Consider the following 112,798-nt stretch of genomic DNA (forward strand, 5'->3'; position numbering starts at 1 on the left):
CTTCAAACTGCTCGACCGAGAGCCCGGCCGGAATGAGCGATGACAGCGAAATGGCGTTCGACATGGCGATCTCCTTCATGAATCGCCAGTCCGCTCCTCAACTGCATCAGATATGAGTCAGACCCAATTTTGGACGCCGATCGGGGGTCAATTTTGAAGGCCGTTTGACACCTCCTCGCCGAGTCCGGGACGCTGATCATCCATATCGACGAATTCCAGCACGTTGCGGAAGCGGAGCCTGAGGACGCCGAGGAGGTCGTCGACACGCTGAAGAACGTCTCCCAGCAGAACGATCATCCGATCTCGCTGGTCCTGTCCGGCCTTCCGGAAATCCGCGACTTCATCGCCGGCCACTTCGCAAATACCCAGATCACGCGACGCGACCGCTTCTTCGAGATCCCGCGCCTCGACATCGAACGTGACCGGGTGAAGCTGACGGAATTCGTGGGCGAGATAGCGGCGGCCGCCGGTCTCGAAGATCGGACCCGGAACCACCCGGACTTCCTCGACCGGCTCGCCCATGCATCGACGAACCAGTTGGGACGCTTCGGCATCGTCGCGACGCTCGCGGCAAACGAGGCGCTGCTTCTCAGGGACGAGGTACTCGAACCCGGCCACTTCGCCGAGGCGATCAGGCTTCTGACTCTCTGCCCCGACGAGAGCAACGTTTTCCTTGTTTCCGATTGGCCCGATATGTCGGTCTGGCCGGACGACGACGCGGCGCGCCGGTTCGTCGCCGAGGACGAAGACGCGTTCTACGCGAACGGCCGGAAGACGAGGAAGAAGAGCAGGACGGCGGCGGCGACCCCGAACAGGATCGCGGCGGAATGACGCCCGGGCTCCTTCCACGCCGACCGCGACCCCGCCACGACGAAACCCCGTGGAGCTACGCCTCACGCCTTGCTTGGGCGAACGGCGCGTCGTCGATCGAGCATATGCTCATCCGCTGGGGCACCCGCGTCTTCGACGTCGCGAACGGCCGGCCGGAAGCGCTGCGTCTTCTGGGTAGCCTGTCCGGAACGACCGGGCCGTCCGTCGCGAACGTCCTCGAACGCGACGGCGCGGTCTACCGGGTGTGCGGAGAGCGCCTCGGCAAGCACAACCTCGTCCGCCGGCGTTTCGTGATCTGCCCAGTCTGCGCAGCCGAGGACGTGGCGACAGGGCGTGGTTCCGAACCTCTTCGAACGCACGGGCGCTTCGGCTGGGCGATCGAGGCCTTGCGGACCTGTGCCGTCCACGAGACGCCACTGCGCGAATACGAGCCGGCGACGACGATCGGCGGGATCGAGTTCGCGTGGTGCGTAGAGAAGAACCTGGAAGCCATCCTCGCCGACGCCTGCCGGGCAAGGCATCGGGCGCGGAACGACGGAGAGCTATATCTGGCCGGCCGGCTCGGTCTCGGGCTGCGGGGCGATGTGCCGTTCCTCGATGCGCTTCCGTTCCAGGCGGCCGAACGCCTCCTCGATATCGTCGGATCCGTCGTCGTCGATGGTCCTGCCGCCGTCCGCCGGAGTCTGCCGCCGGAGAACGCATGCCTGGCGCTCGCCGAAGGCTTCGCCGTCATGCAGGACGGCGCCGACGGTCTGCGCCGGACGCTCGGACGGCTGCTCGACGACACGCTTGCCGACCCGGACGCGAACTGGGGGCTTCGCCCGATGCTCGGCCGACTGCACGACTCCTTCATTCCGCGAGAAGCGGGTCCGGAAGTCGATTCGGTACGCGAGATCATTGCCGAGTTCGTCGCGGAGCGCATGCCGCGGTTCCAGACGGGCTTCACGGTAGGCCGGCAGGTCGACAATCGGCTCCTCTCGATCCGGGCTGCGTCGAGAGAGTTCGGCTGGCATCCGGTAACTCTCCGCAAGGTCCTCATGCATTTCGGGCTGATCGGGTCGGAGACAGACGGGCTGATGGACGAGCGGGTCGTTTTCGAGCGCGGAGCGTTCGAGGCGGCGATCCCGCCCTACGCCGAGACGTTCAGCCGGAACGGCCTCGCCAAGCATCTCGGTCTGTCGCGTGTTCACGCTCTCAAGGTCATCCCCACTTACATCGAGCCGCTATACGGACCGGATGAAGCCTCGGGGCTGGGCGAGTTTCGGTACACGCGGGCGGCTGCCGACGATTTCATGGACCGGCTCTTTGTCGGCTCCGTCGACTTCGAGGTGGCCGGCGACGGCATGGTCGACCTGAACCAGGCGTGCAAGCGGACATGCTCGAGCGTCACGGACGTCCTCGACCTCGCTTTGTCCGGCAATCTCGCGTGGAAGGGGCGCGTCGCCGGCCGGCGGGACTACGGCGCCCTGTTGCTCGACCTCGCTGAGATCTGCGGGCATCTGCGCGGCGAAGATCACGGCGGTCTGGCGGCCTACAAGGCAGCGCGGATCATGGGCGTTTCGCCCGAGGTGGTCGCGAAGCTTATGGAGATCGGTGCTCTGCCGTCGTTCGAAGCGATCGATCCAGTGAACCGGTGTCCGGTGCGGGTCACGCGGCCGGAGGACATCGCGGCGTTTCAGGCGAAGTACATCACGCTGAAGGCGCTGGCGGCAGAGCGTGGAGAGCGGTTGCTGAGAACTAAGAGGACGCAAACGGAACTGAATATTGAAGCAGCCTTTGACCCCGGCTTCGTCGGGGTTAGCATATATCCTCGCTTGCGAAACGGCCGCTCTGGGACACTCTCCGAGAATCAGGCACACTGTGCATAAATTTGTTGGTCCGATCTGGTGTATTGGTGCAGCTATGGAAGAGCACGGCAGCGATCATTGGCGTCAAAATCGGCTCATCGCCGAAAAGCTAATCGAATTGGCGCCGCCTAGGCACGATAGATTTCCTAAAGAAAACTCAGACGACGGCGACAACGACGACGAGTTCAAAATATTTAATTGTGAAATTGACGATCATGCGGAAATCGAGGCAAACCGGATTATCGGACAACTGGAATTTTCGTTAAAAAGAAGCGAATGGAGATTTCATGATATATATGATTTAATTGATCTTCAAAACTGGAGTTTTTCAACCTACCTAAATGAAGAATATCCTAGAGATATACATCTTGGCTACTTAATACCTAGAAAAATCTCAGCCTTATATCGCAACGTTCCCCCAATTGTCGTTGCATTTTTGATCGAACTGCCTGGCGGAAAAGATTTCCTCGACAGAGAAAACCATAATTTTGGGTGGCACTATCATTATCTGGACAAAAAACATCGTCGTTCAGACGTGATACTATCGTGGGATACTAGGTGGAAGTTAGGCGCGAAACATTTATCCGGCAGTGCTATAAGGCCAATTTTCTCTGAAAGGCATGCAGAAGGGAAGGCGAAATTCGTCGCTAGGCCAGAGCTTTGGGGGGATACGAAGCGTGAATCAGTTCACGAATCTTGCTCACCCGATCTTAAAAGAGACATTAAAGAATTCCGTTGTGCGAGCAATAAGTCAGACGCTGTTTGGCCCATCGGCTCAGTCTTAACACCACAACAAACAACAGCTTCAGTATCTGGTGGGGCCGTAGGGTCGCAAGCGCCGAAAAGAAAAAATCGCAATAAACGCTGAGTGATGAACTTCTTGTTCCTCAGGCCAATTGAATAAGCGATTGCGGAAGATGCCCGTTACGGCCATCGCCCCGTGAACCCCGACCTCCTCGCCAGTGCCATCAACGGTGCCACGGCTTCCCGATGCGCCGAGAGGAAGTCGGGGTCTTCCAGCCCTTGAAGATCGACCCGCAGATCGGCCTCATACTCGCCCAGGACCTTGTCGATGTCCTTGCCGCCGATACGCTTCGCCTTCTCCACCAAAGCGAGGTGCGTCAACCCCATCCTCTCAACGAGACCGATGTTGGGCAGTCGGACGCCCTTACTGGCGTTGAGTGACGTCGCCATCGGCACGAGGTTCCAGATCCGGTCGTGAGCGACGAACGACCACGGTACGAAATGGTCGAGCGAGAACTCCCGTCCTTGGAGCGCCCGCCCCGTGTAGAAGCACTCTGGATCCGCGTTCTCGAGCGTCGAGATCCAGAACTTCCGCTTGTACCCGAGGCCACCACCGCGGTCGGGCGGGCCGATCTTCTCGGGGATGCCAGGCACAGTCGGATTGCGCGACTGCAGGAACCGGATGAGTTCACGCTCGCCGAGGGCGCGCATGACGCCGAGATTGTCGGCGATATGGTCGAACCAATGACGTTCGATCTCGATCCCCACCTTGTCGATTCGATAGGGCACGGCACCCGGCGTCGCGAAGAGTTCGAGCGCAGCCTCGCGCCCCGATCGGCCGGCCGCCTTCAGCCAGGGCTCAAGGAACTTGTCCGGAACGTAGCGAAGGATGCCTTTCCCGCGCTCGCGATCGAAGGTCGGCTTCACCGCATTCCCGTCGTCGTCGCGCAGGCCGGCGAGCTTCCGATGGATCTGATCCTGCGGTCCGAACGACAGGCGGTAGGTGACGGCCGGCCAGAACGCCATGTCGAGCATCCGCCCTGCCATCTCGTCGAACGGCACGAACAGATCGATCGAGGCCCGGCCTGCCCTGTCCCGCACGGCCTCGATGAGCGACAGGAACCAGAATGCCTTGTAGGACGCCGTCATGTCGCGGAAGGCGCCGGCAAGAGGTCCGGTGTCGACCGCCATACTCACAGGCTGCCCGCCATGTGCTTGTCACGGTGCTTCTGCAGATAAAACTTGTGCGGACTCAGGCTCTTGTCCTTCGGCAGATGGATCCGCTTCCGATAAGGCTCGACAAGCCGCTTGAACTCCGCCGGCACCTTGTTGTCGGAGATCTGCAGGGAATAGTCGTCGTTAACTCGGATCAGTCCGCGGTCGAACATCCAGTGCGCCGTCTTCGACAGGGCGATGCCGTTCTGGACGACGTCGGGTCCGCCGTCCTTTACCTCCCATATATGCGCGCCATCGACTTCCGGCCTGCCGCCGCCGTTGCGAATCGACAGGCCGGTGAACGCGCATTTGAAGTCATAGGCGCTGCGGACATCCCGCCTGAACGCGGCCTCGCGGATTGGACGCTTCATGAGGATTTCCTGCATGCGCCGGATCTGCTGATCGAACGGCAGATTCAGCAGATCGGCGCCATCGCGGATGAGTTCGGGATCATCGAGATCGAGAAGCGCCGTCTTCCTCGGATCAAACAGGTCGGCAAGGCCGGCACGGACGATCGCGCCGAAGTCCTCGTTCGAGAGCGGACGTATCGGGTTACCTTGGGTATGAGGGCCGACCGCGATGTTCGGCAGTTTACGAAGCGCCTCCTCACGATTTTCCGACCCGTCTCGGAACGGCACCTGCGGCTCGAAGGCGAGGAAGTTCCGAATGCGTGCGACGCGCATGCCAATCGGCACCGTCAGTTGCTCTACCGAGTAGACCTCGCCGACGCCGATGTAGGCCGAGGGTGCGCTACCGTCACCTCGGCGGGATCGATGGATGACCACCCACCCGAGTCCGACCTCCTTCATCTGACCATCATGACGCGAACGAAATCGATACTCGCTCTCGATCCGATCTTCGTAGTCGGTACCTGGCCTCCAGGTAAAAACGCCCGGCATGGCGTTACCTCGTCATACTTCGAGGGGCCGCCCGCTTCACAATCATCATGCCCCCATACACCCAACGACCGTGATATACCCACGAGGTCTCTGTCAGTTGTTTGGCATGATCGACAAGAACACGAAAGTCAGCGTCGGCCATACTCATCGTAGGGAGAACCTAGTCGAGCAGCAGAATTCGTCAGCCACGCTTGGTCGGCGGTCGCTGGAATATTGCCGTCGATATCAAGCTTGGCTACGAATGGTGCACTGCCCTCCCCGGTGAATAACCGTACTACAGAGGCGGAAACCATCCGCTTACGGCCCCACTCGACTATTAGCGAAATTGGAGCTATCTCGAGTACATGACCTACGAGACCAGAAAGCCCGTCGTGATGAAGGAAACGCCGCAGCGCTAACGCTGCTGGCGATCGTCATCACGTGTCCGAACATCGGGCAGCTTTCTTCTTTCTGGACGTTCGCTTCCAGTCCATCTCGAGGTACGGCGCCATGGATAATCCGCGCCTTCTGATCCTATCGGATCTTCATCAGAACGATGGCGGCCGCCCCTTTGACCCGGCGACCGAAATCAGCACACCGTTCGACATCGCGATCGTCGCCGGCGACTGTGCCGGCCGGCTGACATCGTCGGTCGCATGGCTCGGCGAGCGCTTCGCTGGGGTGCCGACGATCTACGTCCCTGGAAATCACGACTGGTACCGAGACGGCTCTGCGTTCGGCTTCACGATCGAAGACGAGCTTGCGGCCGGTCGCGATCTGGCAGCCCGGCTCGGGATCACCCTGCTGTCCGACGAAGTCGCGACGATAGGCGGTTTGACGATCCTCGGCGCGACGCTCTGGACCGATCTGCATTCGCGTCTGCATGCCAGCCGGCGCCATGCGTTCGCCGAGGCGAACCGGTGGATGAACGACTATCACTTCATCCATCGTGCCTCGTCTACACGGCGGTCGCGGCGGATCACCCCTGACGACACGCTCGCATGGCATCGCCGCACGCGGCGCTTCCTCGCGGACGCATTCGCCGACGGCGTCGATCCTCGGCGCACGATCGTCGTTACGCATCACGCGCCCAGTCCGCGATCGCTGGCGTTGCCCGGTGACCGCCTAAACCACTGCTATGCCTCGGACCTTGAGCCTAAGATCAGGGGTTGGCGTCCAGCCGCGTGGATCCACGGACACATCCATACCGTGCGCGACTATGCGCTCGGTGATACGCGGATCGTCGCGAACCCGCAGGTTCGCGCCGGTGAGGCATCCGGGTTCGATCCGAACCAAATCATTGAGGTCTGAGCGTCAGACCTCGATGAGCAAACCCGCCGAGGTGAATAACGAACGGGTGGTTGCGACTTCTCCTGCCAAGCGCTGGCACAAGAGCGATCTTGTCTATCTGCTCGCTCAGATCCGCGCCGGCCAATTCCTGAGCCTCAACTTCATCAGGTACAGCTTCAAAGGACGAGGCCCATAATCGATTGCAAGCTTTCCCCGGCTTCCATTCGAGAGCGGAACGATGCCTCTTTCTCTTCCCGCTTGTGGCACGCTTCGGTGACGGTTCGGACCATGTTGGCATCGACGACCACGAGTCCATCATTGTCTCCGACAATAATGTCTCCTGGCGCGATGGTCACCTCGCCAATACGCACGGTATCCGGCGCCGGCCCCTTCATCTTCTTCGTGGTCCCACGAATGCATTGACCTGTACAAAATACGGGGAAGCCGTATCGAGCGATATCGTCGCCGTCGCGGACCGATCCACTGATGACCAGGCCAGCAATTCCCTTCTGCATTGCAGAGAGCGTCATCAAGTCCCCCCAGGGACCGGCTTCGGACTCGAAGCCGGCATCTGCGACAATGATGCTGCCTTTTGGCGCGCCAAGAATGGCGGCATGCAGCATGAGATTGTCCCCGCCCGGGGATCTCACCGGGAATGCTGGGCCATAAACACGCATGCCGGCTACCAACGGCTTGATCGACGATGGGAGCGCGCCTTTCTGCCCACTCGCTTCATGAATCGTGGCCGTTCCGAAGTCTGCGAGACTGGTCATTGTGGCCTCCGGCCAACACATGCATCACGAAGAACGGACACGATCGCATCGCGCTCCATCGGACGTGGATTGGGATACGGGGCGGCAAGTACGAGATCCGCGGCTTCGTCGATATCTGCGGGATCGAAGCCGAACTGAGTCAAAGTCATCGGGGCGTCGCAGGCGTCCGCCAGATCCCACAGACCCGCTGCGGCCTTCTCGGTGCCGATCGCATTGGCGATCCGTCGCATTGCCTCGGGCGCGGCATCGGCGTTGTAGCCGATTGCATGCGGGAGCATGACTGTATGCGTTTCAGAATGAGGGAGCCCGAACGTCCCACCCAGGACGTGACAGAGCTTGTGGTGGACGGCCATGCCCGAGTGAGCCATGACGAGGCCGGCCAGATGTGCTCCGTAAAGAAGATCCGCCCCCCCGTCGCCTTCGTAGGCCCCCGTGGATCGTATTCCGCCCGCCAGGCGACGAAGCCCTTCCTCAGCGATCGTCGTTACCAGCGGCGACTGGTCTTCCGGATACAGAGCCTCGCAGCAATGAGCCATCGCGTTGATTGTACTGGTCACGGCGGTGGACCGCGGCATCCCGTCGGTCAGATCTGGATCGTAGACGACCGTACGCGGAACCACCTCGCGGCTCTTGCCGCCCTTCTTCGTGCCGTCCTTAGTCACGGACCAAGCCGGAGTCATTTCCGACCCCGAATAGGTCGTGGGAACTGCGAGAATTGGAACCGGTCGTTCGATCGCGACCGCCTTGGCGATGCCGATCGGTGAGCCACCGCCGACCGAAATCATGCCGTCAGCATCCATGTCTCGTGCCGCAGCAAGTGCATCGGCGACACATTCTGCCGGAGCGTGGACCACCGCTTTGGCGAACAGGTTCGAGCCTGGGAGTGATGCGGATAGCTTTTCTGCTAGCTCTGATCGTCCATTTGTCGAGATGACGAGCACGCGTTGGAGACCGAGCTTGCCGACCTCATCGGTGACGGTCCGGACCTTGCCGCGCCCAAAAACGATCCGGGTAGGATACGGCTCGAAGACGAAGCTGTTCATGCACGGTCCTGTCTTGTCTGAAGGGAGTGATATCCGGCATTCCGGCGCGCCTCGATGAGCGGTTTTCCGGCGCGGACCTCTTCGAGAATGTTTTCTTCGCGTTCGGCTATGCCGCTCGCGATTTCGATCACTTCGTCGATCCTGTTGCGCGGGATGAAGACAACACCGCCCAGATCAGCGACGACCATATCGCCCGGCTCCACTCGGACGCCGCATATTGAGACTGGAACCCCGACGCGATCGAGAACGACCCTGTCCTTCCCTGTCCGCATCGCCGCCGAACGGGCGAAAACCGGAAAGCCAATTCCGGTGGCTTCGTCGACATCGCGGCAGATGCCATCGATCACTGCACCGCCCACGCCTCGAAGCTTACCGGTTTCGCAGAGGATGTTGCCCCAGACGGTGCAATCGAGACGACCGTGATTATCGATCACGACGACGTCGCCGGCGTCGCAGTCGTCGATGAAATCGCCGACGTTGCCCTCGGACATCCCTTGCGGGAGATAGGCCAGAGTAAAGGCCGGTCCTACAAGACGCTCGCACGGATACATTGGCTTGATCCCGAGCGCCTGACCGGGGATTCCCAACTTATCGAGGGCATCGGAGATTTCCGAGGTCGAGAGGTCGCGGAGAGCGGCGACGGCGCTCCGGCTGTCGGTGTCCATCGGTGGTGGCCTTTCAGAACATTAGGTCGGGAAGGAAGGTGACGATCTGCGGGAACAGGATCAGCAGAATCACCACGATCACGTCGACGAGGATGAACAGGGAAGCACCCTTGAACGCGTCTTTGAGATCCGCATTGACGGCTCCCGCAGTCACGAAAACGTTGATCCCTACGGGCGGCGTGACCAATCCGATCTCGACCATCTTCGTCGCGATAATGCCGAACCAGATTGCGTCGTAGCCAAGGCTGATGATCAGAGGGAACGCCAAAGGAAGCGTCAGTACGAGGATCGACACTGGATCCAGGAAAGCACCCAAAACCAGATAGACGAGCAGGACGGCGACCAAGACGGCGGTGGTAGGCATGCCGGAGGCTTGCACCCAGCGGATGGTATCCTGGGCGATCTGTGTCGAAGTCAGATAATAGCCGAAGATCGATGCGGCGATGATGATCGCAAATATCATCGCGGTCGTCTTCGAAGCCCTTTCAAGCGCGCCGATGATCCCTTTCCGGCGCAGGCCACTGAACAGGATGCCGATGACGAAGGCCCCAGCCGCGCCTACAGCGCCCGCCTCGGTTGGCGTCACAAAACCGGAATAGATGCCGCCAAGCACGACCGCGATGAGAAGGATCGCAGGCCAGATAGGCTTCAAAGAGCCCATCTTCTCCTCGCGGGTAAACTTCTTCTCGGCGGTTGGTGCGACCGAAGGCTCGACGCGTGCCCAGATGTTGACCAGCAGGATGTAGCCCGTCGCTGTCATGATACCGGGTATCAGGCCGGCAACGAACAGCCGTCCGATCGAGCTTTCCGTCAGGATGCCGTAAAGGATCAAGATGACGCTCGGCGGAATGATGACGGCCAGAGTTCCGGCCGAGGCCACGATCCCGAGCGAAAGCCGATCGTCGTAGCCGTACTTGCGCATTTCTGGCACAGCAATTGAGGACATCGTGGCAGCCGCTGCAGGACTGGATCCAAGTAGCGCCGCCAGCAGCGCGCTCGCGAGCGTCGTTGCGACCGCCATGCCGCCCCGTAGGTGACCGAGCCAGTAGTGACCTGCTCGGAAAATGTCCTGCGCCATCCGGCCGCCCGCGAGAAACTCGGCCATCAGGATGAACATCGGAATTGTCGTCAGCAGGAAGGATGCGCTGGAACGATAGGGCGACGTCTGGAGAATGCCGAGCGTCGGATTCAATCCGAGTTGCAGAAGAAGCCCGGCCGTCCCCGTGATCAACAAGGCGAAGGCGATGGGCGCCCCGATGACGATCAGGACAAGAAGCATGATGGCGAGAAGAGCGAGCGTCATATCGACTTCACCTCGCGATTCCCCGAACGTCCGACAAGCTTAAGACCGTCAACGAAAAGCCGGATGGCCAGGACTGCGGAACCAACAGGAACGATGGCTCGTGAGAGTCCGGTAGGCCACGGCACGACACCTGCAGTGACACGCCAGGCCGCTATGTCCGACCAGGCAGTCTGACCACTCTTCCATGCGATCGCCGCGAAGCATGCTGAAGCTGCCAGATAAACCAGCAAGAGTGCGCTCCTGCGGGCTGTATCAGGCAGGAAACGATGGAAAAGAGAAACCGAGACATGCCCATCGAGACGCTGGGTATTTGCCAGAGCGAAGAATATCACCATCGGCATCAGATAGAGTTCGGTCAGATGGTAGACGTCTGGCAGCGTCTCGGCGAAAGCATATCGGAGGATGGCGTCGACCGTTATCAGAACCATCATCGCCATCAGCGCGAGATAAGTTCCGAAGACCAGGGCTCGTTCGACTACCGTCAAGGCACGGTCGAGCATTTTCGTTTCCGGGATAGTTTAAGGGGCGGAAGAAGGCGCGGATGAAGACCAGGCTTCATCCGCGCACCTGATCAGTTGGTTGCGTCGAGCGCAGCCTTCCACTTCTTCAGGATCTCTGTTCCTGGCTTGCCGCGCTCATCGAGGCGCTGAGCCCATGTATCCGCCACGCCGGACAGTTTTTTGTTCCAGTCCTCAAGGACCGGGGCGTCAATCGAATAAACGTCAATACCTTCGGAGGAGAATTCTTCGGCGATCTTCTGCTCGTTCTCGTCCATCCACTCGGCGACGTGTTTCGCGGTCTCATCGCCAGCTTCTGTCATTGCCTTCTGAACGTCGTCAGGAAGACTTTCGAACTTTTCCTTCCCGATGACGAGGGTGAATGCGAAGCTTCCGAAGCTGCCATTGTCCGAGACGGCCTTGAGGACCTCGTTCAGCCTGTAACCCTTGAGCGACGCGAACGCGTTGACCGTGGCATCGACGGTCCCGCGCTGGAGAGCGGCATACATGTCAGGACCGCCCATTGGAACGGCGGTCGCGCCAAGGCGCTCTGCGGCTATCTCGAGAATGCCACCGGGCGTGCGAAGGCGGACGCCATCGAAGCCAGCTTCCGAATTGATGGCGCCCTTGGTCGAAGCGACCTGATACGGCGGGAGCATGGCTCCGAAGAGCGGGACGACACCTTCAGGCTCGAATTCTTCTGCAGCGAGATCGGAATCGAGAAATTCCTGGAACGCTGCAGTGCCACGAACGGACTTCTCAAAGAAGCCCGGAAGCTCGGTGACACCCGACAGCGGCAGCCGATCCGCGAACGACGACATCGGAACGTAGGTTACGTCTGCGATGCCGTTCTTCGCCATGTCGAGCATGTCAGCGAGAGGTCCCATCTGGCCGCTGGTGAAATAGTCGAAGGTGACTTCTCCATTCGACAATTCCTCAACCCGTCCCATCCAGAACTTCACCGCCTCTTCGGAAAGGTAGTGACCGCTCGGAAACGCGTCGGCGACGCTGATGCGGGTTTCCGCGTCCGCGTGGCCGGCCGAAAGAGCAGTGGAACACGCGATCAACGTGCCCGCGAGAATGCGCGTAAACTTCATGTCTGTCGTCCTCCCGACAGCGGTGCCGGTTTACTCTCCCGACCTGCCCCGCTATAGTGTTTGCACAGCAATCACAGTGATCGCACTGCAAGCATTAGGATGGCACGTCGATGCCTGTCAACTCCGCCGCCGGAACCACCGACGAAGTTTTGGGCAGCGTTCATGATCGAAACGAGTACGTCGAAAGCTTCGCAAAGGGGCTGGACGTTCTCTCGGCGATGAGCGGAATGTCGGGCCCTGCGACAATCAGCGAGATCGCAGCGAAGTCAGGCCAAGGGCGTGCTTCAGCGAGACGTTACGTGCTGACGCTGGTTCGCCTCGGCCATGCCGAACAGAAGGATCATGGATACCGTCTTCTTCCGAACGCCGTTCGGTTCGGAAACCAAGACAATGAGGCGGAACTCCTCGCTCGCCACGCGCTGCCGAGGATGAGACGGCTAGTTGACCGTCATCGTGAAGCCTCGTCGTGCGGAACCCTCGAAGATGCTTCCATCCGGATCATGGCATACGCCCGGAGCGACCGGCTCATGTCGATATACCTCGAAGCTGGCGATCGGCTTTCGGTCGCCTATTCAGCGCAAGGTAGGGTTCTTCTAGCCGCCCTGAGCGACGACGCCGTGATGAAGATTCTGGCACGTGATGGCAGGATTTTGGCGTCGCACGATCCTCATGCCGCGAGGAATCTGGTTCTCGATCAGGTTCGGATCGCGCGCAAGAAAGGCTTCGCGATCGTGGATGAGGAACTCGAAAAGGGCGTGCGGTCCTTAGCCGTTCCGATCATTTCGCCCCGAACAGGCGATGCGGTGGCCGCGATAAGCGTGTGCGCCCATTCCAACCGTATGAGCGTCTCGCAACTCACTGACGGTTGTCTGCCCGATTTGCAGGCCGTGTCAGAAGAGACGACGATTTCTGTCGGCGCGCTCGCTTAACGTCTTTTTCGAGAGCAGCGCGTTTCGTATCACGCCAGGCATGTACACAGGTCGTCCTGCCGGAGGCGACCATATCCTTGTTCCGGCTTCCAATACGCAAATTGGCTGGCGATGCCTGGCGCGGTTTCTCATGTCCTGCGCTTCCTGACGTAGCCGGCCGATATGCACTGGGCGGCCTCGTCGAGATCGCGTGCTTGGTCGACCCGTTCGGTTCGATGCGCTTGCATAATCCCCTCCGTTAACCTTCGAACCCCCGACGAATCAGCGTTGACCGCCGGCCTATGTTCGCACTATGTTCTCATTCATGATCAAGCGCACCGAAAAGAAGATGTCCGTCGTCGTGGCTGTGCGCCCGACGACCTGCAGCGCCGGATAGGGTAATCAGCCCGTCGTCCGGCGAACGCCCACGCGTTTTCTTTCGGACCGACGACATGCCCTCCCGCAATCATTCCCTTTCTGACAATTCCAACGCCGGCAATTTTACGGACCTGCACACGCTTTCCCGTCGTCGGGCCTCCTCCGCCCGGCGCTTCGGGCCCGTGGGTACGGTCTTCTGCATCGGCCGCCCTGTCTTCCGCTCGCAGATTGCCCGCGATCTCGCGTTGCTTCTCGATCTCGATCCGGCTGTCACCGCATGGTCGTGCCTGCCGGCCGTCGTCGAGTTGGCGAGCGCCGATGGTGAGATCGTCAATCACGTGCCCGATTTCCGTGTCGTCGGCAGCGAAGGGCGCGAAAGCTTCCTGGATGCCGGCGAGACCGGCCTGACACCGATCGGCCCGACGATCACCTATCGCACGATTCCTGAAGACGAGATCCGCGTCGAACCGGCGCTCGCCAACGCCCGCGAGATGATGCGCTACGCCAAACGCGTGGTGCCGCTCGGCGACCGGGTGCGCCTGCTCGCCTACCTCGAGGAGATGTCGCCGATCACACTGATCGAGGCCGCCTCCGCCATGCGCGAGAGCCCCGAACCCATCGGTGCCGTCGTCGCGCTCGCCCTGAAGCGCGTGATCGCCCTGGAGTGGCGCGAAACGCCAATCGGCCCCGAGACACAGGTGAGATCCCGATGTCGACAGAACTGAGAACAGGATTCGAAGGGCTGCGCCTGCGGGCGCGCCGAGGAAGACATGCGATGAGAAACCGACCGGACCCGGAAGATTTGGCGTTGTTCAACGCAGCCACATACGAGATCGTCGAGGACCTGAGTCCGTCTGCTCGCATGTTGTTTGACGCTGTCGATGCGAACATCGCGGCCACGACCCGCTTGCGAGGTGACCGGCCGCTCCTCGTCACCGCGAGCGTGTTTTCGGATCACTGGCTGGACAGCGCCAGGCAAGCGATCAAGACCGCGATCCGAGCGGCATGGCCGGATCCACACCTGCCGATCACGACGATGACCGCGACGACGGCGCACCGGCTCGATCATGGCTATCCGTTCGAGCTTCATCGACTGCCTGAGATGCTGAACGAGACGACACCCTGCATCTGCCTGTTCCCGCCCCAACACGAGGCTCCGGAGATCCTGCGCGTTATCTCGGACGCCTTCATCGAGATCATTGATCCTTCGCGCGAGGACCTCGAGTTTCGGCTCGGCTTCCTGGACGAGCCTCCGCATCTGCCTGATGGGACGACCGGCTCGGTCTACCGGCCACTCGAACTCGACTTTGCGGGCGGGCGCGGCCGCACGCCCGCCGAGCGCCTTCGCCTGCTTGAAGAGATCCGCGGCATGCGGATTGCGAGCGAGCAGGCGACGCCCGGGAGAAACATCACGACGGGTCCCCGCATAGAAGATCTGCACGGCTATGGTGATGCGGGGCGATGGGCGCTGCAACTCGTTGCGGATCTATCCGCCTATCGGCGGGGCGAGATCGGCTGGGAAGACGTCGACGCCGGCGCACTCTTCGTCGGCCCGCCCGGGACGGGCAAGACCCTGCTCGCGCAAGCAATCGCGAATTCTGCCGGCGTCCACTTCACAGCGACGAGCTACGCCCAGTGGCAGTCCAACAAGTCTGGTCATCTGGGGGATGTCACCAAGGCCATTCGTGCCGTCTTCGAGGCGTCCGCGAAGAACCTGCCGGCGATCGTCTTCATCGACGAGATCGACACGGTCCAAGGGCGCGGTGGATCTAACAGGTCCGCCGACGCCTGGTTCACGGCGATCGTCACCTGCCTCCTGGAGTGTCTGGACGGGATTGGTCGGCGCGAGGGCGTCGTGGTCATCGCGGCGTGCAATGACGATGCGAACCTCGACGCGGCGCTTGTCCGGTCCGGACGTCTCGACCGGAGGTTCTGGATCGACCTGCCCAACGAGGAAGCGCTTGCAGGCATCTTTCGCCATCACCTCGGTGACGGGATCGAGAGCGCTGTCATTGAGGACGTCGCTGCGCTGTTCGCTGGCACGATTTCCGGCGCGGACGTCGTGCGCATCGCACGCGATGCCCGGCGTCGGGCGCGCATGGCAAAGCGTCCGCTTGGCGGCGATGATTTGATCGCGGTTGCAATCCCGCCCGATACGCGCTCGCCAGCAATGATCCGGCGAATTGCGATCCACGAAGCGGGCCACGCCGTGATCGGAATGGCCATGGGGGAATTCCCCATGGCTCTCTCGCTGATCGACGGCGCTGGCTCCGGCGGGCATGTCACCTACGCGATCGACGATGAAAGCTTTGAAGGGCTTGCAGTGGATCTGCATCGGCAGGTCGTCGCGTTGCTGGCCGGTCGAGCGGCGGAAGAGGTCATCCTGGGTGCGGCTTCGGCTGGCGCGGGTGGATCGGATAGCTCCGATCTTGCCCAGGCGACACGACTGGTCGCAAGGACCGAAGGCTCGCTCGGGCTCGGGTCGTCGCTTGTCCATGGCGCTCAGATAGACAGCAGGCTCGTCCATGGTCGTTTGGCGCGGCTCTATGCCGAAACGGTCGTGATCGTTCGGCAGCATAAGCCAGCGATAGAAGCACTAGCCGCGTTAGCGATCGCAAGGCGCGTGCTCGGACGCGCCGCTCTAGAGAGTTTCGCTAGGGAACACGACCTTCGACGTTGAGTGCAAACCCTTGCCGGCGATCTGACTGGCAAGGGTTTTCAATGCACGAGAACCCGACCCGATGTGATCGTTGCAAGATGTCGATGACACATTATCGGTAGACCTCGGATTTTACCTTAGATTCGAATCATGGCTATGCCTGTCTTCCCCGCAGCAGTTCGGCGTCCGGCCATAAATCCTCATTTTCCGGCAGCTTCAGTCTCGAGCCATGGAGCGACATCACCGCAGCCTCGTCGATTGGCTCATATCCACCGCACTCCATGTCGGGATCACTGAAGCGGACGATCCTATCAGGCCCAATTTGCAGCCACCCGGCGTCGAACAGGCGGTGATGATTCGCGCAAAGGCAGATGCCGTTCCTCGGGTCTGCTCTCAACTTGCGCTGACCAGATGCCCAAGGGACGATATGAGCGGCTTCCAAAATTTCGGTGAAGCCTATCGAGCAAACAGCACAGCGATATCCGTACGCTTCTAGGATCGCGCTCCGGAAGACCCGCTGCACATCTCCCCTAGAAAGAGTGGCTACCCATTTATCCGGCGCCGTATTCGGCTCTTGCAGTAGCTCGGATGCAATTTTGTTCAGATCTTCCTGTTTTCTTATAGAAAATGGGTTCTCGAGGTTATCCCAATCGAACTGGTAGATTTCTTCCAGATCAGTTTGATCGCCCGGCACCCCCAGGTAGCCGCCGCCCTGAACACCGCTCGCCTTGTTGTGTACGAGAGCAGTCAGGCGCGGGTAACCTTCGCTTTGGCAGTAGTCCTGGATCGGACCTAGCACATAAGCCATTGGCCTCCAATGTATACCAATTTCGTCCGCCGCTTGCTTATATGTAACCGAGGTTTCTGCTTTCGCAGTCCTCACTAAAATCAACCACAGTCGCCCAGCACGCTGAAGCTGATCTACTTTTTGATCTGACATGGTCACCCTCCCCCGCACCCCATTTCGATGATTATTCCTTGAACCATATAGCTACGGCCGCCTTCAAAGGTCCGGGGTATTCGAACAGCCGAATGGCCGCGACTCTGAAGAGATCAGCAATTCCGTTTTGGGTTCAGCGCCAAGGGAGTCCGCTTTTCGCCGTATCTGGTCCGGAACAACGCGGGGAAAACCATCTACTACCATCAGGCCGCGAATATGAGGGCACCTCCCTCGAAGCGACGATGGATTCAGCCCTCAAATGAGACTGCGGGAAACCCGTTGTCGCCTGCGGGAAACTATGTATCGCGTGACATCGTTGCCCGAACATTGGGGTCGTCGCCGACCCACGGTATCAGGAAGCGTTGCGGCACATGCCGCAAGATTCCGCTCGCCCGCTCTTCTTTCACGTCGGCAGCCAAGATTTTCACGCAGGCACGATTTGCCGGCGCGCCGGCACTAGACGCCGGCCTCGAACACCAGATCCATCTTGTCGAAATCAATAACCTGGACCACTGGCACCCCTGCTACCTCTCCGCTATTGCCAGTCGTTCGCTCGATGCCGGCTCGCGTGAAGCACTCCGCGGCAAGGCGGACACCTTTGAGCTTCTGCCCGTTTTCAGATGCCAGCTTTGCGGCTCCCTTGACGAGGTCGATGATCTCTTCACCCGAACAGTGCGCCGCATCGATGGTGACTGTCCCGCCTTCAGCCTTGGCCTTCATTTCCGCCTCAATAGCTCCGAGCGTGTTGTCAACGAAGTCTGTCATTTCACCCTCCAATGATCTGCCTTGCCGAAACAACTGGCAAAGGCGCGGCCCGTTCCTGCTCCCGGATCTGGGAGACGGATCTCACCGGCTGCTGGCGCTTCGCGCCGACCTTCTGCGACAAATCCTATTGTCACCTGAGGCGAACTATGTGGCGCGCCGATCGCGTAAGTCGTTGATTTCGAGCCGGCCGAGTGGGACGATTGCGGGAAACTATGTGTCGCGGGACAAAGAGCCCCGGAAGCCCTGCTTCCGGGGCTTTTTCGTTTTGGTGACGAGACTCCTGCTCCGGGTGGCTGGACTCCCCCGGTTTCACGCGACGGCGCGCGTACGGGGCCGGCCTGCCGCCGCAAACGGATTGGCAGCAACCCTGCACGGCGCGACGAGCCAGAACGGCCCTCTGCGGCGTCATGACCTGCGACGGACGTTCGCTCTCCCGTCCCGGAGGCACCCGCCCGCGCTTGCCTTGCGCCGACACTCCCGGCAGCTTGATCGGGTGACGCAACGGTAGGCATGCGATGAAGAGGGCTTTGGTGACGATCTTTACCCTCGCCCTGGCGTGGACGCCGGTCGAGGCACGGACCAAGGCGGCCGCCTGGGTGGTGAAGGAACAGATCGCCGAGGCCTGCGATGGCGGGCGGGGCACGATCGATCCGGTCGGCGTGATCGAGCGCGACCTCGACGGCGACGGCAAGTCGGACCTTATCCTGTCCCATGACGCGATCTTCTGCGGCGACGGTCGGTTCGGTCGCAGCATGTTCTGCGGCGCGCAGGTCTGCTCGGTGATCTTCTATGTGCGCCGTGGCGGGCTCCTGAAGAAGGTCGGCGAGGTGCTCGGCGGCGGCGTCACGATCGGCGAGGGCCGCCGCCCGCCCATCTCCATGTACGGGCATGGCGGCCAGTCGGTCTCGGTGAAGTGGAACGGCAAGGCGTTCGAGTGAGGCGTGGCGCTGCGCGGGGCGTGACGGGCGACGGCGCGTCGGTGACGGCCGTTCTGCAGCGCCTCTGATACCGCCACCGTCGAGGCATGGGTCCTCGGGTCAAGCCCGAGGATGACGCGCGGCGGATGTGGCGGCCAGCCGTCGTGCGCCTCTGCGGTCGCTTCTGCTTCTGCGTTTTGACCACGTTCTGTTCAGCGTCGGCTTCCGGCTTCCGGCTTCCGGCTTCGCTATCATCATCGTCACCCGCCACCGTCGTGGTCGCCATCGCTGCCGATCTGCATCGGCCAGCACGCGCCGTCCAGTGCGCTGACGCGCCATACTCCCGAACGAGGTCGTCTTACGCGCCAAGCTCCCGAACAAGGTCGTCATCCTCGGGCTCGACCCGAGGACCCATGCCAAATCCTGGCAGCCGCCTACCGCCTCGCGGGCATGGGCTCCGCCGCGCCGCGGCAACCGCTGCTCCCCCTGACAATCCACGCCGCATCCGTCACACCCCGCACCGGCCGAGCCCACGCGCTTGCGCCCGCAACACCCGCCGCCAGCGCATAACGCCGCCTCCCGCGACCCCGCTTGATCGACATCAAAGCGCCGGCCCGTCGCCGCTGCCACACCACCCCCATCCCGCGATTGCGACCGTCTGATCGAATCGGCGTCCGGCGGGCCTATGACCGAGGGGGTTCCTGACGTGAAATACCAAACCGAGGCGATGTTCATCGGCGGCGCGGCGCTGGTCGCGCTGCTCGGGGCCGGCTTTGCCAGGGATGCGCAGTTCGCCGCGCATGCCTATGTCCTGTTCTTCATCCTGGCGGGCGCGACGGTGGTGCTGCTGCGGCGCATCGAATTCGCCGACGCCGCGCAGATCCCGCTGAAGACCAACGGCACCGAATATGCCGACGAGGTGGTGCGCTACGGCGTCATCGCGACAGTCGCCTGGGGCATTGTCGGATTTCTCGTCGGCGTGCTCGCCGCCGCGCAGCTTGCCTGGCCCGATCTCAACATCGAACCCTGGTTCAATTTCGGCCGCGTGCGTCCGCTGCACACCTCCGCCGTGGTCTTCGCCTTCGGCGGCAATGCGCTGATCGCCACCTCCTTCTACGTCGTCCAGCGCACCTGCCGGGCAACCTTGTGGGGCGGCAATCTCGCCTGGTTCGTGTTCTGGGGCTACCAGCTCTTCATCGTCCTGGCGGCGACCGGCTACCTTCTCGGCATCACCCAGAGCCGCGAATATGCCGAGCCGGAATGGTATGTCGATCTGTGGCTGACGGTGGTCTGGCTCGCCTATCTGGCGGTGTTCCTCGGCACGCTGATCCGCCGCAAGGAACCCCACATCTACGTCGCCAACTGGTTCTATCTGGCCTTCATCGTGACCATCGCGATGCTGCACGTGGTCAACAATCTCTCGATGCCCGTCTCCTTCATGGGCGCCAAGAGCTATTCGGCCTTCTCCGGCGTGCAGGATGCGCTGACCCAGTGGTGGTACGGCCACAACGCCGTGGGCTTCTTCCTCACCGCCGGCTTCCTCGGCATGATGTACTACTTCATTCCGAAGCAGGCGAACCGGCCGGTCTATTCCTACCGCCTGTCGATCATCCACTTCTGGTCGCTGATCTTCCTCTACATCTGGGCCGGGCCGCACCACCTCCACTACACCGCCCTGCCCGACTGGGCGCAGACGCTCGGCATGGTCTTCTCGATCATGCTGTGGATGCCCTCCTGGGGCGGCATGATCAACGGCCTGATGACGCTGCAGGGTGCCTGGGACAAGCTGCGCACCGATCCGATCCTGCGCATGATGGTCATCTCCGTCGCCTTCTACGGCATGTCGACCTTCGAGGGTCCGGTGATGTCGATCAAGGCGGTGAACTCGCTGAGCCACTACACCGACTGGACCATCGGACACGTCCATTCCGGTGCGCTCGGCTGGGTCGGCATGATCTCCTTCGGCGCGGTCTATCATCTGGTGCCCAAGCTCTGGCACCGCGAGCGGCTCTACAGCCTCCGCCTGGTCAACTGGCACTTCTGGCTCGCGACGCTCGGCATCGTCGTCTACGCAGCGGTGATGTGGGTCTCGGGCATCATGCAGGGCCTGATGTGGCGCGAATACGGAGCCGACGGCTACCTCGTCTACTCCTTCGCCGAAACCGTCGCGGCCATGCATCCCTACTACGTGCTGCGCATGATCGGCGGCCTGATGTACCTCGCCGGCGCGCTGATCATGGCCTTCAACGTCTACAAGACCATCCGCGGCGAGATCCGGTCGGAAGTACCGATGGGCGGACAGACGCCCGCAATCCAGATGGCAGGGTAAGGGGCCAGACATGAGCAAGGAAACCGAACGTCCCACCCTCGACGGCGCCCTGCCGGAAGTGAAGGCCGACCCGGTCGCCCGGGGCATTCTCGCCAAGCATGGCCGGGTCGAGCGCAACGCCACGCTGCTTCTCGTCCTGTCCCTGCTGGTGGTCAGCGTCGGCGGCATCGTCGAGATCGCCCCGCTGTTCTACCTGGAGAACACCATCGAGAAGGTGGAGGGCATGCGGCCCTACTCGCCGCTCGAGCTCGCCGGGCGCAACATCTACATCCGCGAGGGCTGCTATACCTGCCACAGCCAGATGATCCGGCCGTTCCGGGACGAGGTCGAGCGCTACGGCCATTACAGCCTCGCGGCGGAATCCATGTTCGACCATCCGTTCCAGTGGGGGTCGAAGCGCACGGGCCCCGATCTTGCCCGTGTCGGTGGTCGCTACAGCGACGAATGGCATGTTCAGCACATGATCGAGCCGCGCTCGGTCGTGCCGGAATCGGTGATGCCATCCTACGGCTTCCTGGCGACCACCGATCTCGACATGCGCGATCCGGCCGGTCACCTGCGGGCCAATCGCGCCGTCGGCGTGCCCTACAGCGACGAGATGATCGAGAACGCCAGGGCCGACCTGATGGTCCAGGCGACCGCCAATGGCGACACGACCGGCCTTCTCGCCCGCTACCCCAAGGCGGTCGTCGGCACCTTCGACGGCAACAACCAGCGTCTCACCGAGATGGATGCGCTGGTCGCCTACCTGCAGATGCTCGGCACCCTGGTGGACTTCTCCGTCTACGAGCCGGAACGCAACGACCGCTAGGAGCCTCCGGATGGATTTCGACTACCACAGCATGCGTGCCTTCGCAGACAGCTGGGCGCTTCTCGCCCTGACGCTGTTCTTCCTCGGCGTTCTCGCCTGGGTCCTCCGGCCGGGCGCCAAGCGCGCCGCCGACGATGCCGCCAGCATCCCCTTCAAGGAGGACTGACCGATGAGCGATCACAAGGACATCGACGACGTCAGCGGCATCGAGACGACCGGCCATTCCTGGGACGGCATCAAGGAGCTCAACAACCCGCTGCCGCGCTGGTGGCTGTGGACCTTCTACGCCTCCATCGCCTTCGCGGCGGTCTATACGGCGCTCTATCCGGCCTGGCCGCTGGTCAATTCGGCGACGACGGGCCTGCTCGGCTGGTCGAGCCGTGCGGATCTGCGCACCGAGATGTCGGCGCTGGAGATGGCGAATGCCGACCGCATCGCCGCCATCCGCACCTCGAACGTGGCGACCATCGCCGCCGATCCGGAGCTTCGTCCGTTCGCGATCGCCGCCGGCGAAGCGTCCTACAAGGTCAATTGCGTCCAGTGCCATGGCTCCGGCGCCGCCGGCAGCCCGGGCTATCCGAACCTCAACGACGACGCCTGGATCTGGGGCGGTTCGCTGGAGGAGATCGCCGTCACCCTGCAGCACGGCATCCGCTATGCGCCGGACCCCGACACCCGGGTCGCCGACATGCCGGCCTTCGGTCGTGACGGCATTCTCGATCGCGACCAGATCGCCGACGTCTCGCAATATGTCCTGTCGCTGACCGGCCGCGACGACCGGCCCGACGCCGCAACGCGTGGTGCCGACATCTACGCGCAGAACTGCGTCTTCTGCCATGGCGAGGCGGGCGAAGGCATGAAGGAGGTCGGCGCGCCCGCGCTCAACGACGCGATCTGGCTCTACGGCCGCGACGCGACCGCCATCGCGACGCAGATAAGCCGTCCGCGCCATGGCGTCATGCCGGCCTGGGGCGAGCGCCTCGGCAACACCGCGATCAAGGAACTCGCGGTCTACGTCCACAGTCTCGGCGGCGGCGAATAGGATCCCGCCGCCCGGTCGCGAGGGAGGTCGCGACCAAAGCCCCCGGCCCGCCAGCCGGGGGCTTCGTCTTGTCGGCAAGGCCTCGTCCACGATGGTGCGCTCCCGCGACGCACCCACGCACCGCCGGGCGTTGATGCAGATCAAGGCCGGTCCGCCGACGCGGGGCTATCGACACGGATGCCGCCCTGCGGTGCCCGCCGAACGTCGAGAGAGACCATGCTGCATCAGCCCGACATCGAACGCCTCGACGTCGAAGCCGTCAACGCCGCCAGTCGCCAGGACCAGCCCCTCTACGCCAAGCGCGAGAAGATCTTCCCCAGGCGCACCGAGGGGCAGTTTCGCCAGCTGAAATGGCTGATCATGGCGATCACCCTCGGCATCTACTACGTGACCCCGTGGCTGCGCTGGGATCGTGGTCCCTACGCGCCCGATCAGGCCGTCCTGATCGACATGGCCAACCGCCGCTTCTATTTCTTCTTCATCGAGATCTGGCCACAGGAATTCTTCTTCGTCGCCGGGCTTCTGGTCATGGCCGGCGTCGGCCTGTTCCTGGTCACCTCCGTCGTCGGCCGGGGGTGGTGCGGTTACACCTGCCCGCAGACGGTCTGGACCGACCTCTTCCTCGTCATCGAGCGCTTCTTCGAGGGCGACCGCAATGCCCGCATCAAGCTCGACAAGGCGCCCTGGAGCCTCGACAAGCTGCGCAAGCGGGTCCTGAAGCACGCCACCTGGATCGTCGTCGCCGTGGCGACCGGCGGCGCCTGGATCTTCTACTTCGCCGACGCCCCGAGCCTGCTGACGAGCTTCGTCACCGGCGAGGCGCCGTTCATCGCCTATGCCACCGTCGCTCTCCTGACCGCCACCACCTACGTTTTCGGCGGGCTGATGCGCGAACAGGTCTGCATCTACATGTGTCCCTGGCCGCGCATCCAGGCGGCCATGCTCGACGAGGATTCGCTCACCGTCACCTACAATGACTGGCGCGGCGAACCGCGGACTCGCGGCGCCAAGAAGGCTGCCGCGGCGGGCGTGCCGGCCGGCGACTGCGTCGACTGCAACGCCTGTGTCGCGGTCTGCCCGATGGGCATCGACATCCGCGACGGCCAGCAGATGGCCTGCATCACCTGCGCCCTGTGCATCGACGCCTGCGATGGCGTGATGGACAAGCTCGGGCGCGAGCGCGGCCTGATCTCCTACGCCACGCTCAGCGACTACAACGCCAACATGGCCGCCGCCACGGACCCGGCGACCGGCGCCATCGACCCGTCCCGCGTGCGCGACCATGCGGGCCGCTTCATCGCGGGGCTGCGGCATTTCGACTGGCGCATCATCCTGCGCACCCGCACCCTGATCTACCTGGCCATGTGGTCGGCGATCGGCGTCGGGCTGACCATCGCGCTGCTGGCCCGCGACCGTCTGCAGATCAACGTCCAGCACGACCGCAACCCGGTCGCCGTCACCCTCGCCGACGGGTCCATCCGCAACGGCTACACCGTGAAGCTGCTCAACATGCTGCCGCAGCCGCGCACGATCGGGCTGGCGCTCGAAGGGCTGCCGGAAGCGACGATGACCATCGCCGACATCGATGCGCCGGCCGCGCGAAGCTTCGACATTCCCGTCGCGCCGGATCAGCTGCGTGCACTGCGGGTCTTCGTCGCCCAGCCGGCGAGCGCGCTGCAGGCGGGCGAGACCAGCTTCCGCTTCGTGGTCACCGATCCGGTCGCGGGTGAGACCGACAGCTATTCCGCAATCTTCGAGACGGGGAACTGACCCATGCTGCGTCGCGTGTTTCGTCCTGACAAATTCACCGGCCTGCACATGATCGGCGTCATGGCGCTGTTCTTCGGCACCATCATCTCGGTCAATCTCACCCTGGCCATCTTCGCCAGCACGAGCTGGAGCGGCCTCGTCGTCGAGAACAGCTATATCGCCAGCCAGCATTTCAACGAGCTGACGGCCGAGCGCACCGCCCAGGCCGGGCGCGGCTGGACGGCGACGACGGCTTATTCCGACGGCGTCTTCCGCGTCGATCTGCGCGATGCCGGGGCCCGGCCGCTGCGGGGCGCGCTGGTCGCCGCCACCATCGGGCGCCCCGCCACCGAGCGCGACGACCGGACCCTGCGCCTCGCGCCGTTGCGCGCCGGTGGCTACGGCGTGACCACCGATCTCGCGCCGGGGATCTGGGAGGCAGAAGTCCGGGTCGATGCGACTGGCGAAAAGCCCTGGCAAAGCGCGATCCGCTTCGTGGTCAAGTGAGCGCACGACCATGAGCTGCTGCGGCACCGCCTTCACGCTCCCCGCTGACCTCGGCGACGTCGCCGGCCCCGTCGACCCACGGACCGAGGAACTGCGCCATGCCGGGCGGCAGGCCCCGGACGGCACGGTGACCTATGTCCTGTCGGTGCCCGGCATTCGCTGCGGCGCCTGCCTGTCGGCCATCGAATCCGGCCTGAAGCCCCTGCCTGGCATCGCCTCGGTTCGGGTCAATCTCACCCTGCGCCGGGTGACCGTGGTCACACGCTCCGCCAAAATCTCGCCGGCGGTCATCACCAGCGCACTGGACGCGCTCGGTTATCCCGGCACGCCCGTCGATCTCGGCGATCTCGAAACCTTGGGCACCCGGCGCGAATCGACACGACTGCTGACAGCGCTGGCGATCGCCGGATTCGGGGCGGCCAACATCATGCTTCTGTCGGTCTCCGTCTGGTCCGGGGCCGATGCCGCGACGCGGGATCTCTTCCATCTCGTCTCGGCCCTGATCGCGGTGCCGACCGTGGCCTTCGCCGGCCAGCCCTTCTTCCGCTCGGCCGTCTCGGCTTTGCGGGTCGGGCGCCTGAACATGGATGTCCCGATCTCGCTGGCCGTCCTCCTGGCCCTCGCCATGAGTCTCTACGAGAGCCTGAACGGCGGCGCCGAAGCCTATTTCGACGCGGCCGTGACGCTGATCTTCTTCCTGCTGGTGGGCCGGTATCTCGACCAGCGCATGCGCGAGCGCGCCCGCAGCGCCGTCGTCGCCATCTCGCGACTGGCCGCACGCGGCGCGACGCTGCTCGCCGATGGCGAAACCCGCTACGTGCCCCTCGACGAGGTGCAGCCCGGCATGGTCCTGCGCGTCGCCGCCGGCGAGCGGATGCCGGTCGATGCGATGGTCCTCACGGGCCGGAGCGAACTCGACCGCTCGCTCGTCACCGGTGAAAGCGCGCCCCTCGCCGTGGCGCCGGGCGCCCGCGTCGAGGCCGGCACCCTCAACCTGTCGGGCGCCCTGGAGGTCGAGGCGCTGACGAGCGCGGACGATTCCTTCCTCGCCGAGATCGTCCGCATGATGGAAGCGGCCGAGACCGGTCGCGGACGCTATGTGCGCGTCGCCGACCGGATGGCGCGGATCTACGCGCCGGCGGTCCATCTCCTCGCCGCGGCGACGTTCCTTCTGTGGCTGATCGCGACCGGCGGCGACTGGTATCAGGCGCTCTATGCGGCGATTGCGGTTCTGATCGTCACCTGCCCCTGCGCGCTCGGCCTTGCCGTTCCGGTGGTCCATGTCATCGGCGCCACGCGCCTCTTCGAGGCCGGCATCCTGATGAAGGACGGCACCGGGCTTGAGCGGTTGGCCGAGATCGACACGGTGCTGTTCGACAAGACCGGAACCCTGACGACGGGCACGCCCCATGTCGCGGCGTCGAACATGCCCGCAACCGGTCGCGACGTGGCGCGCGCCCTCGCCGGCCGCTCGAACCACCCCGCCTCACTCGCGCTGCGGCACTATTTGGGAAGCGGTCCTGTGGCGGAGCTCGACGACATCCGCGAATGGCCGGGATGCGGCATTGCCGCCCTCAGGCAGGGTCGCCGCGTCCGGCTCGGACGCGCGGACTGGGTCGCCGAGATCGCGGGCCAGGCTGCGCCTGCCACCGAGGGTGTCTGCTTCGCCATCGAGGGGCAGACATTGGCGAATTTCACGCTTGGGGAATCGCTGCGGACCGGCGCGCATGAGGCTCTCGAAGCCCTGCGATCGGCTGGGCTCAACACCGAATTGCTGTCGGGCGACGGCGCGGTGGCTGTGCACCGGGTGGCGGGCGAACTGGAGATCGGGCATGCGGCAGCCGGCCAGTCGCCGGCGGCAAAGATCGACCGGATCCGCGCGCTTCAGGCAGGTGGTGCCCATGTCCTGATGGTCGGTGACGGCCTTAACGACGCGCCGAGCCTTGCCGCCGCCGATGTTTCCATGGCGCCGGCCTCGGCCTGCGATGCCGGGCGGCTCGCCGCCGACTTCGTCTTCACGCGCGACAGTCTGCGCAGCGTGCCCTTTGCCCATGACATCGCGCTGCGCGCAAAGCGGCTGGTGCGGCAGAATTTCGGACTGGCGATCGCCTATAATTGCATCGCCGTGCCGCTGGCCATGGCGGGTCTGGTCACGCCGCTCGTGGCGGCGATCGCCATGTCGGCGTCCTCGATCATCGTGGTGGCCAACAGCCTGCGACTGTCCGGAGGCGGTTTCGACGGCAAAGCCGGGACGTCGGCGCAGCCGGTCACGGAAGCCCGGTCATCGGGCTTCGAGCCGGCTGCCGAGGCAACGGCATGAATAACCTGCTGATCCTCGTGCCGATCGCGCTGCTGCTCGGGCTGGTCGGCCTCGCGGCCTTCCTGTGGACCGTGCGCACCCGCCAGTACGAGGATCTCGACGGCGCGGCATGGCGCATTCTCGCCGATGACGACACGCCACCGGGCGACAGGTGACGCCACGCACCGGGATCGCCGGTGCGTGGCGGTCGTGATCAGGCGTCGTCGGGCTCAAAATCCATGGCGACGCCGTTAATGCAGTAGCGCAGACCCGTCGGCGGCGGGCCATCCGGGAAGACATGCCCGAGATGGCTGCCGCACTGGCTGCAATGGCACTCGGTGCGGACCATGCCGTGGCTGCGATCCTCGGTGGTCTCGACGGCGCCTTCCACCGGCGTGTCGAAGGACGGCCAGCCGGTGCCGCTCTCGAATTTCTGGCCGGCGATGAACAGCGGCTGCCCGCAGCCGGCGCAGGTGAAGGTCCCCGGCCGCTTCTCGTGCAGCAGGGCACAGCTGCCCGGGCGCTCCGTCCCGTGGCCGCGCATCACCTGATACTGCTCCGGCGACAGCATCGCGCGCCACTCGGCATCGGTGCGTGTGACGGGGTAGGTCTTGGCGTCCATGTCGGTATCCTTCCGTGTCTGTTCCGGTCCGTCGGGAACGAAGCCCGCCGTAGCGGATTGCCCCCCGAACGGATCGGCTGGCTCCCATATAGGGGCGCTGCCGCCGCAACGCACGGGAGTGTCATATGAGCAATGTACCGGACAGGTTCGACAACCAGCAGAACAATCCCGACGCCCAGGATCGTGACCAGGACGTCAGCTACCGCCAGAACGCGCCGAAGGCGCGGCCCTCGCAGGACAACGCCTTCGATCGCCCGGGCAGCGTCGACCGGCTGGGCGGCGAGATCGAGCGGCGCCCGGCCGAGACGGTCAAGGGCGATGGCACGGCCGACGACACCTAGGCCGTCCTGACAGATCGGACATGAAAAAGGGCGGCGCTGCGGCGCCGCCCTTTTGCGTTCTGACGAGGCGCGCTGAGCCTTAGCGGCCGCGGCTCTTCTCGTAGCGCTCGCGGGTTTCCACATTCGGCGGATAGAGGCCCGGCAGTGCAACACCGCGATCGACCTCGGTCATGATCCAGGCTTCCAGCTCTTCCTGCTCGACGCAGGCATCGCGCACCTCGTCGACGAGAGCGGCGGGAATCACCACGGCACCATCGTCGTCCGCCACGATCAGATCGTCGGGGAACACCGCGACGCCGCCGCAGGCGATCGGCTCCTGCCAGCCGACGAAGGTCAGCCCGGCCACCGAAGGGGGTGCGGCAACGCCCGCGCACCACACCGGCAGACCGGTGCCGCGCACGCCGGCGAGATCGCGCACGACGCCGTCGGTGACGAGGGCAGCGACGCCCTTCTTGACCATGCGGGCACACAGGATGTCGCCGAAGATGCCGGCGTCATCGACGCTCATGGCATCGACGACGGCGATGCAGCCGTCCGGCATCGCCTCGATGGCACCACGGGTGGAATTGGGCGACGACCAGGATTCCGGTGTCGCCAGATCCTCGCGCGCCGGCACGAAGCGCAGCGTGAAGGCGCGGCCGACGATCCGCTCCATGCCGTCTTCCATCGGCATCGGGCCGCGCAGCCAGACATTGCGCAGACCCTTCTTCAGGAGGATCGTAGTGATCGTCGCGGTGGCGATCTTGCGAAAGACTTCGTTGGTCGAGGTTTGGCTCACGGAACACGCTTCCTGCTGATGACGGTGGCCATCGATACCGCAAGTCGCGGCGCGATCAAATGCCAAGTCAGGCTGATGAAGCGCGATCGGCATCCTCGCCCGCCGGCGAACCGGGGAGAATCTCGTCGGACTGGCAGCGCCCGACACCCGCGGCATTAAGGTCCCGCCAGGCCCGCGCCAGCGAGCCGTCGAGGTCGATCGACCGGCAGGCATCCTCCACGACGACCACCTCGAAGCCGGCCCGCCGCCCGTCCAGCGCCGTCCAGGCGACGCAGAAATCCGTTGCCAGGCCCGCCACGAAGACCCGGCCGACGCCGCGCTCGCGCAGATAACCGGCCAGCCCCGTTTGGGTGGCGTGGTCGGCTTCGACGAAGGCGGAATAGCTGTCGACGGACGGATGGAAGCCCTTGCGGACGATCATCTGAACGTTGGGGACATGCAGGGCCGGATGGAAGTCCGCGCCGCTCATGCCCATGACGCAGTGATCGGGCCACAGCACCTGCGGCCCATAGGGCAAGGTAATCATCTCGAACGCGTTGCGCCGATGGCTGGACGCAAAGGAGACGTGGTCCGGCGTGTGCCAGTCCTGGGTCTGGACGACGACCGGAAAATGCGGCGCCAGCGCGTTGATCGGCGCCACGACGCTGTCGCCGTCGAGCACCGCCAGGGCGCCGCCCCGGCAGAAGTCGTTCTGTACGTCGACGATGATCAGCGCATCGTCATGCTTGATATCGATATTCGCCATGACCCGAACCTGACAGTTCGTTCGCCGCGAGGAAAGTCCGCACGCGCAGCAACGGCACCCGGAGCCACATTCCGTGAGCCCGAACGGCAACGGCCATGCCGGGATCTCTCCGGCATGGCCGTTGCGTCTGAAACCTGGTCGTACGGTCTGGCGGTGTCAGCGAAGGCTGGCAGCGGCGCGCAGATCGGCCTTCGGCGAGACGTCGAGGACGTCGCCCGTGCGGGTGATCATCAGGTCCTCGGTGGTGCCGCCATTGCGGGACGGAACCTGAACGGTCAGTGTCTCACCGTCCGACAGCGTCGAGACGAAACGCAGCGGGCTGCCCGTCTCGCCGGCCTGCAGCGTGGTCACGACGCGGAAATCTTCGCCCTCGACCGTGTAATAGGCCGCGCCCTTGACGCCGCCGAGATCGATGGTCTTGCCGGCCAGCGGCTTCAGTTCTTCGGCCTGTGCGGCGCCGAATGCGAACAGGGCGATGGCGGCGGTTGCGATTGCAGTTTTCATGTCTTTGGTCCCTCTGAAGAAGAATTGGACCTCCCTGTCCCGACAGCTAGGCGTCTTTGCTGCAACGCACAACGGCATGGCAGCCATGAAATATTGTCGGACCGCCTAGGCAAATCGGGCGATTGCCGATGTCTATCGCGGCGCCTGCGGCGAACTCCCGTGCCGAGCGCGACGCCTCCGCCATGGCAAAGTCACGGTCGGACCCTATGCTTGCGGGAAATCAGGCATGCGGGCCGACCGCTTGCAGCAGTCTTGGAGCCAACGAAATGTATCACCGGATCGCGTCGACACCCCTGGCCCTGCTTCTGGCAGGCGCGATGGCGACCGCACTGCAATATCCCGCCGCCGCGCAGACCGAGGCGCCCGCGATCGATGGCGAACCCGGTTCGGAATTCGTCGAGGTGTCGCTCGGCGACTGGGATCTGAAGACGGCGCTGGCGACGGATCTCGGCATCAAGGTCTCCGAGCTGCCACTGACCATCTCGGTGACGCCGGAACTCGCCGGCAAGGTCTGCCCGATCTCGCGCGAGGACCTCGCGCAGCAGGAGGTCATCAGCCCCACGCGGACCTGCGCGGCGAAGGAAATGACCGAGGAACTGCGCGACGAGGTACGCCGCGGAATCGAGGCCGGGACCGCGCAGGAATAGGCGATCACGCCTGCCGCCATCACCGGGTCGCTGTACGCTATACTCCCGAGGGGCAGCTTTCATGCGTACTGCGTCCGGAAAGCCCCACCTGCGTCACACCTTCGCCGGAATTGAACCCTCTGACGTTCTCGCCCGCGGCGTGACCCGTTTCGTGCGCGTCTCGCGTCCGATCAGGTTGCGCCGGTCCGTCCGGTCCAGCGTGCGAACCGGGTTCGTGCAGTCTTGCGAGACGATCGTCAGACGTGGGCAACAGATCCTTAATTTCCTTGCGATCATATGGTGCCGCGCCAACGTCGCGGTGCCGATCCGACAGACAGCCGGGTTCTACGGAACCGTAGAAAGACGAAGATGGTCATGCGCATTCCCGCCCTCGCTCCTGTTGCGGCTCTCGCCGTACTCCTCGCCGGTTGCGTGGGAGACGACATGGACATGGCCGCGCTCGATCTCTCGGCCCCGCAGGACGACGCCCATTGCCGAAGCCTGCTGATCATTCCCGGGGAACTGGTCTATGCCCAGTGCCGGCTGGCGCTGCGCAAGACCTATTTGAACAATTACAACGCCCGCAAAATCGCGATCCAGCAGCAATACGGCATGCTCGACGAGCGGCTGGACCAGGCGCTGCGGGCCGACGCCTTCTGCAATTACGACGAGGCCGTGAAGGCGTCGATCGAGGTGCAGGACGAGATGTCCCTCGCCGAGATCGCCTATGCCAGCTGCGGCACCACGCGGGAGCGCCTGCAGGAGGAAATCGTCACGACGACGGGGGTCGATGGCTTCGCTTTCACGGCTGCCGAACGCCCGACCGTCATCGATCAGAACGTCGCCGCAATCCGCGAATCGCGGGCGGTGATTCAGGGTCCGCCGACGAATGTCGCGGCAAACTGAGGGGTCGCGTCCTGCGGCTTGGAGAGCAACGCGGTGCAGTGCGGTAAATGCAGCACTCTGTTGCAGGATTTAACGAATCTTGAGCCTTGGCGGCCCTTGCAAACAGGACCGTTTTCGGATTGAGAGAGCAGAGGGACGAACACGGAGTTTCAGGCGCTTATGAAGGGTTCTTCATAATCCGCAGTCACACGTCGGAGCCAAACGCTTCTATTCCGTCACGTTGCCTGCGATGTGTGGCATTTCCGCACTTGCCCGTACCACCCAAACGCAACAGGTTCTTGTCGCACCGGCCGCAAAAAGGCGTCGGAATATTCAAGCTGCGGCACCAACCGTCACATTGATAGGTAGTTCAAAATGAAGAAAATCGTCATCGCATCGGTCGCGGTCGTCGCCCTCGCATCCTTCGCTGGCTGCATGGGCAAGGGCATCGGCAAGGGCAAGGGCAAGGCACCGGTTGCTGAGCCGATGGTCGTCGAGCAGACCTACGTCACCAAGGGCTGACCTTGGTTTCTTGGAGGGAGTCGCTCCGGCGCTCCCTCCAAGCGCCGACCAATTACTGGTCCACGCTACGCGTTCCGCGATGCTCGACATCGGGGGGCGCTTCTATGTCTTGTCCCCGTCGAATGGCCCCTGGCCGTCTTCGACTTGAAAGGCCGACAATGTCTTCGAAATTCCTGCGAATCGCGTTCGCCGCGGCTCTCGGCGCCCTCGTGACGGGCTGTACCTCGAACTCGGCCAATACCATGTCGGCCGGTGCACCGGTGAACTCCAGCGCCGCGCTCGTCGCGCCAGCCGCCTTCGCTCCGCCTCCCGGACAGTCCGGCGCCGCGCAGCAGCTCTCCAAGCCCTATTTCATCGACTTCCGCGCCCGCAACGCAATGAGCTATGGCCACACCTTCGTGGTCTTCGGCAAGCTGGACCAGAACGGCCGTGTCCCGACCGATTCGAAGGGCGTGCTGATTCCCGGCGTGACCGAGGTCGCCGGCCTGCATCCGGCGTCGACCAGCAACGTGCCCTATACGATCGGTCACTTCCTGCCGGTGCCGTCCGAGACCGGCCCCAGCGACGGCGACACCGAGATCGCCTACATGACCGCGAACTACCGGATCGACCTGACCGAGGAAGAGTATCGCGACGTCGTCGGCTATATCCGCAGTCTGCAGGACTCTTCGCCGGTCTGGCACGCGGTGCTCTACAATTGCAGTTCCTTCGTCGGCGACATCGCCGAGCATATGGGCCTCAAGGCGCCCAACCACATGCTGTTCCCGGAGAACTACATCAACACGCTGAAGGAAATGAACTCGTAGGACCGTCCCCGCGACGCTTCTCGTTCATCGACGATCAGGCCCGGCCGCGACAGCGCGCCGGGCTTTTTCTTGCCTGCCACAAGGAGCCGGATCGGTCGGTTGTCGTCTGAGCCGCCGCGACGGCTATCGCGCGGCTGCGCCAACGCTGGCCACCAGATCGGCGAAGCGCTCGCCCTGGACGGCGATATGCGCCCGCAGTTCCCGCTCGGCCGTCTCGCCATCGCCGGCGGCGATCGCAGCGACGATACGCTCATGCTCCTGCAGCGACTGCTTCATGCGCTGCGACACGCGCAGCTGCAGGCGGCGATAGGCCTTCAGCCGCATGTGCAGCCGCTTCGCCTCGGCCGCGAGGAAGGCATTGCCGCAGGCGTCGTAGATCGCGTGGTGGAACCGCTCGTTCTCGTAATAATAGGCGTCGGTATCCTGCTGGGCTGCCGCTGCGCTGCAGGCGACAAGCGCGGCTTGCAGGGCCGCCAGGGCCTGCGGCGCCGCACGGCGCGCGGCCAGGCGTCCGGCCATGCCCTCGAGCTCGGCCATCACCTCGAACATCTCCACCAGTTCGCCGAGGCCGACCTGCCGCACGAAGGCGCCGCGATTGGGCAGCTGTTCGATCAGCCCGGCCGATGCCAGCTGGTTGATCGCCTCCCGGACCGGGGTGCGCGACACCGCAAAGCGGCGGGCGATCGCCTGCTCGTCGAGGCGCTCGCCCGCCGTGCGGGCATTGGTGACGATTTCCTGTTCGAGCGCGTCGCGGATCTCGCTGGCCTTGGGCCGCGCCGAGGCGAGCCCGCCCTTCGAGACGGCAGCGGACTTGCCATCCCCGGCGGGAGGCATGATCGTCGCTGCGGGAACATCCGATACGCTCATCCAGATCGTATACAATCCAATTGACAAGGCATGCAAGAGAGTATTGGCTTGCCCCAACGCGTCGGGAGGCGCGGCAGAACAATCAACGGGAGGAGAATTCCATGAAGACGATGTTGCTGACGGCCGTATGTGGCCTTGCCCTGACAGCTTCCGCCCTGGCGCAGGACGTGACTTTGCGCGCCTCGCACCAGTGGCCGGGCGGCAAGGGCGACGTGCGCGACGAGATGGTCCAGATGATCGGCAAGGAGGTCGAGGCCGCCAATGTCGGGCTGAAGGTCCAGGTCTTCCCGAACGGTTCGCTGTTCAAGCCGCGCGACCAGTGGGGCGCCGTGACCAAGGGCCAGGTGGACATCACAGCCTTCCCGCTGGATTACGCGTCCGGCCGTCATCCTGAGTATTCCGCGACGCTCATGCCCGGCCTGGTCGGCAACCACGACCGCGCCCAGCGGCTGAACGATTCGCCCTTCATGGACGAAATCAAGAAGTCGATCGACGAGGCCGGCGCCCTCGTCCTGTCGGATGCGTGGCTCGCCGGCGGCTTCGTGTCGTCCAAGACCTGCATCACCAGCCCGGAAAGCGCCAAGGGCCAGACCCTGCGCGCCGCTGGACCGGCCTTCGAGCAGATGCTGGTCGGAGCGGGCGCGTCGATCTCGTCGATGCCGTCCTCGGAAATCTACACCGGTATGCAGCAGAACGTCCTGCAGGGCGCCAACACCTCGTCCGGTTCGCTGGTGTCCTATCGCATCTACGAGGTTTCGACCTGCCTGACCGCACCGGGCGAGAACGCCCTGTGGTTCATGTACGAGCCGATCCTGATGTCGAAGCGCTCCTTCGAGAAGCTGAACAAGGAACAGCAGGATGCGCTGATGGCCGCCGGCGAGAAGGCCGAGGCCTATTTCGCAGAGGAAGCGTCCAAGCTCGATGCCGAACTGATAGAGGTCTACAAGAAGAACGGCGTCGAGGTCACCGAGATGACCAAGGAGAACTACGACGCCTGGCTCGCGATCGCCAAGGAGACCTCCTACAAGGAGTTCGCCGAGAAGGTCCCGAACGGTCAGGCGCTGATCGACGCGGCACTGGCCGTCGAATAGCCCGTAACGCCGCCAATGCGACAACGGGGGCCGGCCTGGCCGGCTCCCGTTTCCCAGGCCTCAAGCTCGGAATCTGACATGCGGTCCTTCATCCGCGCCGTCTCGGCGGTCTCGCGCCTTCTCGGCGTCATCGGTGCCCTGTTGCTGCTCGCGGCGATCTTCGCCGTCTCGCACATGGTCTTCGTGCGCTACGTTCTCGTGCAGTCCACCGTCTGGCAGACCGAGTTCACGATCTTCGCCATCGTCGCGGCCACCTTCCTCGGGGCACCCTGGGTGCTCATCGAGCGCGGCCACGTGAATGTCGACATCCTGCAGATCGCCTCTGGGCCGCGGGTCCGCGCCATCCTGCAGGCGCTGTCGGGGCTTGCCTCGCTCGTCTTCGTCGGGCTGATCGCCTACGCCTCCTGGTACCATTTCCACGAGAGCTGGACGAATGGCTGGATGACCGAATCGGTCTGGGCCATCCCGCTCTGGATCCCGGTCCTGCCCATGCTGGTCGGCACCGTCTGGCTCGCCGTCCAATACATCGCCGAACTGATGCGCCTGTGGCTCGATGGTGCCGATCCGCACCTCGCCAATCAGGACGCCCTGTTCTCCGATACCGTCAAGAAAGCCTGATCGATGAGCCCGACCGTCTCCGGTTTCGCCATGCTGGGCGTCCTGCTGGTGCTGCTTGCCATCGGCACGCCCATCGCCTTCGCCCTCGGCCTCGTCTCCATGGGCGCGCTGTTCGTCGTCTACGGGCCGTTCTTCCTCGAAACCCTCGGTGAGCAGTTCTTCGGCGGCATGGCGTCCTTCGGCCTCGTCGCCATCCCGATGTTCATCCTGATGGGCGCCGCCGTCGCCTCCTCGCCCGCCGGCAAGGACCTCTACGAGGCGCTCGATCGCTGGCTCAACCGGGTGCCCGGCGGCCTCGTCCTGTCCAATCTCGGCGCCTGCTCGATCTTCGCGGCCCTGTCCGGCTCCTCGCCCGCCACCTGCGCGGCGATCGGCAAGATGGGCATCCCCGAGATGCGCCAGCGCGGCTATCCGCCGGAGATCGCGGCCGGTTCCATCGCCGCCGGCGGCACCCTCGGCATCCTGATCCCGCCCTCGGTGACGATGATCGTCTACGGCATAGCCACAGAAACCTCGATCGGCCGCCTGTTCCTGGCCGGTGTCGGCCCCGGCATCATGCTGACCGTGTTCTTCATGATCTGGACCATCTATGCCTGCAAGCGGCAGGGTCTGGGTCTCACCGAACTGTCGCAGCGCTTCTCCATGCGCGAGCGCTTCGCCGCGCTGCCACGGGTGCTGCCCTTCCTGGCGATCATCGTCGCCGTGCTCTTCGTCCTGTATGGCGGCGTCGCCACGCCGTCCGAGGCGGCCGGTGTCGGAGCGCTGTTCTGCCTGATCCTCGTCGCGGTGATCTACGGCATGATCTCGCGCACCTGGCGCTTCTCGCAGATGACGGTGATCTTCCGCGACACGCTCAAGGAGAGCGTGATGATCATGCTGATCATCGGCGCGTCCGAGCTCTTCGCCTTTGCCCTGTCCTCGCTGTTCATCACCCAGTCGATCGCTGCCTTCATCGCCGACATGGACGTGAACCGCTGGGTGCTGATGGGCGTGGTCAACCTCTTCCTGCTGGTCGCCGGCTTCTTCCTGCCGCCGGTCGCTGTCATCCTGATGACGGCGCCGATCCTGCTGCCAATCATCACCGGTGCCGGCTTCGACCCCTACTGGTTCGCCGTCATCCTGACGATCAACATGGAGATCGGCCTGATCACCCCGCCGGTCGGCCTCAACCTCTATGTCATCAACGGCATCGCGCCCGACATCACGCTCGGCCAGATCCTGCGCGGGTCCCTGCCCTACGTCGTCTGCATGATCCTCGGCATCATCACGCTGTGCCTGTTTCCGCAGATCGCCCTCCTCCTGCCCGAACTCGTCATGGGGCCTGAGCTATGAGCCGCGTCTCCCTCCTGTCCGACCTTCTCGATTCGATCGGCGCCCGGTCCTGGTTCCTCGGCGACAACGCCAACCGGACGATCGGCGTCGGCCAGCTGGCGGCGCTCTGCCACGAGCTGGTCTCCTCGCGCGGCGAAGCATCAGGGGTACGCCTTGCGGCCGAGATCCTGCGCGGCTTCCGCGGCCTCAGCGACGCCGACGCCGAGCGCTTCTTCCAGATGCTGGCGGATGAGTTCACTCCGGACCAGGCGGCCCTGACCGATGCGGCCGCCGCGTTCCTCGACACGCCCGACGCCGAGACGCTGGCGCGGCTCCAGCACCATGCCGAGGCGCCGCGCCAGGAGCTGTTCCGCCGCCTGAACCTCGCACCGGGCGGCACTGCCGAACTGGTCACGCTGCGCGAGCGCCTGCTGCCGCTGCTCAAGGCCGACCGCAAGCGCTACGGCCCGGTCGATGCCGATCTCTGCCATCTGTTCCAGTCCTGGTTCAATCGCGGCTTCCTGCTGCTGCGGCCGATCGACTGGAACACCCCGGCCAGCATCCTGGAAAAGATCATCCGCTACGAGGCGGTCCACGCCATCGGCAACTGGGACGAGCTGCGCCAGCGGCTCGCCCCGCCGGACCGGCGCTGCTTCGCCTTCTTCCACCCCTCGATCCCGGACGATCCGTTGATCTTCGTCGAGGTGGCGCTGACGGCGGAAATCCCGGCGTCGATCGCCTCGGTGCTCGACCCGCAGCGCACGGCCCTGGCGCCGCAGGACGCGCAGACCGCGGTGTTCTATTCGATCTCCAATTGCCACAAGGGCCTGGCCGGCGTGTCCTTCGGCTCCTTCCTGATCAAGCAGGTGGCGCAGGACCTGAAGGACGCAGTTCCGAACCTGCGCACCTTCGTGACCCTGTCGCCGGTTCCCGGCTTTGCCGGCTGGCTCGCCGCACTGCCGCCCGCCACGATCGACCGGCTCGAAGCGGCAGAAAAACGCGCGATCGAGATCGTCGGCGAGCCCGGCTGGGCCGGCGATCCGGCGAAGACGGAAGCCGCCCGTCCCGGATTGCTGTCGCTCGGCGCCCGCTATTTCCTGCGCGCCCGGCGCCCGCGCGGCGGACCGGTCGATCCGGTCGCCCGCTTCCATCTTGGCAATGGCGCGATGCTCAACCGCATCATGCATCTGGGCGACGTCTCGCCGGGTGGCCTCGCCCAGGCCCACGGGCTGATGGTCAATTATCTGTACGACCTGCCGCGCGTCGAGCAGCGTCACGAGGCCTATGCAGCGGATGGCGACATCGCCGCCAGCCGGGCCGTGACGTCGCTGCTGCCCAAGCGCGGCGAAGTTGATTCCATGAAGGACGTAGCATGACAAACCCGCTCTTCGACGGCCTCCTCGCCACGGGACGCACGACGCCGGACAAGTGTTTCGCGATCCTGCCCGATGGCCGCGAATTCACCTATGCCGATGTCGAGGCGGTCTCGGCGCGTTTTGCCAATGCCCTCGTGGCGCTGGGCGTCGAGCCGGGCGACCGGGTTGCCGTGCAGGCCGACAAGTCGATCGAAGCGCTGATGCTCTATCTTGGCACGGTGCGCGCCGGCGGCGTCTTCCTGCCGCTCAATACCGCCTATACGCCGACCGAGATCGACTACTTCCTCAACGACGCCAAGCCGCGCGTCTTCGTCTGCGACCCGGCCAAGCGCGACGGGCTGGCCGCCACGGCCGAGGGCGCAGGCGCGCGCCTCGAAACGCTCGGCGCACGCGCCACAGACGCCGGCAGCCTCAACGCGCAGGCCGATGCGGCCTCGGGTGAATTCGTCACGGTCGCGCGCCAGCCGAGCGACCTTGCCGCGATCCTCTACACCTCGGGGACGACCGGTCGCTCCAAGGGTGCCATGCTCACCCAGGACAATCTCCTGTCCAACGCCGAAGTGCTGCGCGACTACTGGCGCTTCACCGCGGACGATGTGCTGCTGCACCTCCTGCCGATCTTCCACACCCACGGCCTGTTCGTCGCGTCCAACACCGCGATGATCGCCGGCGGCACGATGATCTTCCTGCCGAAATTCGACGTCGAGCAGGTGTTCAAGTACCTGCCCCAGGCGACCGCGATGATGGGCGTGCCGACCTTCTACACCCGTCTTCTCGCCGACGAGCGTCTCAACCGCGAGCGCACCGCCCATATGCGGCTGTTCACCTCGGGCTCCGCGCCGCTGCTGGCCGAGACCCATCGCGCCTTCGAGGAGCGGACCGGCCAGCGCATTCTCGAGCGCTACGGCATGACCGAGACCAACATGTCGACGTCCAACCCCTATGAGGGCGAGCGCCGCGCCGGAACCGTCGGTTTCCCGCTTCCCGGCGTCGAGCTCCGGATCGTCGATGCGGACACCGCCAAGCCATTGCCCGATGGCGAGATCGGCGTCATCGAGGTCAAGGGTCCGAACGTCTTCTGCGGCTACTGGCAGATGCCGGAGAAGACGGCCGCCGAATTCAGGGCCGACGGCTTCTTCATCACCGGCGACCTCGGCCTGATCGATCCGCAGGGCTATGTGACGATCGTCGGCCGCGGCAAGGACCTGATCATCTCCGGCGGCTTCAACATCTATCCCAAGGAAGTCGAGCTGGCGCTCGACGAACTGCCGGGCGTCGTCGAAAGCGCCGTGATCGGCGTGCCGCATCCCGATTTCGGCGAGGGCGTCGTCGGCGTCGTCGTGGCCGAGCGTCCGCTCGACGAGGCCGAACTGACGAGCGCGCTGGCCGAACGGCTCGCCCGCTTCAAGCAGCCCAAGCGCATCGTTTTCGTCGACGAACTGCCGCGCAACACCATGGGCAAGGTGCAGAAGAACATCCTGCGGGACCGCTTCGCCGATCTCCTCGGCGACAAGTGACCGCAAGGCCGATGACCGCATGATCTGCGTGGGGCCGGCGAAGTGTCGCTGACCCCGCCCCATGCCATTGCTCCCCGGCGGCGCCGGGCGATAGAACGGATCGCGAGTGCGGGCCGCATCCGGGATCGAGATTCGGCGCGCCGCCCTTTTCAGCGGCCGTCCGATGCCCGGCATGGCCGCCATCCGTTCGAGAGGAAATCCCGCCATGTCCAACGCTTCGGCCGCCGCGCCTTCGCCGTCTGCGTCTCCGTCCGCCGGTTTCGACTGGGCCGATCCGTTCCGGCTCGAGGACCAGCTCTCCGAGGACGAGCGGCTGATCTTCGAGACCGCCCGGTCCTATGCCGAGGAGAAGCTGCGGCCGCGCATCGTCGAGGCCTATCGCAACGAGACCACCGACCGGTCGATCTTCAACGAGATGGGCGAACTCGGCCTGCTCGGCTTGACCCTGCCCGAGGATTATGGCTGCGCCGGCGCGTCCTACGTCTCCTACGGCCTCGTGGCGCGCGCCGTCGAGGCGGTGGATTCGGGCTATCGCTCGATGATGAGCGTCCAGTCCTCCCTGGTGATGTATCCGATCTTCGCCTATGGCGACGAGGCTCAGCGCCGCAAGTACCTGCCCAAGCTCGCCACCGGCGAATATGTCGGCTGCTTCGGCCTGACCGAACCCGATGCCGGCTCCGATCCCGGCGGCATGACCACGCGGGCCGAGAAGATCGACGGCGGCTACCGCCTGTCGGGCGCCAAGATGTGGATCTCCAATTCGCCCATCGCCGACGTCTTCGTCGTCTGGGCGAAGTCCGCCGCCCATGACAACAAGATCCGCGGCTTCATTCTCGACAAGGGCATGAAGGGCCTGTCGGCACCCAAGATCGAGGGCAAGCTCTCCTTGCGCGCCTCGATCACCGGCGAGATCGTCATGGACGGCGTCGAGGTCGGCGAAGACGCGCTGCTGCCGAATGTGTCGGGGCTCGGCGGTCCCTTTGGCTGCCTCAACCGGGCCCGCTACGGCATCTCCTGGGGCGCCATGGGGGCTGCCGAGGATTGCTGGAAGCGGGCGCGCGACTACACGATGGAGCGCACCCAGTTCGGCCGCCCGCTGGCCCAGACCCAGCTCGTCCAGAAGAAGCTCGCCGACATGCAGACCGAGATCGCGCTGGGGCTGCAGGGCTCGCTTCGGGTCGGCCGCCTGTTCGACGAAGGCGCCATGGCGCCGGAGATGATCAGCCTGGTCAAGCGCAACAATTGCGGCAAGGCGCTGGACATCGCCCGCACCGCCCGCGACATGCATGGCGGCAACGGCATCATGGGCGAGTACCATGTCATGCGCCACGCCCAGAACCTGGAGACCGTCAACACCTACGAGGGCACGCACGACGTCCATGCGCTGATCCTCGGCAAGGCCCAGACCGGCCTCCAGGCCTTCTTCTGAGCCGCGACAGCAACCGCCGGAGACAAGCGATGCAGACCATCTTCGTCCAGTTCAAATGCCGGCCGGGCGCCGCCTATACGGTCGCCAACGATCTCCAGGAATCGGTCGAGGAAATGTCGGAGGTCTATTCGACCTCCGGCCATTACGACCTGATCGCCAAGTTCTATCTCGACGACGGTCGCGACCTCGGCCACTTCGTCACGGAAAAGCTGCAGGTGCTCGATGGTGTTGCCGACACCTTCACCACCGTCGCCTTCAAGGCGTTCGGCTCCGCCGGCTAGGCGTTTTCGCGCCCGCCAGCGCAGCTCTCCCCTGCAATCCAGGGATGCTACCATGGCGGTGCTTGCCAAGCCCGGTCCCATTTGCTTCCCTCTGCTCATTGCAACGGTGGGAGGCCGTTGCCGGGAGACACACGCTGCCTCGGCCAGCGTCGCGACGCGGCGGCCGGGTGACGCGATCCGGCCGAAATCCCACCCGACTTGCGACAATGGATGCGTGCCGCCCCGGCGGTCGCATCGCTCGTTACACTCGGGTCCGATCTGGACCACACCGGAGTTTCCACGATGAAGAATCTGCTTCTGGGCGCCGTCTCCTCCCTCGCTCTCGGCCTGACGGCCTCTGCCGCCATGGCGCAGTCGGCAGGCTGCGACGATGGCGAAATGGTCATCAAGTTCGCGCATGTCGTTGCCGCGACCGGTCATCCCAAGGGTGACGCCGCCACCATGCTGGCCAACCGCGTCAACGAGGAGATGAACGGCACCGCCTGCATGGAGGTCTTCCCGAACTCCACCCTGTTCGACGACGACAAGGTGCTGGAAGCGCTGCTGCTCGGCGACGTGCAGCTTGCCGCGCCGTCGCTGTCGAAATTCGAGGCCTACACCAAGAAGTACCGCCTCTACGATCTGCCGTTCCTGTTCTCCGACCTGTCGGCCGTCCAGACCTTCAACAACTCCGACACCGGCAAGGAACTGCTGACCGTCATGGAAGACGTCGGCTATACCGGCCTCGGCTACTGGCTGTCGGGCATGAAGCAGTTCTCGGCCAACAAGCCGCTGGAAGTGCCGAGCGACGCCGACGGCCTGAAGTTCCGCATCCAGACCTCCGACGTCGCCGAGGCGATGATCAGCGCCATGGGCGCCTCGGCCCAGAAGCTGGCCTTCTCGGAAGTTTATCAGGCGCTGCAGACCGGCGTCGTGGACGGGCAGGAGAACTCCTGGTCGAACATCTACACCCAGAAGTTCTTCGAGGTGCAGGACGGCATCACCGAGACCAACCACGCCGCCCTCGCCTATCTGCTCGTCACCTCCACCGAATGGCTGGACGGCCTGGAGCCGGAGGTTCGCGACCAGTTCCTGACCATCGTCAACGAGACGACCAAGGCCGCCAATGACGCCGTCGCCGACACCGAGGCGAAGAACCGTCAGAACATTCTCGACAGCGGCTCCACCATCCGCGAGCTCTCGGACGAGCAGCGCGAGCAGTGGGTCTCCACCATGAAGCCGGTCTGGGATCGCTTCCGCGACGACGTCGGCCAGGACGTGATCGACGCCGCGCAGGCCTCGAACCCGGCCAACTGATCGCCTGACCAGCGACCGGGCGCCCATCGGCGCCCGGTCGCCCCCCACAGGTCCGGCTGACGCCCCGGATTTTAAGGCGATCCACGCAATAATGCACGGTATCGACGGCGGGTCTCTTCCCCTTTGCGGTCCGATATAGTAGCCGCCACCGTCGACTGGACAGCATGGCCGCCACCGGCCGTTTCGGGAGGAGATTCATGAGCGCGTACTGGCCATTTCTCGCCATTCTGGCGCTCATCGTCCTCCTGTTCTTCGTCGAACGGCGCTGGCCCGACCGGGTCACCCGCATCGAGGAGAACATTCTCGCCACTATCCTCGCGGCGATCACCCTCGTTTCCTTCTCGCAGGTCGTCGCCCGCTACGGCTTCAACAGCGGCTGGACCGGCGCGCTGGAACTGACCCGCATCCTGTTTGCCTGGATGATCCTGTTCGGCATGAGCTACGGCCTGAAGCAGGGCATCCATCTCGGCGTCGACGCGCTGATCCGCACCTTCCCCAAGCCGCTGTTCCGCGCCGTGGCCCTGTTCGGCGCCTTCTGCACGGCGCTCTATGCGATCATGCTGCTGTCGGCCGACTGGCTGTCGGTCTTCGGCGCCAATTCCTCCGGCGGCGCGATCTTCTACTGGAAGCGCTTCTTCGACATCGGGCTGGGCCTCGACGATCTGCGCTATCCGGTCTTCATCCAGGAGGCCTTCGGCATGCAGGAGCGGGTGCAGCGCTGGATCGCCTATCTGATCCTGCCGATCGGCCTCGCCCTTCTGGCCTTCCGCGCCCTGCAGGGGCTGGTGATGATCTGGAACGGTGAGCGTGAACTGATCATCGCCGGACACGAGGCGGAAGACCTCGTGGCGGAAAACAAAGACCTCCTGAAGGACTGACGACGGATGGAAACCACCCTTCTCTTCATCCTCGTCCTGAGCCTGCTGTTCCTCGGCGTGCCGGTGGCGATCTCGCTCGGCCTGTCGTCGGTGATCCTGATCGCCTTCTTCTCGACCGACTCCATGTCTTCGGTCGCGTTGCAGCTGTTCACCGCGTCCCAGAACTACACCCTCCTGGCGATCCCCTTCTTCATCCTGGCCTCGGCTTTCATGTCGACCGGCGGCGTCGCCCGGCGCCTGATCAACTTCGCTATTGCCACCGTGGGTCATTTCCGCGGCGGCCTCGCCATGGCCTCGGTGCTGGCCTGCATGCTGTTTGCCGCGCTGTCGGGCTCGTCCCCGGCCACCGTGGTCGCGATCGGCACCATCGCCATCGCCGGCATGCAGAAGGTCGGCTACAGCAAGGACTTCGCCGCCGGCATCATCGCCAATGCCGGCACGCTCGGCATTCTGATTCCGCCCTCGATCGTCATGGTGGTCTATTCGGCCGCCACCGACGTCTCGGTCGGCCGCATGTTCCTCGCCGGTGTCATTCCCGGCGCCGTCGCCGGCCTGATGCTGATGATCGCCATCTACGTCATGGCGCGGATCAAGAACCTGCCGGCGGAGCCCTGGCACGGCTTCGGCAACATCATCCATCACGGCAAGGATGCCGGCTGGGGCCTGTTCCTGATCGTCATCATTCTCGGCGGCATCTATGGCGGCGTCTTCACGCCGACCGAGGCGGCCGCGGTCGCCGCCGTCTACGCCTTCTTCGTCGCCATCTTCGTCTATCGCGACATGGGGCCGATGAAGGGCATTCCCTGGGTGCTGCCCACCGACAGCCGCAAGGCCCGCGTCGGCTTCTCGGGACTGGTCTATGGCGTCGCCTTCTTCTTCGTCTGGATGATCCTATCCTTCTTCGCCACCGACGCGCCTGGCGGGGCCTCGATGAGCTTTGCCGAGCGCGCCACGGTCGGCGGCATCATCTCGCTGATCCTCGTCATCGCCTACACGCTGTGGCGGGGCGAGCGGACCGGCGTGACGGGCGTCCTCGGCCATCTGGGCGCCGGCCTGCCGGTCTGGGGCCGCAACCTCGCGCTCTCGTTCCGCAATATCGGACGCGCCTTCTTCAACGAGGACACGCGCAAGGTCATGGTGGAGGCGTCGCGCACCACGGTGATGCTGATGTTCATCATCGTCAACGCGCTGCTCTTTGCCCATGTCCTGACCGCCGAGCGCATTCCGCAGGCGATCACCGACATGATGCTGGGCGCCGGCTTCGACTGGTTCACATTCCTGATCGCCGTGAACATCCTGCTGTTGATCGGCGGGCAGTTCATGGAGCCTTCGGGCCTCCTGCTGATCGTCGCGCCGGTCGTGTTCCCGATCGCCATGGAGCTCGGCGTCGACCCGGTGCATCTCGGCATCATCATGGTGGTGAACATGGAGATCGGCATGATCACGCCGCCGATCGGGCTCAACCTGTTCGTGACCTCCGGCATCACCGGCATGAGCCTCGTCCAGGTGGTGAAGGCCGCACTGCCCTTCGTGGGCGTGCTGTTCCTCTTCCTGATCCTAGTGACCTACGTGCCGGCGCTCTCGACCTTCCTGCCCTACAGCCTGATGGGCCCGGAGATCGTCACGCGCTGACGACGGAGAAGCCGAGCCGCATAGTTGGCCCGGCGAGGACCGGAACGAAAAAGGGCGACCCCGGTGGTCGCCCTTTTTCGTTGGTACCTCGTCGCAACAACACAATCGGATGGCGGCCCGCGACCGCCGCGTGGCCTAAGGCCGGGGTGTCGCGATCTCGCCGAACTCGAGCACCGGACCGGCGTCGATGCGCTCGGCGTTCAGGAGCCCCGCGATCCGCTCGAGGCTGGCGACCACCATCGCCTGCTCCCAGTCCTTCATGCGGTCGAACTCGCTCTGGAAGCTGACCTGGAGATCGGGCGGCATGCTGGCGAGCATGGCGTGGCCTTCTTCGGTCAGGTCGATCCAGATATGCCGCCGGTCGCTCTCGCCGCGGCGGCGCTGCACCAGCTTGCGCTCGACCAGCCGGTCGATCAGCGTCGTCACCGTGGCCTGCGTCAGGCCGATCTGCGCGGCGATGGCGCTGGGCGTCATCTCGCCCTGGCTGAGGATCCGCAGCACCGTCAATTGCGAGCTGGTCAGGCCGGTTTCCTTGGCCAGCCGCCGCGCACTGAATTCCATGGCGCGAATGATCCGCCTGAGGGCGATCAACGCCTGCCGTCCCCGATCCTCCATGTTCCGCTTTACCCCGATGAGATCGTCCGCGAGGCCCTTTGCCTCTGCCGCATCCTGGCGGCGGCGCCATATAAGCGAGGGATCCTTCGACGATCAAACCGATTCTTTGGGGTTGGGGCAGAAATCATTTGACCAGCAAATGACCTCCGGCCGCCCATTCCGTCATCAATATTTTTTCCGAGCCCTGTCGGAAGGTGCTCAAACCACTGATATAACGCGATGAACCCTTGATGACGCGGGTGCCGAATCCCCGCGCAGATCGCCCGCGAGCGAGCCGCGGCGGTTGACTATCGCTTCGACCGTATAAATATTCCGCCTCAACGAAATAACGCACGAGGCGCGCCCATGCAGAAGTCCGATAAAGGTCACCGTCCCCAATTGGCCAGCGTTTCTAGCCCTTTGACGTTCCGCCATCCCGTCCGTGAGGATGGGCAGGCGGTGCACGACCTGATCGACTCCTGCGAGGCGCTGGACGACAATTCGCTGTACTGCAACTTCCTGCAGTGCACCCACTTCGCCAGCACCTGCATGCTGGCCGAGCTGGATGGCGAGATCGTCGGCTGGGTCTCCGCCTACCGTCCGCCGGAAGAGCCGGAGGCCCTGTTCGTCTGGCAGGTTGCCGTGGCCGAAGCGGCCCGTGGCCGTCGTCTGGCACGCCGCCTGATCGCCAACCTGCTCACCAGCGAGTCCTGCGAGGGTGTCGAGCGCCTGAAGACCACGATCACGCCGGACAACAAGTCCTCCTGGCGCATGTTCGAGGGCGTCGCCGACGAGTTCGATGCCAAGATCACCGACAAGGTCTGGCTGTGCGGCGACGAGCACTTCTCGGGCGATCACGACAGCGAGCACATGCTGACGATCGCGCCGATCGATGCGAGCGCCGCCGAGACCGACGACATGCCGGAACAGACGGCACAGGCTGCCTGACAGCCAGCCCCCGCAGCAGACTGCGGGCGCGACCGGAACCTGGACAGAACGTTGATGCCCGCTGTGCCGCGGGCTCCGTTCGTAACAACACGGATTGACACATGCTGAACCACACCGAAACGCCCGCCACGACGGGCGCCGCCACCTTTGCACGCCTCGAATCCGAGGTCCGCAGCTATTGCCGCAGCTTCCCGACGGTCTTCAGGAAGGCGCAGAACGCCACGCTGACCGACATCGAGGGCCGCGAATATATCGACTTCCTCGCCGGCTGCGCGTCGCTGAACTACGGCCATAACGACCCGGACATGAAGTCCGCGCTGGTCGACTACATCATGTCGGATGGCGTGACCCACGGCCTCGACATGTTCACCGAGGCCAAGGAAGCCTTCCTGATCTCGTTCAGCGAGCGCATCCTGAAGCCGCGCGGCATGGACCATCGCATGATGTTCCAGGGCCCGACCGGCGCCAACGCCGTCGAGGCGGCCCTGAAGCTCGCCCGCAAGGCCACCGGCCGCGAGAACGTCATCGCCTTCACCAATGGCTATCACGGCGTCACCACCGGTGCGCTTGCCGCCACCGGCAACGGCTCCCAGCGGGCCGGCTCGCGCAGCCAGCTCACCGGCGTCACCCGCATGGCCTATGACGGCTTCCATGGCGAAGGCGTCGACAGCGCCCAGATGCTCGACGACATGCTCGGCGATACGTCGAGCGGCATCGACGCCCCCGCGGCGATCCTCCTGGAGTGCATCCAGGGCGAAGGCGGCCTCAACGTTGCGTCGAAGGAGTTCCTGCAGCGCCTCAGCGCGATCGCCAAGAAGCACGGCGCGCTGCTGATCATCGACGACATCCAGGCCGGTTGCGGCCGTAGCGGTGACTTCTTCGCCTTCGAGTTCGCCGGCATCCAGCCGGACATCATCACCATGGCGAAGTCGCTGTCGGGCTTCGGCCTGCCGATGTCGATGGTTCTGGTGAAGCCGGAATACGACGTCTTCACCCCGGCCGAGCACAACGGCACGTTCCGCGGCAACAACCATGCCTTCGTGACAGCCCGCGCCGCCCTGGAGAAGTTCTGGGCCGACGATGCCTTCGCCAAGGATATTCGCCGCAAGGCCGACTATCTGAACCAGCGCCTCGGCGCCATCGCCGAGAGCTACGGCTTCCGGGTCAAGGGTCGCGGCATGATGCGCGGCATCGACACCGGGTCCGGCGACAAGGCCGCCGAGATCTGTGCCGCCGCCTTCGAGCGTGGTCTCGTGATCGAGACCGCCGGTTCGTCCGACGAGATCGTCAAGGTGCTGGCACCGCTGACGATTTCCGATGAGACCTTCGCCCGGGGCCTCGATATCGTCGCCGAGGCCTTCGAGACCGTTCTTCGTGCGCCGGCGCGTGTCGCAGCCGAATAGGCTGCAGACACCACCACCCCGCACATTTCATCGAATTGGAGTATCCACATGATCGTCAGAGATCTCGCAGAAGCCCGCAAGACCGAACGCCTCGTCAAGTCGGAAGGGTGGGATTCCACCCGCCTTCTCCTGAAGTCCGACAATGTCGGCTTCTCGTTCCACATCACCACGCTCTACGCCGGTGGTGAGAACCACTTCCATTACAAGAACCACTATGAGTCGGTTTACGTGGTGTCCGGCGAAGGCACGATCGAGGACAAGGCGACCGGCGAGGTTCACGACCTGCGTCCGGGCGTGATGTACGTCCTCGACAAGCACGACCGGCACATCGTCCGGCCGAAGACCGAGATGTCGGTGGCCTGCGTGTTCAATCCGCCGCTGAACGGCAAGGAAGTGCACGACGAGACCGGCGCCTACGCTCTCGAAGGCGAGGCGATCTAGGACCTGCGATCCGGGCGGCCTTGCGCCGCCCGATCCGTTCAGAGCCCTGCGCGCTGGCGGCCAGCCGGCGCGGGGCCACAAGCCGAACCGCGATGCGGCCAAAGGCCCGTCCCACCCGGCACACGCATCCCAGGCATTGCCCGGAGAGAGACCCATGACCAACCATACAGTCGAGAAAATCGGCGGAACATCCATGCTTCGGCATGAGGAATTGCTGGAGAACGTTCTGATCGGCAGCCGCAAGGGGGACGATCTCTACAACCGGATTTTCGTCGTCTCCGCCTATGGCGGCATCACCGACAAGCTGCTCGAGCATAAGAAGACCGGCGAGCCGGGCGTGCACGCGCTGTTCGCCAGCACCGATTCCGAATGGGCCTGGGGCGACGCGCTGACCGCCGTCGGCCGCGACATGCAGGCGATAAACGCCAAGGTCCTGGACGACACCGGCGACCGCCGGGCCGCGGACGATTTCGTGCGCGAGCGGATCGAGGGGGTCCGCAGCTGCCTGATCGATCTGAGCCGTCTCTGCTCCTTCGGCCAGTTCCGTCTCGAAGAGCACCTGATGACCGTCCGCGAGATGGTCTCGGCGCTCGGCGAGGCCCATTCGGCGATGGTCACGGCGCTCCTTCTGCGCAACCGCGGCGTCAACGCCCGCTTCGTCGATTTGACGGGCTGGCGCGACGACAGCCAGCCGTCGCTCGACGAACGCATCTGCACGGCGCTCGAAGACGTCGACTTCGCCACCGAGATGCCGATCCTGCCGGGCTATGCCCAGTGCAAGGAGTCGCTGGTGAAGAGCCACGACCGCGGCTACACCGAGGTGACCTTCGCCCGCGTGGCGGCGCTGACCGAGGCCCGCGAGGCGGTGATCCACAAGGAGTTCCACCTCTGCAGCGCCGATCCGAAGACGGTCGGCCTCGACAAGGTCCGCGTCATCGGCCGCACCAACTACGATGTGGCCGACCAGCTCTCCAACATGGGCATGGAGGCGATCCATCCCCGCGCCGCCAAGGGCCTGCGCCAGGCCGGCATCCCGCTGCGGGTGCGCAATGCCTTCCGGCCGCAGGATTCGGGCACGCTGATCCTCGACGAGCGCGGCGCGCCGAAGCCGCGGGTCGACATGATCGCCGGCCTGCGCGGCGTCTTCGCCCTGCAGTTCTTCGAGCAGGACATGGTCGGTGTGAAGGGCTACGACGCGGCGATCCTGGAAGTGCTGACGCGCCACAAGATGCGGATCGTCACCAAGACCTGCAACGCCAACACGATCACCCATTTCATCGACGGTTCGATGAAGTCGCTGAAGCGCGTCGAGCGCGATCTGGCGGAGCGCTTCCCTGCCTCCGAGATCGAGATCGAGCGCGTCGCCATCGTCTCGGTGATCGGCCGCAACCTGACGGCGCCGGGCCTGACCCTGCGCGCTCTGCAGGCGCTGTCGGAGGCGGGCATCGCGCCGCTCGGCATGCAGGATCTGACACGCCGCGTCGACCTGCAGTTCGTCATCGACGACAAGGATTATGACGGCACGCTGCGCACGCTGCACGCCGCCCTGGTGGAGAGCGACATCGAGGCGATGGGGCAGGATGCCCCCGGCTCCGAGACCGCCCTGCGGGACGCCGCCTGAGCGATCTGTCCGGCCGACGCGTCGGCCGATGACATCATCAGACATGAAACGGGCCGCTTCCTACGGAGGCGGCCCGTTTCGCGTCTGGCAGTCAGTTCTGCATAGGCGGGACGAGGCACGCCGGCGCCCCGTCCCGTGTGCCGACTGGCTCAGCCGCCCTCGCCTGCGGTCAGCCGCAGGATCGAGCTGGAGCCCCCGCGGCGCGTCTCCGTTACCGCGTAGACGGCACCATCCGGCCCCACCTTCACGTCGCGGATACGGGCGTCGAGCGGAACGCGTTCCTCGGTCGCGACCCGGCCATCCTCGATCTGCAGCACGACGAGGCCCTGGCTCACCAGACCGCCGATCAGAAGGGCGCCCTGCCATTCGGGGAACTCGTCGCCCTGATACTGCGCCATGCCGGACGGGCCGATCACCGGGTCCCAGTAATAGACCGGCTGCTCCATGCCATCCTGGGCGGTGATGCCCTCGCCGATCGGCGCGCCGCTGTAGTCGATGCCATAGGTGATGACCGGCCAGCCATAATTGAGACCCTGCTCCGGCCGGTTCAGTTCGTCGCCGCCCTTCGGACCGTGTTCCACCGTCCAGAGCTGGCCCGCATCATCGACCACCGCCGATTGCAGGTTGCGATGCCCGTAGGACCAGATCTCCGGCAGCGCGTCGGCCGCATCGACGAACGGGCTGCCGTCGGCGGGCGAGCCGTCCGTGCGGATGCGGAAGATCTTGCCGAGACCGGAGGTGACATCCTGCGCCTGATCGCGGATCGGCGTGTCGGAGCGCTCGCCGACGGTGACGAAGAGGTCGCCATTCGGGGCGAAGCCGAGGCGCGAGCCGAAATGCTTGGTACCGGCATAGCCCGGCGTCTGCCGGAAGATCACGCGGACATTTTCGAGCGTGCCCGAACCAGCGTCGTCGGTGAGCAGTTCGGCCGCCGCCACGCTGGTGCCGTTCACCCCGCCCTCGCGTGGTTCGGAGAACGAGAAGAAAATCGTCCGGCTGTCGGCGAAGTCGGGCGCCAGTGCGATATCGAGAAGACCGCCCTGCCCGCGCGCATCGACATCCGGCACGCCAGCCAACGCCTCGCCGACCGTGCCGTCGGTACCGACGATATGCATCGCGCCGTCCTTGGCTGCGACGAGCATGCGGCCGTCGGTCAGGAACTCCATCGACCACAGCTTCGGCAGATCGTCGGCGACGATCTCCGTCGTCACCGCGACGTCGGTCGCCGGCTGTGGCGCCCGTGTCTGACCCTCGAAGGCCGGCGACTGGTCAGCGCCATGCGGCGCCCCGGTCGCGACCGGTGGGCGCGTGGCCGCATCACCGCTGGCGGGCGAGCCGCCGCTTTGCGCCAGCGCCTGCCCCCCGGAGAGCATGGTGGTGGCGGCGAGAATGATTGCGAAATGGCGCATGAAAACCTCCAATACTGACAGGAGGCCGCGCTACCGCGGCCCGTTGCCGGAGGAACTGGACCTCTCGGCAAGGCCTGCAACCATCGCGATCGGTGAATGATATGAACGTGATGACGCCGGATCCGGCGCGCCGGGACGCGGACGGTGCCGTCAGCGCGCCTGGTCGAGTTCGGGGGCACAGAAGACGCGGTACATTGCCTCCATGATCGCCCGGGTCTCGTCATTCGCCAGCGAATAGAAGATCGTCTGGGCTTCCCGCCGCGTGGTGACGAGCCCGCCCGTACGCAACCGGGCCAGATGCTGCGACAGCGCCGATTGGCTCAGCCCCGCCTCCTGCCCGAGCGCTCCGACCGAAGCCTCGCCTTCCGCCAGGCGGCACAGGATGCGCAACCGATGCGGATTCGCCATCAGCGACAGCATGGCGGCGACGTCCGCGGCCTTCTCGTCGAGCGCCTGCGCCATCGGCGATCGCTCGTCCGGAATCTCAATATTAGGCTTGTCTAATTTAGGCATGGCGCATATATACACTGGCAACGGCGAAACCCAAAGCGATTTGCCTCATTTCAATACGGTCGGGCACGGCCCGTACGGCCATCGCCCCGTGCCACGGCCCGACCACAAGACGCTAGAGGAGACGTCCGAATGTTGACCCGACACAGCCCATCTCGCGGCGCAGGCTCCCCGGACATCTGGGGATTCTACGAAGAAGACACGGGCTCCGTTCAGTATGTCTGTGCCGATCCGGCGACGCGCAAGGCCGCCCTGATCGATGTCGTGCTGAACTTCAATCCTGCCGAGGCCCGCACGTCGACCGAGAGCGCCGACGAGATCCTCGCCCATGTCGCGCGGGAGGGCCTCGAGATCGAGTGGATTCTCGACACCCATCCCCACGCCGACCACATGATGGCCTCCGCCTATCTGAAGGAAAAGCTCGGCGCGCCGACCGCCATCGGCAGCAAGGTCATCGAGATCGCCGAATTGTGGCGCGGCCTCTACAATCTGCCGGAGGCCTTCGACCCCGCCCGCGACTTCGACCGGCTCTGGAATGACGGCGACACCTTCACGATCGGCAACATCGACGTCCGCGTGATGCTGTCCCCCGGCCATACGTTGGGCTCGATCACCTATGTCGTCGGCGATGCGGCTTTCGTCCACGACACACTGATGTACCCCGACATGGGCTCAAGCCGCGCCGACTTCCCTGGCGGTTCGTCCCGCACGCTGTGGGCGAGCATCCGCGAGATCCTGTCGCTGCCCGGCGACACGCGCCTCTTTGTCGGCCACGACTATGGCACCGACTCCCGCGACGAGATCCAGTGGGAAGCGACGGTGGACGAGCACCGCCGCGACAACGCCCATGTCAGTGATGGCACGAGCGAAGCCGAATTTGTCGAGACACGCGACACGCGCGATGCCACGCTCGATCTGCCCGACCGGATGCTGCACGCCCTGCAGGTCAATCTGCGCGGCGGACGCCTGCCGCCGGCCGAGAGCGACGGCAACCATTATTTCAAGATTCCGGCCAACCGTTTCTGAGGAGCCCCGTGATGCACAAGACCATGCAGGACTATGTCGCCGACGCGAAGGCCGCCACCGGAACCATCGCGCCGACCGAGGCCCATGCTTCGGGCGGTGTGATCCTCGATGTGCGCGAGGCCCACGAACTGGCCGAGAGCGGCGAGATCGCCGACGCCGTTCATATTCCGCGCGGCTTTCTGGAGGCCAAGGCCGATCCGACGGCGCAGAGCGCCCATCCGCCACTGACCAGGGCCCATGGCGGCGAGACGCCGGTCTACGTGCTCTGCGCGTCCGGCGCCCGCGCCGCGCTTGCCGCCAAGACGCTGACCGAGATGGGCTACGAGGCCAAGCCGATCGAGGGTGGGCTGAAGTCCTGGTGCGACTGCGGCCTGCCGCTCAAGGACTGAGCGACAGCCGGCCAGGTCCGCCGGACGGATGAACGTCCGGCGGGCCCATGATCACCGCCTGCCAGCGCCCGCGCGGCCCCCGCGCCCATCGAGCCCTTCGCCATGACCCTCACCCTCGTCCAGTATCTCCTCGGCGCCTTCTCCGGTTCGCTGGTCGGGCTGTCGCTCGGGCTGTTCGGCGGTGGCGGGTCGATCCTCGCGGTCCCCCTGATGGTCTATCTCGTCGGCGTGCCCGGCGCCCACATGGCGATCGGAACCAGCGCCTTTGCCGTGGCCGCGAACGCCGCCGGCAATCTCGTCACCCATGCCCGGCTCGGCCATGTGAAATGGCGCTGCGCCTTCGTCTACAGCGCGGCAGGCATCGTCGGGGCGCTTGCCGGATCAACCCTCGGCAAGCTGATCGATGGCGAGCAGCTGCTCTTCGCCTTCGCCCTTCTGATGATCGGGGTCGGCGTCATGATGTTCCGCCACCGCGGCCATGGCGGTGACCACGACATCGAGTGCAACCGGCAGAACGCACCGAAGGTTGTCGGCTATGGCGCCGGAACGGGGGCGTTTTCCGGCTTCTTCGGGATCGGCGGCGGCTTCCTGATCGTGCCGAGCCTCGTCGCCGCGACGGGCATGACGATGCTGAACGCCATCGGCACGTCGCTTGTCGCGATCACCGCCTTCGGACTGACCACGGCGCTGAACTACGCCCTGTCCGGCTATGTCGACTGGCCGCTGGCGCTGGTCTTCATCGCGGGCGGCCTCGCCGGCGGCGTCGCCGGTGCCTACATCGCGCGCTGGCTGTCCGGCCGCAAAGGCGCGCTCGATATCGCCTTCGCCGGCCTCATCATGCTGGTCGCCATCTACATGCTGGTGAAGAGCGGACTGGCCTTTCTCGCCTGACCGCTTCCCGGCCCCCACGCCACCCAACCTGAGGAGCCGATCCGTGCCGCTCGAGACCATCACCCCCTATACGCCCTTCGCGTCGCTCGCCGGCGGCGTCCTGATCGGCCTGTCCGCCGTGATGGTCATGGCGCTGTTCGGACGCATCGCCGGCATTGCCGGGATCACCGCAGGGGCGCTTCCCGGTCGCCGGGAGGACTGGATCTGGCGGCTGGCCTTCATTCTCGGCCTCGTCGCCGCCCCCCTGCTCGTCTTCGTGGTCAGCGGGGAACCCGTCGCCCAGACCGTGCCGTCGAGCCTCGTCGCCATGGGCATTGCCGGCCTCCTGGTCGGCTACGGCACCGTCATGGGTTCGGGCTGCACCAGCGGCCACGGCGTCTGCGGGCTGGCCCGCCTGTCGGGCCGCTCGCTGGTCGCCGTCGCCACCTTCATGGCCTTCGCTGCCGGGACGGTCTTCGTCCTGCGTCACCTCGTTTGAGGAGGATCATCATGCGCCCTCTCTTCGGCTTTCTCGCAGGCCTGCTCTTCGGCGTCGGCCTCATCGTCGCCGGCATGTCCGACCCCGCCAAGGTCCTGAACTTCCTCGATGTCGCAGGCACCTGGGATCCGAGCCTCGCCTTCGTCATGGGCGGCGCCGCGCTGACCACCTTCATCGGCTACCGGATCGTCCTGCCGCGCGGCCACCCCTATCTCCTCTCGGAGTTCCAGCTTCCGACACGGAGCGACATCGATCGCAATCTCGTCGTCGGAGCGGCGATCTTCGGCATTGGCTGGGGCATCGGCGGTTTCTGTCCGGGTCCGGCCTGGACTGCACTGGTCCTCGGCGCGCCGGGAACGCTGGTCTTCCTGCCGATGATGCTGGCCGGCATGGTCATCGCAACGCTCGTCGCGAACCGTCGGAACGCCCGGCATTGAGGATGAAACCATAGTCAGCTACAAAAAGTCGGGCCTGGTGAAGGATCGGAATCGGTTCGCGTGCATTGGTCAGATATCGGCGGCACGTTCTCCCTCCCAAATCTTCCCGCGCCGCTGATTGCAGTAAGGCAGTTGGAAGGGGTCCTCCCCCCTTTCCAACTGCCTTTTTCTTTGCAGCAACGAGACCTGCCGCGCCCCGCGGCAGTCGTGGAGAGTTTCCCCATGGCAACGATCGAGCGGGCCCGCGCCATTGCCGAGAGTGCCCATGCTGGGCAGGTCGACAAGGCCGGCGCCGATTACATCACCCATCCGCTGCGGGTCTGTGACGCGGTCACCGGCCACGAGGCCAGGATCGTCGCGCTCCTTCACGACGTCGTGGAGGACAGCGACTGGACTCTGGAGGGGCTGCGCCAGGAAGGATTTTCGGACGCCGTCGTGAATGCCGTCGACGCACTCACGCACCGCGAAGACGAGGATTATTTCGACGCCGTCCGCCGCGCCCGGGACAATGATCTGGCGCGCACCGTCAAGCTGGCGGATCTGGCCGACAATTCCGACCGGACCCGCTTGGGTACGGTGACCGACGACGACGAACGCCGCCTCAGGAAATACGCCGAGGCGCGCGCCATCATTCTCGGCGACGCGACCTGATGTCCTGAGCGCCCCCGCCGGCCTGAACCGACCGGCGGAAGGGCCCCGCGCCCGTTACATCGTCAGGATGGTCGCGCCGGTGGTCTTGCGCGCTTCCAGATCGCGATGCGCCTGGGCGGCTTCGGCGACCGGATAGGTCTGGCCGATGGTGATCTTCACCGCACCCGAACCGACCACGTCGAACAGCGCCTTCGCCGAGGCGTCGAGCTCGTCGCGGCTGGTGTTGTAGCCGAACAGGCTCGGGCGCGTGGCGAAGAGCGACCCCTTCTGGTTCAGGATCCCGATGTCGAACGGCGGGACGTTGCCCGAGGACTGGCCGAAGCTCACCCACAGGCCGCGCGCCTTCAGGCAGTCGAGACTGCCGGGAAACGTGTCCTTGCCGACGGAATCGTACACCACGTCGCATTTGCGGCCGTCGGTGATCTCGCGGACCTTCTCGACGAAATCGGCGTCGCGGTAGTTGATGACGTGGTCGTAGCCGTTCTGCAGCGCCCGCTCGCATTTCTCCGGCGACCCGGCGGTACCGATCACCGTCGCGCCCAGATGCTTGGCCCACTGGCCGGCGATCAGGCCGACCCCGCCGGCGGCGGCATGGAACAGCAGCACCGTCTCCGGTCCGACCTTGAACGTCCGGCGCAGGAGATATTCCGCCGTCATGCCCTTCAGCATGATCGCCGCCGCGGTGTGGTCGTCGATCGTGTCGGGGATCTTCACCGCCTTGTCCGCCGCGACCACGACCTCTTCAGCATAGCTGCCGGCAACGCCGTTATAGGCGATGCGGTCGCCGACCTTGAACCTGTCCGTGCCGGGCCCGATGGCGGTAACGACGCCGGCGCCTTCCTTGCCGAGAGCGAAGGGCATCTGCGGCGCCTTGTAGACGCCGGTCCGGAAATAGACGTCGATGAAGTTGACGCCCGCGGCCGTCTGCCGGACCCGGACCTCGCCCTCACCCGGCTGGCCGGGATCGTGTTCCTCCCACTTCATCACGTCCGGTCCGCCCACCTCGTGGACCATGATAGCCTTGCTCATCCCTGTCTCCCTGATGCGTTCGCTCAGCGGCGTCTGCGATCCAGAAGCTGGACGACGCCGCCGATGGCGAACAGATAGAGGCCGCTGAGCACAAGTCCCCAGCGCACCCATTCCGGACTGTCGAAATTGTTGAACAGGGCGATCAGGCCCAGCACCGACCAGACCGCGAAGATCGACAGATTGACGAGGCGCAGCCGCACGACGCGCACCGGGTGCAGGAACTGGATGGGCAGGAACGTCGCCACGGTACACAGGACGACGAAGCCGAAGGCGACCGCCTGACTCGGCTGCACCGCGAAGAAGGTGAAGACCACCATGTTCCACGCGACGGGGAAGCCCCGGAAGTAATTGGCCTTCGTCTTCATGCGCGTGTCGGCGTAGTAGATCGCGCTGGAGATCACGATGAGCGCGGCCGCGACGCCCGACCAGGGCTCGCCGATCAGGCCGGACAGATAGAGGCCGACCGCGGGGATCATCACGAAGGTCGCATAGTCGATGACGGCGTCAAGCACGTCGCCGGACCAGTTCGGCAGGATCCGCTTGATCTCGATCTTGCGCGCCATCGGCCCGTCGATGCCGTCGACGAACAGCGCCAGGCCCAACCAGCCGAACATGGCCACCCAGCGCCCCTCCCCGGCGGCGATCAGCGACATGAACGCCAGGAAGGCGCCGCTGGCGGTCAGGAGATGCACGCCGAAAGCGCGCCACTTGTCGATATTTCTGACTGCGTCTGCCATCAAATGTCCGGATCGATTCGTCGCATGGCGGCGTGCCGCAGCACGCGGCCATTGTCATCCGCTGTAACGGGCGTATGTGCGAATTCCAAGCGAAACGAACGACAACGGCCTCGATCGGCGGTTTTTGGCCGCATCTGGCACGGATCTGGACCGCAGGCATGGAACGTAGAGAGATAGCCGTCATCGGCGGTGGACTGGCCGGCACCGCCACCGCGCTCGCCCTGGCAAGAGCCGGCTTCGACACGGTGCTGGTCGCGCCGGACGCACCGGCGGACCGGCGCAGCACGGCGCTGATCGGCCGCTCGGTCGCCTTCCTGTCCGATCTCGGCATCTTCGACGCGCTCGGCAGCAAGGCCGAGCCGCTCGCCGTGATGCGCCTGATCGACGACACCCGCCGGCTTCTGCGCGCGCCGACCGTCGAGTTCCGCGCCAGCGAGATCGGTCTGTCGGCCTTCGGCTACAACGTTCTCAACAGCGATCTCCTGGCCGCGCTGAAGGCGCAGGCGGCGGACGCGCAGCAACTCGAGCGTCGCGACACGACCGCGCGCAGCTACCGCATCGAGGGCGAGCGCGCCGTCGTCGAACTGGCCGACGGCAGTAGCCTGGCCGTCGATCTCGTCGTTGCCGCCGATGGCCGTCGCTCGCCAATGCGCGAAGCCGCCGGCATCGGCCTGCGCGAATGGTCCTACCCGCAAAGCGCCATCGTCCTGAATTTCGGCCACCGTATCGACCATCGGTCGATCTCGACGGAATTCCATACCCGCTCCGGTCCGTTCACCCAGGTGCCGCTGCCGGGCCGGCACTCGTCGCTCGTCTGGGTGGAGGAGCCGAAGCTTGCCGAGCTCTACGCCGAACTTGCGCCCGACAAGCTGTCGCGGATGATCGAGGACCGGATGCAGTCGATCCTCGGCGAGGTCACGGTGGAGGAGCCGATCCAGCGCTTCCCGCTCTCAGGCGCCTCGGTGGACCGCTTCACCGGCGACCGGCTGGCCCTGGTCGGGGAAGCCGCCCATGTGTTTCCGCCGATCGGTGCGCAGGGGCTCAATCTCGGGCTGCGCGATTGCGAGGACATCGTGCGGCTGGCCTGCGAGAGCCGCGACGATCCCGGCGCGCGGGTCACGCTCCTGCGCTACGACGCCTCGCGGCGCTCGGACGTGCGCTCGCGCACCATCGGCGTCGATCTTCTCAACCGCTCGCTGCTGGCCGATTTCCTGCCCAGCCAGATGGCCCGCTCGGTCGGGCTCGGCGCCATGCGCGCCCTGCCGCTCCTGCGCCAGTTCGCCATGCGCGAGGGTCTCAGCCCCGGCGCAGGCCTGACCGGCATTCCCCGTTCACTGCGGGAACGGATCGGTCGGCACGAGACCTGAGGACAGGAGAAACAGCAGCAGCGTCACCGTCCCCACCGACAGGACGGTGGTCACCAGCACCGTGGCCGAGGCGCGCTCGACCCAGGCCCCGTATTGCTGCGCCATGACGAAGACGTTGGTGGCAGTCGGCAGGCAGGCGAGAAGGATCGCCGTCTGGACCCAGATCGGGTCGAAATCGCCGAAGACGCCGAGGAGCAGCCAGGCAACCACGGGCTGCACCAGGAGCTTCATCGGCACGATCGTGCTCAGTTCCATGGGAACGCGCTTCAGCGGACGCAGCGCCAGGGTCACGCCCATGGCGAAGAGCGCGCAGGGCGCGGCGGCATTGGCCAGAAGCTCCAGCAGCCGTTCGATCGGCTCGGGCGGGCGAAACTGCACGATGGCCGCCGCGACGCCGACGATCGTCGCCAGGATGAACGGGTGGGTGAAGATCTTCACGAGCACCTCCCGCGCCACGACGCTGGTCGGCCGGCTGCGGTCGCCGCCGACCGCCATCATCAACGGCGCCATGACGAAATGCAGGATGTTGTCGAAGCAGAAGATCAACGCCACCGGCACGGCGGCGGCCGGACCGAAGGCCGCCATCGCGATCCCTGGTCCCATATAGCCGATATTGCCATAGGCGCCCGCCAGCCCCTGAATGGTGGCGACCGGAATGTCGGCGCGGGACCGCATCAGCGCCAAGACGAAGCCGACGACGAAGATGACGAAGGTCGCGAGGGTCGTCGCGGCGATGAAGCCGACGCTGGCCAGTTTCTCGACAGGCGTGCGTGCGAGAAGCTGGAAGAACAGCGCCGGTAGCGCAATGTAGATGACGAAGACATTCAGCCAGGCGAGGCCTTCGAGCGGCCTGTCGACGATTCGTCCCGCCCCGAAGCCGAGGCCGATCAGGACGAAGAATGGCGAGATGAGCCCGATGATCTCGATCACGGTCTCGGCCTGGCAGTGAAACTGGAAAACATGCGGGGACGTTCGTCTCGGCCGGACCTGCGCGCTTGCGCTGCACCGGTCAGATTGGCTATTTCCCGTGCCTTAAGGGAGACTTCACGTCTATGCAAACTGCTCGCTTCTTTATCGGACAGGTCGTCAAGCACCGCGTATTTCCGTTTCGCGGCGTGATCTTCGACGTCGATCCGGAATTCGACAACAGCGACGAGTGGTACGAATCCATTCCCGCCGACGTGCGGCCGCGCAAGGACCAGCCCTTCTACCACCTGTTCGCGGAGAACGCCGAGAGCGAATACATCGCCTATGTCTCGGAGCAGAACCTCCTGCCCGACGAGAGCGGCACCCCGGTGCGGCATCCGCAGATCAGCGAATTGTTCGATGGCCCGGTCGACGGCGCCTATCAGCTGAAGGGCGCCCACCGGAACTGATGCCCGTCGGGCCTGTTGGTCGGAGCATCCGGCAGCAGCGGTGCCGACACTGAGGTCAAACGCAAGACGGCGGCCCTGGGGCCGCCGTCCGCATGTCTGGGGAAGGTCGCGAGAGCCTTACTGGGCGGCGGCGCCGCTCTTGGCCGCGTTCTGCGCTTCCTCGAACTTCTTGCGGCGCTCCTCGGCCTGCTTCTGCAGGGCCTCGTTGAGCTCCTGCTGGCGCTGGGCCAGTTCCGGCTGGGCCTTCGGCGCGCCGTCATAGGCATCCGTGAAGCCAGACAGCGTGATCGGAACCGGATTGGCCTGGCGCTGGAAGTTGATCGAGGTGACGTTCATCTGCTTGCCGGCCTTCATCGAGGCGACCATCGCATCGGTCAGCTCGGCCTCGGCGATGCAGCGGTCCTGGAAGCAGACCGAATAGTTCAGCGTCTGCGGCGCCTTGTCGTCGACCTTCACCTGCACGCCGGCGGGGATCACCCGGCCGGTCGGCACCACGGCCTGGAGAACCTTCTGGTTCACCTTGCCCTTGACGTTGATCAGGTTGACGGCGGTGATCAGCTGCCGCGTGTCGGCGATCAGCGTGTACTGCGTGTTGCAGATCTCGTTCTCGCCCTGGGTCGAGCAGACCTTGAACCATTCGGCGGGTACGGCTTGCGGACGCTGCCCGGCAGCGGGGGCGGCCCCCGAAGGAGCGGCGGTTTGGGCGATCGCGCCGGATACGCCGGCGCCGAGCGTCGCAAATCCGAGCAGCCCGGCGGCGAGCATCCCGGTGGTGGCGTTCATCAGACGGTGCGTCACAGGCCTCAATTCCTTTCGGCATGAATGGTGCGGAAACATGCGTTCCTTAACGAGGCCCGACCTCTTTCGCAAATACGGCAGTTTGAAGACTCCCGGCCGAATGAGCCGCGCGTCCCGCCGGTAGGCAAGCTGATGCTTTCCCGCTAGAATCGCGGCCCTACAGAACTCCAGGAGTCGATCGAACCGTATGCGGATCATTTCTGCCGCCACAGGCCTCAGCGCGCTTCTCGCCCCGTTCTGCGTCGCGGTCGCGCTCGGCGCCGCGTCACCGGCCGTCGCCGAACCGGCCCATGCCATCGCCATGCAGGGCGAACCGACCTTGCCGGCGGATTTCGACCATCTGCCCTACGCCAATCCGGACGCGCCGCAGGGCGGGACCATGCGCTACGGCGTCTTCGGCACCTTCGACAATCTGAACCCCGTCATCGTGCGCGGCGCGCTGACCACGGCCCGCGGCCTGTGGTTCGACAAGCAGTTCGGCAATCTCGTCTTCGAGCCGCTGATGCAGCGCTCCATGGACGAGCCCTTCACCATGTACGGCCTCCTGGCCGAGACCATCGAGACCGACGACGCGCGCAGCTTCGTCGAGTTCCAGCTCAATCCCGAAGCGACCTTCTCGGACGGCAAGCCCGTGCGCCCGGAGGACGTTCTCTTCACCGTCGAGATGCTGCGCGAGCACGGCCGCCCGATGTACGCCAACTGGCTGCGGCCGGCCGTGGAGATAGAGAAAGTCGGCGAGAACGGCGTCCGCTTCACCTTCGACGACACGGCCGACCGCGAGACGCCGATGCTGATCTCGGGCCTGCCGGTCCTGCCCGAACACGCCTTCGACCGCGACACCTTCGAGCAGACGACGCTGGAGCCGGTGATCGGCTCCGGGCCCTACGTGATCGACACGGTCGAGCCGGGCCAGCGCATCGTCTACCGCAAGAACCCCGCCTATTGGGGCAAGGACCTGCCGGTGAAGCAGGGCTTCGACAATTACGAGACCATCGCGATCGAGTATTTCCGCGACGCCAACGCCCAGTTCGAGGCCTTCAAGAAGGGGCTCTCCCACATCTATATCGAGGGCGACCCGAACCACTGGCGCACCGCCTATGACTTCCCGGCGGTGACGAGAGGCGACGTGGTGCTGGAGAGCTTCACCTCCGGCGCCCCCTCCAACATGCTCGGCTTCGTCTTCAACACCCGCCGCGACGTCTTTGCCGACCGCGCGGTCCGCAAGGGCCTGTCGATGCTGTTCGATTTCGAATGGGCAAACCACAACCTCTTCTACGACGCCTATGCGCGCACCGGCAGCTTCTTCCAGAATTCGGAACTGTCGAGCTTCGGCAGGCCTGCCTCCGACGAGGAGCAGACGCTTCTCGGCGACCATGTCGACGCGGTCGATCCGGAGGTCCTGGACGGCAGCTACGCGCCGATGCAGACCGATGGCAGCGGCAGCGACCGGAAGGCGCTGCAGGCGGCCGTGTCGGCCCTGCGCGATGCCGGCTACCAGTTCGAGGGGCGCTCGCTGATCGGCCCCGACGGCAAGCCCCTCGCCTTCGAGATCCTCGTCCAGTCGTCGGAACAGGAGCGCATCGCGCTGGCCTACAAGCGGTCCCTCGACCGGGTCGGCATCCAGGCCACCATCCGGCAGGTGGACGATGCCCAGTATCAGGCGCGCAAGAACGCCTATGACTACGACATGATCCTCGCCACCTATTCGGCGTCGCTCTCGCCCGGCGCCGAACAGGTCTATCGCTGGGGTTCGGTGTCGCGCGATCTGCCCGGCACGTTCAACTATGCCGGCGCCGCCGATCCGGCGCTCGACACCATGATCGGCGAGATCGTCGGGGCGCGCTCGCGCGAGGACTTCGTGACGGCGGTGCGAGCCTACGACCGGCTGCTGATCTCGGGCTATTACGTCCTGCCGCTGTTCCATCTGCCGGAACAATGGCTGGCACGCTGGAAGTTCATCCAGCATCCCGAGACGACGCCGCTCTACGGCTATCAGCTGCCGGCCTTCTGGCGCGATCCGGCCAGCGTCGAATAGCGACGCCGGCCGCTCAGGCAGCAGGCCAGAGCGTCAAGCGATCAGCGGGGCCCGGTCTCGGTCGCCTTGTCGTGCGTCGCGGCCTCTGCGTCGCCGGTCTCAGCAGCCGGCGGCTGGACAGGACCCTCCGGCACCGCCGGTAGTGCATCCGGCTCCGCCAGCGGATCCGCGGCGGCCGGAGCTGTGGTCGCCGCATCCGCCGGCCGCGTCGGACCGAAGGGCGCCACGACCTCGCTGACCGGCACCGCGAGGTTCATCGGCAGCAGCCGCCCGACCTTGGCCGACAGCCCCATCATCGTCTTCGACAGAAACCGGCCGATCCGCCCCTCCGGCGTACAGACGAGGGTCTCCAGGCTGCCGTCCCCGGCCCGTTCGCCGGTACAGGCCACCGCATCCGCCAGCCGCACGTCCTTCGGCTCAAGGCCGATGAATTCCAGCACGGCACCGTTGCTGCCCGGCTGACAGCCCATCTGGAAATCCAGCCGCACCTCGTTCGGCGTCGAGGCAAAGCGCGTCACGGTGTGGCGGCTCTGGTTCCAGCGCAGATTGGTGTCGATGGGGATGAAGCTGGGGATCGGGAATCCGACGAGCGCCGAAACGACCCTCAGATCGAATGCCAGCGACGTACAGACGCCGGCCTCGTTGAGCCGGCCCTCGATGGTCTGCAGGGTTACCGCATCGGCGTCGACCATCTGAGCCCGTACCGGCACGGCGCCTGAGACGGCGGCCACCATGACGGCGGATGCCAGAAGGCGGGCCGGCCGCAGCCGAGGCGATGAGGCGGGGAAGCGAGACATGGCTCGCTTGAAGGACAGTCTCGCGGCAAAATTGTGAGTAGCATCTCCAGCGGCTGAAGCGCCGCCGGAGTCGCGCAGGACCCCGGGAAGACCGCCCTCAGGCGGCCTTCTTCTGCCCCTCTTCGGCAAAGCGCGCGAGCTGGGTGGCGATGGTTGCCGCGCCGTTCAGCCGCTTCTCCGGTGTCGGCCAGTCGCGGATCAGCACCACCGACTGGTCGGCGCGGATCTTGGCCGAGGCGCCCTGCTCCGAAATATAGCGCACCAGCGCGCCCGGATTGGGGAAGCTCTTGTCGCGGAAGGTGACCACCAGGCCCTTCGGCCCGGAATCGAGCTTCTCGATATTCGCCTTGCGGCACAGCGACTTGATGAAGACCACCTTCAACAGATGCTCCACCTCGGTCGGCATCGGCCCGAAGCGGTCGATCATCTCGGCGCCGAAGGCGTCGATCTCGCGGGCGTCCGAGAGATCGGCGATGCGCCGGTACAGCGTCATGCGAAGCTGCAGGTCCGGGACGTAGCTCTCGGGGATCATCACCGAGGTGCCCAGTGCGATCTGCGGCGACCACTGGCCGTCGCCGGCCCTCTCCTCGCCCTTCATCTCGGCCACCGCCTCTTCCAGCATCTGCTGGTAGAGCTCGAAGCCGACTTCCTTGACGTGGCCGGACTGCTCGTCGCCGAGGATGTTGCCGGCGCCGCGCTGGTCGAGATCGTGGGACGCGAGCTGGAAGCCCGCCCCGAGCGTGTCGAGCGACTGCAGCACCTTCAGGCGACGGTCGGCGCCCTTGGTCGGCGTCTTGTTCGCCGGGATCGTCAGGAGCGCATAGGCGCGGACCTTGGACCGGCCGACCCGGCCGCGCAGCTGGTAGAGCTGGGACAGGCCGAACATGTCGGCGCGGTGGACGATCATCGTGTTGGCCGACGGGATGTCGAGGCCCGATTCGACGATCGTCGTCGACAGCAGCACGTCGTACTGGCCCTCGTAGAAGGCGTTCATGATGTCGTCGAGCTCGGTCGCCGCCATCTGGCCGTGCGCGACGGCCACCTTTAGCTCCGGCACCTCGGCATCGAGGAAGGCCTTCACGTCGGCGAGGTCGGAGACCCGCGGGCACACATAGAAGCTCTGGCCACCGCGATAGCGTTCGCGCAGCAGAGTCTCGCGCACCACCAGCGGGTCGAAGGGCGACACGAAGGTCCGAACCGCCATGCGGTCGACCGGCGCCGTGGTGATCAGCGACAATTCCCGCACGCCGGTCAGCGCCAGCTGCAGGGTGCGCGGGATCGGCGTCGCCGACAGGGTCAGGACGTGGACGTCCGACTTCAGCTCCTTCAGCCGCTCCTTGTGCTTGACGCCGAAATGCTGCTCCTCGTCGATGATCAGCAGGCCGAGATTCTTGAAGTCGACCGCCTTGCCGAGGAGCGCATGGGTGCCGACGACGATGTCGACGGTTCCGTCGGTCAGCCCCTTCTTGGTCTGCGAGAGCTCTTTCGACGAGACCAGCCGCGAGGCCTGCGCCACGTTCAGCGGCAGGCCGCGGAAGCGCTCGGAGAAGGTCTTGTAGTGCTGGCGCGCCAGCAGCGTCGTCGGCACCACCACGGCCACCTGCAGCCCGTTCATCGCGCCGATGAAGGCCGAGCGCAGCGCCACCTCGGTCTTGCCGAAGCCGACATCACCGCAGATCAGCCGGTCCATCGGACGGCCCGCCGCCAGATCGTCGGCGACCGCGTCGATGGCGTTGAGCTGGTCCTCGGTCTCCTCATAGGGGAAGCGGGCGGCGAACTCGTCCCACAGCCCTTCCGGCGGCAACAGCCGCGGTGCGCCGCGCATCTGGCGGGCCGCCGCGATCCGGATCAGGCCGTCGGCCATCTCCAGTAGCTGCTTCTTTAGCTTGGCCTTGCGGGCCTGCCAGGCGCCGCCGCCCAGCTTGTCCAGCATCGCCTCGGAGCCTTCGCCGCCATAACGCGACAGAAGCTCGATATTCTCGACCGGCAGGAAAAGGCGGTCGTCGCCCTGGTAGCGCAGCTCCAGGCAATCATGCGGCGCGCCGGCCGCCTCGATCGTCTTCAGGCCGACGAAGCGGCCGATGCCGTGGTCGACATGAACGACGATATCGCCCTCGTCGAGGCCCGAGGCCTCGGCGATGAAATTGGCGGCGCGCTTCTTGCGGCCACGGCGCACCAGGCGGTCGCCCAGGATGTCCTGCTCGCCGACGATGGCGAGATCGGGCGTCTCGAAGCCGGCCTCGACGCCCAGCACCGCCGTCATGACGAGGTTCTTCGGCGCCTCGTTGACCTTCTTCAGGCTGTCGGCGGCCTTGATGTTCTCCAGCCCGTGCTCTTCGACGACCTGGGTCAGGCGCTCGCGCGACCCCTCGGTCCAGGCCGCGAGCACGACCCGCTTGCCGCCGGCGCGCAGCCTTCCGATGTGGTCGACCGCCGCCTGGAAGACGTTGACGTCGCCGCTGGCGCGCTCGGCCGCGAAGCTGCGGCCGCGGGTGATGTCGATGTTGAACACGGCGTGGTTGGCCGCGTCGCTCGCCGCATAGGCCGACAGGCGGATCGGGTCGCTGCTGGCGATGCCGCCCGCCAGTTCGTCCTGCGAAAGATAGAGATCGTCCGGTTCGACCGGATTGTAGGGCACGGCTTCGGCGCTGGATTCGCCGGCACCGCGCTTGCGGGCGTCGTAATGGTCCTCGATCGTCGTGCGTCGTTCGGCCACCGATTCCAGCGTCAGATGGTCGAGGACCATCGGGAACCCGGCGCAATAGTCGAACAGCGTGTCGAGTTTCTCGTAGAACAGCGGCAGCCAGTGCTCCATGCCGGAGAAGCGCTTGCCCTCGCTGATCGATGAGTACAGCGCGTCCGAGCGCAGCGGCGCGCCGAAGCGCTTGACGTAATTGCCGCGGAACCGGCTGATCGTCTCCTCGCGGAGCGTGACCTCGGAGACCGGCGCCAGTTCGAAGCTCTTGAGCTGCCGGATTGTGCGCTGGCTGGCCGGATCGAAGGCGCGAATCGTCTCCAGCGTGTCACCGAAGAAGTCGAGCCGCACCGGCTCTTCCTCGCCGGGCGCGAACAGGTCGAGGATACCGCCGCGCACGGCGAACTCGCCGCGTTCGCGCACGGTCGCCACCCGCTCGAAGCCGCCCCGTTGCAGGGCACGGACGATGTCTTCCATGGCGATGCGGTGGCCCGCCTTGGCGGAGATCATCTCCTCGGCCAGCACATCTGCCGGCGGCATCTTCTGCAGCAGCGCATTGGCCGTCGTCAGGATCAGCGCCCGGTGCGGCGCCAGGCGCAGCGCATTGATCGCCGTCATCGCCGACAGGCGCCGCGCCGCCGCGTCGCCCGACGGGCCGACGCGGTCATAGGGCAGGCAGTCCCAGGCCGGCAGGGTCAGGACCGGCAGGTCGGGCGCGACGAAGCGCAGCGCGTCTTCCAGCGCGGCGACCCGGTTGCCGTCGCGCATGACGAAGACCACCGGCGTCTTGCCGCCGCGCAGACGCACGATGTCGGCGAGCAGGAACGCCTCGTAGCCGTCGATGACGTTGCCGATCTCGACACCGGCACCCTTCTCGATCGCCTTCTTCAGCGACGGAGGCAGGCTCATGGCTGATCCTCCCAGCCGGTGCTGTAGAAGTCGCGGATGCGGCGGAACACCGCCGTGTCATGATTCGGCGGCGTCGGCGCTTCGCCGGTCAGCCACTGGAACAGGTCGCGATCCGGCGCTTCCATCAGCTGCTCGTACTCGGTGAGCTCGTCATCGGTGAGCTTGTCGATCTCGGCATCCGCGAACCGGCCGAGCACCAGGTCCATCTCGCGGATGCCCCGATGCCACGAGCGGAACAACGTCTTGCGGCGGCGGACATCGAGATCGCTCGAGGAGCGCTGCATACCAGTCATGGCAAACCCGTTTTGTGAATTCGGCCTCTATATAGGGAGCGTTCGGGCCTGTCAGCCTTGCCATCGGCATCCATGCGGCTAAACCTGCCGCCCGATGCGCCCTTCGATCCTCGACCCGCTGTTTGCCGCCGTCACCACGCTGGAAGGCGTGGGACCGAAAGTCGCGGCCCAGTTGCAGACCCTGCTCGTCGGCAATGGCGCCGAGGTGCGAGTGCGCGATCTCCTGTTCCATCTGCCGAGCGGGCTGATCGACCGGCGCAAGCGCGCCGAGATCGCCACCGCGCCGGAGGGCGGCATCGTCACCCTGACGGTCCGCATCGACCGGCACCAGGCTCCGGGCCGCGGGCAGAAATCGGTACCCTACCGCGTCTTTGCCCAGGACGAGACCGGCGAGATCGCCCTCACCTATTTCCGCGGCCAGTCGGCGTGGCTGGAAAAGCTGCTGCCGGTCGGCGAGACGATGATCGTCTCCGGCCGCGTCGAGTGGTTCAACGGCCGCCCGTCCATGGTCCACCCCGACTTCGTCGCCACCCTCGAGGAAGCCGAGACCCTGTCGCTGGTAGAGCCGGTCTATCCGATGACCGCCGGGCTCTCGCCCAAGCTCCTGCGCAAGGCGATCGCCCAGACGCTGGACCGTCTGCCGACGCTCGACGAATGGATCGACCCGGCAGTCGTCGCCCGCGAAGCCTATCCGGACATTGGCAGCGCGCTCCGCCGCCTGCACGACCCGGAGGACGAGACCGACATCGCCCAGGCGGGACCGGCCTGGTCGCGCCTTGCCTATGACGAATATCTCGCCAGCCAGCTGGCCCTCGCCTTGTCGCGCCAGCGCATGAAGAAGGCCCGCGGACGGCCGCTCGTCGGGACCGGGCGGATGGCCGGCCTTCTGCGCGCGGCACTGCCCTTCACGCTCACGGAGGGGCAGGAAGCGGCTATCGCCGAGATCCACACGGACATGGCCGCGCCGGACCGCATGCTCCGGCTGCTGCAGGGCGATGTCGGCTCCGGCAAGACCGTCGTCGCGCTGATGGCGATGGCCGCGGCGGCCGAAGCCGGCGCCCAGTCGGCCCTGCTCGCCCCGACCGAGATCCTTGCCCGCCAGCATCACGATGGCCTGTCGAAGCTCTGCGAGGCGGCCGGGCTGTCGATCGTGCTCCTGACCGGCCGCGACACCGGTCGCGCCCGTGCCGCCAAGCTCGCGGCCATCGCCGCCGGCGAAGTGCAGGTTGTCGTCGGCACCCATGCGCTCTTCCAGGAAGGCGTCGACTATGCCGATCTCGGCCTCGTCGTCGTCGACGAGCAGCACCGCTTCGGCGTCCACCAGCGCCTCAGCCTCACAGCCAAGGGACGCGGCGCCGACCTCCTGGTGATGACCGCCACGCCGATCCCGCGCACCCTGGTTCTCGCCGCTTTCGGCGACATGGACGTTTCGCGGCTGAGCGGCAAGCCGGCGGGGCGCAAGCCGATCACCACCGTCGCCGTGCCGATGGAACGCCTTTCCGACATCGTCGGGCGGGCCGCCAGCGCCATGGATGCCGGCGAGCGGCTCTACTGGGTGTGTCCGCTGGTGGAGGAATCGGAAAAGAGCGACCTGATGGCGGCGGAGGAGCGCTTCCGCCAGCTCCAGGCGCATTTCGGCGACCGGATCGGCCTCGTCCATGGCCGCATGAGCGGCGAGGAGAAGGACGCCGCCATGGCCGACTTCAAGGCGGGGCGCACCCAGCTCGTCGTCGCCACCACGGTCATCGAGGTCGGGGTGGACGTGCCGGACGCCACCATCATCGTCATTGAGCATGCCGAGCGTTTCGGCCTCTCGCAGCTCCACCAGCTGCGCGGCCGGGTCGGGCGCGGATCGAAGGCCTCGTCCTGCGTGCTTCTCTACCGGGCGCCGCTCGGCGAGACCGCCAGCGCCCGCATCAAGGTGATGCGCGAGACCGAGGACGGCTTCCGCATCGCCGAGGAGGATCTGAAGCTGCGCGGCGAAGGCGACCTGCTGGGCACCCAGCAATCCGGCATGCCCTATTTCCGCATCGCCTCGATGGAACACCATGCCCGGCTGATGGAGGTTGCGCGCGACGATGCGAGGATGATCCTGACCCGGGATCCAGAACTCACCTCGCCGCGCGGCGAGGCGCTGCGGGCGCTGCTCTATCTGTTCGGCAAGGACGAGGCGATCCGGCTGCTGCGCTCCGGCTGAGGCCGAAGGCGATCCGCGTCCGCGTCAGTCGACCGGCTCTGCCTGGCGATCGGCCGGGGCCGGCTCGGCCCGCACCAGCCGCGACGCCTCGGCCACCGTCATCGGCTTGCCGCGCACCGCGCCGCCCTCTTCGGGCGAGACGAGGCCCGCCGACACGACCAGCTTCAGCGCCGCCTCGATGCTCATGTTGAGAATGCGCACGTCTGCCCGGGGCACGTAGAGCAGGAAGCCCGAGGTCGGGTTGGGCGTCGGCGGCAGGAAGATCGCCAGCATTTCCTCGCCCTGGTCCGACAGGACCGTCTTGATCTCGCCACTGGCCGTGGTCGCCACGAAGACGATCGCCCACATGCCCTTGCGCGGATATTCGACGAGCCCGGCAGTCTTGAAGGACGAGGACCGGTCGGCCAGCACCGTCTCGAAGATCTGCTTCAGGGCGGTGTAGACCGTGCGCACCAGCGGCATCCGGCCGAGCAGATGCTCGCTCCAGTTCACCAGGGTCCGGCCGATGATGTTGGCGGTCAGAAAGCCGATCGCGGTGATCAGGAACAGCGCCACCAGAAGCCCGAAGCCGGGGATGGCGAAGGGCAGATAGGCATCCGGCGTGTATTGCGTCGGGATGTAGGGCTTCACCCAGCCATCGACCCAGCCCATGAAGGACCAGGTGATCCAGGCGGTGATCGCAAGTGGCGCGCAGACGATGAAGCCGGTCAGGAAATAGGTTCGAAGCCGCGTCATGGCCGTTGTCTGCTCCAGCGCCGCTGCGGCGCACCATCAAAGGCCTGCGCCTCGCTCAATCGAGACTCACTTGCCCCCATGGCGAATGCAAGGCAACTCTTTTCGCAGGTGCGAAGAGTGCCGAACCGTCACTCCACGGTGACCGACTTCGCCAGGTTGCGCGGCTGGTCGACATCCGTGCCCATCTGGATCGCCGTGTGATAGGCGAGCAGCTGCAGCGGGATGGCGTAGACGATCGGCGTCAGGATCTCCGGCATGTCCGGCAGGACGATCATCTGCGCGCCCTCCACCGCGCCGCTCGCGGCGCCCGAAGCATCGGTGATCAGGATGATCTCGCCGCCGCGGGCCGCCACTTCCTGCACGTTGGAAATGGTCTTCTCGAAGCTGCGGTCGTGCGGTGCCACGACGACGACGGGCATGGTTTCGTCGATCAGCGCGATCGGTCCGTGCTTCAGTTCGCCCGCTGCATAACCTTCCGCGTGGATGTAGCTGATTTCCTTTAGCTTCAGCGCGCCTTCCAGCGCGAGCGGATAGGAGAAGCCGCGGCCGAGGAACAGCGCATGCGACTTGGTCGCCATGTCCCGTGCCAGCCGCTCGATCGTCTCCTCCAGACGGATCGCCTCGTTGGCGAGCCGCGGCGCCTCGGTTAGCGTGCGGGTCAGCTCCAGCTCGCGCTCGGGGGTGATCACGCCGCGATCGACGCCGGCGCGAATTGCGAGCGCGGCCAGTGCCATAAGCTGGCATGTAAAGGCTTTGGTCGAAGCCACACCGATTTCCGGTCCGGCCAGCGTCGGCAAAACGAAGTCCGATTCCCGCGCGATGGTCGATTCCTGAACGTTGACGATCGCGGCGGTCTTCAGCCCCTGCGACTTGGCGTAGCGCAGCGAGGCCAGCGTGTCCGCCGTCTCGCCGGACTGCGAGACGAACAGGGCCAGGTCGACATCGCCCAGCGGGCTTTCCCGGTAGCGGAACTCGGACGCCACATCGAGGTCGCAGGGAATGCCGGCAAAGCGCTCGAAATAATAGCGCCCGACGAGCGCCGCGTAGAATCCGGTACCGCAGGCCGACAGCGCAATGCGGCGGATCTTCGAGAAGTCGAGATCCTGGCCGTCGGGGATCCGTGTGCGCCCGCTCGACATGTCCACGAAGGCGCCGAGCGTGTGCGACAGCACCTCCGGCTGCTCGTAGATTTCCTTCTGCATGAAGTGCCGGTGGTTGCCCTTGTCGACATAGAAGGCCTTGCCGACCGACTTGCGGATCGGCCGCGTCACCGGGCGCCCGTCCTCGTCGAAGATCGAGACGCTGTCATGGGTGAGGACGGCGAAGTCGCCCTCTTCCAGATAGCGGATGTCGTCGGTGAAGGGCGACAGGGCGATGGCATCGGAGCCGAGATACATCTCGCCCTTGCCCTCGCCGATCGCCAGCGGGCTGCCGCGCCGGGCGCAGATCAGAAGGTCCTCGTTGCCGTTGAACAGGAAGCCCAGCGAGAAGGCGCCTTCCAGGCGCTGCAGCACGGTGTGGACGGCGTCCTTGGGCGACTGGCCGCGCTCCAGCTCGCGCGTCACCAGATGGGCGACCGTCTCCGTGTCGGTCTGGCTTTCGAAGACGATGCCCTCGGCTTCCAGCTCGGTGCGCAGCTCGCGGTAGTTCTCGATGATGCCGTTGTGGACGATCGCCAGCCGCGGCGTCGCATGCGGGTGGGCATTGGCCTCGGTCGCCGCGCCATGGGTCGCCCAGCGGGTGTGGCCGATGCCGATCGTGCCCTTCAGCGGATGGTCGGCGAGCCGTGCCGCCAGATTGACCAGCTTGCCCTCGGCGCGCAGCCGCGTCAGCGCCCCGTCTTCCAGCGTGGCGACGCCGGCGGAATCATAGCCGCGATATTCGAGCCGCTTCAGCGCGTCGACGAGACGGTCGGCCACCTGTTCGCGGCTGATGATGCCGATAATTCCGCACATGGACTGGTTCCCGGATTGGCTGGATGAGGCGGTGGAAATGGGAGCCCGGAGGGCGGGCTACGCAGCGCAACCTAGACGAAATGCGGCGCTGCGGTGATTCACGAATGGTATCGCGAAATTACGAAGCGGTCAGGCCTTGCCGGCGGCCTTTGCGGCCTTGGCTGCCCGGTTGCGCTCGGCGATCTCGCGGCCGCGGCCGGGCTTGGTCACCTGGCGTTCGCGGGCGATGGCCAGGGCCCCGTCCGGCACGTCGTCGGTGACGACGCTGCCGGTGCCCACATAGGCGCCCTCGCCGATGCGCACCGGGGCGACCAGCGCCGAGTTCGACCCGATGAACGAGCCCGCGCCGATCTCGGTCCGGTGCTTCAGCGCGCCGTCGTAATTGCAGGTGATGGTCCCGGCGCCGATATTGGCCGCCGCGCCGACGCTGGTGTCGCCGATATAGCTGAGATGGTTGACCTTGGCGCCGACGCCGATTTCGGCGTTCTTGACCTCGCAGAAATTGCCGACCTTGGCGTCTTGCGAAAGGTCCGCACCCGGCCGCAGCCGTGCGAAGGGGCCGACCGAGGCATCGGGGCCGACATGACACCCTTCCAGATGGCTGAAGGCGTGGATGGTCGCGCCGGCCTCGACCCGGACGCCCGGACCGAAGACCACCTGCGGCTCGACGAAGACGTCGGGTTCCAGCTCCGTGTCGTGGCTGAAGAAGACGCTTGCCGGATCCTGAAGGGTGACGCCGGAGAGCATCACTTGTCGCCGCCGCGCGCCCTGCCAGAGGGCCTCGACCTGCGCCAGCTCCTCGCGGGTGTTGACGCCGAGCACCTCGCTGGCGTCGGCCTCGATGGCGCGGACGCGGCGCCCCGCATTGCGGGCGATCGCGACGAGATCGGTCAGGTAATATTCGCCCTTGGCATTGGCGTTGCCGATCGCGTCGAGCATGGCCAGCGCATTGTCGCCGCGAAACGCCATGACGCCGGCATTGCAGAAGCCGACCCGACGCTCCTCGGCATCGGCGTCCTTTTCCTCGCGAATGGCGACCAGTTCGCCCTCCGCCTCAATCAGTCGGCCATAGCCGGTCGGGTCAGCCGGACGGAAGCCGACGACGCAGACATCGGCCCCGTCGGCCAGCGTCGCCCGGGCTCGCGCCAACGTGTCGGCGCCGATCAGCGGCGTGTCGCCGAAGAGAACGAGGATGTCGCCGAACCCCTTTTCCAGTGCCTCGCGCGCCGCCAAAACGGCGTGGCCGGTGCCCAATCGCTCGGTCTGCTCATGGGCGGCGACGCTGGCGATCTCGCGGCGCGCGGCATCGGCGACGCTCGTTCCGTCCCGCCCGACGACCAGCGCGACATCGTCGGAACCGGCCGCCCGGGCGGCGCGCACCACGTGACGGATCATCTCCAGGCCAGCCACCTTGTGCAGGACCTTGGATTTCGACGACCGCATCCGCGTGCCTTCACCGGCGGCCAGAATGATCGACAGGCAGCGTCTCGCCATCTTGCACTCGCGTTTTTCGCGTGGATCTCGCAGCACGCCTTAGCACGGGGACCGGCGCGCGTTCAGGGGGAACGTTGCGGCAAGGTAAAGCGCGGCACGAGGATGCCCACCGGCAACGCATCGCGACGCAGCGGTGGCGGTCCCGCGCGGGGCCGCTAGCCGATGGTCTGCAGCGCCGGGAAGGTTTCCAGCAGCCAGAACGACATCGTTTGCATGCCACCGGTCAGGAACAGGAGGCCGGTGACGACGAGCAGGCCTCCCATCGCCTTTTCCACGGTCGCCAGATGCGCCCGGAAACCGTGCATCCAGCGGAAGAAGGCTCCGGAAAAGGCTGCGGCCAGGATGAACGGGATGCCGAGGCCGGCCGAATAGAAGCCCAGCATCAGGGCGCCCTCGCCCACCGTGTTCTTCGCGCCCGCCAGTCCGAGAATCGCGCCGAGCACCGGACCGATGCAGGGCGTCCAGCCGAAGGCGAAGGCGAGGCCCATCAGATAGGCGCCGAGAATGCTGCGCGGCTTGTCGGGTGCGCTGATCCGCGCCTCGCGCGACAGGAAGGACAGCCGGAAGACACCGAGGAAATTCAGTCCCATGACGATGATCGCCACGCCGGCGACCATGCCGAGCCAGTCGAGATTCTGCCGCAGCAACTGGCCGATCGTGCTGGCGCCGGCCCCGAGCATGATGAAGACGGTCGAGAAGCCGAGGACGAAGGTCACCGAGGTCGCGATCAGCCGGCCATAGCTGGTCGTTCCCATCTGACGGCCGGCCCGCAGCTCGTCGGCGGAGACGCCGGCCATGTAGCACAGATAGGGCGGCACCAGCGGCAGGACGCAGGGCGACAGGAAGGACAGCGCGCCGGCGAAGACCGCGGTCGGATAGGAAAGTTCGGCGAACAAGGGACCTGCCTTCATTGCGGGAGACGTTCGGCGAGGGCGGCCAGCACGCCCATATGCTCGGCGCGCAGGCTGCAACTTGGTGGCGCCGCCCTGTCCCTTCGGGCGGACGACAACGCCGCCGCCTTCTAGGCGTCCCGCCCGCCTGCGGCAAATCGCAAAACCGTCAGTGAGAGGTCAGAAAGACGGTTGACCGTGAGGGGGCGCCTTTCTATGGTCCGCGCGCTGCTCCCGGGACGCCACCGCCCCGGGGGTCGGAGCGCGTAGCTCAGTTGGTAGAGCAACGGACTTTTAATCTGTAGGTCCAGGGTTCGAGTCCCTGCGCGCTCACCACAATTCTAGCACCGCAATTACTGATGCATCGGACGCAGATTTCGCGCGCCGGTCCTTCGGTCTCCTGAGCCGAAAACATGTTTCTGCTGGTCGTCAGTACACCAGTACGGCGGCCTTTTGCTGTCGTAACAACCCCTGATTGACTCTCGGATAGCTCCGCCACAGTGTCGCCTCGTTCAGAATCGGAGATACATGTGAAGCGAGTTTTATCTATTGTTTGCGTGGGGTTCGCCGTCACAGGCTGCGCAAAGCGGCCCGATGCGATTCTACCTGTCGACGTGCCGATGGCTGCATACGGCAACCTGAATTGCGAGGCTCTCTTGCAAGAGCATCTCCGTGAGCAAAGCGCTCTCGCGACCATCTCACAGCAGCAGAATCAGGCCGCTACCGGCGATGCGGTTGGAGTGTTTATGCTCGGGGTCCCCGTTTCGAGTACGTTCGGCGGCGACAAGGAAGGTCAGGTCGCTGTGAGCAAGGGCAAGGTCAACGCGATCGACGCAAATCTGCGCGCCAAGAATTGCCGCGCTTCAGCCGCGGGTGCGGCGAGTTAGGGATCGAGATGTCGGCGCCGCCCCAAGGCGGCGCCGATCATGCCCATACAGGTCGAGGGCTTCTGCGAGCACCGGTTCCCGGTAAAATTTGTCACTCGCCTCGTTCGGAACCGGCAATCGACCGAGTTCTTTCGCGACCAGCCCAAGCACCGGTCGCATGCCGGGCCGAACAGGCGTAATCGGTACGGTCGAAGGTGATCACCACCGAGGGAACGACCATGTCCGCCAGCAAGCTCTTCATCGTGCAGCAATTCGTCAAGCAGGGCCGCCGCCTCGGCAATGGCCAGACGATGCAGTTCAAGACCGCCGAGGAAGCCCGCCAGCGGGCCGACCGCGACGGAACGCGCCTTGGCCATGTCGTCGGCGTCGTGGCGGTCGAGCAAACCGTGGACGTGGAAACCGGCGAGGTCCTGGAAGAGCCGGTCGTGCTGACCCGCCATGGCGAGGTGCCGGCGGAAGTCGCCGGCGAGTAGCCTCGACAGGTTTCGCAATATCCCATCAGGTGCTGCAGCGGCTGTCTCCATTGCGCGGGCCGCCCGGTGCCAGCGCTGTTCTCGCTTTCCATTGGACCCGAAACGTCGGCTCGCACGTTGCTGCGCGAGAACCGGGGCAACCTGTTCGACGGATCCGTCGGCAGCGCATGGCCCGACATCGTTCGCCAAGGGGGAGCCGACATGGACAATCGCGACGAAAGCCCGCGCGAGCGCAGCCGCAACCACGCCGCGATCGGGTGGCTGGCCGTGATCGTCACCCTGGCCGCGATCGGCGCCTTCGTCCTCGCCGAAGGCAGCGGCGATCCGTCGGATGGATTGCAGCCGGGGGCCGCGGCCCCCGCCCCGACCGAACCGGCGCAGTGACCGCACCCGACGGGCGCGCGAAAAATTCGGCCTGTCTCAGTCCACCCAGACGGACGGGAACAGCAGGATCAGCACGGTCACCAGTTCGAGGCGGCCGAGCAGCATATTGATCGAGAGAATCCACAGCGCCGGATCGGGCAGACTGCCGAAATTGCCGGCCGGCCCGATGATCTGGCCGAAGGCCGGGCCGACATTGGCGACGGTGGCCAGCGACCCGGTAAAGGCGGTGGTGAGGTCCAACCCGCACATCGACAGGGCCACCGTGCCGGTGAGCAGCGTGCCGAAGAACAGGAAGAAGAAGATCGTCACCGTCTGCAGGACGTCGGTCGAGATCACCTGGTTGCCGTAGCGCAGCCGCTGCACCGCATGCGGGCGCACCAGCCGGTGCAGGCTGGCGCGCACCAGGAGATAGAGGATCACCAGCCGGTTGGCTTTCACGCCGCCCGAGGTCGAACCGGCGCAGCCGCCGATGAACATCGCCGTGAAGAAGATGCCGATCGCCGCGTTCGACCAAAGCGTATAATCCTCCGACGCATAGCCGGTGGTGGTGATCACCGAGACCAGGTTGAAGGTGGACGAGATCAGCGCCTCGCCGAAGGGCGTGTCGTTGATCGTCCGCCGGCTGGCCGCCAGCGTCAGGCTGAGCACTGCGCAGATGACCAGAAACACCGGGATCTGCGGATCACGCCAGCGCTGGAAGCGCCGCGGCAGGAAGGCACGGATATAGATGACGAAGGGCAGCGCCCCAAGAATCATGAAGACCGTCGCGGCGATCAGGATGGCGTCGCTCTCGAAATAGCCCATCGAGGCGTCGTGGGTGGAGAAGCCGCCGGTCGCCACGGTCGTCATGGCATGGTTGATCGCGTCGAACGCGCCCATGCCCAGCATCACATAGGTCGCCATGCAGGCGATGGTCAGCGCCACATAAGCGCCGAGCAGTCCGGCGGCGAGCTGGTTGACCCGCGGCAGGACCTTGTCGGAACGGTCGGAGTTTTCCATCTGGAACAGCGACAGGCCGCCGGCGCCCAGCGACGGCAGGATCAGGATCGCCATGCCGATGATGCCGATGCCGCCCATCCACTGCATCAGCGAGCGCCACATCAACAGCCCGCGCGGCAGGACGTCGAGACCGGAGATCGCCGTGCCGCCTGTCGTGGTGAGGCCCGACATCGCCTCGAAGAAGGCGCCGGCGTAGGAGAGCTCAAGCGACGAGAAATACAGCGGCAGCGACGCGACCGTCGGCGCAAAGACCCAGATCGTCGTGACCAGCAGGAAGCCATATCGCTGGCTCAGCCGGGCCTGACTTTTCCTCCGCGTTGCCGTCGCCACGAGGGTGCAGAACGCCCCGATCAGGAAGGCCGAGCCGATGAACACCTGCCAGTCGTCGTTCTCGTCGCCGAGATCGACCAGGGCCGGCACGAGCATGGCGGCCGCCACAGCCAGCCCGAAGATCGCCGCGACATGAAAAATGGACTGAAGAATGCCGGCTCCCCCAAGCAGCTTGCGGCATCCGATCCGGCTGCCGAGCGATAGGATTGTCTAGCCAAGCCTGCGCGGATGAGCAATCTGCCCTGTGCCCGCCCGCCCCCATTGCCGGTCAGCGCCGGAGAAACCCCTTTGCGAAGACGGCCTTGGCTCCGCGCCGCGGCATGGCGCCCCCTTGCTTTGGCGGCCGCAAAGGCCGACACCGTGCATATTCCCAAGAAGGACGAATTCCATGGCGTTGCCACGCATGACCCCCGAGAGCCGCGCGCTGCTCGTTCAGCTCAAGCGCGAGCCGGTCGATCTCCCCGCGACGGGCCTCATTCCCGACCTCAAGCAGCTCGGCTTCATCGAGCACCGCGATTCCAAATGGCGCCCGACCCGCACGGGCAAGGATTATCTCAAGACCCAGCGTTGAGGTCTTCCGGCGGGCGTCGACGCCCGCCGGCCCTGGTCCCGCCGGCTGATCCGACGGTGACCCGGCATCTGCATCGGAAGGGCCGCTCCTTGTCTTGATCCGCGTCTGCGCTCAATTACTGGAGATGACCCTCGCACCCCAAAGCCCAGAGCATCAGCACATTCTCGACCGGATCCAGACCGGCGCGGATGCGCTGAACCGTGCCCTCGAAGACGCCGCAGCCGCCGGGTTACGGATCGACCTGCGCCTGACCGATGCGCCGGTCCGGGTCGTGGCGGCACTGGCCACCCATGAGGAAGGCCGCCGTCCCTGCGACCTCAACTCGGCCAACGACGGCTGAGGCGTCGCCTGACGCAGTGTAGTGGCTAGCCTCACGGTAAGTTGCGTGGCGCCCGCTTCCCCCTTGCGGCGTTCGGGCCGATCCTTTCGGTCCGACGAAAGGAGTGCAAAATGCGACGACGGGTGATTTCGGCCGCAGCGGCGGCATTGGTCTGGACAGCGGCATTTGCCGGGCCGGCCGCGGCCGGCGATGCCGACGACATCCGCGCCGCGATCGGCGCCCAGCTCGACGCCTTTCGCGCCGGCAATGGCGTCGAAGCCTATTCCCATGCAGCCCCGAACGTCCGGGCCCTCTTCCCCTCGCCGCAATCCTTCATGGCGATGGTGAAGCAGGGCTACGACCCGGTCTATCGGTCCGAGAGCGCCGTCTTCGGCGCACTGAAGCCCGAGGGCTCCGGCTTCCGCCAGGAGGTGAACCTCACCGATTCGCGCGGGCGAAGCTGGGTGGCGAGCTATACGCTGGAGCGCCAGCCGGACGGCACGATGAAGATCACCGGCTGCACGATCCGCAAGGGCGACGATCTGGCCGTCTGATTTCGGACCGACAGGCAACCGTCCGCCTGCTTGTGCCGGCTCAGCCGTATGGCGGCAGGTCGCCGCGCGTCCAGCCGGCCTTGGTGGCGGCGGCGAAATCGTCGAAGCCGCCCGCCTCGATCGCCGCGCGCATGCCGGCCATCAGCGACTGGTAATAGGCCAAATTGTTCCAGGTCAGCAGCATCGAGGCCAGCGCCTCGTTGGAGCGCACCAGGTGGTGCAGATAGGCGCGCGAATAATCGCGGGAGGCCGGGCAGTCGGAGGCTTCGTCCAGCGGCCGCGGGTCGTCGGCATGGCGGGCGTTCTTCAGATTGACCTTGCCGAAGCGCGTATAGGCGAGACCGTGGCGACCCGCCCGGGTCGGCATAACGCAATCGAACATGTCGATGCCCCGTGCCACCGACTGCAGGATGTCGTCCGGCGTGCCGACGCCCATCAGGTAGCGCGGCTTTTCCACCGGCATCACCGGCAGCGTCTCGTCGAGGGTCGCCAGCATCACGTCCTGTGGCTCGCCGACCGCCAGTCCGCCGACCGCGTAGCCCTTGAGATCCATCGCCGCCAGCCGTTCGGCCGAACGGACCCGCATGTCGATCAGGTCACCGCCCTGGACGATGCCGAACATCGCCTTGCCCGGCTGGTTGCCGAAGGCCTTCGCCGACCGCTCGGCCCAGCGCAGCGACATTTCCATGGCGCGCTCGATCTCTGCGCGCTCCGCCGGCAGGCGGATGCATTCGTCGAGCTGCATCTGGATGTCGGAATCCAGAAGTCCCTGGATCTCGATCGAGCGTTCGGGTGTCAGCTCGTGCTTCGAGCCGTCGATATGCGAACGGAACCGCACGCCCGTCTCGTCGAGCTCGCGCAGGCTGGCGAGCGACATCACCTGGAAGCCGCCCGAATCGGTCAGGATCGGATGCGGCCAGAGTGCGAAATCGTGAAGGCCGCCCAGCCGGGCGACGCGCTCGGCGCCGGGCCGCAGCATCAGATGGTAGACATTGCCGAGGATGATGTCGGAGCCGAGCTCCCGCACCTGGTCGAGATACATCGCCTTGACCGTGCCGGCGGTGCCGACCGGCATGAAGGCCGGCGTGCGCACCTCGCCGCGCGGCATGGTGATCACGCCGCGCCGGGCCTTGCCGTCGGTGGCGATCAGCTTGAACTGGAAGGTGTCGCTCATGCCGTGGCCCGGTCGAGCAGGCAGGCGTCGCCATACGAATAGAAGCGATACTCATTGGCGATGGCGTGGGCGTAGGCGGATTTCATCGTGTCGATCCCGCTGAATGCGCTGACCAGCATGAACAGGGTCGAGCGCGGCAGGTGGAAATTGGTCATCAGCCGGTCGACGGCCCGGAAGCGGTAGCCCGGCGTGATGAAGATGTCGGTGGGGTCGGAAAAGGGCCGGATCGTGCCCTCGACGTCGGCCGCGCTCTCCAGGAGCCGCAGCGACGTCGTTCCGACGGACACGATGCGCCGGCCCTCGCGGCGCGCCGCGTTCAGCCGTTCGGCGCTCTCCTCGGTGACGCGGCCGATCTCGCTGTGCATGCGATGGTCGGCGGTGTCCTCGGCCTTGACCGGCAGGAACGTGCCCGCGCCCACATGCAGCGTCAGATATTCGGTGGCGATATCGCGGGCGGCAAGGCGCGCGAACAGATCGGGAGTGAAATGCAGTCCCGCCGTGGGCGCCGCGACGGCGCCGTCCTCGCGGGCATAGACGGTCTGGTAGTCGGTGCGGTCCTGGGAATCGTCGGGACGCTTCGAGGCGATATAGGGCGGCAAGGGAATATGCCCGACGGCAGCAATCGCCTCGTCCAGCGCCGGGCCGGACAGGTCGAAACGCAGCGAGGCTTCGCCGCCCTCGCCGCGGGTTTCCACCGTGGCTTCCAGCGTGCCTGCGAGGCAGGCATTGCCGCCATGGCCGAAGGCGATGCGGTCGCCGATCTTGACCCGCTTGCCGGGCCGCACGAAGGCCAGCCAGCGATCCGGCGCCTCGCGCATGTGCAGGGTGGCGGAGATCTGGGCGACGCCCTCGCCCTCCACCGAGCCCGGGCGCCGGCGCAGCCCTTCGAGCTGCGCCGGGATCACCTTCGTGTCGTTGAAGACCAGGACGTCGCCCGGCGTCAGCAGCGACGGCAGGTCGCCGACCGTCTGATCGGCCAGCCCACCGGCCGGATCGACGCAGAGCAGGCGCGCGCTCTCACGCGGAGAGACCGGCCGGAGCGCGATCCGCTCCGGCGGCAGCTCGAAATCGAACAGGTCGACGCGCATGCCGGATCGTGTCGCCGGGCCTAGAGGTCGGCTGCGACGCGCATGGTGGTGATGGAGTCCGGATCTTGGACCGGCTCGCCCTTCTTGATCTTGTCGACGTTGTCCATGCCCTCGATGACCTCGCCCCAGACGCTGTACTGGCGGTCGAGCCACGGCGCGCGGTCGAAGCAGATGTAGAACTGCGAGTTGGCGGAGTTCGGGTTGGCGGTACGGGCCGCGGACACCGTGCCACGCTTGTGCGGCTCGGCGGAGAACTCGGCGCGCAGGTCCGGCTTGTCGGAGCCGCCGGCACCGGTGCCCGTCGGGTCGCCGGTCTGGGCCATGAAGCCGTCGATGACGCGGTGGAAGACGACGCCGTCGTAGAAGCCTTCGCGGGCCAGTTCCTTGACGCGGGCGACATGGTTCGGAGCCAGATCGGGCCGCAGCTTGATGACCACCTGGCCCTTGGTCGTCTCGAGGACCAGCGTATCTTCCGGATTGTCGTAGGCCATCTCGTTCTCCTTCGATTCAAACATGCAAAACAGGCGGCTCCGATCACCGGAACCGCCATTCATGCCCTTACTTGGGCGGATTCGCCTGTTGGCACAAGCCTCGGGCGAACCGCGGGAGCGTCAACCTCAGCCGGCGTCGCCGCCGACGGTGACCTTGACCATCGCGTCGGGCTCGTCGACCGAACCGTTCTGGGCCGGATCGCCCTTCTTGATGGCGTCGACGGTCTCCATGCCCGAGACGACGTCGCCGACCACGGTGTACTGGCCGTCGAGGAAGTCGCCGTCGGCGAGCATGATGAAGAACTGCGAATTGGCCGAGTTCGGGTCCTGCGAGCGCGCCATGCCGACGGTGCCGCGGTCGAAGGTCTCGTCCGAGAACTCCGCCTTCAGGTCAGGCTTGTCGGAGCCGCCCATGCCGGTGCCCGTGGGATCGCCGGTCTGGGCCATGAAGCCGTCGATGACGCGGTGGAAGACGACGCCGTCATAAAAGCCTTCCTTTGCGAGTTCCTTGATCCGCTCGACATGGCTGGGGGCGAGGTCGGGCCGCAGCTGGATGTCGATGTCGCCATTCTTGGTGGTGATCACCAGCATGTTGTCCGGATCGGACGACTGGGCGCCAGCAGGCATGGCAAAGGCGGTGGCGGCCAGGGAAACGGCCAGTCCCAGCGATGCGAAAATCTTCATGTCGGACTTACTCCAGCTCTCGCGCCTGCGCTCGGCGTCAGGCGGTCTTTCCTCGTATCGCCTCGGCGACATTGGCAGGAACGAACGCACTCACGTCCCCTCCCATGCGGGCGATCTGCCGAACCAATGTGGCGGTTATGGGCCTCGTCGCAGGCGACGCGGGAAAGAACACGGTCGTCACCTCGGGCCGCATGACGCCGTTCATGCCCGACATCTGCATCTCGTAATTCAGGTCGGTCCCGTCGCGCAGGCCGCGCACGATCGCCGTCGCGCCGGCCTCGACCGCCGCATCGACAGCCAGGTTGTCGAACGCGACGACATGCAGCTCGGCCTCCGACGTGCCGCCAACGCAGTTGGCGATCAGCCGCGCCCGCTCGTCGAAGCTGAACATCGGCGTCTTGCCCGGATGCACGCCGATGCCGACGATCACCGCGTCGAAGACCGCCAGCGCCTGGCGTAGAATGTCGAGATGGCCGTTGGTCATCGGGTCGAACGACCCCGGATAGAAGGCGCGTGTCATGTCGTCCTGTCCCCTCTCATGCGGCATCCGTAAGACGCCGCGGACCGCCCGCCGATGAACGGATGATGAACCACGGCTTCCGGCATCGTTCAGCGAAACGCTGCTATCTGGAACGAATTGCAACGCGGTCCGTTGTCAAGTCGAATAATGGAGAAACACGATGCTGGTCTTCGCCCTGTCCATCGCCATGGTCGTCACCCTCGCAACGGCGACCGCGATCACCCTGCACAATGAATCCCAGGCGCAGCGCCTCCGCGTGACCGCCAATCGCACCCGCACCATGCGCTGAGCCGGTTCGACCGCCGACGGAGCCGGCTGTCGAAGCACGGGTTCTGGAGCAAGCGAGGAACGGGCCGGCCTGTAGCCGAGCCCCGATGCGAAAAGGACTGCCGCGACACCATCGCGACAGTCCTTTTTTCGTTGGCCAAGTGGCGGCGCTATTCCTGCGGCGGAACATCACCGTCGGGAGCCGCGTCGTCCGGCCCCGCGTCATCCGGCGTCGAACCGTCGATGCCACCGTCTTCGATGTTTCCATCGATCGTGTCCGCCTCGGCTTCACCCGCCTCGTCGGCGCCCTGATCGGGAATGCGCTCGACCGAGACGACGCGCTCTCCGTCGGCCGTCTTGAAGATGGTGACGCCGCGGGTGGCGCGGCCGGCAGTGCGAATGCCCTCGACCGGCACGCGGATGAGCTGGCCACGATCGGTAACCAGCAGGATCTGGTCGCCGCTCTCCACCGGGAAGCCGGCCATGAGCTGGCCGATCTCGGAGGCCCGGCTCGTGTCGGTGGCACGGATGCCCTTGCCGCCACGGCCGATCACCCGGAACTCGTAGGACGACGACCGCTTGCCGTAGCCGAACTCGCTGACCGTGAGGATCATCTCCTCGGCGGCGCTCAGATAGGCGTAGCGCTCCTGATCGATGGCGACGTCACCGGCGCCCTCTTCCTCGACTGTCGGTTCTGCGGTGAGATCGGCGTCGGACGCGCCTTCGACGGCACGGCGCATCTTCAGATAGGAGGCGCGCTCGGCCGGGGTCGCATCGACATGGCGCAGGATCGCCATGGAGATGACCCGGTCGCCCTCGCCCAGCGAGATGCCGCGCACGCCGACCGAGTTACGCCCGGCGAAGACGCGCACGTCTGTCGCCTGGAAGCGGATGCACTGGCCCGATGCCGCGGTCAGAAGAACGTCGTCGTCCTCCGAGCACGTCGCGACGGCAAGGATCTCGTCGCCGTCCTCGTCGAGCTTCATGGCGATCTTGCCGTTGCGGTTGACCTGGGTGAAGTCGGACAGCTTGTTCCGGCGCACCGTGCCGCGGGTGGTGGCGAACATGACGTTCAGCTCGGCGGCCGCGTCCGGATCGCTCGGCAGCGGCAGGATCGAGGTGATCCGCTCGCCCTTTTCCAGCGGCAGCATGTTGATCAGCGCCTTGCCGCGCGACTGCGGCGAGGCCAGCGGCAGCCGCCAGACCTTCTCCTTGTAGACGATGCCGCGCGACGAGAAGAACAGCACCGGCGTATGGGTGTTGGCGACGAACAGCCGGGTGACCGAATCCTCGTCGTTCTTCAGCGACATGCCGGCGCGGCCCTTGCCGCCGCGACGTTGCGACCGGTAGGTCGCCAGCGGTACGCGCTTGATGTAGCCGCCATGGCTCACGGTGACGACCATATCCTCGCGCGGGATCAGGTCCTCGTCGTCCATGTCCGCCGCGCCCTCGGAGAGCTCGGTACGGCGCGGCGTCGCGAATTCGTCGCGGACCGCGATCAGCTCTTCCTTGATGATCTCGCGCACGCGGACGCGCGACGACAGGATCTCCAGATATTCCCGGATCTCCTCGCCGATCTTGTTCAGCTCGTCGCCGATCTCGTCGCGGCCAAGCGCCGTCAGGCGCTGCAAGCGCAGGTCGAGAATGGCGCGCGCCTGTGCCTCAGACAGACGATAGGTGCCCTCTTCGGTGATGCGGTGGCGCGGATCGTCGATCAGCCGGATCAGCGGCGCCACGTCCTTGGCTTCCCAGGCGCGGGTCATCAACTGCTCGCGGGCGGTCGCCGGATCGGGCGCAGCCCGGATCAGCTTGATCACCTCGTCGATATTGGCGACGGCGATGGCCAGGCCAACGAGGACATGGGCGCGCTCGCGCGCCTTGCGCAGCAGGTACTTGGTGCGCCGGTTGACCACTTCCTCGCGGAACGAGATGAAGGCCGACAGCATGTCGGGCAGCGTCATCTGCTCGGGCCGGCCGCCATTCAGTGCGACCATGTTGGCGCCGAAGGTCGTCTGCAATGGGGTGAAGCGGTAGAGCTGGTTGAGGATGACGTCGGACGACGCGTCGCGCTTCAGCTCGACGACCACGCGGTAGCCGTCGCGGTCACTCTCGTCGCGAATGTCGGAGATGCCCTCGATCCGCTTCTCGCGGACCAGATCGGCCATCTTCTCGATCATCGTCGACTTGTTGACCTGGAACGGCACCTCGGTGATGACGATCGCCTCGCGATCGTTGCGCATCGGCTCGACATGCGCCTTGCCGCGCATCAGGATGGAGCCGCGACCGGTCGAATAGGCCGACAGGATGCCCGCACGGCCCAGGACGATGGCGCCGGTGGGGAAGTCGGGCCCCGGAATGAAGCCCATCAGCTCTTCCAGCGTGATCGCCGGATTGTCGATCATCGCCACGCAGCCATCGACGATCTCGCCGAGATTGTGCGGCGGGATGTTCGTCGCCATGCCGACGGCGATGCCGCCGGAGCCGTTGACGAGGAGGTTCGGGAACCGCGCCGGCAGGACGACCGGCTCCTGCTCGCGACCGTCGTAATTGTCCTGGAAGTTGACGGTTTCCTTGTCGATGTCGGCGAGCAGCGCCTCCGACACCTTGTAGAGACGCGTCTCGGTGTAGCGCATGGCCGCCGGCGGATCGCCGTCGATCGAGCCGAAATTGCCCTGCCCCTCGATGAGCGGCGCGCGCAGCGACCAGTCCTGCGCCATGCGGACCAAGGCGTCGTAGATGGAGGAATCGCCGTGCGGATGGTACTTACCCATCACCTCACCGACGACACCGGCAGACTTGCGGTACGGTCGGTTGAAGGTCAGGCCCATGCCGTGCATCGCGTAGAGGATGCGCCGGTGCACCGGCTTCAGTCCGTCGCGCACATCGGGAAGCGCACGGCTGACGATCACGCTCATGGCGTAATCGAGATAGCTGCGCTGCATTTCCTCGATGATCGAGATGGAATCGATACCGGTGGGTCGCTCCGGCGGCGTCGTGATGTCGTCTTCGGCCAAGACTGTGTCCCGATTGACTCAAAATTCGTGTTCTGCCTATAGCCCGAACAGCCCGCAGGAGCAATTGCAGCGCCCATTTGCGCGGCCTCGAAAGGCCAATGTTGCCAGCCGCTTACGCGCTATCCAAAAGAAACCGCGACACACGTCCGACGGCCAGGCGCCGAAAACCCGGCTGCGCGGCGGGAATCAGCCGATTCGGCGGTTTTCCGGCCGACGGCCTTTGACCGGCTGGCGCCACCTGTTACCGATGGCGAAGGCTTCACGGGATCGCGGAACCCATGTTCGATCTTCTCCTGTCGGGGTTCGTCACCCTCTTCGTCATCATCGACCCGCTCGGGCTGGTGCCGCTGTTCCTCGCCCTGACGCCGGAGATGAACGAGAAGGAGCGCCAGCGGACCGCGCTGCGCGCCTGCCTGATCGCCTTCGCGATCCTGACGATCTTCGCCCTTTTCGGCCTCGGCATCCTGCGCACGCTCGGCATCACGCTCGGCGCCTTCCGGGTGGCGGGCGGCCTGTTCTTGTTCTGGATCGCCTTCGAGCTGGTGTTCGAGAAGCGCAATGAGCGCAAGCAGCGCAGCGCCAACAAGGCCGTGGACGATCCCGACGCCGCCGATGTCGCCGCCTTCCCGATGGCGATCCCGCTGATCGCTGGTCCGGGCGCCATCTCGGCGGTGATCCTGCTCTCGGGCTCGCTGCCCAGTCTCGGTGGTCAGGCGGCGCTGGTCGGGGTGATCTTCACGGCGCTCACCGTCAGCTTCGCCTTCCTTGCCCTCGCCCACCGGGTCGACCGATTTCTCGGCGTCACCGGGCGCGCGGTGATCTCGCGGCTGCTTGGCGTTCTCCTGGCCGCCCTCGCGGTGCAGTTCGTCGCCGACGGCGCCGCCGAACTCATTCGCACCAGCCAGCAAGGCGCGACGGCCCTGAGCTGACCGCGACACGACGCCGGCAGGGCGCCATGGCCCCCGACAGGGCACGCCGGGTGAAGCGCTCCACAATCCGTCGCCACATGCCGTCCGAACCATCCTGACAACGAGAAAGGGCACCCGGCTTTCGCCGGATGCCCTTTCATTCTGCGATCGGCTTGGCGATCAGAACGGGATTTCGTCGTCGAGGTCACGGGACGAGCCGCCACCGCCGCCGCCATAGCCACGGTCACCGCCGCCACCGCCGCCCTGCTCGATACGGCCACCGCCTCCGCCGCCGCCGCCGCGGTCATAACCGCCACCGCCGCTGCCGGCACCACCACCACCGCCGCCGCCTTCGTTGCGGCCATCGAGCATCTGCAGCTCGCCGCGGAACTTCTGCAGCACGACCTCGGTGGTGTAGCGCTTCTGGCCCGACTGGTCTTCCCAGCTGCGGGTCTGCAGGGCACCCTCGATATAGATCTTCGAGCCCTTCTTCAGGAACTGCTCGGCGACCTTCACCAGGTTCTCGTTGAAGATCACGACGTTGTGCCATTCGGTGCGCTCGCGACGCTCGCCCGACTGGCGGTCGCGCCAGGATTCCGAGGTCGCGATCCGCAGATTGACGACGGCGTCGCCGGAATTCAGGCGACGGATCTCGGGGTCGGCCCCGAGATTGCCCACCAGAATGACCTTGTTGACACTGCCTGCCATGACGAAACTCCAAATCTGAAAATCGGCGCGACCCTATCCGACCGCGCCGCCGGACGAAAGCAGCCCGGCCCCGTCGTCCACCGCCTTGTCCGCCGCCGCTGAACCGCGATCTTCGGGCGGCGCCATTGCGCCGGCCCGGCCTTGACTGGAACAAAAAAAGAACATCATCTGACCGGAGTCAAGCAGAACGGTTCGGACCGCGCCTTGGAAGAGTCCGGTCCGGCACCTAAGTAGGGTCCGTTTCCCACCCGCAAGGACTGCATTTCGCGTCATGGCCGAACTCAAGACGATCTCCATTCGCGGCGCGCGCGAACACAATCTCAAGAATGTCGACCTGGAGATTCCGCGCGACAAGCTGATCGTGATGACCGGCCTGTCGGGCTCGGGAAAGTCGTCGCTCGCCTTCGACACCATCTATGCCGAGGGCCAGCGCCGCTATGTCGAGAGCCTGTCCGCCTATGCGCGGCAGTTCCTCGAGATGATGCAGAAGCCCGACGTCGACCAGATCGAGGGTCTGTCGCCGGCCATCTCCATCGAGCAGAAGACGACGTCGAAGAACCCGCGCTCCACCGTCGGCACGGTCACCGAAATCTACGATTATCTGCGCCTGCTCTTCGCGCGCGTCGGCGTGCCCTATTCGCCGGCCACCGGCCTGCCGATCGAGAGCCAGACCGTCAGCCAGATGGTCGACCGGGTCATGGCGCTGGAGGAAGGCACACGGCTCTATCTGCTGGCGCCGATCGTGCGCGGCCGCAAAGGCGAGTACCGCAAGGAACTGGCCGAGCTGCAGAAGAAGGGCTTCCAGCGCGTCCGCATCGACGGTGAGTTCCACGACATCGCCGACGCCCCGGCGCTGGACAAGAAGTACAAGCACGACATCGACGTGGTCGTCGACCGCATCGTCGTGCGTGACGACCTGTCGGCGCGGCTGGCCGATTCCATCGAGACCGCGCTCGGCCTGGCGGACGGTCTGGCGATCGCCGAATTCGCCGATGGCGTCGACGAGAACGGCCATGCCAAACAGCTCGTCTTCTCGGAAAAGTTCGCCTGTCCGGTCTCCGGCTTCACCATCCCCGAGATCGAGCCGCGGCTGTTCTCCTTCAACAATCCCTTCGGCGCCTGCCCGCGCTGCGACGGCATCGGCTCGCAACAGGCCGTCGACCCCAAGCTGGTCGTGCCGAACGACGCTCTGACGCTGAAGGGCGGCGCCATCGCGCCCTGGGCGAAATCCTCCTCGCCCTATTACGGCCAGACCCTCGATGCGCTCGGCCGGCAATATGGATTCAAGCAGACCGATCGCTGGACCGACCTGTCGGAGGAGGCGCGCAACGCCATCCTCCACGGCACCGGCAAGCAGAAGATCGAGTTCCGCTACAATGACGGTTTGCGCTCCTACAAGACCACCAAGGTCTTCGAGGGCGTCGTCACCAATCTGGCGCGTCGCTGGAAGGAGACGGAATCGGCCTGGATGCGCGAGGAGATCGAGCGCTTCATGTCGGCGACCCCCTGCCCGGCCTGCAACGGCTACCGGCTGAAGCCCGAGGCGCTGGCGGTGAAGATTGCCGGCTGTCATGTCGGCGAGATCACCGAACAGTCGATCCGCGCGGCCGCCGGCTGGTTCGAGGAACTGCCGTCAAAGCTCACCGACAAGCAGAACGAGATCGCTGTCCGCATTCTCAAGGAGATCCGCGAGCGGCTGCGCTTCCTCAACGATGTCGGCCTCGACTATCTGACCCTGTCGCGGGCGTCGGGCACACTGTCGGGCGGCGAGAGCCAGCGCATCCGGCTGGCCTCGCAGATCGGCTCGGGGCTGACAGGCGTTCTCTATGTCCTGGACGAGCCCTCGATCGGCCTGCACCAACGCGACAATGCGCGGCTTCTGGAAACGCTGAAGCATCTGCGCGACATCGGCAACACCGTGATCGTCGTCGAGCATGACGAGGACGCGATCCTCACTGCCGACCATGTCGTCGATATCGGCCCGGCCGCCGGCGTCCATGGCGGCGAGATCATCGCCGCCGGCACGCCCGGCGAGGTCATGGCCAATCCGCGCTCGCTGACCGGTCGCTATCTGTCGGGCGATCTCGGCGTACCGGTGCCCGAGAAGCGCCGCAAGCCGCAGAAGGGCAAGCAGCTCAAGGTCGTCGGCGCGCGCGGCAACAATCTCAAGAACGTCTCGGCCGAGATCCCGCTCGGCCTGTTCAACTGCGTCACCGGCGTGTCGGGCGGCGGCAAGTCGACCTTCCTGATCGAGACGCTCTACAAGGCGGCCTCGCGGCGCATCTCCAACGGTCGCGACATTCCCGCCGAGCACGACCGGGTCGAGGGGCTGGAGCATCTCGACAAGGTCATCGACATCGACCAGTCGCCCATCGGCCGCACGCCGCGCTCGAACCCGGCGACCTATACCGGCGCCTTCACGCCGATCCGCGACTGGTTCGCCGGCCTGCCCGAAGCCAAGGCCCGCGGCTACCAGCCCGGCCGCTTCTCCTTCAACGTCAAGGGCGGCCGCTGCGAGGCCTGCCAGGGCGACGGCGTCATCAAGATCGAGATGCACTTCCTGCCAGACGTCTACGTCACCTGCGACGTCTGCCACGGCAAGCGCTACAATCGCGAGACGCTGGAGGTCACCTTCAAGGAGAAGTCGATCGCCGACGTTCTCGACATGACGGTCGAGGAAGGCGTCGACTTCTTCGCCGCCGTCCCGGTTGTCCGCGACAAGCTGGCGACGCTGAAGGAGGTCGGGCTCGGCTACATCAAGGTCGGCCAGCAGGCGACCACCCTGTCGGGCGGCGAGGCGCAGCGCGTCAAGCTGGCCAAGGAGCTGTCGCGCAAGGCGACCGGTCGCACGCTCTATATCCTCGACGAGCCGACCACCGGCCTGCATTTTCACGACGTCGCCAAGCTTCTGGAAGTGCTGCACGACCTTGTGGACCGCGGCAACACGATCGTCGTCATCGAACACAATCTCGAGGTGATCAAGACCGCCGACTGGGTCGTCGATATCGGCCCCGAGGGTGGCGACGGCGGCGGCGAGATCGTCGCCACCGGGACGCCCGAGGACGTGGTCAAGGTCGAGCGCTCCTATACCGGCCATTTCCTGCGCGAGCTGCTGGAGCGGCGGCCGGGCATCAAGCGCGAGGCGGCCGAATAGCGAGCGCGGCTGAGAGGGGACCGACATGGCAGGACGCGGCACGATCCGCACGGGCATCGGCGGCTGGACCTTCGAGCCCTGGGAAGGAAGCTTCTATCCGGACGACCTGCCGAAAAAGCGCCAGCTTGAATATGCCGCGTCGAAGCTGCGGACGATCGAGGTCAATGGCACCTTCTACCGCAGCCAGAAGCCGGAGACCTTCGCCAAATGGGCGAGCGAGGCGCCCGAGGGCTTCGTCTTCTCGCTGAAGGCGCCGCGCTATGCGGTGAACCGCAAGGTCCTGGCCGAGGGCGGCGAATCCATCCAGCGCTTCGTGGAGTCCGGCATTGCCGAACTCGGCGACAAGCTGGGACCGCTGCTGTGGCAGCTGGCCGCCACCAAGCAGTTCGACCCGGACGATTTTGGCGCCTTCCTGAAACTGCTGCCGGCCAGCGCCGGCGGCATTGCCCTGCGCAATGTCGTGGAACTGCGTCACGAGAGTTTTGCCTGCCCGCAGGCCGTGCGGATGTGCCGCGAGGCCGGCGTCGCCATCGTCTATGCCGAGAGCGCCAACTACCCCGAGATCGCCGACGTCACCGCCGATTTCGTCTATGCCCGGCTGCAGAAGGGCGACGCCGGGATCGCGACCGGCTATCCGGCCGACGCGCTCGATGCCTGGGCGGAGCGCGCCAGGCACTGGGCATCGGGCGGCCAGCCCGCCGACCTGCCGCGGCACGATCCCGAGACGGTCGCGGCGGAGACGCCACGCGACGTCTTCGTCTATTTCATCCGCGAGGGAAAAGTCCGCGCACCGCAGGCCGCGATGGCGCTGCAGGAGCGCCTGGACGACTGAACCATCACGAGTTGCGCCACTCTCGTTGATATGCGCGCTGCGCGCTCCGGTCCGTCAGGCTGACGGTTCCGCCGCCAGTTCGGCATGGACCCGCGGCAGCATCGGCGCCAAATCCTCGGCGATCAGGCCGGGCCCGAAATGTTCGGCGGCACGGCCGTGCATCCAGACACCGGCGCAGGCAGCCTCGAAGCTTGGCGCGCCCTGCGCCAGTTGCGCGGCGACGATCCCCGACAGAACGTCGCCGCTGCCGGCGGTCGCCAGCCACGGCGTGCCGTTGGCATTGATCGCGGCGCGCCCGTCCGGCGCGGCGATGACCGTATCGCGCCCCTTCAGGATGATAACGGCACCGGCGCGCCGGGCCGCACTCCGCGTCCGCTCCAGCTTCGACAGGCTTTCGTCGCTCGCAAGGCCGGGAAACAGCGGCTTGAACTCGCCGGCATGGGGCGTCAGCACGAGCGGCGTCTCGTCGTCGCTTGTCGCCGCCTCGGCCGCGGCGAACAGCGTCTCCGGTTCGGCCTGGAACGACGTGATTCCATCGGCATCGAGCACCAGCCGACGGCCCGCCGCGAGAACCGCACTGGCGTAGCGGCGCGCATCCTCGCCGATCCCGAAACCGGGTCCGAGCACGAAGGCGTTGGTGCGCGCATCGCTCAAGAGTGCGTCGAGATCCGCCGGGTCGTTGCAGCGCTCCAGCATGACCGCGGTCAGATGCGCGGCATGGGCCATCAGCGCCGAGCCCGGCGCATAGACGGTGACGAGCCCTGCCCCGCCGCGCAGCGCCGCCATGGCGGCCAGCCGGGCTGCGCCGGTCCGCGCCATGCCGCCGGAAAACACCACGGCATGGCCGCGATCGTATTTGTGACCGGCGTCGCGCGGCGATGTCACCGGGTTGCGGAACAGGCCCGGCGCGTTGGCGAAGACCTGCGGCGCGATCGCCTCGAGGACGGCGTCGGAGATGCCGATGTCGGCAACCGCCACCCGGCCACAAGCGCTTCGGCCCGGCTCCAGCAGATGGCCCGGCTTTCGCCGGAAGAACGTCACCGTGACATCCGCCTCGATCGCCACGCCGAGCGGCTCGCCGCTCGCCCCGGAAATGCCGGACGGCAGATCGATGGCGACGACCGGTGTCTTCGCGGCGTTCACTGCCGCGATGGCCCGCGCCGCTTCCCCCTCCACGGGACGCGCCAGCCCGGCGCCGAACAGACCGTCGACGACGAGGTCGAAACCGCCGTCCGGCGCAAAGGCCTCAAGCGCCTGCCACGGGCCGCCATAGCCGGCGGCCGCCAGTGCCGCATCGCCGTTGAGCGTATCCGGCGCGACGAGGCTGTAGACCGTCGGCTCGCAGCCGGCCTCGCTCAAGAGCCGCGCGGCGGCCCAGGCATCGCCGCCATTGTTGCCGGGACCGGCCAGCACCGCGATGCGCCGCGCCTTCGGGAAGGACCGGCGGATGGCCCCCGCCACCGCGGCCGCCGCCCGCTCCATCAATGCGATGCCGGCCATGCCCCCGGCAATCGTCAGGCGGTCAGCTTCGGCCATCTGCACCGGGTCGAGCAGCGCTAGATTATGTGCAGCAAATTTCGTCATGGAGTGTGCCTAATAAATGGACATTCTGATCACGGGATGTGCAGTCTGGGTGACATGGCGGATGCCCTCGTGTAGCCATTCCGAGCATAGAGCAATCCGCGCTCCTGGGGCCATCCGCCGTGGATCATAGGACAGGAAGGCGCCGGTAACCGAAATTTCCGCTTTCCCGATCGTCCCGGTGGACTATTTCGAAGCGTTCACCGTAGGAGGTCGTCTTTGGCACGCGACCTGCTACAGCGGGTTCGACGGGCCGGCGGCCCGTGACGGGGACAACGTCGAGAAGGAATGTCGATGAAGAAGGTTGAGGCCATCATCAAGCCCTTCAAGCTGGATGAGGTGAAGGAGGCCCTGCAGGAAGTGGGGCTTCAGGGCATCACCGTCACAGAGGCCAAGGGATTCGGGCGGCAGAAGGGCCATACGGAACTCTACCGCGGGGCCGAATACGTCGTCGATTTTCTGCCGAAGGTGAAGGTCGAGATCGTCCTTGCGGACGAGACCGTCGCTGCCGCCGTGGAAGCCATCCGCAAGGCGGCCCAGACCGGCCGCATCGGCGATGGCAAGATCTTCGTCTCCAACATCGAGGAAGCGATCCGCATCCGGACCGGCGAAGCCGGCACCGACGCGATCTGATCCAGCAGCTTCCCACACACAGTCTCAGAGTTCGATAATAGGAAGGACCGCCATGACGAGCGCCAACGACATCCTGAAGCAGGTCAAGGACAACGACGTGAAATTCGTCGACCTGCGCTTCACCGACCCCAAGGGCAAGTCCCAGCACGTGACCATGGACGTCACCCTGGTCGACGAGGACCTGTTCTCCGAGGGCACGATGTTCGACGGTTCGTCGATCGCCGGCTGGAAGGCGATCAACGAGTCCGACATGGTTCTCATGCCGGATCCCGAAACGGCCTACATGGACCCGTTCTTCGCCCAGTCGACCATGGCGATCGTCTGCGACATTCTCGACCCGGTCTCCGGCGAGGCCTACAACCGCGACCCGCGCTCGACCGCCAAGAAGGCCGAAGCCTATCTGACCCAGTCGGGCACCGGCGACACGGCGTTCTTCGGCCCGGAAGCCGAGTTCTTCATCTTCGACGACGTCCGCTACAAGGCCGACCCGTACAACACCGGCTTCAAGCTCGACTCCACCGAGCTGCCGTCGAATGACGACGCCGAATACGAGACCGGCAATCTCGGCCACCGTCCGCGCATCAAGGGCGGCTACTTCCCGCTGCCCCCGATTGATTCCTGCCAGGACATGCGCTCGGAAATGCTCACCGTCATGGCCGAGATGGGCGTCGCGGTCGAGAAGCATCACCATGAGGTCGCCGCGGCCCAGCACGAGCTTGGCATCAAGTTCGACACGCTGACCCGCAACGCCGACAAGATGCAGATCTACAAATACGTCATCCACCAGGTGGCGAACGCCTACGGCAAGACCGCAACCTTCATGCCGAAGCCGGTCTTCGGCGACAACGGCTCGGGCATGCACGTCCACCAGTCGATCTGGAAGAACGGCAAGCCGACCTTCGCCGGCGACGAATATGCCGGTCTGTCGGAGAGCGCGCTGTTCTACATCGGCGGCATCATCAAGCACGCCAAGGCCCTGAACGCCTTCACCAACCCGTCGACCAACTCGTTCAAGCGCCTGGTCCCGGGCTACGAGGCTCCGGTGCTGCTGGCCTATTCGGCCCGCAACCGCTCGGCCTCCTGCCGCATCCCGTTCGGCCAGTCGCCGAAGGCCAAGCGCGTCGAGGTCCGTTTCCCCGATCCGACCGCCAATCCGTATCTCGCCTTCGCGGCGATGCTGATGGCCGGCCTCGACGGCATCAAGAACAAGATCCATCCGGGCTCGGCCATGGACAAGGATCTGTACGACCTGCCGCCGGAAGAGCTGAAGGAAATCCCGACGGTCTGCCGTTCGCTGCGCGAGGCGATGGAAGCGCTGGATACCGACCGCGACTTCCTCAAGGCCGGTGGCGTCTTCGACGACGACCAGATCGACGCCTTCATCGACCTGAAGATGGCCGAGGTCCTGCGTTTCGAGATGACCCCGCATCCGGTCGAGTTCGACATGTACTACTCGGTCTGATCCGAACCGGTCGCCGGCTGCCGGCGGCGACCATCGGGTCTTCACGGACCGAACGGGAGGGGGTGCCATCGGCGCCCCCTTTTCGTTGCAGTGAATACGCTGGTCATGCGGGGCACCGGAGACGCTGCCCCGGAGCCGTTCGGGCGGCGGACATTTCACCTGTCCCGGTCGCAGCGCCGGAAACCGTGGATAAATCCGACAATCGGCGCTTTCCCTGCCCCCGGCAGGACCGGGCGCTTGAAGAACATTTCGTGAAAGTATAGGCATCACGGCATGGTTTACGAGCGCTCGACCCCAACGACGCGCGTCATGTGGCGATCCGCCAGGGAGTTCGCCGCGCGATGAGCGACGATCTGTTTTCCGGCAACGCCGCGCGCCAGCCGCGAGCGCCGAAGCCCAGCGCCAAGCCGCGCCCGGCAGCCAATCTCCAGGAACCGGCCGAATACACCGCGGCGGACATCGAGGTCCTCGAAGGGCTCGAGCCGGTCCGTCGTCGTCCCGGCATGTATATCGGCGGCACCGACGAAAAGGCGCTGCATCACCTGTTCGCCGAGGTCATCGACAATTCGATGGACGAGGCGACCGCGGGGCATGCCAATTTCATCGAGGTGGCGCTGGAAGCCGACGGCACCCTGTCGGTCGCCGACAACGGGCGCGGCATCCCCATCGATCCGCACCCCAAATATCGCGACAAGTCGGCGCTCGAAGTCATCATGACGACGCTGCATGCCGGCGGTAAGTTCGACTCCAAGGTCTACGAGACCTCCGGCGGCCTGCACGGCGTCGGCGTGTCCGTCGTCAACGCCCTGTCCGAGACGCTCGAGGTCGAGGTCGCCCGCAACCGCAGGCTCTATCGCCAGACCTATTCGCGCGGCCACGCCCAGACCGGGCTGGAAGAGATCGGCGACGTCCAGAACCGCCGCGGCACCCGGATCCGGTTCCGGCCCGATCCGGAGATCTTCGGCGCCGGCGCCCGCTTCCGTCCGGAACGGCTGCTCGCGATGGCGCGGTCCAAGGCCTATCTCTTCGGCGGCGTCGAGATCCGCTGGGCCTGCGACCCGTCGCTGCTGCCCGCCGACGGCAGCGTGCCGTCCCGCGACACCTTCCACTTCCCCGGCGGCCTGAAGGACTATCTCGACGGCACGCTCGACAAGCAGGGCCGCGTTACCTCGCAGATTTTCGCCGGTCGCACCGAGAAGGTCTCCGGCCACGGCGCGGTCGAATGGGCGGTGAGCTGGACCGCCGACGACGGCTTCGTCCGCTCCTACTGCAACACCATCCCGACGCCTGAGGGCGGCACCCACGAGGCCGGCCTGCGCTCGGTGCTGCTGCGCGGCCTCAAGGCCTTCGCCGAGGTGTCCGGCAACAAGCGCGCCGCCGTCATCACCGGCGACGACATCATGCTGACGGCCTCGGCAATGCTGTCGGTCTTCATCCGCGAGCCGGAATTCGTCGGCCAGACTAAGGACCGGCTGGCCACGGCCGAGGCCCAACGCATCGTCGAGCAGTCGATGCGCGATTCCTTCGACATCTGGCTCGCCTCCTCGCCGCAGGACGCCGCGCGGCTGATCGACTGGGTCGTCGAGCGCGCCGACGAACGGCTGCGCCGCCGCCAGGAAAAGGAAGTTAGCCGCAAGAGCGCGACGCGCAAGCTGCGCCTGCCGGGCAAGCTGGCCGACTGCTCCCAGAGCGGTTCGGTCAATGCCGAGATCTTCATCGTCGAGGGCGATTCCGCTGGCGGCTCGGCCAAGCAGGCGCGTGACCGCAAGGTGCAGGCGATCCTGCCTTTGCGCGGCAAGATCCTGAATGTCGCCTCGGCGGGACGCGAGAAGTTCGGCGCCAACCAGCAGCTCGCCGATCTCATCCAGGCGCTGGGCTGCGGCACGCGGTCGAAATACCGCGAAGAGGATCTGCGCTACGAGCGCGTGATCATCATGACCGACGCCGACGTCGACGGCGCCCATATCGCCTCGCTGCTGATCACCTTCTTCTACCAGGAGATGCCGGAGCTCATCCGCGGCGGTCACCTCTTCCTCGCGGTGCCGCCGCTCTACAAGCTGACCCAGGGCGGTAAGACCGCCTATGCCCGCGACGACGCCGACCGCGAACGCCTGATCGCCCGCGACTTCAAGGGCCGCGGCAAGGTCGAGATCTCGCGCTTCAAGGGTCTCGGCGAGATGCTGCCCGCGCAGCTCAAGGAAACCACCATGGACCCGCGCAAGCGCACGCTGCTGCGCGTCCACATGGACGAAACGCCTGAGGCCGGCACCTCCGGTGCGGTCAATGCGCTGATGGGCAACAAGCCCGAGGCGCGCTTCCGCTTCCTGCAGGACCGCGCCGCCTTCGTCGAGGATCTGGACATCTGACGGGCACGCCCCGTAAGAGAGCGACCAGATCCGGCACAGGGAGTCCGAAGATGGTCATTCGTTCCGCAAGCACCTTCGCCGGCGTCAGCCTGGCGGCCCTCATGATGGTCCAGAACGCGGCTCTGGCGCAGGCGACCGACGCTGCGCCTGCCGCGGCCCCGGTTGCCGAACAGGCGGCCCCCGCCTCCCCGGCTGCCACGAATGAAGCCGCCCCCTCAGCACCCGCGACCGCTGCACCGGCGGCCGGCGGCGCGGGCGATCCGGCGGCAGCTGCCGAAGCGCTCTCGCCGCTCATCGAGGACGTGCAGATCGTCGGCCCGTGGTCGGACGGCGACGTTCAGGGCGTCTGGCGCACGATCATGGTCCAGTCCCCGGCCGACGAGACGGACTATCATTTCTTCGTCCAGCAGCTCGAAGGAAGCGGCACCAACCTGACGCTGCGCTCCAGCACCGAGATCCGGGAACTCAACCAGATCGAGGGCGCCGTCGTCGGCTACCGCGCCGACGAGCCCAGCGAGACCGAGCCCAACAGCCTGTCGCTGTTCTTCGATCTCCTGCCCTCGGACGGCGAGATCGCCGAGACCTACGAGCTGCACTTCTTCCCGGACCAGCCCTACATGTTCGGCCCGGCGACCAACTGAGCCGACTGCTCAGCCTGCGGCGGCCTCGGCGAGGCTGCGCCGCAGGATTTCGCTGGTGCGGCCCGGCCGCTCCATCGTCACCATGTGCCCGGTCGCCGGCAGCATCTCCAGCCACGCGCCCGGGATCGCCGCGGCCATTTCGAGCGCACGCTCCGGAGGGATGATCGCATCCGCCTCCCCGGCGACGATCGTCACCGGAACATGGATCGTCGGAAGCCGGTCGCTCTGGTCCGGCCGGTCGATGATCGCCTGCTGCTGGCGAACGAAACCCTCGACACCGATCGCCGTGGCCATTTGAACGATGCGCTCCCTGAGCGTCGCACTCGCCGTCTCCGGCGCGACGAGGCGCTCACAGAGCAGACGCGCGACCGGCTCGATCCCCTCTTCCCGTGCCGTCGCGATGAGCTGGTGGCGCATGGCGGTCTGCTCGGGCGTGTCGGCGCGGTGGCTCGTCGCCATCAGCGCCGCAGCCAGCACGCGCTCCGGCGCCAGTCGCAGCACCTCCAGCGCCACATAGCCCCCCATGGACAGACCGCAGAGCGCGAACCTGTCGGGTGCATCGGCAAGGAGCCGCTCGGCCATGGCGGTGACCGACGCGTCGCGCGTGGTATCGGCAATCCGGATCGGATGTCCGGCCAGAGCCGCGATCTGATCGCGATACAGGTCGTCGGTGCACAACAAGCCCGGGATCATGACAATTGAGACGAAATTCACGATTTCTGCCCTGTAAATCCCGGTGAAAAGCCCCATTTGGGGCGTATCGGTTGACTCGCGCTCGTGCTCGCCCTATCGCCCCCATGAGATGGGCTTTCAAACGCTACCGAACGCAACCTCCCATTTACCCAAGAGAACAGCTAGCTTGAAACTCTTTTCCGAACTCGGCCTGAGCGCCAAGGTTCTGGCTGCCGTACATGCAGCCGGATACAATGAACCGACGCCGATTCAGGAACAGGCCATTCCGCATGCGCTTGAGCGCCGCGATGTCCTGGGAATTGCGCAGACGGGAACCGGCAAGACCGCGTCCTTCGTCCTGCCGATGTTGACCATGCTTGAGAAGGGTCGCGCGCGGGCTCGCATGCCCCGCACCCTGATCATCGAGCCGACGCGCGAACTCGCCGCGCAGGTCGCCGAATCCTTCACCCGCTACGGTCTCGACCAGAAGCTCAATGTCGCGTTGCTGATCGGTGGCGTCTCCTTCGCGGACCAGGATCGCAAGATCGACCGCGGCGCCGACGTCCTGATCGCCACGCCGGGCCGCCTGCTCGACCATTTCGAGCGCGGCAAGCTGCTGATGACCGCGGTGGAAGTGCTCGTCATCGACGAAGCCGACCGCATGTTGGACATGGGCTTCATCCCGGACATCGAGCGCATCTGCAAGCTCTTGCCGGTCTCGCGTCAGACCCTGTTCTTCTCGGCCACCATGCCGCCGGAGATCACCCGTCTCACCGAGCAGTTCCTGCAGAACCCGGTTCGCGTCGAGGTCGCCAAGCCGGCCTCGGCGGCGCTGACCGTGACGCAGCGGCTGGTCGCCACCAAGAAGGACGACTTCGAGAAGCGCGATACGTTGCGCCGGGTCATCCGCGACCAGACCGAACTGACCAACGCCATCATCTTCTGCAACCGTAAGCGGGACGTGGCGACACTGTTCCGCTCGCTCGAGCGCCACGGCTTCTCCGCCGGCGCGCTGCATGGCGACATGGACCAGCGTTCGCGCACCGCGATGCTGCAGGGCTTCCGCGACAACAAGATCCAGTTGCTGGTCGCCTCCGACGTCGCCGCGCGCGGCCTCGACATTCCGGCCGTCAGCCACGTTTTCAATTTCGACGTGCCGATCCATGCCGAGGACTATGTCCATCGCATCGGCCGCACCGGCCGGGCCGGACGCTCGGGCGCAGCCTTTACCCTGGCGACCAAGGCCGACAAGAAGCATCTCGACGCCATTGAGAAGCTGATCGGCAACGAGATCGAATGGCTCGGCGAGCCGGTGAGCGCCGTTTCCGACGACGAGACCAGCGAGAAGCCGGCCCGTCGCAGCGGCAGTGGCCGTCGCTCGGGCTCCTCGACACGCCGTCGCGGTGCTGCTGCTGCTGCAGCGGAGCCGGCAAGCGAGACGGCGCCGGAACAGGCGGTCGAAGCGGAACCGGCCGTGGTTCGCGCCGAAGCCGGCGAGCTGGATGTGCCCGTCGAGGCGATCACGCGCGATGCTTCGGTCGAAACCGTCGAAGAGGATGTGGCACCGGTTCAGAAGCCAAGCCGCAGCCGTGCAGCCTCCAGCGATCGGGCCCGTCCCGCCGCATCGTCCTCTCGGACCCGTGGTGCTAAGCCCGCCGCGCCGCGTGGCGGCCGCAACGACGACCACGGCAAGTCGCCGGTCGGTTTCGGCGACGATATTCCCGCCTTCATGCTGATCGGGACCGGCACCTGACGGTGCCGGCCTGACCCGCTCTCAGCGCTGAAACGAAACGCCGGATGCGTGCTCGCTCATCCGGCGTAATTCTGTCCGGGCCTGCTTGGTAATGTCCATGGTCAGCGACACGGCGCCGTCTTCGCGGTCGTCGCGCGCCGTCACCGTGGCGTTCTCGTAGATCCACGGCACGAAGCCCATGGCATCGGGCGCCACGTCCACGGTCAGCGTCACCGTGCCGCCACCGATCCGCCGCTCGATATCCACCAGCAGTGTGTCCACGCCGAAGCCGGTCACCGCTGACACGACATGCACGGCGTCGGTATCCGGCAGGCTCTCGCGCATCGTCGCCAGATGCTGGAGGCCGGCCTCGTCGAGCAGGTCCACCTTGTTCCAGATCTCGACCACGTGGTCGCTGTCATCGACGTCGATGTCGAGGTCGCGCAGGATCTTGCGCACGTCCTCGGCCTGGGCCAGCGTGTCGGGATCGGCCACGTCGCGCACATGTAAAACGATGTCGGCCTCGATCACCTCTTCCAGCGTCGCCCGGAAGGCTGCCACCAGATGCGTCGGCAGGTCCGAGACGAAGCCCACCGTGTCGGAGAAAAGGATCTCGGTGCCGTGCGGCAGCGTCGTGCGACGCAGGGTGGGATCAAGCGTGGCGAAGAGCAGATCCTTCGCCATCACTTCGGCGCCGGTCAGCCGGTTGAACAGCGTCGACTTGCCGGCGTTGGTATAGCCGACGAGGGCGACAACGGGATGCGGCGCCTTCTTGCGCTGGGCGCGGTGAAGCTGCCGTGTCCGCCGGACCTGTTCCAGGTCCTTTTCCAGCCGCTTGATCTTCTCCTGAAGCTGCCGCCGGTCGGATTCGATCTGGGTCTCGCCCGGACCGCCGAGGAAGCCGGCGCCACCGCGCTGACGCTCCAGATGGGTCCAGCTGCGCACGAGCCGGCCGCGCTGATAGTTCAGATGCGCGAGCTCGACCTGCAGACGGCCTTCCTTGGTGCGCGCCCGCTCGCCGAAGATCTCGAGAATGAGACCGGTCCGGTCGAGAACCTTGACGTTCAGCTCCCGTTCCAGATTGCGCTGCTGCACCGGGGTGAGCGGATGGTCGAACACGACCAGCCCGATCTCCTCGCCGGCGATCACGCCTTTCATCTCCTCGACCTTGCCGGTGCCGATCAGCGTCGCCGGACGCGGGCGCTGGCCGCTGACGATACCGCTGGCGACGATGTCGAGCCCGATGGCGGCGGCGAGGCCCATGGCCTCGGCCAGGCGCGCATCGTGGCTCCGGCGCGGCGCCTCGGCTGCACCCGCCACATCGTCCTGCACGGGATATTGCTTGAACACGGGGACATAGACCGCCGCCCGCGTCGGGACGGTCTTGTGTTCGATCGGGCCTCGCGGCCCCACTTCTCTATGTTCGGCCAATCAGTCTTTCCTGTCTTCGTCGCTGCCATCGTACATGTGCACGGGCTGGGACGGCATGATGGTGGAGATTGCGTGCTTGTAGACCAGCTGGGAATGCCCGTCGCGGCGCAGCAGCACGCAGAAATTGTCGAAGGAGGTGACGACGCCGGTCAGCTTGACGCCGTTGACCAGGAAGATCGTCAGCGAAATCTTCTGCTTGCGGACGGTGTTGAGAAAGAGATCCTGAAGGTTCTGCGTGCGTTCGGCCATGTGGTCCTTGTCCTGTTCTTATTGGCGTCGGCTGAACCGGTCTTCGCCGGTCGTTCCGCGCATTGTCCTGCACCCGTCGACCCGGGCAATACGGCTTCGTCGTCTCTCGCAGGTCTCGCCGCCGGACCTGCAGATGCTCACCTCTCCTGCGCGCAGAATCTGACCAGCCGGCGATGGCCGGCTCTGCCGCAGGGAGAACTCCCTTCGGACATGACACCGGCTCAGGCCGGACATCAAGCGCAGTCAGGCTCTCACGCCGACATTTATGTCGGCGCGGCCGTGCGCAACAGGGGGCGTCCCGCGCCGATCAGAAGAATTCGAGGCTGACCCGGAAGAGCTGCTCGACATGGCGTACCGCACCGGCCGCGGCGAAGATCACCACCCGGTCCTTCGCCTTGATCTTGGTCTGGCCGTCCGGGCGCACGAACTGGCCGTTGCGATAGATCGCGCCGACCCGCAGATTGTGCGGAAGGTTCAGGTCGCGCAGCGGCGTGCCGACCAGGGGCGACGTTTCCAGCGCTTCGGCCTCGATTGCTTCGGCAAGGCCGTTCTGGATCGAGTGCACGGCGCGGATGCGTCCGCGGCGCACATGCTGCAGCACCCGCGAGATCGTCACCGAACGCGGATTGATGAAGGCGTCGATGCCCAGCGTGCGGGTGAAGGTCTGGTAGTCGGGGTCGTTCAGCAGCGCGAGATTGCCCTTGCAGCCCAGCCGCTTGGCCATGACGCTGGACAGGATGTTCACCTTGTCGTCATTGGTCAGCGCGACGAGGAGATCGGCCTCGGCGATGTCGGCCTCGTTGAGGATCGTCTGGTCGAGGCCGCTGCCATGCAGGACGATGGTGCGCTTCAGGCTGTCAGCGATGGTCACCGCCCGCTCGTGCTTGGTCTCGAGCACGCGGATCTTCGCCCCGAGGCTGCGCTTTTCCATCTGCTGGGCGACGTAGAAGCCGATATTGCCGCCACCGACGATGACGATCCGCCCGGCTTCCGGCTCCTCGTGGCCGAACAGGCCCAGCGTCCGCTTCACATGGCTGCGCTCCGCCACGACATAGGCGATGTCGCCCGCCACCATCTGGTCCGACGAGGCGGGCACGAACAGCTTGTCGCCGCGCAGGATGCCGACGACGGTCGCCTTCAGGTCGGGAAACAGATCGGTGAGCTGGGCGAGCGGCGTGTCGACCACCGGGCAGTCGTCCCGGCACTCGATGGCGACCATGGCGATGCTGTCGTCGGCGAACCGCACGACATCCATGGCCCCCGGCAGCGCGATCCGGCGCAGTGCCATCTCGCCGACCTCGACTTCCGGCGAAATGATCACGTCGATCGGCATGTTGTCGGTCGAGAACAGATCCTGCCAGTGCGACCGCAGGTAACTCTGCGAGCGGATGCGGGCGATCTTGGTGGGTACGTTGAACAGCGAGTGGGCCACCTGGCAGGCGACCATGTTGACCTCGTCGTGCAGCGTCACAGCGATGATCATGTCGGCCTGTTCGGCACCCGCTTCGGCCAGCACGTCCGGATGGGCGCCGTGGCCGACAAAGCCCCTTGCGTCGAGATTGTCGCGGATGTTCTGGACAAGCGAACGGGAGGTGTCGATCACCGAGACGTCGTTGCGCTCGGACGCCAGCCGTTCGGCAATGCCGTACCCGACCTGGCCTGCACCACAGATCACGACTCTCATCCGTTCCGCCCTTCAAACGCCGAACTCTTCAGAGCCGCGTTCCTAATGCTTCGCGAGGACAAGCGCAAAGGCCGCTCGCGGCACCCTGCCCGCGCGTCCCTCATTGACGGGCCTGGCAGGGCGGATCGGTGGAGCGGAGAACCTAGATGCCGAGCGACTTCAGCTTGCGATGCAATGCCGAGCGCTCCATCCCGACGAACTCGGCGGTGCGCGAGATATTGCCGCCGAAGCGATTGATCTGCGCCACGAGATATTCCTTCTCGAACACCTCGCGGGCGTCGCGCAGCGGCAGGGCCAGGATCTGCCCGTCCGACTGGCTCGGCGTCTGCGGCAGCATCTCGCCGACCTCGCGCGGCAGCATGTCGGCCGAGATCGTCGTCTCGGCGTCGCCCTCGCGCGACAGGATCATCAGCCGCTCGACATTGTTGCGGAGCTGGCGGACGTTGCCCGGCCATTCGCTGGATTGCAGCACCGCCATGGCCTCGGGGCTGATCGCCCGCGGCTTGATGCCGGTCTGCTCGCTGATCTGCGTCATGAAGGCTTCGATCAGCAGCGGGATGTCCTGGCGCCGTTCGGCAAGCGGCGGAACCTGCACCGGGACCACGGCGAGGCGATGGTAGAGGTCCTCGCGGAAGGCGCCCTCGGCGATCATCGATTCCAGGTTCTGGGCCGTCGACGAGACGATGCGGACATCGACCTTCACACGCTTCGATCCGCCGACCCGCTCGAAGGTCTGTTCGGTCAGCACGCGCAGAATCTTGTTCTGGGTCTCGCGCGGCATATCCCCGACCTCGTCGAGGAACAGGACGCCGCCATGGGCCTCCTCCAGCGCGCCGACCTTGCGCTCGACGCCGGGAGGCGCCTCGGTGCCGAAGAGTTCGACCTCCATGCGGTCGGGCGTGATTGCCGCGGCATTCAGTGCCACGAAGGGCGCATCCGCCCGGGCCGACCCGGCATGGATCGCCCGCGCGACCATTTCCTTGCCGGACCCCGACGCGCCGAGGATCATCACGCGGCTGTTGGTCGGCGCAACGCGCTCGATCAGCGTGCGCAGCTGGTTCATCGGATGCGACTTGCCGATCAGTTCGGCAAAGTCGGACGAGCGCCGGCGCAGTTCGGAGACCTCGCGCTTGAGCTTGGAGTTCTCCAGCGCGCGTTCGGCCACCAGGATCAGGCGATCGGCCTTGAACGGCTTCTCGATGTAGTCATAGGCACCGCGCCGGATCGCCGAGACGGCGGTCTCGATATTGCCGTGACCGGAGATCATCACCACCGGCACTTCGGGATGCTGCGCCTTGATGGCATCGAGCAGGTCGAGGCCGTCAAGGCGGCTGCCCTGCAGCCAGATGTCGAGGAAGACCAGGCGCGGCACGCGCTCGGCGATCGACTGCAACGCGGCGTCCGATCCTCCCGCGGTTCGGGTCTCGTGCCCCTCGTCCTCGAGGATTCCCGCCACCAGTTCGCGGATGTCGGCTTCGTCGTCGACGATCAGGATGTCCGATGCCATCGATCTCACCAATCCTTTCTCATGTCCCGGCATTCTCCCGGATGTCCGCGTCTGCAAAGCCATCCGCCGGCAGGGTGATGCGGACCATCGCCCCCTGCGGCTGATCGGGCGCGTCGTCGAGTTCGATCGTCCCGCCGTGTTCCTCGATGATCTTCCGCACGATGGCGAGGCCCAGCCCGGTCCCCTTCTCGCGCGTGGTCATGTAGGGCTCCAGAAGCCGATCTCGATCCTCCCGGGGAAATCCCCGGCCATTGTCGCTGATCTCGACCAGATGCCGCTCTCGGCCCGGCACGGCCCGGATTCGGATCTGACCGTCGGCGACCTCGGCGGTCTCGAGTGATTCCACCGCATTCTTGACGAGATTTCCGAAGGCCTGGGAGAGCAGGCGAATGTCGAAGGAGCCCAGCAGCGGCTCGTCGGGAATCTCGGCAACGAACGAAATACCGTGATCCCCCATTTCCCGCATGAACACCGCTTCCCGCAACGCTTCGCGCAGGTCCTTTGGTTCCATGCGCGGCTTCGGCATGCGGGCGAAGGTGGAGAATTCGTCCACCATCCGGCCGATGTCGGAGACCTGCCGGATGATCGTCTCGATGCACCGGTCGAAGACCTCGCGGTCGTCCTCGATGCGCTTGCCGTAGCGCCGCCGGATGCGCTCGGCCGAAAGCTGGATCGGGGTCAGCGGGTTCTTGATCTCATGCGCGATGCGCCGTGCGACATCGGCCCAGGCTGACGATCGCTGCGCATCGACGAGATCGGTGATGTCGTCGATCGTCACGACGCTGGAGCGAGCGCCCTCGCTCTCCTCGGACGAGGTGATGCGGATGGCCAGAACGCGCTCGCGATCGCGGATGCGCAGCTTCACCTGCTCCTGAAATTCGGGGCGCGACGAGGCCGTTGCAGCCTCGAAGACCTGGCCGATCGTCGGGAACGTCTCGATCAGCGACCGGCCGACGACGGCCTTGGCGTCGACATGCAGGATCCGCTCGGCCGACGGGTTCAGCATCGACACCGAGCCGTCGCGCTCGACACCGATGACGCCCACCGTCACGCCGGACAACACCGCCTCGGTGAAACGGCGGCGCTCGTCGATGACGTCCTTGGCGTGGACCAGTTCGGAGCGCTGGCTGCGCAACTGCAGGATCATGTTGTTGAAGGTGTTGGACAGGGAGCCGACATCGCCATCGGAGGTCCGCACCGGGACCGAGACGGCGAGGTTGCCGCTCGACACCTCGTCCGCAGCGCCCATCAAAAGCCGGATCGGCCGCACCAGCCGGTCGGCGACGCCGATGCCGGTCCAGATCGCCGACAGGAGCACGATCAGCATGATGCCGAGATACAGCAGCGCGAAGGCGACCTGCAGGCCCAGACGGTTGGCCTGGAGGCTGGAATATTCCGCCGAACGCTCCTCCATCAGCCGCAACGCGTCGAGCACTTCCGGATCGACCGCCCGTACCGTGTAGAGATAGCTGTTGGGCAATTGCCGCAGCTTGATGATCGCACCGACGAGATTGGTCACGCCGGGCGGGATGAACACCAGATTGCCGTCCGCCGCGCGCTGCAGCGCGTCCTCCGGCGGCACCGGCAGCGGACGTTCGACCGCCACGTCGGCGCGCAGGAAGGGCGTTCCGTCGGCCCGCAGGATCTGCGCGCCAAGCAGCGAGCGCCCCTTGGCCTGATCGGTCATCAGGTTCTCGAAACCGTTCTGGTCGAGATCGAACAGCCGCCGCTGCTGATCGAGATCGTAGGCCATCGACAGGGTCGAACCCTGCAGATTGCGGGCGTTCTCGTTCACATAGGCCCGGGCGACGCTGATCGACGATTCCACAATGGTGCGCGTGCGGATCTCGAACCAGCGATCCAGTCCGAGATCGAGCGTCACGCCGGCAACGATGGCCACGAGCAGCGCCGGCAGCGCCGCGACGATCGAGAACAGGGCAACGATGCGCACATGCAGGCGGGAGGCCGCCCTGCCCTGGCGACGAGCCCGGACCATGCGCAGCACCTCGCGCCCGATCAAGACGCAGAGCAGCACGACGAAGGCGCCGTTGACGATGGTGGCGATGGTGACGATCGTGTCGGTCGGCGCGATCGGCGTCAGTCCCATCAGGACGACGAAGGAGATGGCGCCGGTGATCAGCGCGCCGACCACGGCGATCAGCCCCGGGACCAGCATGAAGCGACGGCGCTCCATGAGGAACGGAACCTCGGGCGCGCTCTGTTGGGGTGTCGAGCTCATGAATCACTGCAACCGGTCATCACGTTGCTACAATGCAACGGAATGTGGCCAAAGTGCAACGAGGCTGGAAAATGCCGCTCAGCGGATCGCGCGAATCACCGAGATGTCGAGATCGCGGATCTTCTTGCGCAGGGTGTTGCGGTTGACCCCCAGGAGATCGGCCGCCTTCACCTGATTGCCGCGCGTGGCGGCCAGCGCCGCCGCGATCAGCGGATATTCGACCTCGCGCAGGATCCGCCCGTGCAGCCCGGGCGGCGGAAGATCGTCGCCGAACGAGGCGAAGTAGTCGGACAGATAGCGCTCGACCGCGGCACTCAGGTCGATGGGCTTGCCGCCGTCGCCATCGAGACCCGGTGTCTTGGCCACGTCGTTCGACAGCTCGTGCTCGACGAGCTCCGCGGAGATCTCATCCTGCGGATAGAGCGCCGACAGACGCCGGATGAGGTTTTCCAGTTCGCGGACATTGCCCGGCCACGGATAGCGCCGCATCACGTCCAGCGCGCCCTGGCTCAGCACCTTGCGCGGCAGCCCCTGCTTCTCGGCCTCGGTGAAGAAATGGCGCGCGAGATCGGCCAGGTCCTCGATCCGCTCGCGCAGCGGCGGCAGGCGCAGCGGCACCACGTTGAGGCGGTAGAACAGATCCTCGCGGAACAGGCCGCGGGCGATGAGCTGGCGCAGGTCCTTGTTGGTCGCCGCGACGATCCGCACGTCGGTGGCGATGGGCGTGCGTCCGCCGACGACGGTGTATTCGCCCTGCTGCAGCACCCGCAGCAGGCGGGTCTGGGCCTCCATCGGCATGTCGCCGATCTCGTCCAGGAACAGCGTGCCGCCTTCGGCCTGCTCGAAGCGGCCGCTGGTGCGGGCCTGCGCGCCGGTGAAGGCGCCCTTTTCGTGGCCGAAGAGCTCCGACTCGATCAGCTCGCGCGGGATCGCCGCCATGTTGATGGCCACGAAGGGGCCTTTGCGACGGCGGCCGTAATCGTGCAGCGCCCGGGCCACGAGCTCCTTGCCGGTGCCGGATTCGCCGGTGATGGTCACCGTCAGGTCGGTCTGCATCATCCGGGCCAGCGCCCGGTAGATATCCTGCATGGCCGGCGAGCGACCGACCAGCGGCATGGAATCATGCAGTTCGTCGGGCGCGTCGGGGCGCCGGCTCTCCTTCGGCTCCGACAGCGCGCGGCGGACGATCGCGACAAGCTCGGTCAGGTCGAAGGGCTTGGGTATGTAGTCGTAGGCGCCCTTCTCCGACGCCTTGATGGCGGTCATGAAGGTGTTCTGCGCGCTCATCACGATGACCGGCAGATCGGGCCGCGAGTTCTTGATCTTCGGCAGCGTGTCGAAGGCATTGCCGTCGGGCATCAGCACGTCGGTGATGACGAGATCGCCCTCGCCCGCCGCGATCCAGCGCCATAGCGTCGCGATGTTCGAGGTGACCCGGACTTCAAAGCCCGCCCGCATCAGGGCCTGTGAGACCACCGTCCGGATGGCGGAGTCATCGTCGGCAACGAGAATCTGCATGCTCATTCCAATTCCTCAGACTTCCGATGCCGGATGGGGCGCGTCCGCCGGCGTTTCCGCCATCTCGCGCCAGGCCGGCATGAGGATGCGGAAGCTCGTATGCCCTTCGTGGGACTCGCACTCGATGACACCGCCATGGTCGCCGACGATCTTGGCGACGAGGGCAAGGCCCAGTCCCGAGCCGCTCGGCTTGGTGGTCACGAAGGGGTCGAAGATGTGCTCGCGGATGTCGTCGGGGATGCCCGCGCCATTGTCCTCGACGGTGAATTCCAGCGGCAGCGTCACGCGGTCGCGGGTGCCCGGAACCGACAGGCGCACGCCCGGCTTGAAGGCGGTGATCAGGCGGATTTCGCCGCCCTCGCGGTCGCCCACTGCCTCGGCTGCGTTCTTCACGAGGTTCAGGAAGATCTGCACCAGCTGGTCGCGGTTGGCGAAGACCGGCGGCAGCGATGGATCGTAGAGCTCGATGATCTTGATCTTCCGGGCGACGCCCGAACGCGCCAGCGTCTTCACATGTTCGAGCACCGAATGGATGTTCACCGCCGAACGCTCGATTGGTCGCTGGTCCGAGAACACTTCCATCCGGTCGACCAGCTTGACGATCCGGTCGCTCTCTTCCTGGATCAGCCGCGTCAGGCTGCGATCCTCGTCGCTGGCCGAGGTCGCCAGCAATTGCGCCGCCCCCTTGATCCCCGACAGAGGGTTGCGGATCTCATGGGCCAGCATCGCCGCAAGTCCGGTGACCGAGCGCGCCGCCGAGCGGTGGGTGAGCTGGCGGTCCATCTTCTCCGCGATGGAGCGCAGCTGGATCATCACGACCACGAGATCGGGATCGTCGGGCAGGTTCGAGACATAGAGATCCACCAGCCGCTCGCCGCCGAGCCGCGGCGACGACACGTCCACCCGGTACTCGCTGATCCGCCCCTGCTGCTCGCGGACCTGGTCGATCAGCGCAAAGAGCGGGCTGTCGGCCGGCACGAAATCCTGCAGGCGCCGCTTGGCGAGATAGGACATGCCGGCAGAAAAGAACTGCTCGGCATCGGAATTGGCGAAGCGGAACCGGCCGCTTCTGTCGATGACCACCACCGGGTGCGGCAGGGCGTTGAGAATGCGTGTCTGTGTCGCCGCCAGATCCATGGGGGCCGCTTCATCGTTCATGGTTCAGGCTGCTTCCTGCATGGCGGAGGGCGCGAGGCTCGGCTCGACGTCCAGAAGGCGGGTCTCGGCGAAAAGGCGGCGCAGAACGCTCAGCACGGCCTGCGGGTCCCTGCCGGCCATCACCGCCATCCGGTCGGCTTCCGGCACGGGTCCGGCGGCGGCGATGAAGCGGTCGAGATACCAGCCCAGATGCTTACGGGCATGGCGCACGCCGACCCGCGCGCCGTAGTGGTCGAGCATCGCCGCATAGTGCTCGGCCACGAGGTCGCCGAGCGACAAGCGGGCCAGCTCGTCCGCCCCGATCGCCCCGGCCATCAGGCCCGGCAGCCACGGACGCCCCTGCGACCCGCGGCCGACCATCACCGCATCGGCCCCGCTCTGGGCGAGCATCGCCGCGATCTGTTCCGGTGAGACGAGATCGCCATTGGCGACCAGCGGCACCGACACGGCGGCGCGTACGGCGGCGATGGCGGCCCAGTCCGCCTGACCCTCGTAGAAGTCGCTGCGGGTGCGTCCGTGCACCGTGATCATGGCGACACCGGCGGCCTCGGCCGCGGCCGCCAGTTCGGGCGCATTCATCGACTCGCGGTCCCAGCCGAGCCGCATCTTCAGTGTGACCGGTACGCTGCCGGCCCCGGCCACGGTCGCCTCGACGATCCGCAGGGCGAGGTCCGGCTCGCGCATCAGCGCCGAACCCGACAGCCCGCCCACGACCTTCTTGGCGGGGCACCCCATGTTGATATCGATGATATCCGTGCCGTTGGCGACCAGTTGCGCTGAGGCGCGCTGCATCCAGCCGGGATCGCGCCCGGCAAGCTGCACGACGTGCAGTCCCGGCCCGTCGCGCATGG

The 112,798-nt window shown here is 65.6% G+C and carries 107 protein-coding genes, 1 tRNA gene and 1 pseudogene (1 of these 109 cut by a window edge); 61 read left to right on the plus strand and 48 right to left on the minus strand.

Going from position 1 to position 112,798, the window contains the following annotated elements; all coding sequences use genetic code 11:
• Positions 1-147: 147 nt before the first annotated feature.
• Positions 148-522 (minus strand): hypothetical protein, encoded by a 375-nt coding sequence (locus J3367_RS14380; RefSeq protein WP_024352472.1) that lies wholly within the window; start codon positions 520-522, stop codon positions 148-150.
• A gap of 15 nt (positions 523-537) precedes the next feature.
• Here J3367_RS14380 and J3367_RS14385 point away from each other — a divergent pair, with 15 nt between their 5' ends.
• From J3367_RS14385 to J3367_RS14395, 3 genes are read left to right on the plus strand one after another with little or no spacing between them, the layout of a single operon-like run.
• Positions 538-831 carry a hypothetical protein gene (locus tag J3367_RS14385; RefSeq protein WP_024352473.1) on the plus strand — a complete coding sequence of 98 codons (294 nt, stop codon included), beginning with the start codon at positions 538-540 and terminating at the stop codon, positions 829-831.
• Entirely contained in the window at positions 828-2,699 is a 1,872-nt protein-coding gene (locus J3367_RS14390; RefSeq protein ID WP_081652039.1) for a TniQ family protein, read from the plus strand. The genes J3367_RS14385 and J3367_RS14390 overlap by 4 nt, the downstream gene beginning before the upstream one ends.
• A gap of 34 nt (positions 2,700-2,733) precedes the next feature.
• Positions 2,734-3,546, plus strand: a complete 813-nt coding sequence (locus J3367_RS14395) for a hypothetical protein (protein ID WP_156421820.1) — start codon at positions 2,734-2,736, stop codon at positions 3,544-3,546.
• A gap of 56 nt (positions 3,547-3,602) precedes the next feature.
• Here the strand turns inward: J3367_RS14395 and J3367_RS14400 are convergent, their stop codons facing one another.
• Positions 3,603-4,613: an HNH endonuclease domain-containing protein gene (locus J3367_RS14400; RefSeq protein ID WP_421461450.1), complete on the minus strand. Its 1,011-nt coding sequence runs from the start codon at positions 4,611-4,613 to the stop codon at positions 3,603-3,605.
• Between the two features lie 2 nt (positions 4,614-4,615).
• Positions 4,616-5,536, minus strand: coding sequence for an HNH endonuclease (locus tag J3367_RS14405; RefSeq protein WP_024352319.1), 921 nt, complete (start codon positions 5,534-5,536; stop codon positions 4,616-4,618).
• Positions 5,537-6,025: 489 nt separating this feature from the next.
• On the opposite strand from J3367_RS14405, the gene J3367_RS14410 reads away from it, so the two are divergent.
• The gene (locus J3367_RS14410; protein WP_421461453.1) at positions 6,026-6,826 is read left to right on the plus strand and encodes a metallophosphoesterase; all 801 of its coding nucleotides are present in this window, start codon (positions 6,026-6,028) and stop codon (positions 6,824-6,826) included.
• A gap of 155 nt (positions 6,827-6,981) precedes the next feature.
• Here J3367_RS14410 and J3367_RS14415 read toward each other — a convergent pair whose 3' ends face one another.
• From J3367_RS14415 to dctP (J3367_RS14440), 6 genes are all read right to left on the minus strand, one after another.
• A complete protein-coding gene (locus J3367_RS14415) occupies positions 6,982-7,578 on the minus strand; it encodes an RraA family protein (RefSeq protein ID WP_202814808.1) in 597 nt (198 codons plus the stop codon).
• Positions 7,575-8,621: a maleylacetate reductase gene (locus tag J3367_RS14420; protein WP_024352316.1), complete on the minus strand. Its 1,047-nt coding sequence runs from the start codon at positions 8,619-8,621 to the stop codon at positions 7,575-7,577. The genes J3367_RS14415 and J3367_RS14420 overlap by 4 nt, the downstream gene beginning before the upstream one ends.
• Complete coding sequence (locus J3367_RS14425; protein WP_024352315.1) at positions 8,618-9,286, minus strand: RraA family protein; 669 nt, start codon at positions 9,284-9,286, stop codon at positions 8,618-8,620. Before J3367_RS14425 ends, J3367_RS14420 begins: the two co-directional genes overlap by 4 nt.
• A gap of 13 nt (positions 9,287-9,299) precedes the next feature.
• The gene (locus tag J3367_RS14430; protein WP_024352314.1) at positions 9,300-10,589 is read right to left on the minus strand and encodes a TRAP transporter large permease; all 1,290 of its coding nucleotides are present in this window, start codon (positions 10,587-10,589) and stop codon (positions 9,300-9,302) included.
• Complete coding sequence (locus J3367_RS14435) at positions 10,586-11,089, minus strand: TRAP transporter small permease (protein ID WP_024352313.1); 504 nt, start codon at positions 11,087-11,089, stop codon at positions 10,586-10,588. Before J3367_RS14435 ends, J3367_RS14430 begins: the two co-directional genes overlap by 4 nt.
• Before the next feature lie 71 nt (positions 11,090-11,160).
• Positions 11,161-12,183, minus strand: a complete 1,023-nt coding sequence (dctP, locus tag J3367_RS14440; RefSeq protein ID WP_024352312.1) for a TRAP transporter substrate-binding protein DctP — start codon at positions 12,181-12,183, stop codon at positions 11,161-11,163.
• A gap of 110 nt (positions 12,184-12,293) precedes the next feature.
• Between dctP (J3367_RS14440) and J3367_RS14445 the strand changes: the two genes are divergently transcribed.
• From J3367_RS14445 to J3367_RS14455, 3 genes are all read left to right on the plus strand, one after another.
• Complete coding sequence (locus tag J3367_RS14445) at positions 12,294-13,112, plus strand: IclR family transcriptional regulator domain-containing protein (RefSeq protein WP_024352311.1); 819 nt, start codon at positions 12,294-12,296, stop codon at positions 13,110-13,112.
• A 431-nt stretch (positions 13,113-13,543) separates the two neighbouring features.
• On the plus strand, positions 13,544-14,194 hold the full coding sequence (locus J3367_RS14450) for a hypothetical protein (RefSeq protein WP_024352310.1): 651 nt from the start codon (positions 13,544-13,546) through the stop codon (positions 14,192-14,194).
• Positions 14,179-16,149: an AAA family ATPase gene (locus tag J3367_RS14455; RefSeq protein ID WP_244495415.1), complete on the plus strand. Its 1,971-nt coding sequence runs from the start codon at positions 14,179-14,181 to the stop codon at positions 16,147-16,149. Before J3367_RS14450 ends, J3367_RS14455 begins: the two co-directional genes overlap by 16 nt.
• Before the next feature lie 133 nt (positions 16,150-16,282).
• Here J3367_RS14455 and J3367_RS14460 read toward each other — a convergent pair whose 3' ends face one another.
• Both J3367_RS14460 and J3367_RS14465 read right to left on the minus strand, forming a co-directional pair.
• The gene (locus tag J3367_RS14460; protein WP_081652020.1) at positions 16,283-17,068 is read right to left on the minus strand and encodes an HNH endonuclease; all 786 of its coding nucleotides are present in this window, start codon (positions 17,066-17,068) and stop codon (positions 16,283-16,285) included.
• Positions 17,069-17,524: 456 nt separating this feature from the next.
• On the minus strand, positions 17,525-17,833 hold the full coding sequence (locus J3367_RS14465; RefSeq protein WP_024352307.1) for a hypothetical protein: 309 nt from the start codon (positions 17,831-17,833) through the stop codon (positions 17,525-17,527).
• Positions 17,834-18,363: 530 nt separating this feature from the next.
• On the opposite strand from J3367_RS14465, the gene J3367_RS14470 reads away from it, so the two are divergent.
• From J3367_RS14470 to ccoS, 9 genes are all read left to right on the plus strand, one after another.
• Positions 18,364-18,771: a hypothetical protein gene (locus J3367_RS14470; RefSeq protein ID WP_155898578.1), complete on the plus strand. Its 408-nt coding sequence runs from the start codon at positions 18,364-18,366 to the stop codon at positions 18,769-18,771.
• Positions 18,772-19,435: 664 nt separating this feature from the next.
• A complete protein-coding gene (gene ccoN / locus J3367_RS14475) occupies positions 19,436-21,079 on the plus strand; it encodes a cytochrome-c oxidase, cbb3-type subunit I (RefSeq protein WP_373279278.1) in 1,644 nt (547 codons plus the stop codon).
• A gap of 10 nt (positions 21,080-21,089) precedes the next feature.
• Positions 21,090-21,890 (plus strand): cytochrome-c oxidase, cbb3-type subunit II, encoded by an 801-nt coding sequence (gene ccoO, locus J3367_RS14480; RefSeq protein ID WP_244495416.1) that lies wholly within the window; start codon positions 21,090-21,092, stop codon positions 21,888-21,890.
• 10 nt (positions 21,891-21,900) lie between these two features.
• Positions 21,901-22,056 carry a CcoQ/FixQ family Cbb3-type cytochrome c oxidase assembly chaperone gene (locus J3367_RS14485; RefSeq protein ID WP_024352303.1) on the plus strand — a complete coding sequence of 52 codons (156 nt, stop codon included), beginning with the start codon at positions 21,901-21,903 and terminating at the stop codon, positions 22,054-22,056.
• A gap of 3 nt (positions 22,057-22,059) precedes the next feature.
• Positions 22,060-22,932, plus strand: coding sequence for a cytochrome-c oxidase, cbb3-type subunit III (ccoP, locus tag J3367_RS14490; protein ID WP_024352302.1), 873 nt, complete (start codon positions 22,060-22,062; stop codon positions 22,930-22,932).
• A 216-nt stretch (positions 22,933-23,148) separates the two neighbouring features.
• The gene (gene ccoG, locus J3367_RS14495; RefSeq protein ID WP_421461463.1) at positions 23,149-24,702 is read left to right on the plus strand and encodes a cytochrome c oxidase accessory protein CcoG; all 1,554 of its coding nucleotides are present in this window, start codon (positions 23,149-23,151) and stop codon (positions 24,700-24,702) included.
• A gap of 3 nt (positions 24,703-24,705) precedes the next feature.
• Complete coding sequence (locus tag J3367_RS14500; RefSeq protein ID WP_024352300.1) at positions 24,706-25,188, plus strand: FixH family protein; 483 nt, start codon at positions 24,706-24,708, stop codon at positions 25,186-25,188.
• A 10-nt stretch (positions 25,189-25,198) separates the two neighbouring features.
• On the plus strand, positions 25,199-27,508 hold the full coding sequence (locus J3367_RS14505; RefSeq protein ID WP_024352299.1) for a heavy metal translocating P-type ATPase: 2,310 nt from the start codon (positions 25,199-25,201) through the stop codon (positions 27,506-27,508).
• Entirely contained in the window at positions 27,505-27,663 is a 159-nt protein-coding gene (ccoS, locus tag J3367_RS14510) for a cbb3-type cytochrome oxidase assembly protein CcoS (protein ID WP_081652019.1), read from the plus strand. Before J3367_RS14505 ends, ccoS begins: the two co-directional genes overlap by 4 nt.
• Before the next feature lie 38 nt (positions 27,664-27,701).
• Here the strand turns inward: ccoS and msrB are convergent, their stop codons facing one another.
• Positions 27,702-28,109: a peptide-methionine (R)-S-oxide reductase MsrB gene (gene msrB / locus J3367_RS14515; protein ID WP_024352298.1), complete on the minus strand. Its 408-nt coding sequence runs from the start codon at positions 28,107-28,109 to the stop codon at positions 27,702-27,704.
• A 125-nt stretch (positions 28,110-28,234) separates the two neighbouring features.
• Between msrB and J3367_RS14520 the strand changes: the two genes are divergently transcribed.
• Positions 28,235-28,450, plus strand: coding sequence for a hypothetical protein (locus J3367_RS14520; protein ID WP_024352297.1), 216 nt, complete (start codon positions 28,235-28,237; stop codon positions 28,448-28,450).
• Between the two features lie 79 nt (positions 28,451-28,529).
• Here the strand turns inward: J3367_RS14520 and J3367_RS14525 are convergent, their stop codons facing one another.
• The 3 genes from J3367_RS14525 to J3367_RS14535 form a co-directional block, all read right to left on the minus strand.
• On the minus strand, positions 28,530-29,228 hold the full coding sequence (locus tag J3367_RS14525; RefSeq protein ID WP_024352296.1) for a ribonuclease activity regulator RraA: 699 nt from the start codon (positions 29,226-29,228) through the stop codon (positions 28,530-28,532).
• Between the two features lie 67 nt (positions 29,229-29,295).
• Complete coding sequence (gene pncA / locus J3367_RS14530) at positions 29,296-29,973, minus strand: bifunctional nicotinamidase/pyrazinamidase (protein ID WP_024352295.1); 678 nt, start codon at positions 29,971-29,973, stop codon at positions 29,296-29,298.
• Between the two features lie 156 nt (positions 29,974-30,129).
• Positions 30,130-30,477, minus strand: coding sequence for a hypothetical protein (locus tag J3367_RS14535; protein ID WP_024352294.1), 348 nt, complete (start codon positions 30,475-30,477; stop codon positions 30,130-30,132).
• A 266-nt stretch (positions 30,478-30,743) separates the two neighbouring features.
• On the opposite strand from J3367_RS14535, the gene J3367_RS14540 reads away from it, so the two are divergent.
• The 4 genes from J3367_RS14540 (at position 30,744) to J3367_RS14555 (ending at position 33,316) form a co-directional block, all read left to right on the plus strand.
• Positions 30,744-31,124, plus strand: coding sequence for a hypothetical protein (locus tag J3367_RS14540; RefSeq protein WP_024352293.1), 381 nt, complete (start codon positions 30,744-30,746; stop codon positions 31,122-31,124).
• A gap of 354 nt (positions 31,125-31,478) precedes the next feature.
• Positions 31,479-32,009, plus strand: coding sequence for a hypothetical protein (locus tag J3367_RS14545; RefSeq protein WP_228240968.1), 531 nt, complete (start codon positions 31,479-31,481; stop codon positions 32,007-32,009).
• 354 nt (positions 32,010-32,363) lie between these two features.
• Positions 32,364-32,510 carry an ABC transporter gene (locus J3367_RS14550; RefSeq protein WP_085931392.1) on the plus strand — a complete coding sequence of 49 codons (147 nt, stop codon included), beginning with the start codon at positions 32,364-32,366 and terminating at the stop codon, positions 32,508-32,510.
• Between the two features lie 158 nt (positions 32,511-32,668).
• Complete coding sequence (locus tag J3367_RS14555; protein ID WP_024352291.1) at positions 32,669-33,316, plus strand: hypothetical protein; 648 nt, start codon at positions 32,669-32,671, stop codon at positions 33,314-33,316.
• A gap of 123 nt (positions 33,317-33,439) precedes the next feature.
• Here the strand turns inward: J3367_RS14555 and J3367_RS14560 are convergent, their stop codons facing one another.
• A complete protein-coding gene (locus tag J3367_RS14560; protein WP_024352290.1) occupies positions 33,440-34,183 on the minus strand; it encodes a GntR family transcriptional regulator in 744 nt (247 codons plus the stop codon).
• 101 nt (positions 34,184-34,284) lie between these two features.
• On the opposite strand from J3367_RS14560, the gene dctP (J3367_RS14565) reads away from it, so the two are divergent.
• The 10 genes from dctP (J3367_RS14565) to J3367_RS14610 all read left to right on the plus strand — a co-directional run bounded on the left by dctP (J3367_RS14565) (position 34,285) and on the right by J3367_RS14610 (position 45,612).
• A complete protein-coding gene (gene dctP, locus J3367_RS14565; protein ID WP_024352289.1) occupies positions 34,285-35,274 on the plus strand; it encodes a TRAP transporter substrate-binding protein DctP in 990 nt (329 codons plus the stop codon).
• 78 nt (positions 35,275-35,352) lie between these two features.
• Positions 35,353-35,892: a TRAP transporter small permease subunit gene (locus J3367_RS14570; RefSeq protein ID WP_024352288.1), complete on the plus strand. Its 540-nt coding sequence runs from the start codon at positions 35,353-35,355 to the stop codon at positions 35,890-35,892.
• 3 nt (positions 35,893-35,895) lie between these two features.
• Positions 35,896-37,224: a TRAP transporter large permease gene (locus tag J3367_RS14575; protein ID WP_009209583.1), complete on the plus strand. Its 1,329-nt coding sequence runs from the start codon at positions 35,896-35,898 to the stop codon at positions 37,222-37,224.
• Complete coding sequence (locus J3367_RS14580) at positions 37,221-38,579, plus strand: malonyl-CoA decarboxylase (RefSeq protein ID WP_024352287.1); 1,359 nt, start codon at positions 37,221-37,223, stop codon at positions 38,577-38,579. The genes J3367_RS14575 and J3367_RS14580 overlap by 4 nt, the downstream gene beginning before the upstream one ends.
• Positions 38,576-40,096: a malonate--CoA ligase gene (locus tag J3367_RS14585; RefSeq protein WP_024352286.1), complete on the plus strand. Its 1,521-nt coding sequence runs from the start codon at positions 38,576-38,578 to the stop codon at positions 40,094-40,096. Before J3367_RS14580 ends, J3367_RS14585 begins: the two co-directional genes overlap by 4 nt.
• 205 nt (positions 40,097-40,301) lie before the next feature.
• The gene (locus J3367_RS14590; protein ID WP_060576896.1) at positions 40,302-41,525 is read left to right on the plus strand and encodes an acyl-CoA dehydrogenase; all 1,224 of its coding nucleotides are present in this window, start codon (positions 40,302-40,304) and stop codon (positions 41,523-41,525) included.
• Positions 41,526-41,554: 29 nt separating this feature from the next.
• Entirely contained in the window at positions 41,555-41,806 is a 252-nt protein-coding gene (locus tag J3367_RS14595; protein WP_009209578.1) for an Lrp/AsnC family transcriptional regulator, read from the plus strand.
• 282 nt (positions 41,807-42,088) lie between these two features.
• Positions 42,089-43,102: a DctP family TRAP transporter solute-binding subunit gene (locus J3367_RS14600; protein WP_024350694.1), complete on the plus strand. Its 1,014-nt coding sequence runs from the start codon at positions 42,089-42,091 to the stop codon at positions 43,100-43,102.
• A 197-nt stretch (positions 43,103-43,299) separates the two neighbouring features.
• Entirely contained in the window at positions 43,300-43,980 is a 681-nt protein-coding gene (locus J3367_RS14605) for a TRAP transporter small permease (RefSeq protein ID WP_009209576.1), read from the plus strand.
• Positions 43,981-43,986: 6 nt separating this feature from the next.
• Complete coding sequence (locus tag J3367_RS14610; RefSeq protein WP_024350693.1) at positions 43,987-45,612, plus strand: TRAP transporter large permease; 1,626 nt, start codon at positions 43,987-43,989, stop codon at positions 45,610-45,612.
• A gap of 135 nt (positions 45,613-45,747) precedes the next feature.
• On the opposite strand, the gene J3367_RS14615 is transcribed toward J3367_RS14610, so the two are convergent.
• A complete protein-coding gene (locus J3367_RS14615) occupies positions 45,748-46,173 on the minus strand; it encodes a MarR family winged helix-turn-helix transcriptional regulator (RefSeq protein WP_202797863.1) in 426 nt (141 codons plus the stop codon).
• Between the two features lie 399 nt (positions 46,174-46,572).
• Here J3367_RS14615 and ectA point away from each other — a divergent pair, with 399 nt between their 5' ends.
• The 4 genes from ectA to J3367_RS14635 all read left to right on the plus strand — a co-directional run bounded on the left by ectA (position 46,573) and on the right by J3367_RS14635 (position 50,619).
• Positions 46,573-47,154 (plus strand): diaminobutyrate acetyltransferase, encoded by a 582-nt coding sequence (gene ectA / locus J3367_RS14620; RefSeq protein WP_024350692.1) that lies wholly within the window; start codon positions 46,573-46,575, stop codon positions 47,152-47,154.
• 101 nt (positions 47,155-47,255) lie between these two features.
• The gene (ectB, locus tag J3367_RS14625; RefSeq protein ID WP_024350691.1) at positions 47,256-48,557 is read left to right on the plus strand and encodes a diaminobutyrate--2-oxoglutarate transaminase; all 1,302 of its coding nucleotides are present in this window, start codon (positions 47,256-47,258) and stop codon (positions 48,555-48,557) included.
• Between the two features lie 48 nt (positions 48,558-48,605).
• On the plus strand, positions 48,606-48,998 hold the full coding sequence (locus J3367_RS14630; RefSeq protein ID WP_024350690.1) for an ectoine synthase: 393 nt from the start codon (positions 48,606-48,608) through the stop codon (positions 48,996-48,998).
• A gap of 154 nt (positions 48,999-49,152) precedes the next feature.
• Complete coding sequence (locus J3367_RS14635; RefSeq protein ID WP_024350689.1) at positions 49,153-50,619, plus strand: aspartate kinase; 1,467 nt, start codon at positions 49,153-49,155, stop codon at positions 50,617-50,619.
• Positions 50,620-50,768: 149 nt separating this feature from the next.
• On the opposite strand, the gene J3367_RS14640 is transcribed toward J3367_RS14635, so the two are convergent.
• Both J3367_RS14640 and J3367_RS14645 read right to left on the minus strand, forming a co-directional pair.
• Positions 50,769-51,992, minus strand: coding sequence for a PQQ-dependent sugar dehydrogenase (locus tag J3367_RS14640; protein ID WP_155898471.1), 1,224 nt, complete (start codon positions 51,990-51,992; stop codon positions 50,769-50,771).
• Between the two features lie 186 nt (positions 51,993-52,178).
• Complete coding sequence (locus tag J3367_RS14645) at positions 52,179-52,490, minus strand: ArsR/SmtB family transcription factor (RefSeq protein WP_024350687.1); 312 nt, start codon at positions 52,488-52,490, stop codon at positions 52,179-52,181.
• A gap of 180 nt (positions 52,491-52,670) precedes the next feature.
• On the opposite strand from J3367_RS14645, the gene J3367_RS14650 reads away from it, so the two are divergent.
• The 6 genes from J3367_RS14650 (at position 52,671) to J3367_RS14675 (ending at position 56,410) form a co-directional block, all read left to right on the plus strand.
• Complete coding sequence (locus tag J3367_RS14650) at positions 52,671-53,564, plus strand: MBL fold metallo-hydrolase (protein ID WP_024350686.1); 894 nt, start codon at positions 52,671-52,673, stop codon at positions 53,562-53,564.
• 11 nt (positions 53,565-53,575) lie between these two features.
• Complete coding sequence (locus J3367_RS14655) at positions 53,576-53,953, plus strand: rhodanese-like domain-containing protein (protein ID WP_024350685.1); 378 nt, start codon at positions 53,576-53,578, stop codon at positions 53,951-53,953.
• A 102-nt stretch (positions 53,954-54,055) separates the two neighbouring features.
• A complete protein-coding gene (locus J3367_RS14660) occupies positions 54,056-54,844 on the plus strand; it encodes a sulfite exporter TauE/SafE family protein (protein WP_024350684.1) in 789 nt (262 codons plus the stop codon).
• 43 nt (positions 54,845-54,887) lie between these two features.
• Positions 54,888-55,322 carry a YeeE/YedE family protein gene (locus J3367_RS14665; RefSeq protein ID WP_024350683.1) on the plus strand — a complete coding sequence of 145 codons (435 nt, stop codon included), beginning with the start codon at positions 54,888-54,890 and terminating at the stop codon, positions 55,320-55,322.
• A gap of 11 nt (positions 55,323-55,333) precedes the next feature.
• Positions 55,334-55,759, plus strand: coding sequence for a DUF6691 family protein (locus tag J3367_RS14670; protein WP_024350682.1), 426 nt, complete (start codon positions 55,334-55,336; stop codon positions 55,757-55,759).
• Between the two features lie 222 nt (positions 55,760-55,981).
• Positions 55,982-56,410, plus strand: a complete 429-nt coding sequence (locus tag J3367_RS14675; protein WP_024350681.1) for an HD domain-containing protein — start codon at positions 55,982-55,984, stop codon at positions 56,408-56,410.
• Between the two features lie 54 nt (positions 56,411-56,464).
• Here the strand turns inward: J3367_RS14675 and J3367_RS14680 are convergent, their stop codons facing one another.
• Complete coding sequence (locus tag J3367_RS14680; protein WP_024350680.1) at positions 56,465-57,439, minus strand: quinone oxidoreductase family protein; 975 nt, start codon at positions 57,437-57,439, stop codon at positions 56,465-56,467.
• A gap of 23 nt (positions 57,440-57,462) precedes the next feature.
• Positions 57,463-58,176: a phosphatidylcholine synthase gene (gene pcsA / locus J3367_RS14685; protein ID WP_024350679.1), complete on the minus strand. Its 714-nt coding sequence runs from the start codon at positions 58,174-58,176 to the stop codon at positions 57,463-57,465.
• Positions 58,177-58,334: 158 nt separating this feature from the next.
• Between pcsA and J3367_RS14690 the strand changes: the two genes are divergently transcribed.
• The gene (locus J3367_RS14690) at positions 58,335-59,543 is read left to right on the plus strand and encodes a UbiH/UbiF family hydroxylase (protein WP_024350678.1); all 1,209 of its coding nucleotides are present in this window, start codon (positions 58,335-58,337) and stop codon (positions 59,541-59,543) included.
• Here J3367_RS14690 and J3367_RS14695 read toward each other — a convergent pair.
• Positions 59,508-60,473, minus strand: coding sequence for an AEC family transporter (locus J3367_RS14695; RefSeq protein ID WP_024350677.1), 966 nt, complete (start codon positions 60,471-60,473; stop codon positions 59,508-59,510). The genes J3367_RS14690 and J3367_RS14695 overlap by 36 nt on opposite strands.
• Before the next feature lie 122 nt (positions 60,474-60,595).
• Here J3367_RS14695 and hspQ point away from each other — a divergent pair, with 122 nt between their 5' ends.
• Positions 60,596-60,919 (plus strand): heat shock protein HspQ, encoded by a 324-nt coding sequence (hspQ, locus tag J3367_RS14700; RefSeq protein ID WP_009209558.1) that lies wholly within the window; start codon positions 60,596-60,598, stop codon positions 60,917-60,919.
• 117 nt (positions 60,920-61,036) lie between these two features.
• Here hspQ and J3367_RS14705 read toward each other — a convergent pair whose 3' ends face one another.
• Positions 61,037-61,717 carry an invasion associated locus B family protein gene (locus J3367_RS14705; RefSeq protein ID WP_228240552.1) on the minus strand — a complete coding sequence of 227 codons (681 nt, stop codon included), beginning with the start codon at positions 61,715-61,717 and terminating at the stop codon, positions 61,037-61,039.
• 187 nt (positions 61,718-61,904) lie between these two features.
• Between J3367_RS14705 and J3367_RS14710 the strand changes: the two genes are divergently transcribed.
• Positions 61,905-63,752, plus strand: coding sequence for an extracellular solute-binding protein (locus J3367_RS14710; RefSeq protein ID WP_024350675.1), 1,848 nt, complete (start codon positions 61,905-61,907; stop codon positions 63,750-63,752).
• A gap of 41 nt (positions 63,753-63,793) precedes the next feature.
• Here the strand turns inward: J3367_RS14710 and J3367_RS14715 are convergent, their stop codons facing one another.
• The 3 genes from J3367_RS14715 to J3367_RS14725 all read right to left on the minus strand — a co-directional run bounded on the left by J3367_RS14715 (position 63,794) and on the right by J3367_RS14725 (position 68,446).
• Positions 63,794-64,444, minus strand: a complete 651-nt coding sequence (locus J3367_RS14715) for a hypothetical protein (RefSeq protein ID WP_060576898.1) — start codon at positions 64,442-64,444, stop codon at positions 63,794-63,796.
• A 202-nt stretch (positions 64,445-64,646) separates the two neighbouring features.
• A complete protein-coding gene (mfd, locus tag J3367_RS14720; RefSeq protein ID WP_024350673.1) occupies positions 64,647-68,153 on the minus strand; it encodes a transcription-repair coupling factor in 3,507 nt (1,168 codons plus the stop codon).
• Positions 68,150-68,446, minus strand: a complete 297-nt coding sequence (locus tag J3367_RS14725) for a succinate dehydrogenase assembly factor 2 (RefSeq protein ID WP_421461483.1) — start codon at positions 68,444-68,446, stop codon at positions 68,150-68,152. Before J3367_RS14725 ends, mfd begins: the two co-directional genes overlap by 4 nt.
• 94 nt (positions 68,447-68,540) lie before the next feature.
• On the opposite strand from J3367_RS14725, the gene recG reads away from it, so the two are divergent.
• Positions 68,541-70,643, plus strand: coding sequence for an ATP-dependent DNA helicase RecG (gene recG, locus J3367_RS14730; RefSeq protein WP_024350671.1), 2,103 nt, complete (start codon positions 68,541-68,543; stop codon positions 70,641-70,643).
• 24 nt (positions 70,644-70,667) lie between these two features.
• Here recG and J3367_RS14735 read toward each other — a convergent pair whose 3' ends face one another.
• From J3367_RS14735 to J3367_RS14750, 4 genes are all read right to left on the minus strand, one after another.
• Positions 70,668-71,378 (minus strand): DUF502 domain-containing protein, encoded by a 711-nt coding sequence (locus J3367_RS14735; protein ID WP_024350670.1) that lies wholly within the window; start codon positions 71,376-71,378, stop codon positions 70,668-70,670.
• 128 nt (positions 71,379-71,506) lie between these two features.
• Positions 71,507-73,333 carry a glutamine--fructose-6-phosphate transaminase (isomerizing) gene (gene glmS, locus J3367_RS14740; protein ID WP_024350669.1) on the minus strand — a complete coding sequence of 609 codons (1,827 nt, stop codon included), beginning with the start codon at positions 73,331-73,333 and terminating at the stop codon, positions 71,507-71,509.
• A 129-nt stretch (positions 73,334-73,462) separates the two neighbouring features.
• Complete coding sequence (gene glmU, locus J3367_RS14745) at positions 73,463-74,827, minus strand: bifunctional UDP-N-acetylglucosamine diphosphorylase/glucosamine-1-phosphate N-acetyltransferase GlmU (RefSeq protein ID WP_024350668.1); 1,365 nt, start codon at positions 74,825-74,827, stop codon at positions 73,463-73,465.
• A 155-nt stretch (positions 74,828-74,982) separates the two neighbouring features.
• Complete coding sequence (locus tag J3367_RS14750) at positions 74,983-75,738, minus strand: cytochrome c biogenesis CcdA family protein (protein ID WP_029703131.1); 756 nt, start codon at positions 75,736-75,738, stop codon at positions 74,983-74,985.
• A 239-nt stretch (positions 75,739-75,977) separates the two neighbouring features.
• Between J3367_RS14750 and J3367_RS14755 the strand changes: the two genes are divergently transcribed.
• From J3367_RS14755 to J3367_RS14770, 4 genes are all read left to right on the plus strand, one after another.
• Positions 75,978-76,053 (plus strand) — tRNA-Lys (locus tag J3367_RS14755).
• A 194-nt stretch (positions 76,054-76,247) separates the two neighbouring features.
• Positions 76,248-76,604 (plus strand): hypothetical protein, encoded by a 357-nt coding sequence (locus J3367_RS14760; RefSeq protein WP_024350666.1) that lies wholly within the window; start codon positions 76,248-76,250, stop codon positions 76,602-76,604.
• Between the two features lie 218 nt (positions 76,605-76,822).
• Positions 76,823-77,077 carry a hypothetical protein gene (locus tag J3367_RS14765; RefSeq protein ID WP_060576900.1) on the plus strand — a complete coding sequence of 85 codons (255 nt, stop codon included), beginning with the start codon at positions 76,823-76,825 and terminating at the stop codon, positions 77,075-77,077.
• A 117-nt stretch (positions 77,078-77,194) separates the two neighbouring features.
• A complete protein-coding gene (locus J3367_RS14770; RefSeq protein ID WP_024350664.1) occupies positions 77,195-77,461 on the plus strand; it encodes a hypothetical protein in 267 nt (88 codons plus the stop codon).
• Between the two features lie 36 nt (positions 77,462-77,497).
• On the opposite strand, the gene J3367_RS14775 is transcribed toward J3367_RS14770, so the two are convergent.
• Positions 77,498-78,898, minus strand: a complete 1,401-nt coding sequence (locus J3367_RS14775) for a TrkH family potassium uptake protein (protein WP_024350663.1) — start codon at positions 78,896-78,898, stop codon at positions 77,498-77,500.
• A gap of 280 nt (positions 78,899-79,178) precedes the next feature.
• Here J3367_RS14775 and J3367_RS14780 point away from each other — a divergent pair, with 280 nt between their 5' ends.
• From J3367_RS14780 to J3367_RS14790, 3 genes are all read left to right on the plus strand, one after another.
• Positions 79,179-79,361, plus strand: coding sequence for a hypothetical protein (locus tag J3367_RS14780; RefSeq protein WP_148233791.1), 183 nt, complete (start codon positions 79,179-79,181; stop codon positions 79,359-79,361).
• A gap of 124 nt (positions 79,362-79,485) precedes the next feature.
• Positions 79,486-79,701 carry a hypothetical protein gene (locus J3367_RS14785; RefSeq protein WP_024350662.1) on the plus strand — a complete coding sequence of 72 codons (216 nt, stop codon included), beginning with the start codon at positions 79,486-79,488 and terminating at the stop codon, positions 79,699-79,701.
• Positions 79,702-79,811: 110 nt separating this feature from the next.
• Positions 79,812-80,234, plus strand: a complete 423-nt coding sequence (locus J3367_RS14790) for a DUF4864 domain-containing protein (RefSeq protein WP_029703127.1) — start codon at positions 79,812-79,814, stop codon at positions 80,232-80,234.
• A 40-nt stretch (positions 80,235-80,274) separates the two neighbouring features.
• Here the strand turns inward: J3367_RS14790 and tgt are convergent, their stop codons facing one another.
• The 5 genes from tgt to coaD all read right to left on the minus strand — a co-directional run bounded on the left by tgt (position 80,275) and on the right by coaD (position 84,191).
• Positions 80,275-81,408, minus strand: coding sequence for a tRNA guanosine(34) transglycosylase Tgt (gene tgt, locus J3367_RS14795; RefSeq protein ID WP_024350660.1), 1,134 nt, complete (start codon positions 81,406-81,408; stop codon positions 80,275-80,277).
• Positions 81,405-82,496, minus strand: coding sequence for a tRNA preQ1(34) S-adenosylmethionine ribosyltransferase-isomerase QueA (queA, locus tag J3367_RS14800; RefSeq protein WP_024350659.1), 1,092 nt, complete (start codon positions 82,494-82,496; stop codon positions 81,405-81,407). The genes tgt and queA overlap by 4 nt, the downstream gene beginning before the upstream one ends.
• A 20-nt stretch (positions 82,497-82,516) precedes the next feature.
• A complete protein-coding gene (locus tag J3367_RS14805; RefSeq protein WP_024350658.1) occupies positions 82,517-82,987 on the minus strand; it encodes a peptidylprolyl isomerase in 471 nt (156 codons plus the stop codon).
• A gap of 126 nt (positions 82,988-83,113) precedes the next feature.
• On the minus strand, positions 83,114-83,671 hold the full coding sequence (locus tag J3367_RS14810) for a peptidylprolyl isomerase (RefSeq protein ID WP_024350657.1): 558 nt from the start codon (positions 83,669-83,671) through the stop codon (positions 83,114-83,116).
• Between the two features lie 37 nt (positions 83,672-83,708).
• Entirely contained in the window at positions 83,709-84,191 is a 483-nt protein-coding gene (gene coaD, locus J3367_RS14815; protein ID WP_024350656.1) for a pantetheine-phosphate adenylyltransferase, read from the minus strand.
• A 160-nt stretch (positions 84,192-84,351) separates the two neighbouring features.
• Here coaD and J3367_RS14820 point away from each other — a divergent pair, with 160 nt between their 5' ends.
• Positions 84,352-84,480 (plus strand): hypothetical protein, encoded by a 129-nt coding sequence (locus J3367_RS14820; RefSeq protein WP_266102134.1) that lies wholly within the window; start codon positions 84,352-84,354, stop codon positions 84,478-84,480.
• A gap of 148 nt (positions 84,481-84,628) precedes the next feature.
• Here J3367_RS14820 and gyrA read toward each other — a convergent pair whose 3' ends face one another.
• Entirely contained in the window at positions 84,629-87,400 is a 2,772-nt protein-coding gene (gene gyrA, locus J3367_RS14825; RefSeq protein ID WP_244495422.1) for a DNA gyrase subunit A, read from the minus strand.
• A gap of 350 nt (positions 87,401-87,750) precedes the next feature.
• Here gyrA and J3367_RS14830 point away from each other — a divergent pair, with 350 nt between their 5' ends.
• The gene (locus J3367_RS14830) at positions 87,751-88,401 is read left to right on the plus strand and encodes a MarC family protein (protein ID WP_024350654.1); all 651 of its coding nucleotides are present in this window, start codon (positions 87,751-87,753) and stop codon (positions 88,399-88,401) included.
• 159 nt (positions 88,402-88,560) lie between these two features.
• Here J3367_RS14830 and ssb read toward each other — a convergent pair whose 3' ends face one another.
• Positions 88,561-89,088 carry a single-stranded DNA-binding protein gene (gene ssb / locus J3367_RS14835; protein ID WP_024350653.1) on the minus strand — a complete coding sequence of 176 codons (528 nt, stop codon included), beginning with the start codon at positions 89,086-89,088 and terminating at the stop codon, positions 88,561-88,563.
• Between the two features lie 271 nt (positions 89,089-89,359).
• On the opposite strand from ssb, the pseudogene uvrA reads away from it, so the two are divergent.
• Together uvrA and J3367_RS14845 are read left to right on the plus strand one after the other, a co-directional pair.
• A pseudogene (gene uvrA, locus J3367_RS14840) lies at positions 89,360-92,209 on the plus strand (excinuclease ABC subunit UvrA); the annotation flags it as partial.
• 58 nt (positions 92,210-92,267) lie between these two features.
• Positions 92,268-93,074 carry a DUF72 domain-containing protein gene (locus J3367_RS14845; RefSeq protein WP_024350651.1) on the plus strand — a complete coding sequence of 269 codons (807 nt, stop codon included), beginning with the start codon at positions 92,268-92,270 and terminating at the stop codon, positions 93,072-93,074.
• Between the two features lie 54 nt (positions 93,075-93,128).
• Here the strand turns inward: J3367_RS14845 and J3367_RS14850 are convergent, their stop codons facing one another.
• Positions 93,129-94,658, minus strand: a complete 1,530-nt coding sequence (locus J3367_RS14850) for an NAD(P)H-hydrate dehydratase (RefSeq protein ID WP_421461492.1) — start codon at positions 94,656-94,658, stop codon at positions 93,129-93,131.
• A 291-nt stretch (positions 94,659-94,949) separates the two neighbouring features.
• On the opposite strand from J3367_RS14850, the gene J3367_RS14855 reads away from it, so the two are divergent.
• From J3367_RS14855 to J3367_RS14870, 4 genes are all read left to right on the plus strand, one after another.
• Positions 94,950-95,288 carry a P-II family nitrogen regulator gene (locus J3367_RS14855; protein ID WP_024350649.1) on the plus strand — a complete coding sequence of 113 codons (339 nt, stop codon included), beginning with the start codon at positions 94,950-94,952 and terminating at the stop codon, positions 95,286-95,288.
• A 52-nt stretch (positions 95,289-95,340) separates the two neighbouring features.
• Entirely contained in the window at positions 95,341-96,750 is a 1,410-nt protein-coding gene (gene glnA, locus J3367_RS14860; RefSeq protein ID WP_009209532.1) for a type I glutamate--ammonia ligase, read from the plus strand.
• Between the two features lie 341 nt (positions 96,751-97,091).
• On the plus strand, positions 97,092-99,116 hold the full coding sequence (gene parE / locus J3367_RS14865) for a DNA topoisomerase IV subunit B (protein ID WP_029703125.1): 2,025 nt from the start codon (positions 97,092-97,094) through the stop codon (positions 99,114-99,116).
• A 50-nt stretch (positions 99,117-99,166) separates the two neighbouring features.
• Positions 99,167-99,757 (plus strand): hypothetical protein, encoded by a 591-nt coding sequence (locus J3367_RS14870; protein ID WP_024350647.1) that lies wholly within the window; start codon positions 99,167-99,169, stop codon positions 99,755-99,757.
• A 9-nt stretch (positions 99,758-99,766) separates the two neighbouring features.
• On the opposite strand, the gene J3367_RS14875 is transcribed toward J3367_RS14870, so the two are convergent.
• The gene (locus tag J3367_RS14875; protein WP_202814809.1) at positions 99,767-100,471 is read right to left on the minus strand and encodes an alpha/beta fold hydrolase; all 705 of its coding nucleotides are present in this window, start codon (positions 100,469-100,471) and stop codon (positions 99,767-99,769) included.
• A gap of 145 nt (positions 100,472-100,616) precedes the next feature.
• Here J3367_RS14875 and J3367_RS14880 point away from each other — a divergent pair, with 145 nt between their 5' ends.
• Entirely contained in the window at positions 100,617-102,182 is a 1,566-nt protein-coding gene (locus J3367_RS14880) for a DEAD/DEAH box helicase (RefSeq protein WP_024350645.1), read from the plus strand.
• 21 nt (positions 102,183-102,203) lie between these two features.
• Here the strand turns inward: J3367_RS14880 and hflX are convergent, their stop codons facing one another.
• From hflX to dusB, 8 genes are all read right to left on the minus strand, one after another.
• On the minus strand, positions 102,204-103,592 hold the full coding sequence (gene hflX / locus J3367_RS14885) for a GTPase HflX (protein ID WP_051141581.1): 1,389 nt from the start codon (positions 103,590-103,592) through the stop codon (positions 102,204-102,206).
• Positions 103,593-103,841, minus strand: a complete 249-nt coding sequence (gene hfq, locus J3367_RS14890) for an RNA chaperone Hfq (RefSeq protein WP_024350643.1) — start codon at positions 103,839-103,841, stop codon at positions 103,593-103,595. It lies immediately after the preceding gene.
• 307 nt (positions 103,842-104,148) lie between these two features.
• On the minus strand, positions 104,149-105,525 hold the full coding sequence (gene trkA, locus J3367_RS14895; RefSeq protein WP_024350642.1) for a Trk system potassium transporter TrkA: 1,377 nt from the start codon (positions 105,523-105,525) through the stop codon (positions 104,149-104,151).
• A 142-nt stretch (positions 105,526-105,667) separates the two neighbouring features.
• Positions 105,668-107,032, minus strand: a complete 1,365-nt coding sequence (locus J3367_RS14900; protein ID WP_187389723.1) for a sigma-54-dependent transcriptional regulator — start codon at positions 107,030-107,032, stop codon at positions 105,668-105,670.
• A gap of 19 nt (positions 107,033-107,051) precedes the next feature.
• Positions 107,052-109,271, minus strand: coding sequence for a sensor histidine kinase NtrY-like (locus J3367_RS14905; RefSeq protein WP_024350640.1), 2,220 nt, complete (start codon positions 109,269-109,271; stop codon positions 107,052-107,054).
• Between the two features lie 78 nt (positions 109,272-109,349).
• The gene (gene ntrC / locus J3367_RS14910) at positions 109,350-110,795 is read right to left on the minus strand and encodes a nitrogen regulation protein NR(I) (RefSeq protein WP_024350639.1); all 1,446 of its coding nucleotides are present in this window, start codon (positions 110,793-110,795) and stop codon (positions 109,350-109,352) included.
• Between the two features lie 9 nt (positions 110,796-110,804).
• Positions 110,805-111,947 carry a two-component system sensor histidine kinase NtrB gene (locus J3367_RS14915; protein ID WP_024350638.1) on the minus strand — a complete coding sequence of 381 codons (1,143 nt, stop codon included), beginning with the start codon at positions 111,945-111,947 and terminating at the stop codon, positions 110,805-110,807.
• 3 nt (positions 111,948-111,950) lie between these two features.
• Positions 111,951-112,798, minus strand: the 3' portion of a protein-coding gene (dusB, locus tag J3367_RS14920) for a tRNA dihydrouridine synthase DusB (protein WP_421461504.1). The gene runs 178 nt beyond the window's last position; the window shows 848 of its 1,026 coding nt (coding positions 179-1,026); the start codon falls outside the window, past its right edge; the stop codon is at positions 111,951-111,953.

Source organism: Aurantimonas sp. NFXS3, from assembly GCF_049132005.1.
GTDB classification, from domain to species: Bacteria; Pseudomonadota; Alphaproteobacteria; order Rhizobiales; family Rhizobiaceae; genus Aurantimonas; species Aurantimonas coralicida.

Coding starts and splice junctions, on each gene's coding strand:
- J3367_RS14380 (WP_024352472.1), bottom strand. CDS start 522: ATGGGCGAGCCGGTCGAGGAAGTCCGGGTGGTTCCGGGTCCGATCTTC.
- J3367_RS14390 (WP_081652039.1), top strand. CDS start 828: ATGACGCCCGGGCTCCTTCCACGCCGACCGCGACCCCGCCACGACGAA.
- J3367_RS14395 (WP_156421820.1), top strand. CDS start 2,734: ATGGAAGAGCACGGCAGCGATCATTGGCGTCAAAATCGGCTCATCGCC.
- J3367_RS14400 (WP_421461450.1), bottom strand. CDS start 4,613: ATGGCGGTCGACACCGGACCTCTTGCCGGCGCCTTCCGCGACATGACG.
- J3367_RS14405 (WP_024352319.1), bottom strand. CDS start 5,536: ATGCCGGGCGTTTTTACCTGGAGGCCAGGTACCGACTACGAAGATCGG.
- J3367_RS14410 (WP_421461453.1), top strand. CDS start 6,026: ATGGATAATCCGCGCCTTCTGATCCTATCGGATCTTCATCAGAACGAT.
- J3367_RS14415 (WP_202814808.1), bottom strand. CDS start 7,578: ATGACCAGTCTCGCAGACTTCGGAACGGCCACGATTCATGAAGCGAGT.
- J3367_RS14420 (WP_024352316.1), bottom strand. CDS start 8,621: ATGAACAGCTTCGTCTTCGAGCCGTATCCTACCCGGATCGTTTTTGGG.
- J3367_RS14425 (WP_024352315.1), bottom strand. CDS start 9,286: ATGGACACCGACAGCCGGAGCGCCGTCGCCGCTCTCCGCGACCTCTCG.
- J3367_RS14430 (WP_024352314.1), bottom strand. CDS start 10,589: ATGACGCTCGCTCTTCTCGCCATCATGCTTCTTGTCCTGATCGTCATC.
- J3367_RS14435 (WP_024352313.1), bottom strand. CDS start 11,089: ATGCTCGACCGTGCCTTGACGGTAGTCGAACGAGCCCTGGTCTTCGGA.
- dctP (WP_024352312.1), bottom strand. CDS start 12,183: ATGAAGTTTACGCGCATTCTCGCGGGCACGTTGATCGCGTGTTCCACT.
- J3367_RS14445 (WP_024352311.1), top strand. CDS start 12,294: ATGCCTGTCAACTCCGCCGCCGGAACCACCGACGAAGTTTTGGGCAGC.
- J3367_RS14450 (WP_024352310.1), top strand. CDS start 13,544: ATGCCCTCCCGCAATCATTCCCTTTCTGACAATTCCAACGCCGGCAAT.
- J3367_RS14455 (WP_244495415.1), top strand. CDS start 14,179: ATGTCGACAGAACTGAGAACAGGATTCGAAGGGCTGCGCCTGCGGGCG.
- J3367_RS14460 (WP_081652020.1), bottom strand. CDS start 17,068: ATGTCAGATCAAAAAGTAGATCAGCTTCAGCGTGCTGGGCGACTGTGG.
- J3367_RS14465 (WP_024352307.1), bottom strand. CDS start 17,833: ATGACAGACTTCGTTGACAACACGCTCGGAGCTATTGAGGCGGAAATG.
- ccoN (WP_373279278.1), top strand. CDS start 19,436: ATGACCGAGGGGGTTCCTGACGTGAAATACCAAACCGAGGCGATGTTC.
- ccoO (WP_244495416.1), top strand. CDS start 21,090: ATGAGCAAGGAAACCGAACGTCCCACCCTCGACGGCGCCCTGCCGGAA.
- J3367_RS14485 (WP_024352303.1), top strand. CDS start 21,901: ATGGATTTCGACTACCACAGCATGCGTGCCTTCGCAGACAGCTGGGCG.
- ccoP (WP_024352302.1), top strand. CDS start 22,060: ATGAGCGATCACAAGGACATCGACGACGTCAGCGGCATCGAGACGACC.
- ccoG (WP_421461463.1), top strand. CDS start 23,149: ATGCTGCATCAGCCCGACATCGAACGCCTCGACGTCGAAGCCGTCAAC.
- J3367_RS14500 (WP_024352300.1), top strand. CDS start 24,706: ATGCTGCGTCGCGTGTTTCGTCCTGACAAATTCACCGGCCTGCACATG.
- J3367_RS14505 (WP_024352299.1), top strand. CDS start 25,199: ATGAGCTGCTGCGGCACCGCCTTCACGCTCCCCGCTGACCTCGGCGAC.
- ccoS (WP_081652019.1), top strand. CDS start 27,505: ATGAATAACCTGCTGATCCTCGTGCCGATCGCGCTGCTGCTCGGGCTG.
- msrB (WP_024352298.1), bottom strand. CDS start 28,109: ATGGACGCCAAGACCTACCCCGTCACACGCACCGATGCCGAGTGGCGC.
- J3367_RS14520 (WP_024352297.1), top strand. CDS start 28,235: ATGAGCAATGTACCGGACAGGTTCGACAACCAGCAGAACAATCCCGAC.
- pncA (WP_024352295.1), bottom strand. CDS start 29,973: ATGGCGAATATCGATATCAAGCATGACGATGCGCTGATCATCGTCGAC.
- J3367_RS14535 (WP_024352294.1), bottom strand. CDS start 30,477: ATGAAAACTGCAATCGCAACCGCCGCCATCGCCCTGTTCGCATTCGGC.
- J3367_RS14540 (WP_024352293.1), top strand. CDS start 30,744: ATGTATCACCGGATCGCGTCGACACCCCTGGCCCTGCTTCTGGCAGGC.
- J3367_RS14545 (WP_228240968.1), top strand. CDS start 31,479: ATGCGCATTCCCGCCCTCGCTCCTGTTGCGGCTCTCGCCGTACTCCTC.
- J3367_RS14550 (WP_085931392.1), top strand. CDS start 32,364: ATGAAGAAAATCGTCATCGCATCGGTCGCGGTCGTCGCCCTCGCATCC.
- J3367_RS14555 (WP_024352291.1), top strand. CDS start 32,669: ATGTCTTCGAAATTCCTGCGAATCGCGTTCGCCGCGGCTCTCGGCGCC.
- J3367_RS14560 (WP_024352290.1), bottom strand. CDS start 34,183: ATGAGCGTATCGGATGTTCCCGCAGCGACGATCATGCCTCCCGCCGGG.
- dctP (WP_024352289.1), top strand. CDS start 34,285: ATGAAGACGATGTTGCTGACGGCCGTATGTGGCCTTGCCCTGACAGCT.
- J3367_RS14570 (WP_024352288.1), top strand. CDS start 35,353: ATGCGGTCCTTCATCCGCGCCGTCTCGGCGGTCTCGCGCCTTCTCGGC.
- J3367_RS14575 (WP_009209583.1), top strand. CDS start 35,896: ATGAGCCCGACCGTCTCCGGTTTCGCCATGCTGGGCGTCCTGCTGGTG.
- J3367_RS14580 (WP_024352287.1), top strand. CDS start 37,221: ATGAGCCGCGTCTCCCTCCTGTCCGACCTTCTCGATTCGATCGGCGCC.
- J3367_RS14585 (WP_024352286.1), top strand. CDS start 38,576: ATGACAAACCCGCTCTTCGACGGCCTCCTCGCCACGGGACGCACGACG.
- J3367_RS14590 (WP_060576896.1), top strand. CDS start 40,302: ATGTCCAACGCTTCGGCCGCCGCGCCTTCGCCGTCTGCGTCTCCGTCC.
- J3367_RS14595 (WP_009209578.1), top strand. CDS start 41,555: ATGCAGACCATCTTCGTCCAGTTCAAATGCCGGCCGGGCGCCGCCTAT.
- J3367_RS14600 (WP_024350694.1), top strand. CDS start 42,089: ATGAAGAATCTGCTTCTGGGCGCCGTCTCCTCCCTCGCTCTCGGCCTG.
- J3367_RS14605 (WP_009209576.1), top strand. CDS start 43,300: ATGAGCGCGTACTGGCCATTTCTCGCCATTCTGGCGCTCATCGTCCTC.
- J3367_RS14610 (WP_024350693.1), top strand. CDS start 43,987: ATGGAAACCACCCTTCTCTTCATCCTCGTCCTGAGCCTGCTGTTCCTC.
- J3367_RS14615 (WP_202797863.1), bottom strand. CDS start 46,173: ATGGAATTCAGTGCGCGGCGGCTGGCCAAGGAAACCGGCCTGACCAGC.
- ectA (WP_024350692.1), top strand. CDS start 46,573: ATGCAGAAGTCCGATAAAGGTCACCGTCCCCAATTGGCCAGCGTTTCT.
- ectB (WP_024350691.1), top strand. CDS start 47,256: ATGCTGAACCACACCGAAACGCCCGCCACGACGGGCGCCGCCACCTTT.
- J3367_RS14630 (WP_024350690.1), top strand. CDS start 48,606: ATGATCGTCAGAGATCTCGCAGAAGCCCGCAAGACCGAACGCCTCGTC.
- J3367_RS14635 (WP_024350689.1), top strand. CDS start 49,153: ATGACCAACCATACAGTCGAGAAAATCGGCGGAACATCCATGCTTCGG.
- J3367_RS14640 (WP_155898471.1), bottom strand. CDS start 51,992: ATGCTCTCCGGGGGGCAGGCGCTGGCGCAAAGCGGCGGCTCGCCCGCC.
- J3367_RS14645 (WP_024350687.1), bottom strand. CDS start 52,490: ATGGCGCAGGCGCTCGACGAGAAGGCCGCGGACGTCGCCGCCATGCTG.
- J3367_RS14650 (WP_024350686.1), top strand. CDS start 52,671: ATGTTGACCCGACACAGCCCATCTCGCGGCGCAGGCTCCCCGGACATC.
- J3367_RS14655 (WP_024350685.1), top strand. CDS start 53,576: ATGCACAAGACCATGCAGGACTATGTCGCCGACGCGAAGGCCGCCACC.
- J3367_RS14660 (WP_024350684.1), top strand. CDS start 54,056: ATGACCCTCACCCTCGTCCAGTATCTCCTCGGCGCCTTCTCCGGTTCG.
- J3367_RS14670 (WP_024350682.1), top strand. CDS start 55,334: ATGCGCCCTCTCTTCGGCTTTCTCGCAGGCCTGCTCTTCGGCGTCGGC.
- J3367_RS14675 (WP_024350681.1), top strand. CDS start 55,982: ATGGCAACGATCGAGCGGGCCCGCGCCATTGCCGAGAGTGCCCATGCT.
- J3367_RS14680 (WP_024350680.1), bottom strand. CDS start 57,439: ATGAGCAAGGCTATCATGGTCCACGAGGTGGGCGGACCGGACGTGATG.
- pcsA (WP_024350679.1), bottom strand. CDS start 58,176: ATGGCAGACGCAGTCAGAAATATCGACAAGTGGCGCGCTTTCGGCGTG.
- J3367_RS14690 (WP_024350678.1), top strand. CDS start 58,335: ATGGAACGTAGAGAGATAGCCGTCATCGGCGGTGGACTGGCCGGCACC.
- hspQ (WP_009209558.1), top strand. CDS start 60,596: ATGCAAACTGCTCGCTTCTTTATCGGACAGGTCGTCAAGCACCGCGTA.
- J3367_RS14710 (WP_024350675.1), top strand. CDS start 61,905: ATGCGGATCATTTCTGCCGCCACAGGCCTCAGCGCGCTTCTCGCCCCG.
- J3367_RS14715 (WP_060576898.1), bottom strand. CDS start 64,444: ATGGTCGACGCCGATGCGGTAACCCTGCAGACCATCGAGGGCCGGCTC.
- mfd (WP_024350673.1), bottom strand. CDS start 68,153: ATGAGCCTGCCTCCGTCGCTGAAGAAGGCGATCGAGAAGGGTGCCGGT.
- J3367_RS14725 (WP_421461483.1), bottom strand. CDS start 68,446: ATGACTGGTATGCAGCGCTCCTCGAGCGATCTCGATGTCCGCCGCCGC.
- recG (WP_024350671.1), top strand. CDS start 68,541: ATGCGCCCTTCGATCCTCGACCCGCTGTTTGCCGCCGTCACCACGCTG.
- J3367_RS14735 (WP_024350670.1), bottom strand. CDS start 71,378: ATGACGCGGCTTCGAACCTATTTCCTGACCGGCTTCATCGTCTGCGCG.
- glmS (WP_024350669.1), bottom strand. CDS start 73,333: ATGTGCGGAATTATCGGCATCATCAGCCGCGAACAGGTGGCCGACCGT.
- glmU (WP_024350668.1), bottom strand. CDS start 74,827: ATGGCGAGACGCTGCCTGTCGATCATTCTGGCCGCCGGTGAAGGCACG.
- J3367_RS14750 (WP_029703131.1), bottom strand. CDS start 75,738: ATGAAGGCAGGTCCCTTGTTCGCCGAACTTTCCTATCCGACCGCGGTC.
- J3367_RS14765 (WP_060576900.1), top strand. CDS start 76,823: ATGTCCGCCAGCAAGCTCTTCATCGTGCAGCAATTCGTCAAGCAGGGC.
- J3367_RS14780 (WP_148233791.1), top strand. CDS start 79,179: ATGGCGTTGCCACGCATGACCCCCGAGAGCCGCGCGCTGCTCGTTCAG.
- J3367_RS14785 (WP_024350662.1), top strand. CDS start 79,486: ATGACCCTCGCACCCCAAAGCCCAGAGCATCAGCACATTCTCGACCGG.
- J3367_RS14790 (WP_029703127.1), top strand. CDS start 79,812: ATGCGACGACGGGTGATTTCGGCCGCAGCGGCGGCATTGGTCTGGACA.
- tgt (WP_024350660.1), bottom strand. CDS start 81,408: ATGAGCGACACCTTCCAGTTCAAGCTGATCGCCACCGACGGCAAGGCC.
- queA (WP_024350659.1), bottom strand. CDS start 82,496: ATGCGCGTCGACCTGTTCGATTTCGAGCTGCCGCCGGAGCGGATCGCG.
- J3367_RS14805 (WP_024350658.1), bottom strand. CDS start 82,987: ATGGCCTACGACAATCCGGAAGATACGCTGGTCCTCGAGACGACCAAG.
- J3367_RS14810 (WP_024350657.1), bottom strand. CDS start 83,671: ATGAAGATTTTCGCATCGCTGGGACTGGCCGTTTCCCTGGCCGCCACC.
- coaD (WP_024350656.1), bottom strand. CDS start 84,191: ATGACACGCGCCTTCTATCCGGGGTCGTTCGACCCGATGACCAACGGC.
- J3367_RS14820 (WP_266102134.1), top strand. CDS start 84,352: ATGCTGGTCTTCGCCCTGTCCATCGCCATGGTCGTCACCCTCGCAACG.
- gyrA (WP_244495422.1), bottom strand. CDS start 87,400: ATGCAGCGCAGCTATCTCGATTACGCCATGAGCGTGATCGTCAGCCGT.
- J3367_RS14830 (WP_024350654.1), top strand. CDS start 87,751: ATGTTCGATCTTCTCCTGTCGGGGTTCGTCACCCTCTTCGTCATCATC.
- ssb (WP_024350653.1), bottom strand. CDS start 89,088: ATGGCAGGCAGTGTCAACAAGGTCATTCTGGTGGGCAATCTCGGGGCC.
- J3367_RS14845 (WP_024350651.1), top strand. CDS start 92,268: ATGGCAGGACGCGGCACGATCCGCACGGGCATCGGCGGCTGGACCTTC.
- J3367_RS14850 (WP_421461492.1), bottom strand. CDS start 94,658: ATGACGAAATTTGCTGCACATAATCTAGCGCTGCTCGACCCGGTGCAG.
- J3367_RS14855 (WP_024350649.1), top strand. CDS start 94,950: ATGAAGAAGGTTGAGGCCATCATCAAGCCCTTCAAGCTGGATGAGGTG.
- glnA (WP_009209532.1), top strand. CDS start 95,341: ATGACGAGCGCCAACGACATCCTGAAGCAGGTCAAGGACAACGACGTG.
- parE (WP_029703125.1), top strand. CDS start 97,092: ATGAGCGACGATCTGTTTTCCGGCAACGCCGCGCGCCAGCCGCGAGCG.
- J3367_RS14870 (WP_024350647.1), top strand. CDS start 99,167: ATGGTCATTCGTTCCGCAAGCACCTTCGCCGGCGTCAGCCTGGCGGCC.
- hfq (WP_024350643.1), bottom strand. CDS start 103,841: ATGGCCGAACGCACGCAGAACCTTCAGGATCTCTTTCTCAACACCGTC.
- trkA (WP_024350642.1), bottom strand. CDS start 105,525: ATGAGAGTCGTGATCTGTGGTGCAGGCCAGGTCGGGTACGGCATTGCC.
- J3367_RS14900 (WP_187389723.1), bottom strand. CDS start 107,032: ATGGCATCGGACATCCTGATCGTCGACGACGAAGCCGACATCCGCGAA.
- J3367_RS14905 (WP_024350640.1), bottom strand. CDS start 109,271: ATGAGCTCGACACCCCAACAGAGCGCGCCCGAGGTTCCGTTCCTCATG.
- ntrC (WP_024350639.1), bottom strand. CDS start 110,795: ATGAGCATGCAGATTCTCGTTGCCGACGATGACTCCGCCATCCGGACG.
- J3367_RS14915 (WP_024350638.1), bottom strand. CDS start 111,947: ATGAACGATGAAGCGGCCCCCATGGATCTGGCGGCGACACAGACACGC.